General features: G+C 63.1%; 93 protein-coding genes (1 of these 93 running past the window's edge). 55 read left to right on the top strand and 38 right to left on the bottom strand.

Going from position 1 to position 115,343, the window contains the following annotated elements:
- Nucleotides 1-158 carry the final stretch of a pantetheine-phosphate adenylyltransferase gene (gene coaD, locus U0004_RS23200; RefSeq protein ID WP_070260481.1) on the top strand. 997 nt of this gene lie to the left of the window's left edge, so 158 of the gene's 1,155 nt are visible here — the last part of the coding sequence; its start codon lies beyond the left edge, outside the window; its stop codon occupies nt 156-158.
- Here the strand turns inward: coaD and U0004_RS23195 are convergent.
- The 4 genes from U0004_RS23195 to U0004_RS23180 all read right to left on the bottom strand — a co-directional run bounded on the left by U0004_RS23195 (nt 155) and on the right by U0004_RS23180 (nt 6,862).
- Entirely contained in the window at nt 155-754 is a 600-nt protein-coding gene (locus U0004_RS23195; protein ID WP_070260397.1) for a 2-hydroxychromene-2-carboxylate isomerase, read from the bottom strand. The two genes, coaD and U0004_RS23195, sit on opposite strands and share 4 nt — an antisense overlap.
- A 78-nt stretch (nt 755-832) precedes the next feature.
- Nucleotides 833-3,031: an OsmC domain/YcaO domain-containing protein gene (locus U0004_RS23190; protein ID WP_070260395.1), complete on the bottom strand. Its 2,199-nt coding sequence runs from the start codon at nt 3,029-3,031 to the stop codon at nt 833-835.
- A 456-nt stretch (nt 3,032-3,487) separates the two neighbouring features.
- Nucleotides 3,488-5,890 carry a TonB-dependent receptor plug domain-containing protein gene (locus U0004_RS23185; RefSeq protein WP_070260393.1) on the bottom strand — a complete coding sequence of 801 codons (2,403 nt, stop codon included), beginning with the start codon at nt 5,888-5,890 and terminating at the stop codon, nt 3,488-3,490.
- A gap of 177 nt (nt 5,891-6,067) precedes the next feature.
- Nucleotides 6,068-6,862 carry a PhzF family phenazine biosynthesis protein gene (locus tag U0004_RS23180; RefSeq protein ID WP_070260391.1) on the bottom strand — a complete coding sequence of 265 codons (795 nt, stop codon included), beginning with the start codon at nt 6,860-6,862 and terminating at the stop codon, nt 6,068-6,070.
- 96 nt (nt 6,863-6,958) lie between these two features.
- Here U0004_RS23180 and U0004_RS23175 point away from each other — a divergent pair, with 96 nt between their 5' ends.
- On the top strand, nt 6,959-10,099 hold the full coding sequence (locus tag U0004_RS23175; protein ID WP_070260389.1) for an error-prone DNA polymerase: 3,141 nt from the start codon (nt 6,959-6,961) through the stop codon (nt 10,097-10,099).
- 39 nt (nt 10,100-10,138) lie between these two features.
- Nucleotides 10,139-10,612, top strand: coding sequence for a GNAT family N-acetyltransferase (locus U0004_RS23170; protein WP_071653754.1), 474 nt, complete (start codon nt 10,139-10,141; stop codon nt 10,610-10,612).
- Here U0004_RS23170 and U0004_RS23165 read toward each other — a convergent pair whose 3' ends face one another.
- Nucleotides 10,613-12,022 (bottom strand): FAD-binding oxidoreductase, encoded by a 1,410-nt coding sequence (locus U0004_RS23165; protein WP_070260386.1) that lies wholly within the window; start codon nt 12,020-12,022, stop codon nt 10,613-10,615.
- A gap of 189 nt (nt 12,023-12,211) precedes the next feature.
- Between U0004_RS23165 and U0004_RS23160 the strand changes: the two genes are divergently transcribed.
- From U0004_RS23160 to U0004_RS23140, 5 genes are all read left to right on the top strand, one after another.
- Nucleotides 12,212-13,129, top strand: a complete 918-nt coding sequence (locus tag U0004_RS23160; RefSeq protein WP_070260384.1) for a ChaN family lipoprotein — start codon at nt 12,212-12,214, stop codon at nt 13,127-13,129.
- Between the two features lie 141 nt (nt 13,130-13,270).
- Nucleotides 13,271-14,032, top strand: a complete 762-nt coding sequence (gene exbB, locus U0004_RS23155) for a tonB-system energizer ExbB (RefSeq protein ID WP_070260382.1) — start codon at nt 13,271-13,273, stop codon at nt 14,030-14,032.
- 3 nt (nt 14,033-14,035) lie between these two features.
- The gene (gene exbD / locus U0004_RS23150; protein WP_070260381.1) at nt 14,036-14,461 is read left to right on the top strand and encodes a TonB system transport protein ExbD; all 426 of its coding nucleotides are present in this window, start codon (nt 14,036-14,038) and stop codon (nt 14,459-14,461) included.
- Complete coding sequence (locus U0004_RS23145; protein ID WP_139144296.1) at nt 14,458-15,231, top strand: energy transducer TonB family protein; 774 nt, start codon at nt 14,458-14,460, stop codon at nt 15,229-15,231. The genes exbD and U0004_RS23145 overlap by 4 nt, the downstream gene beginning before the upstream one ends.
- Nucleotides 15,232-15,283: 52 nt before the next feature.
- The gene (locus U0004_RS23140; protein WP_070260377.1) at nt 15,284-17,548 is read left to right on the top strand and encodes a TonB-dependent receptor domain-containing protein; all 2,265 of its coding nucleotides are present in this window, start codon (nt 15,284-15,286) and stop codon (nt 17,546-17,548) included.
- Nucleotides 17,549-17,686: 138 nt separating this feature from the next.
- Here U0004_RS23140 and U0004_RS23135 read toward each other — a convergent pair whose 3' ends face one another.
- Complete coding sequence (locus U0004_RS23135; RefSeq protein WP_070260375.1) at nt 17,687-18,088, bottom strand: PRC-barrel domain-containing protein; 402 nt, start codon at nt 18,086-18,088, stop codon at nt 17,687-17,689.
- 246 nt (nt 18,089-18,334) lie between these two features.
- Here U0004_RS23135 and U0004_RS23130 point away from each other — a divergent pair, with 246 nt between their 5' ends.
- The 3 genes from U0004_RS23130 (at nt 18,335) to ftsB (ending at nt 21,798) form a co-directional block, all read left to right on the top strand.
- Complete coding sequence (locus U0004_RS23130; RefSeq protein WP_070260373.1) at nt 18,335-19,987, top strand: CTP synthase; 1,653 nt, start codon at nt 18,335-18,337, stop codon at nt 19,985-19,987.
- A 141-nt stretch (nt 19,988-20,128) separates the two neighbouring features.
- Nucleotides 20,129-21,412 carry a phosphopyruvate hydratase gene (gene eno / locus U0004_RS23125; RefSeq protein ID WP_070260371.1) on the top strand — a complete coding sequence of 428 codons (1,284 nt, stop codon included), beginning with the start codon at nt 20,129-20,131 and terminating at the stop codon, nt 21,410-21,412.
- Nucleotides 21,413-21,474: 62 nt separating this feature from the next.
- Nucleotides 21,475-21,798: a cell division protein FtsB gene (gene ftsB, locus U0004_RS23120; protein ID WP_010400534.1), complete on the top strand. Its 324-nt coding sequence runs from the start codon at nt 21,475-21,477 to the stop codon at nt 21,796-21,798.
- Between the two features lie 346 nt (nt 21,799-22,144).
- Here the strand turns inward: ftsB and U0004_RS23115 are convergent, their stop codons facing one another.
- The 5 genes from U0004_RS23115 to U0004_RS23095 form a co-directional block, all read right to left on the bottom strand.
- A complete protein-coding gene (locus tag U0004_RS23115; protein WP_070260369.1) occupies nt 22,145-22,426 on the bottom strand; it encodes a hypothetical protein in 282 nt (93 codons plus the stop codon).
- A 152-nt stretch (nt 22,427-22,578) separates the two neighbouring features.
- Nucleotides 22,579-23,709 (bottom strand): glycerophosphodiester phosphodiesterase, encoded by a 1,131-nt coding sequence (locus U0004_RS23110; RefSeq protein WP_070260367.1) that lies wholly within the window; start codon nt 23,707-23,709, stop codon nt 22,579-22,581.
- The gene (locus U0004_RS23105) at nt 23,709-26,123 is read right to left on the bottom strand and encodes a TonB-dependent receptor (protein ID WP_231958374.1); all 2,415 of its coding nucleotides are present in this window, start codon (nt 26,121-26,123) and stop codon (nt 23,709-23,711) included. The genes U0004_RS23110 and U0004_RS23105 overlap by 1 nt, the downstream gene beginning before the upstream one ends.
- Nucleotides 26,124-26,261: 138 nt before the next feature.
- A complete protein-coding gene (hslO, locus tag U0004_RS23100) occupies nt 26,262-27,242 on the bottom strand; it encodes an Hsp33 family molecular chaperone HslO (RefSeq protein ID WP_070260365.1) in 981 nt (326 codons plus the stop codon).
- Nucleotides 27,243-27,246: 4 nt separating this feature from the next.
- The gene (locus tag U0004_RS23095; protein ID WP_070260363.1) at nt 27,247-27,771 is read right to left on the bottom strand and encodes a gamma carbonic anhydrase family protein; all 525 of its coding nucleotides are present in this window, start codon (nt 27,769-27,771) and stop codon (nt 27,247-27,249) included.
- Between the two features lie 206 nt (nt 27,772-27,977).
- On the opposite strand from U0004_RS23095, the gene U0004_RS23090 reads away from it, so the two are divergent.
- From U0004_RS23090 to bamC, 8 genes are all read left to right on the top strand, one after another.
- Nucleotides 27,978-28,853, top strand: coding sequence for an alpha/beta fold hydrolase (locus U0004_RS23090; RefSeq protein ID WP_070260478.1), 876 nt, complete (start codon nt 27,978-27,980; stop codon nt 28,851-28,853).
- A 90-nt stretch (nt 28,854-28,943) separates the two neighbouring features.
- Entirely contained in the window at nt 28,944-29,777 is an 834-nt protein-coding gene (locus U0004_RS23085) for a 3',5'-nucleoside bisphosphate phosphatase (RefSeq protein WP_070260361.1), read from the top strand.
- A 213-nt stretch (nt 29,778-29,990) separates the two neighbouring features.
- Nucleotides 29,991-30,875 carry a protease HtpX gene (gene htpX, locus U0004_RS23080; RefSeq protein ID WP_035821167.1) on the top strand — a complete coding sequence of 295 codons (885 nt, stop codon included), beginning with the start codon at nt 29,991-29,993 and terminating at the stop codon, nt 30,873-30,875.
- Between the two features lie 38 nt (nt 30,876-30,913).
- A complete protein-coding gene (locus tag U0004_RS23075) occupies nt 30,914-31,537 on the top strand; it encodes an L-threonylcarbamoyladenylate synthase (RefSeq protein WP_034783341.1) in 624 nt (207 codons plus the stop codon).
- A gap of 180 nt (nt 31,538-31,717) precedes the next feature.
- On the top strand, nt 31,718-32,395 hold the full coding sequence (locus U0004_RS23070) for a site-2 protease family protein (RefSeq protein ID WP_034783349.1): 678 nt from the start codon (nt 31,718-31,720) through the stop codon (nt 32,393-32,395).
- Nucleotides 32,396-32,437: 42 nt separating this feature from the next.
- On the top strand, nt 32,438-33,010 hold the full coding sequence (locus U0004_RS23065) for a class I SAM-dependent methyltransferase (RefSeq protein WP_070260359.1): 573 nt from the start codon (nt 32,438-32,440) through the stop codon (nt 33,008-33,010).
- A gap of 84 nt (nt 33,011-33,094) precedes the next feature.
- A complete protein-coding gene (dapA, locus tag U0004_RS23060; protein WP_070260358.1) occupies nt 33,095-33,973 on the top strand; it encodes a 4-hydroxy-tetrahydrodipicolinate synthase in 879 nt (292 codons plus the stop codon).
- A gap of 80 nt (nt 33,974-34,053) precedes the next feature.
- On the top strand, nt 34,054-35,247 hold the full coding sequence (gene bamC / locus U0004_RS23055; protein WP_070260356.1) for an outer membrane protein assembly factor BamC: 1,194 nt from the start codon (nt 34,054-34,056) through the stop codon (nt 35,245-35,247).
- Between the two features lie 294 nt (nt 35,248-35,541).
- On the opposite strand, the gene U0004_RS23050 is transcribed toward bamC, so the two are convergent.
- Nucleotides 35,542-35,796 (bottom strand): hypothetical protein, encoded by a 255-nt coding sequence (locus U0004_RS23050; protein ID WP_034783358.1) that lies wholly within the window; start codon nt 35,794-35,796, stop codon nt 35,542-35,544.
- Nucleotides 35,797-36,150: 354 nt separating this feature from the next.
- On the bottom strand, nt 36,151-37,272 hold the full coding sequence (locus tag U0004_RS23045) for a cupin domain-containing protein (RefSeq protein WP_034783359.1): 1,122 nt from the start codon (nt 37,270-37,272) through the stop codon (nt 36,151-36,153).
- Nucleotides 37,273-37,365: 93 nt separating this feature from the next.
- On the opposite strand from U0004_RS23045, the gene U0004_RS23040 reads away from it, so the two are divergent.
- Nucleotides 37,366-37,911 carry an FKBP-type peptidyl-prolyl cis-trans isomerase gene (locus U0004_RS23040; RefSeq protein WP_034783360.1) on the top strand — a complete coding sequence of 182 codons (546 nt, stop codon included), beginning with the start codon at nt 37,366-37,368 and terminating at the stop codon, nt 37,909-37,911.
- Nucleotides 37,912-38,101: 190 nt separating this feature from the next.
- Here the strand turns inward: U0004_RS23040 and U0004_RS23035 are convergent, their stop codons facing one another.
- The 11 genes from U0004_RS23035 to U0004_RS22985 form a co-directional block, all read right to left on the bottom strand.
- Nucleotides 38,102-39,139 (bottom strand): hypothetical protein, encoded by a 1,038-nt coding sequence (locus U0004_RS23035; RefSeq protein ID WP_070260354.1) that lies wholly within the window; start codon nt 39,137-39,139, stop codon nt 38,102-38,104.
- Nucleotides 39,136-41,838 (bottom strand): DNA mismatch repair protein MutS, encoded by a 2,703-nt coding sequence (gene mutS, locus U0004_RS23030; protein WP_070260352.1) that lies wholly within the window; start codon nt 41,836-41,838, stop codon nt 39,136-39,138. Before mutS ends, U0004_RS23035 begins: the two co-directional genes overlap by 4 nt.
- Before the next feature lie 351 nt (nt 41,839-42,189).
- The gene (locus tag U0004_RS23025; protein ID WP_139144295.1) at nt 42,190-42,747 is read right to left on the bottom strand and encodes a hypothetical protein; all 558 of its coding nucleotides are present in this window, start codon (nt 42,745-42,747) and stop codon (nt 42,190-42,192) included.
- The gene (locus U0004_RS23020) at nt 42,744-44,981 is read right to left on the bottom strand and encodes a serine/threonine-protein kinase (protein ID WP_115057565.1); all 2,238 of its coding nucleotides are present in this window, start codon (nt 44,979-44,981) and stop codon (nt 42,744-42,746) included. Before U0004_RS23020 ends, U0004_RS23025 begins: the two co-directional genes overlap by 4 nt.
- A gap of 202 nt (nt 44,982-45,183) precedes the next feature.
- Complete coding sequence (locus U0004_RS23015) at nt 45,184-46,506, bottom strand: aspartate aminotransferase family protein (RefSeq protein WP_070260346.1); 1,323 nt, start codon at nt 46,504-46,506, stop codon at nt 45,184-45,186.
- An 80-nt stretch (nt 46,507-46,586) separates the two neighbouring features.
- Nucleotides 46,587-47,474, bottom strand: coding sequence for a MurR/RpiR family transcriptional regulator (locus tag U0004_RS23010; protein WP_070260344.1), 888 nt, complete (start codon nt 47,472-47,474; stop codon nt 46,587-46,589).
- A 44-nt stretch (nt 47,475-47,518) separates the two neighbouring features.
- Nucleotides 47,519-47,803, bottom strand: coding sequence for a hypothetical protein (locus U0004_RS23005; protein ID WP_070260342.1), 285 nt, complete (start codon nt 47,801-47,803; stop codon nt 47,519-47,521).
- Between the two features lie 170 nt (nt 47,804-47,973).
- The gene (locus U0004_RS23000; RefSeq protein ID WP_070260340.1) at nt 47,974-50,637 is read right to left on the bottom strand and encodes a TonB-dependent receptor; all 2,664 of its coding nucleotides are present in this window, start codon (nt 50,635-50,637) and stop codon (nt 47,974-47,976) included.
- Nucleotides 50,638-50,863: 226 nt separating this feature from the next.
- Entirely contained in the window at nt 50,864-54,031 is a 3,168-nt protein-coding gene (locus tag U0004_RS22995) for an EAL domain-containing protein (RefSeq protein WP_070260337.1), read from the bottom strand.
- Nucleotides 54,032-54,204: 173 nt separating this feature from the next.
- Nucleotides 54,205-56,775 carry a cyanophycin synthetase gene (gene cphA / locus U0004_RS22990; RefSeq protein ID WP_070260335.1) on the bottom strand — a complete coding sequence of 857 codons (2,571 nt, stop codon included), beginning with the start codon at nt 56,773-56,775 and terminating at the stop codon, nt 54,205-54,207.
- A 77-nt stretch (nt 56,776-56,852) separates the two neighbouring features.
- The gene (locus U0004_RS22985; protein ID WP_070260333.1) at nt 56,853-59,030 is read right to left on the bottom strand and encodes a cyanophycin synthetase; all 2,178 of its coding nucleotides are present in this window, start codon (nt 59,028-59,030) and stop codon (nt 56,853-56,855) included.
- A 467-nt stretch (nt 59,031-59,497) separates the two neighbouring features.
- Here U0004_RS22985 and U0004_RS22980 point away from each other — a divergent pair, with 467 nt between their 5' ends.
- Nucleotides 59,498-61,768 (top strand): cyanophycin metabolism-associated ABC transporter, encoded by a 2,271-nt coding sequence (locus U0004_RS22980; protein WP_081345909.1) that lies wholly within the window; start codon nt 59,498-59,500, stop codon nt 61,766-61,768.
- Between the two features lie 2 nt (nt 61,769-61,770).
- On the top strand, nt 61,771-62,241 hold the full coding sequence (locus U0004_RS22975; RefSeq protein ID WP_070260331.1) for a cyanophycin metabolism-associated DUF1854 family protein: 471 nt from the start codon (nt 61,771-61,773) through the stop codon (nt 62,239-62,241).
- Nucleotides 62,242-62,375: 134 nt separating this feature from the next.
- Here the strand turns inward: U0004_RS22975 and U0004_RS22970 are convergent, their stop codons facing one another.
- Both U0004_RS22970 and U0004_RS22965 read right to left on the bottom strand, forming a co-directional pair.
- Entirely contained in the window at nt 62,376-64,898 is a 2,523-nt protein-coding gene (locus tag U0004_RS22970) for a TonB-dependent receptor (protein ID WP_070260328.1), read from the bottom strand.
- A 433-nt stretch (nt 64,899-65,331) separates the two neighbouring features.
- Entirely contained in the window at nt 65,332-66,846 is a 1,515-nt protein-coding gene (locus U0004_RS22965; RefSeq protein WP_034750639.1) for an AMP nucleosidase, read from the bottom strand.
- A 122-nt stretch (nt 66,847-66,968) separates the two neighbouring features.
- Here U0004_RS22965 and U0004_RS22960 point away from each other — a divergent pair, with 122 nt between their 5' ends.
- The 4 genes from U0004_RS22960 (at nt 66,969) to U0004_RS22945 (ending at nt 69,633) form a co-directional block, all read left to right on the top strand.
- On the top strand, nt 66,969-67,565 hold the full coding sequence (locus tag U0004_RS22960) for a TetR/AcrR family transcriptional regulator (protein WP_034783384.1): 597 nt from the start codon (nt 66,969-66,971) through the stop codon (nt 67,563-67,565).
- A gap of 14 nt (nt 67,566-67,579) precedes the next feature.
- Nucleotides 67,580-68,383 carry a type I methionyl aminopeptidase gene (gene map / locus U0004_RS22955; RefSeq protein ID WP_070260327.1) on the top strand — a complete coding sequence of 268 codons (804 nt, stop codon included), beginning with the start codon at nt 67,580-67,582 and terminating at the stop codon, nt 68,381-68,383.
- A gap of 2 nt (nt 68,384-68,385) precedes the next feature.
- Nucleotides 68,386-68,910 carry a hypothetical protein gene (locus U0004_RS22950; RefSeq protein WP_070260325.1) on the top strand — a complete coding sequence of 175 codons (525 nt, stop codon included), beginning with the start codon at nt 68,386-68,388 and terminating at the stop codon, nt 68,908-68,910.
- Nucleotides 68,911-68,988: 78 nt separating this feature from the next.
- A complete protein-coding gene (locus tag U0004_RS22945) occupies nt 68,989-69,633 on the top strand; it encodes an FABP family protein (RefSeq protein WP_070260323.1) in 645 nt (214 codons plus the stop codon).
- Between the two features lie 138 nt (nt 69,634-69,771).
- On the opposite strand, the gene U0004_RS22940 is transcribed toward U0004_RS22945, so the two are convergent.
- On the bottom strand, nt 69,772-72,234 hold the full coding sequence (locus U0004_RS22940) for a tetratricopeptide repeat protein (protein WP_070260321.1): 2,463 nt from the start codon (nt 72,232-72,234) through the stop codon (nt 69,772-69,774).
- Nucleotides 72,235-72,314: 80 nt separating this feature from the next.
- Nucleotides 72,315-73,094: an AraC family transcriptional regulator gene (locus tag U0004_RS22935; RefSeq protein WP_034783391.1), complete on the bottom strand. Its 780-nt coding sequence runs from the start codon at nt 73,092-73,094 to the stop codon at nt 72,315-72,317.
- Nucleotides 73,095-73,195: 101 nt separating this feature from the next.
- Between U0004_RS22935 and U0004_RS22930 the strand changes: the two genes are divergently transcribed.
- Complete coding sequence (locus U0004_RS22930) at nt 73,196-74,086, top strand: DMT family transporter (protein ID WP_070260319.1); 891 nt, start codon at nt 73,196-73,198, stop codon at nt 74,084-74,086.
- A gap of 38 nt (nt 74,087-74,124) precedes the next feature.
- Nucleotides 74,125-74,721, top strand: a complete 597-nt coding sequence (locus U0004_RS22925) for an O-methyltransferase (RefSeq protein ID WP_231958377.1) — start codon at nt 74,125-74,127, stop codon at nt 74,719-74,721.
- 4 nt (nt 74,722-74,725) lie between these two features.
- Here U0004_RS22925 and U0004_RS22920 read toward each other — a convergent pair whose 3' ends face one another.
- The gene (locus U0004_RS22920) at nt 74,726-75,235 is read right to left on the bottom strand and encodes a GAF domain-containing protein (RefSeq protein ID WP_070260474.1); all 510 of its coding nucleotides are present in this window, start codon (nt 75,233-75,235) and stop codon (nt 74,726-74,728) included.
- Between the two features lie 68 nt (nt 75,236-75,303).
- Complete coding sequence (locus U0004_RS22915; RefSeq protein ID WP_070260317.1) at nt 75,304-76,194, bottom strand: LysR family transcriptional regulator; 891 nt, start codon at nt 76,192-76,194, stop codon at nt 75,304-75,306.
- Nucleotides 76,195-76,288: 94 nt separating this feature from the next.
- Between U0004_RS22915 and U0004_RS22910 the strand changes: the two genes are divergently transcribed.
- From U0004_RS22910 to U0004_RS22850, 13 genes are all read left to right on the top strand, one after another.
- Complete coding sequence (locus tag U0004_RS22910) at nt 76,289-77,275, top strand: aldo/keto reductase (RefSeq protein ID WP_070260472.1); 987 nt, start codon at nt 76,289-76,291, stop codon at nt 77,273-77,275.
- A gap of 139 nt (nt 77,276-77,414) precedes the next feature.
- Nucleotides 77,415-78,239 (top strand): CheR family methyltransferase, encoded by an 825-nt coding sequence (locus U0004_RS22905; protein WP_200880276.1) that lies wholly within the window; start codon nt 77,415-77,417, stop codon nt 78,237-78,239.
- A 1-nt stretch (nt 78,240) separates the two neighbouring features.
- On the top strand, nt 78,241-78,849 hold the full coding sequence (locus U0004_RS22900; protein ID WP_070260315.1) for a chemotaxis protein CheB: 609 nt from the start codon (nt 78,241-78,243) through the stop codon (nt 78,847-78,849).
- Nucleotides 78,850-78,957: 108 nt separating this feature from the next.
- Nucleotides 78,958-80,082, top strand: a complete 1,125-nt coding sequence (locus tag U0004_RS22895; RefSeq protein ID WP_070260314.1) for a hybrid sensor histidine kinase/response regulator — start codon at nt 78,958-78,960, stop codon at nt 80,080-80,082.
- Nucleotides 80,079-83,462, top strand: a complete 3,384-nt coding sequence (locus U0004_RS22890; protein ID WP_070260312.1) for a hybrid sensor histidine kinase/response regulator — start codon at nt 80,079-80,081, stop codon at nt 83,460-83,462. The genes U0004_RS22895 and U0004_RS22890 overlap by 4 nt, the downstream gene beginning before the upstream one ends.
- 48 nt (nt 83,463-83,510) lie before the next feature.
- Nucleotides 83,511-83,909, top strand: coding sequence for an MAPEG family protein (locus tag U0004_RS22885; protein WP_034783403.1), 399 nt, complete (start codon nt 83,511-83,513; stop codon nt 83,907-83,909).
- A gap of 99 nt (nt 83,910-84,008) precedes the next feature.
- On the top strand, nt 84,009-85,706 hold the full coding sequence (locus U0004_RS22880) for a RecQ family ATP-dependent DNA helicase (RefSeq protein ID WP_070260470.1): 1,698 nt from the start codon (nt 84,009-84,011) through the stop codon (nt 85,704-85,706).
- Between the two features lie 89 nt (nt 85,707-85,795).
- On the top strand, nt 85,796-86,836 hold the full coding sequence (locus U0004_RS22875) for a ligase-associated DNA damage response exonuclease (protein WP_070260310.1): 1,041 nt from the start codon (nt 85,796-85,798) through the stop codon (nt 86,834-86,836).
- Nucleotides 86,829-88,472, top strand: a complete 1,644-nt coding sequence (locus U0004_RS22870) for an ATP-dependent DNA ligase (RefSeq protein WP_115057564.1) — start codon at nt 86,829-86,831, stop codon at nt 88,470-88,472. Before U0004_RS22875 ends, U0004_RS22870 begins: the two co-directional genes overlap by 8 nt.
- Nucleotides 88,473-88,479: 7 nt before the next feature.
- Nucleotides 88,480-90,939 carry a ligase-associated DNA damage response DEXH box helicase gene (locus U0004_RS22865; protein ID WP_070260306.1) on the top strand — a complete coding sequence of 820 codons (2,460 nt, stop codon included), beginning with the start codon at nt 88,480-88,482 and terminating at the stop codon, nt 90,937-90,939.
- Entirely contained in the window at nt 90,936-91,610 is a 675-nt protein-coding gene (gene pdeM, locus U0004_RS22860) for a ligase-associated DNA damage response endonuclease PdeM (RefSeq protein ID WP_070260304.1), read from the top strand. Before U0004_RS22865 ends, pdeM begins: the two co-directional genes overlap by 4 nt.
- 193 nt (nt 91,611-91,803) lie before the next feature.
- Entirely contained in the window at nt 91,804-92,166 is a 363-nt protein-coding gene (locus U0004_RS22855) for a KGG domain-containing protein (protein ID WP_070260302.1), read from the top strand.
- 206 nt (nt 92,167-92,372) lie between these two features.
- Nucleotides 92,373-92,636 (top strand): hypothetical protein, encoded by a 264-nt coding sequence (locus U0004_RS22850; protein WP_034783412.1) that lies wholly within the window; start codon nt 92,373-92,375, stop codon nt 92,634-92,636.
- A 133-nt stretch (nt 92,637-92,769) separates the two neighbouring features.
- Here the strand turns inward: U0004_RS22850 and U0004_RS22845 are convergent, their stop codons facing one another.
- A complete protein-coding gene (locus U0004_RS22845) occupies nt 92,770-93,267 on the bottom strand; it encodes a pyridoxamine 5'-phosphate oxidase family protein (RefSeq protein WP_070260468.1) in 498 nt (165 codons plus the stop codon).
- 280 nt (nt 93,268-93,547) lie between these two features.
- On the opposite strand from U0004_RS22845, the gene U0004_RS22840 reads away from it, so the two are divergent.
- From U0004_RS22840 to U0004_RS22815, 6 genes are all read left to right on the top strand, one after another.
- Entirely contained in the window at nt 93,548-94,201 is a 654-nt protein-coding gene (locus U0004_RS22840; protein WP_070260300.1) for a PepSY-associated TM helix domain-containing protein, read from the top strand.
- Between the two features lie 32 nt (nt 94,202-94,233).
- On the top strand, nt 94,234-94,749 hold the full coding sequence (locus U0004_RS22835) for a DUF2271 domain-containing protein (protein ID WP_034783417.1): 516 nt from the start codon (nt 94,234-94,236) through the stop codon (nt 94,747-94,749).
- 10 nt (nt 94,750-94,759) lie between these two features.
- Entirely contained in the window at nt 94,760-95,584 is an 825-nt protein-coding gene (locus U0004_RS22830; RefSeq protein ID WP_034783418.1) for a DUF4198 domain-containing protein, read from the top strand.
- 26 nt (nt 95,585-95,610) lie between these two features.
- The gene (locus tag U0004_RS22825; RefSeq protein WP_070260298.1) at nt 95,611-96,651 is read left to right on the top strand and encodes an FAD:protein FMN transferase; all 1,041 of its coding nucleotides are present in this window, start codon (nt 95,611-95,613) and stop codon (nt 96,649-96,651) included.
- 12 nt (nt 96,652-96,663) lie between these two features.
- Nucleotides 96,664-98,028, top strand: coding sequence for a sulfite reductase subunit alpha (locus tag U0004_RS22820; RefSeq protein ID WP_070260296.1), 1,365 nt, complete (start codon nt 96,664-96,666; stop codon nt 98,026-98,028).
- A gap of 69 nt (nt 98,029-98,097) precedes the next feature.
- The gene (locus U0004_RS22815) at nt 98,098-98,649 is read left to right on the top strand and encodes a glutathione peroxidase (RefSeq protein ID WP_070260294.1); all 552 of its coding nucleotides are present in this window, start codon (nt 98,098-98,100) and stop codon (nt 98,647-98,649) included.
- A 3-nt stretch (nt 98,650-98,652) separates the two neighbouring features.
- Here U0004_RS22815 and U0004_RS22810 read toward each other — a convergent pair whose 3' ends face one another.
- From U0004_RS22810 to U0004_RS22785, 6 genes are all read right to left on the bottom strand, one after another.
- Nucleotides 98,653-99,879: a DUF2325 domain-containing protein gene (locus U0004_RS22810; protein ID WP_081345908.1), complete on the bottom strand. Its 1,227-nt coding sequence runs from the start codon at nt 99,877-99,879 to the stop codon at nt 98,653-98,655.
- Nucleotides 99,880-99,918: 39 nt separating this feature from the next.
- Nucleotides 99,919-100,245, bottom strand: coding sequence for a hypothetical protein (locus U0004_RS22805; RefSeq protein ID WP_070260285.1), 327 nt, complete (start codon nt 100,243-100,245; stop codon nt 99,919-99,921).
- An 85-nt stretch (nt 100,246-100,330) separates the two neighbouring features.
- On the bottom strand, nt 100,331-100,528 hold the full coding sequence (gene hemP, locus U0004_RS22800; RefSeq protein WP_034750559.1) for a hemin uptake protein HemP: 198 nt from the start codon (nt 100,526-100,528) through the stop codon (nt 100,331-100,333).
- Between the two features lie 251 nt (nt 100,529-100,779).
- Nucleotides 100,780-101,586, bottom strand: a complete 807-nt coding sequence (locus U0004_RS22795) for a Crp/Fnr family transcriptional regulator (RefSeq protein WP_034783488.1) — start codon at nt 101,584-101,586, stop codon at nt 100,780-100,782.
- Between the two features lie 340 nt (nt 101,587-101,926).
- Entirely contained in the window at nt 101,927-102,571 is a 645-nt protein-coding gene (locus tag U0004_RS22790) for a response regulator (RefSeq protein ID WP_034783426.1), read from the bottom strand.
- Nucleotides 102,572-102,726: 155 nt separating this feature from the next.
- Nucleotides 102,727-103,194: a universal stress protein gene (locus U0004_RS22785; RefSeq protein WP_070260284.1), complete on the bottom strand. Its 468-nt coding sequence runs from the start codon at nt 103,192-103,194 to the stop codon at nt 102,727-102,729.
- Between the two features lie 478 nt (nt 103,195-103,672).
- On the opposite strand from U0004_RS22785, the gene U0004_RS22780 reads away from it, so the two are divergent.
- Together U0004_RS22780 and U0004_RS22775 are read left to right on the top strand one after the other, a co-directional pair.
- On the top strand, nt 103,673-104,545 hold the full coding sequence (locus U0004_RS22780; protein ID WP_115057563.1) for a protein phosphatase CheZ: 873 nt from the start codon (nt 103,673-103,675) through the stop codon (nt 104,543-104,545).
- Entirely contained in the window at nt 104,545-106,434 is a 1,890-nt protein-coding gene (locus U0004_RS22775; protein WP_115057562.1) for a chemotaxis protein CheA, read from the top strand. Before U0004_RS22780 ends, U0004_RS22775 begins: the two co-directional genes overlap by 1 nt.
- Before the next feature lie 64 nt (nt 106,435-106,498).
- Here the strand turns inward: U0004_RS22775 and U0004_RS22770 are convergent, their stop codons facing one another.
- Nucleotides 106,499-107,629, bottom strand: a complete 1,131-nt coding sequence (locus tag U0004_RS22770; protein WP_070260646.1) for a S41 family peptidase — start codon at nt 107,627-107,629, stop codon at nt 106,499-106,501.
- Nucleotides 107,630-107,958: 329 nt separating this feature from the next.
- Between U0004_RS22770 and leuC the strand changes: the two genes are divergently transcribed.
- The 6 genes from leuC (at nt 107,959) to U0004_RS22740 (ending at nt 115,237) form a co-directional block, all read left to right on the top strand.
- Entirely contained in the window at nt 107,959-109,362 is a 1,404-nt protein-coding gene (gene leuC / locus U0004_RS22765; protein WP_070260648.1) for a 3-isopropylmalate dehydratase large subunit, read from the top strand.
- 68 nt (nt 109,363-109,430) lie between these two features.
- A complete protein-coding gene (locus tag U0004_RS22760) occupies nt 109,431-109,553 on the top strand; it encodes a lipoprotein (RefSeq protein ID WP_010400408.1) in 123 nt (40 codons plus the stop codon).
- Nucleotides 109,554-109,604: 51 nt separating this feature from the next.
- Nucleotides 109,605-110,252, top strand: a complete 648-nt coding sequence (gene leuD / locus U0004_RS22755) for a 3-isopropylmalate dehydratase small subunit (RefSeq protein WP_070260650.1) — start codon at nt 109,605-109,607, stop codon at nt 110,250-110,252.
- Between the two features lie 11 nt (nt 110,253-110,263).
- Nucleotides 110,264-111,334: a 3-isopropylmalate dehydrogenase gene (gene leuB / locus U0004_RS22750; protein WP_115057561.1), complete on the top strand. Its 1,071-nt coding sequence runs from the start codon at nt 110,264-110,266 to the stop codon at nt 111,332-111,334.
- A gap of 45 nt (nt 111,335-111,379) precedes the next feature.
- Entirely contained in the window at nt 111,380-112,507 is a 1,128-nt protein-coding gene (gene asd, locus U0004_RS22745; RefSeq protein WP_071653756.1) for an aspartate-semialdehyde dehydrogenase, read from the top strand.
- A gap of 255 nt (nt 112,508-112,762) precedes the next feature.
- Nucleotides 112,763-115,237: a FimV/HubP family polar landmark protein gene (locus U0004_RS22740; protein WP_231958621.1), complete on the top strand. Its 2,475-nt coding sequence runs from the start codon at nt 112,763-112,765 to the stop codon at nt 115,235-115,237.
- Nucleotides 115,238-115,343: the final 106 nt, after the last annotated feature.

Raw genomic sequence — 115,343 nt, 5'->3', positions numbered from 1 at the left:
GCTTCAACGAGCAGCGGGGCCTGGCCCTGCAGCATTTGTGCGGCAAGGCGCAGGCGGGCCAGCTGTTTGGCGATGCGTACTTTGCCGACCAGTACAACGAGCGGGCAATCGAGAACATGCAGAAGGAGATTGCGGCGCTGGCGGGGAGTGGCGTTTAACGGCGGCTGGCTACCGCATGCAGCAGTGCATCCTCGAGCCGATCATTGCCCCAGAATAATTCCCCAGCGCTGACGAAGTTGGGGGCGCCGAACAGGTTCAGCGCTTGTGCCTGCTCGGTCTGGCGGCGCAGCCGCAGCTTGTTGTCCGGTGTCACAGCCAGCGCCAGAACGGTGCGCGCATCGAGGCCCAGCCCCTCCAGGGCTTCGCTGACGGCTTCGAGGTTGTCGATGTCGCGGTCTTCGGCGAAATTCATCGTCATCATGCGGCGCGCAAAGGGCGCAATCCAGCCCTGGTCCGCGCCGATCAGCGCCACGCGCATGGGCAGCAGGGCCGTGCGGGGGAAGGAACTCGGTTGCTGCCATGGCAATGCGTATTTCTCGCACTGGCGCGCCATGTCGCGCCACGTGTAATCGCCCTTGAGCTTTTGCAAGATGAAGGGCGATGTCTGCCAGCCCAGCGCATTGAAGACGACGCCCAGCAGGAAGGGTTTCCAGATGACCTGCACCTGCTTTTCACGCGCCAGCGCGTCGATGCGCATGGCGCTCAGGTAACTGTAGTTGCTGCCGAAATCGAACCAGAATTCCAGTGTGGCCATGGTCTCTTTTCCATGCGGTCGCGCAGGGTTGATTCCTGCGCCGGGGCGCGACTGCCGCGCCGGCCCCCGCTTGTCGTCCTAGCGCGCCGCCGCCTTGGCGCGCGCCGCGTGCAATTTCTTGAAGCTGTCGATCAGGCGCTGGTGCCGGTCGAGGCCTTCCAGTTGCATGCTGGTCGGGGTCAGGCCGAAGAAGCGCACGCTGCCGTCCACCGAGCCCAGCACCGCATCCATGCGGGCGTCGCCAAACATGCGGCGGAAATTGACCACGTAATCGTCCAGCTCCAGCTCGTCATCGAGTTCCACTTCCAGTACCACGTTCAAGGCTTGATAGAACAGTTTGCGCTCGAGCGTGTTGTCGTTGTACTGCAGGAAGGTTTCCACCAGCTCTTTTGCTTCCTCGAACTGCTGCAGGACGAGATGAATCAGCAGCTTCAATTCCAGGGTCGTCAGCTGGCCCCACACCGTGTTTTCGTCGAACTCGATGCCGATGAGGGTGGCGATGTCGCCGTACTCGTCGAGCTCGCTGTTTTCCAGGCGGTCAAGCAGGTCTTCCAGGCTGGCATCGTCCAGGCCATGCAGGTTCAGGATGTCGGCGCGGAACAGCAGCGCCTTGTTGGTGTTGTCCCAGATCAAATCCTCGACCGGATATACCTCGGAATAACCGGGCACGAGGATACGGCAGGCCTTGGCGCCCAGCTGGTCATACTCGGCCGTGTACACTTCCTTGCCCATGCCGGCGAGGATGCCGAACAGGGTCGCCGCTTCCTCGGCATTCGAGTTTTCGCCGTGGCCGGAAAAATCCCACTCGACAAAATCGTAATCGGCCGTGGCGCTGAAGAAGCGCCACGAGACGATGCCGCTGGAATCGATGAAGTGTTCGACGAAGTTGTTCGGCTCGGTGACGGCTTCGCTGGCAAACGTCGGTTGCGGCAAGTCGTTCAAGCCTTCAAAACTACGGCCCTGCAGCAATTCCGTCAGGCTGCGCTCGAGCGCCACTTCCAGGCTCGGGTGCGCGCCGAACGAGGCAAACACGCCGCCCGTGCGCGGGTTCATCAGGGTGACGCACATCACCGGGTACACGCCGCCCAGCGACGCATCTTTGACCAGCACGGGGAAACCCTGTTCCTCCAGGCCGACGATACCGGCCAGGATGCCCGGATATTTCGCCAGCACTTCCTGTGGCACGTCGGGCAGGGCGATTTCGCCTTCGAGGATTTCGCGCTTGACGGCCCGCTCAAAAATTTCCGACAGACATTGCACCTGCGCTTCGACGAGGGTATTGCCGGCGCTCATGCCATTGCTGACGTACAGGTTTTCGATCAGGTTGGACGGGAAATACACGACCTCGCCATCGGACTGCCGCACATACGGCAGCGAGCAGATGCCGCGCTCGGCATTGCCGGAGTTGGTGTCGATCAGGTGCGAGCCGCGCAGCTCGCCATCGGCATCATAGATGTCGCGGCAGTAGGCATCGAGAATCTCCTTCGGCAGCGCATCCTTGCGGCCCGGCTTGAACCAGCGCTCGTTCGGGTAATGGACAAACTCCGCGTTGGCGATGTCGTTACCCCAGAACGACCCGGCGTAGAAATGGTTGTTGCTGAGGCGCTCGATATACTCGCCCAGGGCCGACGCCAGCGCGCTTTCCTTGGTCGCACCCTTGCCATTGGTGAAACACATGGGCGAATGCGCATCGCGGATATGCAGCGACCACACATTCGGAATGATGTTGCGCCACGAGGCGATTTCAATCTTGATGCCCAGGCCCGCCAGGAGGCCCGACATATTGGCGATGGTCTGTTCCAGCGGCAAATCCTTGCCGACGATATAGGTATTCGCCCCAGGGGCGGGATTCAGGGCCAGCAAGGCCTGGGCATCGGCGTCCAGGTTCTCCACCTCTTCAATCACGAATTCGGGACCCGTTTGCACCACTTTTTTCACCGTGCAACGGTCGATCGAGCGCAGGATGCCCTGGCGGTCCTTGGCCGAGATATCGGCCGGCAACTCGACCTGGATCTTGAAAATCTGCTGGTAGCGGTTTTCAGGATCGACAATATTGTTTTGCGACAAACGGATATTTTCCGTGGAAATATTGCGCGTATCGCAATACAACTTCACGAAGTAGGCCGCGCAGAGTGCCGATGATGCCAAAAAGTAATCGAACGGGCCTGGCGCTGAGCCATCGCCCTTGTAGCGGATGGGCTGGTCGGCGATGACCGTAAAATCGTCGAACTTGGCTTCGAGACGCAGCTTGTCGAGAAAGTTGACTTTAATTTCCATGAGGTAATCCAATACTGTGCTTATGAGTTAGCCGCTATTATCCGTGCTTTCCGCCGCAGGGCAAAGATTGTTCGCGGCGGCCGGGCTGGCGGGGAGCCGCCGGGGGCCGGAAAAGCGAACGTGTGCGAAAAACAGGGGGCTGATGCCTTCTCCGTGCATGCGGGCGATCGTCCATCGGCGGTCACCGGTGTTTTCGTGACAATGCATGAGTTTTTCGGATTGATAATTGGCTATCCTCCATGGGGGCTGCCTGCAGCCACTACTGGACGGTTGACAGCATTTGAGTCTCCTGCCCATTATCACTCCGTCACTTTCGCTTTGCCTAACTTGATGCAAGGATGAGCTGATGCAATTATCCAATCAAGCTCCTGCCATCTGACCATGTATTGATGCCGACATAAAAAAACAGCGGCTGCCCAAGCTGGCGCAGCCGCTGTCTTTATGCGGACACGGTGATCAGAACTTCACCCACAGCCGCCCGAAGTACGAAGCGCCGTTCAGGCCGAACTGCACGCTGTCGTATTTGAAGCCGTTATCCGTTTCGTCCGCGTTCTGCGTGGTGGGCTTGACGTTGAAGATGTTGTTGCCGCCAAAGGTCAGCTTGGTGTTCTTGCTGATGCTGTAGGTAAAGCTCAGGTCGGCGGACGTCTTGGCCTTATAGCGGGCGTTCGGTACGCCTTCGGCCGTGCCGCTGAAGGTGCCCAGGGTTTGCGGGCCAAAGTAGATGATGCGCAGGTCCGATTCCAGCTTGCCCGTGATGTAGTCGAAGCCCAAGGTGGCTTTCGCGCGCGGGCCGCCCTGTTCGATGAACAGGCGTTCGCGTTCGGACAGCAGGACATCCTCGAAGCCCGTCAGCGAGGCGGGCGTCTTGACTTTCGTCACTTCCGTTTTGCTCAAATTCAAGGCCAGGAAGGTGTTCAGGCGGTTACCGGCCAGCTCGCCCTTGTGCGAGGCCGTCAAGTCCAGCCCGCGCGTGCGCGTGTCGATGGAGTTGACGAAGAATTGCGCCTCGCCCACGCCCAGCAAGGCCAGGCGCGCGGCCAGGTCCGGGTAGTTGTCGGCATTGAAGCGGCCCGACAGTACGATGCGGTCCTTGATCTTGATGTTGTACAAGTCGGCCGTCACGGAAATGGCTTGCGTCGGCGTCCAGGTGGTGCCCAAGGTAAAACTGGTGGATTTCTCCTCTTTCAACTTGGGAATGCCGGCCGCGTTGGCGACGACGCCGCCATTCGGTGCCAGCACCACGTCCGTGGGCACGCCGCCGATGAAGTCGGTGAAGGTGGACGAGAAATACACTTGCTGCAACGATGGCGCGCGGAAACCCGTGCTGGCCGAACCGCGCAGCAGCACGTTCGGCGCCAGCTTGTAGCTGGCGGCCAGCTTGCCCGTCACGGTGGAGCCGAAGTCGCTGAATTTCTCATAGCGCAAAGCCGCCTGGGTTTTCAGGCGTTCCGTCCAGTCCAGTTCCACGTCGCCATACGCGGCGATGCTGTGGCGCCTGGCCTTGGTGGCGTCGCCAGGCTGGAAGCCGGGAAAGCCCTGGCTGCCCGCATTGCCGCCCACGCCCACGCCGTCGGCGTCGCTGTAGGAACCCGGTTCGCCGGCCATGATCTTGTATTCCTCGCTGCGGTATTCGGCGCCGAAGGCCACGTTCATGCCGCGCATCACCGTATCGTAATAGCGGCTGAAATCGGCATTGCTGGTCAGTTGCTGGAACGAGAAGCCGCCCGCGTCAAAGCTGCTGGGGCTGACACCCTTGCCGCCGTTCATCAGGTCGAGGTTGGCGATCGATGCGTTCAGCGTGTTGCTGATGTCGTAGCGCATCTTGTTGTAGCCATAGGTCTGCGAAAAGTCAGCATGCCATTCGCCGATCTGGCTGCGGTGGCCGATGGTGGCGTACTGGTCGTCGATCTTGCCATTGATGAAAGGCACGAACCCGTCCGGGTACATGGCGGCGGAATTGCGCGACGGAATATCGTCGCTGCCGATGCCGCCCCGGCCGAATGCGGCGCTCGATGCGTCGCGCGTCTGGGCGCCGGCCGTGAAGTACAGTTTGCCTGTGCTGCTGGTGGCGTAGTCGCCATTGATATACAGGGTTTTGTTCCTGGACTTGGTGTCGCCGATGATGCGCATGCTGTCGGCATCGGCGCGGTTCGAGCGGCCCCGGTCCAGGTATTCGCCCGTGATGGCCAAGGTGCCCTTGTCGCCCAGGGCGATGCCGCAATAGGCCGAGGTCATGTAATTCTTGCCGTCGCCTTCGGAATACTGGCTGTAGCCGGCCACGGCTTCGCAGCCCAGGCTTTTCTTGAGTTCGATGTCGATCACGCCGGCAATGGCGTCCGAGCCGTACTGGGCGGCGGCGCCGTCGCGCAGCACTTGCACGTTCTTGATCGCCAGCAAAGGAATCGCATTCATGTCCGTACCCGTGTTGCCGCGGTTGCGCGCACCGAACAGGTTGACGAGGGCCGTCGTGTGGCGCCGCTTGCCATTCACCAGCACGAGGGTCTGGTCCGAGCCGAGGCCGCGCAGGGCGGCCGAATCGATCAGGTCGGCCCCGTCGGCGCCTGTCTGGCGCGTGGAGTTGAACGAGGGCGAGATGTATTGCAGCGATTGCGCCAGGTCAAACTGGCCACCTTGCTCGGCCACCTTGGAAATGGGAATGATATCGACCGGCACCATGGTATCGGTAGCGGAACTGGCGACCCGGCGCGAACCGACCACGCTGACCGTTTGCACGGGGCCTTCTGTGGCGGCCGCTTCCGTGTTCTGGGCCATGGCGGCAGGGCTGAAGGCGGCCAGGGCGGCGCTGCCGTACAGGCTGATGAGGACTGCTTTACGCAAGGTGGTGAGGGTCGGCACGCAGTATCTCCAAGTGGCTGATGAGCAAAATTCGTGACTTGATTCTAGTGCCATCATTTCAGCATTCACCAGCGATACTTTGTTTTGTTATTACAAATTTGCTGTAACTGTTGTTTCCTGGTTGATTATCTTTTGGCCGCTGCCTGGCTTGCCTTGTGCTGGTGCGGCGCGCCCCATTCAGGTGCTGCGTTGCACCATGCCGCCCACCCGGATGGCCTGCGCGCTGTATTGCACCTCGATCAAACACGGCTGCTGCGTCACGTGGCCCTGGTGCAGACGCAGCGACTGTTGCAAATGCGCCGCCAGCGCGCCCGCCGCCACGCCCGTGGCGCTGTCTTCCAGCGCCGGATCGAGGTGGTTGAAGTTGCGCCCCTCATACTCATGCTCGCCCGTGCGGCAATACGCATAGCAGCCGCTGATCTGATGCAAGGCGCTCCAGTCGGCGATCAGTTCCAGGTTCGGCCGCAGCGCGCGCAGGGTGGTGCGGTCGGCCACCTCCAGCAGCAGCTTCGGGCTGCCGACGGAGGCGATCACGGGCGGCGACAGCAAGTGCATATGCTGGCCCATCAGTTCGGATGGCACATATTTTTCCAGCATGACAGCAGGCGCCGGCTGCGGCACCAGGCCGATGAATAATCCCTCCGCGCGGCGCACCAGCTGCAAGGCTTGTCCGCGCATGGCCGTGGCGACCGTCAGGGTTGCCGGCGCGCCGGGCGCCGTCAGCAGCACATGCGCGGCCGCCAGGGTGGCGTGCAGGCACAGGGGGCTGCGCGTGTGCGGATAAAAATAGTCGAGCACGAGGCATCCCTCCGCGCCGTCCGCCTGCCGGTCGATGAAGACGCAGGCGCTCACTTGCCGCTCCTGGGCGAATTGCTGGCGCGCCGTTTCGTTGCCGTGGTCGTTTTCCACGACCAGTGCCGCATTGCCGCCACCGGGTGCGGCGCCGAAACATTTCAAGAGATGGACGATCATGGCGGTCGATGTCGAGGTAAAACACCAGCATAAACGATAAGCCCGATTCCAGATAAGTATAATATACTGTGTTTATATACAGTATTGAGGTAGATCATGTGGGGCGCAGTCTTACCCGAGTATGCTGAGTTGTACTGCCTGAGTAATTTCAGCTTCCTGCATGGGGCCTCGCATGCGGAAGAGCTGGTTGCGCGCGCCGTCCAGCTCGGTTACAAGGGGCTGGCCATTACCGACGAGTGTTCGCTGGCGGGTGTCGTGCGTGCCCATGCGGTGGCCAAGCGGGCCGATTTTCCCCTGATTATCGGGGCGCATTTTCATTTGACGCAGTCCGACGGCAGTCCGGCCCTGTCCTTGCTGGCGCTGGTGCAAGACATCGACGGTTACGGCAACTTGTCGGAACTGATCACCATGGCGCGCACGCGGGCGGCCAAGGGGCGCTATTTGCTGACGCCCGATGATTTCGCCGCGTCATCGCCCGAGTTTGCCCATTTGCGGGGGCTGCCGGGCTGTTTGATGATCTTGCTGCCCAGCTATCCGGCCCAGCCGGAAACCGTGCGCGCGCAGGGGGCATGGATGGCGGCTACCTTTGGCAGCGAGCGCAGCTGGGTGGGCCTGAACCTGCTGCAGCGGGCGCAGGATGACGCGCACCGCAGCGCCGTGCAGGAGGCGGCGCAAGCGCTGGGCTTGTCCGCGGTGGCCGTCGGCCACGTGTGCATGCACGTGCGTTCGCGCAAGCCCCTGCTCGACACGCTGTGCGCGATCCGCGTGGGCAAGCCCGTGGGCGAGTGCGGCTATGCGCTGGCGCAAAACGCGGAACAGCATCTGCGCGCGCGCTTGCGCCTGGCCAATGTGTATCCGCCGCAGGCGCTGGCGGAAACCCTGCGCATCGCGGAGCTGTGCACATTCTCGCTCGACAGTTTGCGCTATGACTATCCCGACGAGTTGGTGCCGCACGGCCACACGCCGGCGACGTATCTGCGCGAAGAAACGTATGCGGGCGCGCGTATCCGCTTTCCGCTGGGCATTCCGGCGAACGTGCAGGAGCAGGTCGAGCAGGAGCTGGAACTGATCGCGGAGCTGTCGTATGAAGCGTACTTTTTGACCGTGTACGACATCGTGCGCTTTGCCCGCTCGCAAAACATCCTGTGCCAGGGCCGGGGCTCGGCCGCCAATTCGGCCGTCTGCTATTGCTTGCACATCACGGAAGTGGACCCGGCGCGCGGCAACTCGCTGGTCGGGCGTTTCATGTCGCGCGAGCGCAACGAGCCGCCCGATATCGACGTCGATTTCGAGCACCAGCGGCGCGAAGAAGTGATTCAATATATCTACGGAAAATATGGCCGCGAGCGGGCCGCGCTGGCGGCCGTGGTGATCAGCTACCGGCCCAAGAGCGCCTTGCGCGACAGCGGCCGGGCGCTGGGGATCGACCTGGCCATCGTGGAAAAGGTGGCCAAGGCGCACCGCTGGTTCGATGGCAGGCGCGATCTGCTCGAGCGCCTGGCCGAATGCGGGCTCGACCCGGAAGCGGCATTGTCGCAGCAGTGGGCTGGCCTGGCGCAGCAGTTGCTGGGCTTTCCCCGTCATTTGTCGCAGCATCCGGGCGGCTTTGTCATTGCTCAGGGCAAGTTGTCGCGTCTGGTGCCGATTGAAAACGCGGCCATGGCCGAACGCAGCGTCATCGAGTGGGACAAGAATGACCTGGAAGAGCTGGGCTTGATGAAGGTCGACGTGCTGGCGCTGGGCATGCTGTCGGCCCTGCGCCGTGCGCTGGAACTGGTGGGGGCGCGGCGCGGCGAGGAATTCCGTCTGCAGGATATTCCCGCGGAAGACCCCGTCACCTACGACATGATGTGCGAGGCGGACACCATCGGCGTGTTCCAGATCGAGTCGCGCGCCCAGATGAGCATGCTGCCGCGCCTGCGTCCCCGTGAATTCTACGACCTCGTCATCGAGGTGGCGCTGGTGCGCCCCGGCCCCATCCAGGGCGGCATGGTGCATCCGTATCTGCAGCGGCGCCAGAAAAAGGAGCCAATCGATTATCCGAAGGGCCTGGAAAAGGCGCTGGGCCGCACCCTCGGCATCCCCATCTTCCAGGAACAGGTGATGCAGGTAGCCATCATCGCGGCCGATTTCACGCCCGGCGAAGCGGACCAGTTGCGGCGCGCCATGGCGGCCTGGAAACGCAAGGGCGGCATGAACAATTACAAGGAACGCATCGTCGAAACGATGGTCAAAAATGAGTATAAACGGGAGTTCGCGGAGGCCATCTTCAGCCAGATCGAGGGCTTCGGCGAATATGGCTTTCCCGAGTCGCACGCGGCCAGCTTCGCCCTGCTGACGTACGCCAGTTCCTGGCTGAAATGCCACGAACCGGCCGCCTTCCTGTGCGCCTTGCTGAATAGCCAGCCCATGGGCTTTTACAGTCCCTCGCAACTGGTGCAGGATGCGCGCCGGCATGGCGTGCAGGTGCTGCCCGTCGACGTGGCCATCAGCGGCTGGGAAGCGGCATTGGAAGTAGGCAGGGACGATGGGCCCGCCGTGCGCCTGGGCTTGAACAGCCTGTTCGGCATGCGCGCGGAAGCAGCCCGGCGCATCGAGGATGCGCGCGCCATCGCTGCCTTCGCCGACGTGGCCGACCTGGCCCTCCGTGGCGGCCTGGACCGTCATGACTTGCAGGTGCTCGCCGACGGCAATGCCCTGCACGCGCTGGCCGGGCACCGGCGCGCGGCGCTGTGGCAGGCGGCCGGCGCCGTGCCCGACAGGGATTTGCTGCGCGCCACCTCACAAGAGGAAGACTTGCCCGTGCTGGCCGCGCCGACGGAAGGCGAGAGCATCGTCAGCGACTACCGCGCGCAAGGCCTGACCCTGGGCCGCCACCCGCTGGCGCTGCTGCGCAGGCAGTTGCTGGAGCAGCGTTTCCTGCCCGCGTCCACCTTGATGACTTACACGAGCGGACAGGTGGCGCGCGCCTGCGGCATCGTCACCGTGCGCCAGCGGCCGGGCACGGCCAAGGGCGTCATCTTCATGACCCTGGAAGACGAAACGGGCACGGTCAACGTCATCGTCTGGCCCGACCTGGTGGAAAGCCAGCGGCGCGAAGTGCTGAGCGCGCCGCTGCTGGGCGTGTACGGCGTGTGGCAGCGCGAAGGCATCGTGCGCAACCTGGTGGCCAAGCGCCTGGTCGACATGTCGCATTTGCTGGGACGCTTGCGGACCAGCAGCCGCGATTTCTGTTGAGAGTTGCCGGCGGGGAGGAGGGCATGGCATTATTTGAATATGACAACCTTGCCCGAACCGACACTGCGTCCCGCCCTGGTCGCCGACGCGCCCGCCATCGTCGCCCTGATCGACGACCTGATGCCTTTTTTGACCCTGCACCCGGATGGCGCGGGAGCGGAAAAATTCATCGAACATTGCCGCCAGCCGGCCATCGAAGGCTATCTGTCGCAGACTCGCTATGCGTACCAGCTCGCGCATATCGACGGCGCACTGGCCGGCGTGGTGGCCATGCGCGACAACACGCATCTGTTCCACATGTTCGTGCCGCGCGCCTGGCACCGGCGCGGCATGGCGCGCCGCCTGTGGCAGGCAGCCCGCGATGCGTCGCTGGCCAAAGGCGATGTGACGGCCTTTACCGTCAATTCCTCCCTGTACGCCTTGCCCCTGTACACAAGCCTGGGCTTTGTCGCCACGGGGCCGAAGGTGGAGGAGGGCGGCATCGCTTTCGTGCCGATGCGCATGGCATTATAGTTACCAGCGCACGATCTTTCCCGGATTCATGATGTTCTTCGGATCCAGCGCGTGCTTGAGGGCGCGCATAGTGTCGATCGCGCCTGCACCATGTTCTTCCACCAGGAAGGCCATCTTGTGCATGCCCACGCCGTGCTCGCCCGTGCAGGTGCCGTCCATGCCGATGGCGCGCGTGACCATGTCGCTGTTGATCTTTTCCGCGCGCGCGATATCGGCCGGGTCATCGGGATCGACCAGCATCTGCACGTGGAAGTTGCCGTCGCCCACGTGGCCGATGATGGCGTAGACGAGCCCCTGCGCTTCGCAATCGGCCTTGGTGGCCAGGATGCATTCGGCCAGGCGCGAAATCGGCACGCAGCAATCGGTGGAGATGGCGCGGCTGCCGGGACGCAGTTGCAGCAGGGCGAAATACGCATTGTGGCGCGCGGCCCACAGGCGCGAGCGGTCTTCGGGACGGCTGGCCCACTCGAAATCGCTGGCGCCATGCTCCGCCGTAATGGCTTGCACCAGCTGCGCCTGCTCGGCCACGCTGGCCGGCGTGCCGTGAAATTCAAACAGTAATAATGGCTTTTCCGGCAGCGCCATCTTGTCGTAGGCATTGATGGCTTTCACGCCATTTTCATCGAGAAACTCGACCCGCGCCACAGGAATGCCCATCTGGATGGTCTGGATCACGGCGCTGACGGCTTCGCCCGTGCCGGGGAACGAGCACACGGCAGCCGAGATGGCTTCCGGCAGCGGATACAGTTTTACGGTTACTTCCGTGATGATGCCCAGGGTCCCCTCGCTGCCGACGAACAGGCGCGTCAGGTCGTAGCCGGCCGACGATTTTTTCGCCCTGGTCCCCGTCTTGATGATGCGGCCATCGGCCGTCACCACCGTCAGGGCCAGCACGTTTTCGCGCATGGTGCCGTAGCGCACGGCGTTCGTGCCCGAGGCGCGCGTGGCGGCCATGCCGCCCAGCGACGCATTGGCGCCCGGGTCGATGGGGAAGAACAGGCCCGTGTCGCGGATTTCCTCGTTCAGCTGTTTGCGCGTCACCCCTGCCTGCACGGTGGCCGTCAAGTCTTCACCATGCACCGCCACCATCTGGTGCATTTGCGACAGGTCAATCGTCACGCCGCCATGCAGGGCCAGCACGTGGCCTTCAAGCGAAGTGCCGCTGCCGTAGGCGATGATGGGCACGTCGTGCGCGCTGCACAGCTTGACGGCGGCCGCCACTTCCTCGGTGGAATGGGCGAAGATGACGGCGTCCGGCAGCATGGGAGGATAGCTCGACTCGTCGCGGCCATGGTGTTCGCGCATGGCTTGGGTCATGGAAAAGCGGTCGGCAAAGATCAGGGAAAGTACGGCAGCAAGGGATTCTGGCAGCGGTTTTTTCAGTACCGCCAACTGGTCAGTTTGATTCACGCGAGTCCTCCGTTTTTTTTATTCTACTCCGCGCCCGGGGATTTCACCGAAGCAGCATATTGGTTTTTGCCAGTAGTAAAAAAATCTGTATGGTTCGCCATGCATTGGTTGTAAATGAGAATCATTTCTATTAAAATGCCCGCCAGTAGTTATTTTGCAATGCGTGCTTAGACCCGAAAGGCCATGCCCATGAAATTCTCCCTGACCATCGCTGCCGTCCTGCCCGCCTGCGTGCTGGCCCTGAGCGCCTGCAGCAGTGTCGCCCCCGTAACTGGCGCGGCCACCGGCGCCGCCGCGACGTCCGCCGCGCAGGATGTGCGCCAGCTGGGCGAGATCGTCGACTTGCGCAGCGGCCAGCGCGTGACTGCCGAACAACTGCTGGCCCAGCTGGCCGCTGCGCCGAGGATCATCGTGGGCGAGCAGCATGACCAGCTCAGCCATCACCAGATCGAGCAATGGCTGCTGCAGCAACTGCAGGGCCGGCGCCCGCAAGGCAGCGTGCTGCTGGAAATGCTGAACCCGGATCAGCAAGCCAAGGTGGACAAGGTCAAGCCGTGGCTGCAGACGGATCCCGTCGTGCGCCCCGAGCACGTGGCCGAGCTGCTGGCCTGGCAGCCCAGCTGGAAGTGGGAGCAGTATGGCGACCTGGTCATGACCGTGATGCGCGCGCCGTATCCCGTCTGGTCGGCCAACCTGGACCGCAGCGAGATCAAGCAAATGTTTGTCGACAAGCTGGCCGTGCAGGGCAAGTACTCGAACCTGGCCAACGATGGCAAGGTGCATGCCAAGCTGAAAGACATCATCCGCGTCATGCATGACAACCAGATCGACGAACCGCGCCTGGCCGCCATGCTGTCGGTGCAGCAACAGCGCGACCGCCGCATGGCCGAGCGCCTGCTGGCCGCGCCCGCGCCGGCCGTGCTGATCGCCGGCGCCTACCATGCGCACAAGGACCTGGGCGTGCCGCTGCACGTGCAGGACTTGACGGGCGGACCCGCGCCGCTGGTGCTGGTCCTGGCGCAGAAGGGCGCCACGGTGCTGGCGCCGCAGGCGGATTTCGTCTGGTTCACGCCGGTTGCCGCATCCGCCATCGCCAGCGCCAAGTAAGCCGTTTCACCTCCGCCGGGCGGTCAGCCCGGCATTCTCCCCCAGCAAGCTTCCCCGCAGCAGCCAGGTAGTCCGTCCGATTTTTTTGCATGCGCGTGCGCGCCGTTGGCGCAGCCATGCCTGTTACCTGTTGAAGCTCCCATGCGTATCCCCTTGTTCCGTATCAAAGCCGCCGCTGGCGGCATGTTTCTTTCCCTGTTCCACGCCACCGCGCAAGCGTCCGCCTTGCCGCACGATATGTCGCCGTTGGGCATGTTTTTCGCCGCCGACCAGGTTGTCAAAAGCGTGCTCATCGGCTTGCTGATTGCCGCGCTGGCCACCTGGGTGGTGTTGCTGGTGAAGGGCGCCAGTTTGCTGCAAGCCCGGCGCGCGGCGGCGCAAGCCGTCGCCATGCTGAAGACGGCCACCTCGCTGCCTGACGCGGCCGCCAAGGTGGAGGGGGCAGGCAGCACTTCGCTGGCGCAGCAGTTGCTCGACGATGTGCAGCAGGAGCTGGATCTGTCGCACGCCAGCGCGCCGACGGCGGCCCTGAAAGAGCGGGCCGGTTTTCGCCAGGAACAGTTCATTGCGCAGCAGGTGCGCGCCATGACGCAAGGCATCGGCCTGCTCGCCAGCATCGGCGCCGTGGCGCCGTTCGTCGGCCTGTTCGGCACCGTGTGGGGCATCATGAACAGTTTTATCGGCATCGCCGTCAGCCAGAGCACGAATCTGGCAACCGTCGCGCCCGGCATCGCGGAAGCCTTGCTGGCCACCGCCCTGGGCCTGGTGGCGGCGATTCCCGCCGTCGTCATCTATAACGTGCTCAGCCGTGGCATCAACCAGTACAAGGCGCAGTTGCGGGCCGCTTCCGCGCAAGTGCTGCTGATGCTGAGCCGCGACCTCGACACGCGCAAGCAGGCCTGAGCCATGGCCAGCCTCTTTCCTTCCCCGGATGACGACACGGCCGACATGCCAGAGTTGAGCGAGATCAATGTCACGCCCTTCATCGATGTGATGCTGGTGTTGTTGATCATCTTCATGGTGGTCTCGCCGCTGGCCACTGTCGACCTGAAAATCGACTTGCCGGCCGCCACGGCCAAGCCGGAACCGCGCCCCGAAAAGCCCCTGTTCGTTTCCCTGAAAGCGGACCACAGCCTGTATCTGGGCGAGTCGCCCGTGGCGCGTGAGCAGCTGGGCGGTTTGCTTGACGCCCAGACGGGCGGCGACCGCCAACGCCCCCTGTTTTTCCAGGCCGACAAGCAAGCGGCGTATGAAGACGTGCTGGGCGTGATGGATGCCCTGCGCCAGGCCGGTTATCTGAAAGTGGGCCTGGTCGGCCGGGAGGGTGGGTGAATCCGCGCCCTGTATTGAACTGGGGCATCGCCACGGCGCTAGTGGTAGCGGGCATACTGGCGTTGCTGCTGTGGGCCAGCTGGCAGCCCGTCGCCGTGGCGCCCGCCAACCCGGCGGCCAGCGTGATGGTGGTATTTGCCGCACAGGCGATGTCGCCGGAAATACAGGTCGCGCATGCCGTGGGCGCGCGCCAGTCGGCTGCCTCCAGCTCGGCCCGGCCGCCAAGGAGCGCCATCCGGCAAGAGGCGCTGCCCGTGCTGGCGCGCGCCGCCGTGCCGGAGATCGTCGCGGCGGAAAAAGAGGAAAAGGCGGCTGCCAGCCCATCGACGGAGCCGGGCAAGGATGTCGCCAAGGAAGCTGCCGTGCCCGCACAGGCCAGCAGCAGCGCCACGCCGGCACCGGCTGCCGTGCGCGGTCCGCAGGCGGCGCCGTTCAATAGCGACACGCCGCCCGCCAGCGCGGCGCCGGCCAGCTGGCAAAGCCGCGTGCTCAGCCATCTGGCCCACTTCAAGCGCTATCCGGGCGATGCGCGCCAGCGCAAGCGGGCTGGCGCCGCCTGGGTGCGCTTCCAGGTGGACCGCGACGGCAAGCTGCTGGCCAGCGAACTGGTCACTTCATCGGGCACGGTGCTGCTCGACCGCGAAGCGCTGCAAGTGCTTGAGCGCGCGCAACCGTTGCCGGCGCCACCCGATAACGTCCTGCACCAGGGCACGGTGACCGTCACCTTGCCCGTCTCGTTCAAGCTGGAGCCAGGACAGGACAAGGCATGAGGATGCCGATTGTTTTTCATTCAAAAATCTATCCATAACAAATCGAGGGTGTATGCATATCAAGACAATGGCGCGAGCCGTGGGCGTCTGCATGGCGTTGCTGGCGCAGCAGGGATGGGCGCAACAGGCGCAGGAAAATGCGGCGGGCAAGGTGGAGTTTTCGCCGCTGAATGTTTCGGGAGAAACGGTTCCCGTGGAACAGCAGGCGCTGGAAAAACCGGGCGCCTTCAGTGCGCGCGGGCCGGACACGCGCTTGCAGCCCGTCGACCAGATCCTGCGCGGCATGCCGGGCACGTTTACCCAGATCGATCCGGCGCAGGGTGCCGTCAGCGTGAACATCCGCGGCCTGTCCGGCTTTGGCCGGGTCAACACCATGGTCGATGGCGTGACGCAAAATTACTATGGCAGCGCGCCATCGGAAGTGGCGCATGGTAGCGTGCCCAGCAGCCAGTTCGGCGCCCTGATCGACCCGAATTTCATCATCGGCGTGGATGTGTCGCGCGGCAATGCCGTCGGCGGCGACGGCGTCAATGCGCTGGGCGGCAGCGCCAATTTCCGCACCATCGGCGTCGATGACGTCGTGTTCGCCGGGGAAAAGGCGGGGGCGCGCACGAAGATGTCCGCCGGCAGCAATGGCGTGGGGCGCAGCGCCATGCTGGCCGTGGGCATGAGAAATCCGGCCTTCGACGGCGGCAGCGTGGGTTTCATGGCCGCCACCAGCGCGAGCGTGATCGGCAACAACTACAAGAATGGCAATGGCACGGACAGCGAGGAATTCGGCTTCGGCTACAACCGTTTTTATAAGCAGAAGCCGAAGTCGCAACTGCTCAAACTGGACCTCGCTTTGAGCGACTTCCATGCGCTGGAACTGTCGGCGCGCGATTACCGCAATACGTTCACGCGCCGCGATATCCGGAGCGATGACTACTACGTAAAATATCACTACACGCCGTTTTCCGAGTTGATCGATCTCAATGTGGTGGCCAGCAGCAGCCGCGGCAAGCAGAAATACATGCCGGAAGCCCTGATCAATTTCGTCAACACCAGCACGGCCAACCGCGCCGACGCCTTCGATATCAACAACACCAGCAGCTTCAAGCTGGCGGGCGGCGATGCGCTGGTGACCGTGGGCGGCAAGCTGATGCGCAATCAATACAGCAAGCACGTGGAAAGCCTCGTCGATGACCCGGACAACCCGGACGCGAACCTGCAATCGATTGAAAACAATACCTTTGGTCCCGCCGGCAAGCAAAAGATCGACAGCCTGTATGCTGGCCTGCAATACAACCGCGGCATTGTTCAGCTCAATGCCGGCCTGAACTACACGCGTTTCGAATTGACGGGCTACAAGCCGGCCTGCGACGAGCGCGTGAAATGTTTCCCGCAAGGGGCGGCGCATATCGCGCTGAACGAACACGGCATCAATCCGTCGCTGCTGCTGTCGGCCCAGTTCACGCCCTGGTTCCAGCCGTTTGCCAGCGCCGAGCGCACCATGCGCGGCCCGAATCCGCAGGAAGTGTTTTTCTCGAATGACGGCGGGGCGTCGATGAACCCCTTCCTGAAGGGCGAGAAAGCGACGACCTATCAGCTGGGCTTTAATTCCAGCCTGCATGGTTTGCTGAGCAAGAACGATGCGCTGAACTTCAAGGCCCTGTATTTCAAGAGCAAGATCGATGGCTATATCACCAGCCAATCCTTCCTCGTGTGCGATAACGGGCGCAAGTGCAATATATCGGAAGTGATCGCCACGGATTGGGAGACCGTCGATGCGTACGTGACGAATATGTATATCTACATTAACTCGGCCACACCCGTGCATACGCGCGGCTGGGAACTGGAAGCGCAGTACCAGCTGGGGCCTGCCTATGCGCGCCTGTCGTACACGCGTGAAAAGACCAGCCAGCCCACCTCGATCGCCAGCGCGTGGTTTGGCGCGGCCGACATCAGCGAGCTGCCCAGCGTGTACTACAACCTCGACGTGGGCACGCGCTTGCTGGACAACAAGCTGGAAGTGGGCGCCATCATCAAGCACACGGGATCGAACCGCCGCCTGTCGCCGGATAATGAAGCCGATGAAGCGACGGGCGAAGTGCTCAAGGCCGACAATCCGAAGATCCCGGCCGTGATCGATTTGTATGCCAGCTACCAGGTGACGAAAAACCTGTTCCTGCGCCTGTCGGTGCAAAACGCCATGAACAAGAATTACTCGGAAGCGCTGAACCGCTTGAACTCGATGCCGTCGCAGTCGAACGACAATACGCCGATGAGTACGGCGCGGGGCAGGACGTATGTGGCGGGGCTGGAGTACCGCTTCTAGTTTTTTAGCAAAGCGGCGACGCCTGACAAAACTGTAGCGAGCGGATGTGATTTGTGGCCGAGAAGCGCAGCTGTGCTATAGCACAGTGAGCATCGCCGGCCGCAAAGCGCACCGCGCAGTAAGTTTTGTCAGGTGTTATCAGCGTGGTGTGGTTCCGTAGTAACTATGGATGGAATTGACCCATGTGGTATCGGCCATGTTCGGCCAGTTATCCGTATCGAAGCCGGGGGCGTTTTCGATGCGTTCCTTGTCGACGTTGAGGGTGAAGCGCTTGTTGACGGTGTCGAGCAGCAGCGCTTCCCACGGCACGGCGAACAGCTTTTCGCCGATGGTGAAGACGCCGCCGTGCGACATGACGGCGTAGGCGATTTTGCCGCTGCGCATGTCGATCATGATTTCCTTGATTTCGCCCAGATGTTCATCCTTGGCGTTGTGCACATGGTCGCCGATCAGGGTGTCTGCACCCATCAGTTCAGGGCCGGGGCCTTTGTGGCCGCGGTTGACATACATGCCGTAGGCGTCGCGTTCTTCGTAGCTCATGATGTACCTCCGTTGAAAAATTCCAGTCTGGACGTATGCCGTGGCAGGGTCTGTTCGGTCTCCCACACAAAATATGGAATTGGAAATATTTCAATTATTGTTATTGGGTAATTTTGTTGCGCGTAGACAGCAGGAGGGGGAGGGATAGTCGTCATTTGGCGCAAATTTCCGCGCGCGGGGAGCGACGCAGGCGGGCTTTAGTGTATAATTTCAATTTCCCGCACGTGCCGTTCGGCACCATCTGCAATGACCAAATTTGTCTTCGTCACTGGTGGCGTTGTGTCTTCCCTTGGAAAAGGGATTGCCGCCGCCTCCCTCGCCGCGATCCTCGAATCGCGCGGCCTTAAAGTCACCATGCTCAAGCTCGACCCGTATATCAACGTCGATCCTGGCACGATGAGCCCTATGCAGCACGGTGAAGTATTCGTCACCGATGACGGGGCCGAAACCGACCTCGACCTCGGTCACTACGAGCGCTTCATCTCCACCCGCATGAAAAAGGTGAATAACTTCACCACTGGCCAGATCTATGAATCGGTGATCCGCAAGGAACGCCGGGGCGAATATCTGGGCAAGACCGTGCAGGTGATTCCGCATATCACCAATGAAATCCAGGATTACATCCGCCGTGGCGCCGAAGGCTACGACGTCGCCCTGTGCGAAATCGGCGGCACCGTCGGCGATATCGAATCGTTGCCCTTCCTGGAAGCGGCGCGTCAGCTGAGCCTGCGCGCCGGCCGCAAGAACACGGCTTTCGTCCACCTGACCCTGGTGCCTTACATCGCCTCGGCCGGTGAACTGAAAACCAAGCCGACCCAGCACTCGGTGCAAAAGCTGCGCGAAATCGGCATCTTGCCAAACGCGCTGCTGTGCCGCGCCGACCGCGCCATCCCGGAAGACGAGCGCGCGAAAATCTCGCTGTTCTCGAACATCGAGGAAGACGCCGTCATTTCCGTCTGGGACGTCGACACCATCTACAAAGTGCCGCAAATGCTGCACGACCAGGGCCTCGACAAGATCATCTGCGACGCGCTGGACCTCGATCCTGCGCCGGCCGACCTGTCGATCTGGAGCAAGCTGATCTATACGATGGAACATCCGAAGGCGGAAATCACCGTCGGCATGGTCGGCAAGTATGTGGAGCTGACCGAGTCGTACAAGTCGCTGATCGAAGCGCTGCGCCACGCCGGCATCCACACGGAAAGCCGCGTCAACATCGAGTACATCGATTCGGAAGAAATCGAAACGACCGGTTGCGACAACCTGGGCAAGTACGATGCCATCCTGGTACCGGGCGGCTTCGGCAAGCGCGGCGTGGAAGGCAAGATCAAGGCCGCCCAGTTCGCCCGTGAAAACAAGATCCCTTACCTGGGCATCTGCCTGGGCATGCAAGTGGCCCTGATCGAATACGCGCGCAACAAGGCAGGCATGCCAAACGCGAATTCGACCGAGTTCGACCTTGATACGGATCAACCTGTCGTTGCACTGATCAATGAGTGGCAAAACCACGATGGTAAAGTCGAGTTGCGCGATGAAAACTCGGACCTGGGCGGTACCATGCGCCTGGGCGCGCAGACCTGCGCCGTCAATCCGGGCACCCTCGCCGCCGAGATCTACGGCAGCGTGGTGACCGAGCGTCACCGCCATCGCTACGAAGCCAATAATCACTACCTGGCCCGTGTCGAAGCGGCTGGCCTGATCGTGTCGGCCCGCACGCCGAGCGAAGATTTGTGCGAAATCATGGAATTGCCACGCACGGGTGAAAATGCCCACCCATGGTATATGGGCGTGCAATACCATCCTGAGTTCAAATCGACGCCACGCACCGGCCATCCGTTGTTTACCTCGTTCATCAAGGCAGCGCTGGCGCACAAGGCAGCCAACGCCGTCGCTGAATAACGCCGGTCGATAGCGACAGTATTACCTGTAAGACAGCTCCCGGCCTGATAGTCTCCGCCGGGAGTTTCTTTGCCCACTTTGTGCAATTGCGCATCAGAACGCAGTGTGCAGCCCCTGTTACGCTTAACTTTGGAGAATGACATGAGTGCTATTGTTGATATTATCGGCCGCGAAATCCTGGACTCGCGCGGTAACCCGACCGTCGAATGCGATGTGTTGCTGGAATCGGGCGTGATGGGCCGTGCGGCCGTGCCGTCGGGTGCCTCGACCGGTTCGCGCGAAGCCGTGGAATTGCGCGATGGCGACGCCAAGCGCTACTTCGGCAAGGGCGTGCTGCAAGCATGCGAAAACATCAATACCGAAATCTCCGAAGCCATCATGGGCCTGGACGCCAATGAGCAGGCTTTCCTGGACCGTACCCTGATCGACCTGGACGGCACGGAAAACAAATCGCGCCTGGGCGCCAACGCCATCCTGGCCGTCTCGATGGCTGTCGCCAAGGCTGCCGCTGAAGAAGCGGGCTTGCCGCTGTACCGCTATTTCGGCGGCTCGGGCGCCATGCAGATGCCAGTGCCGATGATGAACGTCATCAACGGCGGCGCACACGCCGACAACAACCTGGACATCCAGGAATTCATGATCATTCCCGTGGGCGCACCGTCGTTCAAGGAAGCCGTCCGCTACGGCGCGGAAGTATTCCACACGCTGAAAAAGATCCTGCACAAGAAGGGCCTGAACACCAACGTGGGCGACGAAGGCGGTTTCGCGCCATCGCTGGCCAACCATGAAGAAGCCATCAAGCTGATCATCCAGGCCATCGAAGAAGCGGGCTACGAGCCAGGCACGCAGATCGCCATCGGCCTCGATTGCGCCGCGTCCGAGTTCTACAAGAACGGCAAGTATGAAATGGAAGGCGAAGGCCTGAGCCTGACGGCCACCGAATTCACCAACCTGCTGGCGACCTGGTGCGACAAGTACCCGATCATCTCGATCGAAGACGCGATGCATGAAGGCGACTGGGACGGCTGGGCGATCCTCACAAAGGAACTGGGCAAGAAAGTGCAACTGGTCGGCGACGACCTGTATGTCACCAACACCAAGATCCTGAAAGAAGGCATCTCGAAAGGCATCGCCAACTCGATCCTGATCAAGATCAACCAGATCGGTACCCTGACGGAAACCTTCGCCGCCATCGAAATGGCCAAGCGCGCCGGTTACACGGCCGTCATTTCGCACCGCTCGGGCGAAACGGAAGACTCGACCATCGCCGATATCGCCGTTGCCACGAATGCCCTGCAGATCAAGACCGGCTCCATGTCGCGTTCGGACCGCATGGCCAAGTACAACCAGCTGTTGCGTATCGAGGAAGACTTGGGCGACATCGCCAGCTACCCTGGCCGCGATGCGTTCTATAATCTGAAGTAAGCTGATGTAAAACCCACTGGCCGGCCGGAGATGTTCCGGCCGGTTTTTTAACTGAATGCCCCATGCGCCTGATTACGCTCGCCCTGGCAGCCCTGCTGCTGTTGATACAATTTCCCCTCTGGCTGGGTAAAGGTGGCTGGCTGCGTGTTGCCGACATGGAAGCCCAAGTGGCGGTGGCCAACAAGAAGAACGTGGAATTGAAGGCGCGAAACGCCAAGCTCGAATCCGAAGTGCGCGACCTGAAAGATGGTACGGGCGCCGTCGAGGAGCGTGCCCGCTATGAGCTGGGCATGGTCAAACAGAATGAGATTTTCGTGCAGATCGTGCGCAAGGGCCAGACCCCGCCACTGCTGGAAACACCGGTGGACGCTGCTGCGCCGCACTGAGTACGGATTACTTCCCACTTGCCAGCCTGGACCGATTGCCAGGCTGACATATCACATGACTACCTTGTACTTATTACCTTGTACTGCTGCACACGACTGGCCGCATGGCGCGGCGTGGTGCTACTGCCTTGCTGCTTGCCGATCAGAAACGGGCCTTGCCGGTCGTGATCAGGTAAAAATGGATGCCGGTGACCACGACGGCCACGGCGATCAATGCGGTTTCGAGAAACATCATAAAAATTCCTTGTTAATATTTAGTGAGCTAAAAAACGTCCAGGGCCAGGCGCCAAGCCGAAGACAGTACGTCAGTACGGCAAGGCGCAGGCAACGCCGCCATGAACGCTTTTTAACCGCGCGACGCCAGGAAGCGCAGTTCTGCGGCCAGATTCGGCATCAGCTTTTCGTAGCGGTTCGCTTCCGAGTTCAGCAGGGCGAAATCGCTCTTACTTGGGCGCACATAGCGCTCGTCATCGGCACTGGTCGTCGTGGTGGCGATGACTTCCTTCTGCGCCAGTTCGCTGTACGGCTTGGAAGCGAGCAGGGCGCCCAGGAAGGCGCGCGTGGCGCGGCCCAGGTTGCTGAAGTAATTGTCGTTGTCGTTGCTGTAGGTGTTGGTAAAAGTGGACATATGCCCTCCATGAATGGTCTGTTGTTGCATTGCACAATAATGGAGTTTGCGATATGCGTCCAATTTCAAATTCCAATTTCAGAAATTCAAGAAACGCATAATAAGGGCGTAGCCATCGGCCACGCCCTGAAAATGAATTTGTTACGAAATGTTTATCCTGCGGCGATGCGTCCCAGACCCGGATCGTCGCTGAAAAAGCCGTCGAGTCCCGTCTCGATATAGCGCCGCATTTCCGCCACGGAACCGGCCTCGTTGCGCGCATTCTCGCCATTGCCGTCGCGGAAGTCGGCCGCCAGAAAACGGTTTTCCGGACGGAAGGTCCAGGTGTGTAGCAGCAAGCCCGCCTGGTGCGCATCGTCGACGATGGAAGAGGGCTTGGCCAGGCGCTGGTCGGCGCCCAATGGGATGACACCCCGCGTGGGCGGCGCCACCACGTCCGCGTAGGCGGCGATGTCGCGCAGGCCGGCCGGCGTGATCATTTGCCCGAAGGTCAGCTTGCCGCCCGCCTTGGCCACGTCCATCGGGCGCACATCGCCGCCCACCACCAGCTGCATCAGGCGCACGTTGGCGCGCCGTCCCAGCTTTTCGCGCAAGTATTTCAGATTCGCCACTTCGAAGGACTGGATTTCGATCGGCGCGCGGCGCGTGTACTCGTGCGCCAGCATGGTCGACAGGAAACGGTCTTCCAGCGCCAGGCCAGCATCGCGGAAGTAGGTCGAGCTTTTCAGTTCCGGCACCAGGCCGATGATGCGCCCGCTGGCGGCCGATTGCGCTGCAACAAAATCGATGATTTCTTCCCACGTCGGGATCTGGAATTGTCCATCGTACAAGGTGTTGCCGGTACGTACTTTCGGCAGCCGTTCGATGGCGCGCAGGGTTTTCAGTTCCGCCAGGGTGAAGTCGTCAACGAACCAGCCTTCGTGCCATTCGCCGTCGACCATCTTCTTGCCGCGCCGGCTGGCAAACTCGGGACGGCGCGCCACGTCGGTGGTGTCGATCAGGTTGCTTTCGTGGCGGGCCACGAGAATGCCGTCGCGCGTGGCCACCAGGTCCGGCTCGACGTAGTCGGCGCCGTCGAGGATGGCCTTGGCGTAGGACGCCAGCGTGTGTTCAGGGCGCAGGGCGCTGGCGCCGCGGTGGGCGAAGACGAGCGGACGGGCCGGTTTTGTCTCCAGCAGGCCGGCCGCAAAGCCGGGCGCGGCGGCCAGGGCCAGGCCGCCGACGGCCGCCTGGACGAAGCTGCGGCGCGAAAAGTGACGCCGGGGCAGAGCGGGCGCGCGCATCAGAAATCCGCCGTCAAGGTCAGGAAGCCCTGGCGTGGGGCGATGGGGAAGGTGTTATACGTCTTGTCGGCCGCGCCCACCACCACGTTCAGCGAGCCTTCGCGGTTGGCCAGGTTGCTGATATTCACTCTCCAGCGCGGATTTTTCAGCCAGCCGGCCATGGCCGGCAGCTTGCCCGACACGCCCAGGCCCATCAGGAAATAGCTGGGCACGGACAGATCGTTGGTGTACGTCGCGTAGCGCTTGCCCACATAGTCTCCCGTCAGTTGCACTTCGATGTCGCCAAACGTGGCCGAGGCCACGAACTTGTTCAGCCACTCCGGCGAGCCCGGCACGTTCTTGCCCGCCGTCTGCACCAGCGCGGCGCCATTGTTGTAATTGTCCGCGTACTGCGAGCGGTTGTACGACAGGGCATTGTAGAACGAGAAATTGTTGCCAAAGTGGACGGTGCCCGCGATATCGATGCCGTCCGTGCGCACGCTGCCCACGTTGGCCAGCACGGGGTTGCCACCGATGATGGAGGAAATCACGGGCGTCGGGCTGATCTGCAGCAAGCGGTTGCTGAAATCGACGTGGTATACATTGACCTGGCCATCGATGGCCGTGATGGCACCCAGGTTCAAGGCGTGGCTGCCGCGCACGCCCACTTCATAGGTGAGGGCCGTTTCCGGCTTGGCATCGCGCTTGAACAAATCAAACGCGGCCTGGCTCGACAAGCTCCACGGCGAGGCGCCGCCGCCGCCGTAGGTGACGAACTGGCGCATGTTCTTCTGGATATTGAAATACAGCTGGTCTTGCGGCGTGAAATCCCAGCGCGCGCCCACTTGCGGCAAGAACCATTTTTTCGTATTGATGGTGCCGACCGGCAAGGCTGTCGAGCCGCCGGAAATGGCGCCCTTGGCCGGCTGCACGGGGAATTGGCCATCGGCAAACTGCAGGCTGGACTTGAAACCGGCCTGCAGGGCGATATCGGGACGGATGCGCCACTCATCCTGCAAGTGCAACTGCACCACCTTGTTGTCGATCTCGCTGCCGTATTGCGTGATCAAGGGATTGCTGGGGCGGTCGTACGGCGAAGTCGGATTGTTGACGTCCAGCGCATACCAGCGGCGGTAGGCGGACGAGCGGTTCTGTTCCAGCCACAGGCCCGCTTCCAGCTGATGCTCGCCGATTTCCTTGCGCAGCGTGGAAATGAAGCCGCCGCGCTTGATGTCGTATTCCGTCGTGCGCACGGCGTAGCCCGAGTTGCCGAAGACTTCCTTCAGGTTCTGCTTCGGGTAGTACACGCTGAACAGGCCCGGCAAGCCGGCCACGCCGATGGGGCCGGCCACCACGCCCGCGCCGTCATCCTTGTGGTAATACACCTGGTTCGACCATGTCATGCCTTCGGACAAATTGGCGTCGAACTTGGCGTAGGCCAGGTAATCGGTGCGCTGCGCATCGCTGTAGTAATTGCGGTAATTGTTGCCATCGGCGGCAGGCGTCGCGCCTGTCGGCGACAGGTAGTTGAGGGCCGCCTTGAAATCCGGATACAGGAAGGGACGCGTGTACGGCGCGCTCGTTTCACCAGCGACGTGCACGGTGCTGTCTTCGTTCGGTTCGATCTTGTCCGAGTAATTGAAGAACAGGGTCAGCTTGCCCGCCTCGCTGCGGTTGACGTACTTGGCGTTGAACTGGTCGCCGCCCTGGCGCGCATCGAAGTCCCAGGCGCGCGCTTCGTGGTGCAGGATGGAAAAATAGGCACTGCTGCCGTCGCCGAAGGCGCCCGTGTCGTAGCGGGCAAACGTGCGCGAGGTACGGTGGCTGCCCACGGTTTGCTGCACGCTGGCGCCCTGCGTGGCCAGCGGGTCGCTGGAATAGGTTTCGATGGTGCCGCCCAGGTTGCTGGTCGAGGCCGTGGCCAAGTCGCCCGCGCCCGAGGACAGCACGACGCTGCGCACGTTTTCGCTGATCACGGCGCGCTGCGGCGACAGGCCGTTGTAGTTGCCGTACTGCTGGTCACCCAGTGGCACGCCGTCCATGGTGTAGCCCAGTTGCTGGCCGGAAAAACCATGCACGAACAGCGACAAGTTCTGCTCGTTGTTGCCCCATGGATCGGCCGTCTGGAAGCTGACGCCGGGCAAGGTTTGCAAGGCTTTCAGGGGATTCGTGCCGGGCAGGATTTTCTGGATTTCACTCTTGCTCAGGGCGACGGAAGAACGCGTCTTGCGCGAGGAAATCTCCACGGTGGTGATCGGGGCATTGTCGTCGGCAGCCGGGGCAGCAGCAGCGGCCATGTCGGTGGCGGCGGACGCCACGGCGGCAGCGACGGCCGTTTGCGCCAGTGCCGGCAGGCTCAAGCCCGCGGCGCAAGCGCCCAGCAACACGTGGAAGGAATGGCGGCGCAGGGCCAGCGTCAAGTGGGTGGTCATCATCAGCCTGTGGAAAGTGGGAAGTAATGCAAGCTGCGCAGCGTAACGGCGGCGCGTGACGGGCTGATGACGAACTGATGACGGGAAGATGACAGTAGAAACAATTGCGCCGCCTGAGGGGCGGCGCGGAGATTATTACACTTAGTTAATGCTGGCGGCTGGCGGGATGAGCACTTCGGCCGGCGCATCCGTGATGAACAGTTGCGCGCAATCGACCTTGTCGAACTCGTAGTGCTGGCCGCAGAAATCGCAGTTCACGCCCACTTGCCCCACTTCTTCCAGGGTACTGTTGACTTCTTCCTCGCCCAGCATCTTGAGCATATTGCCCACTTTTTCGCGCGTGCAAGTGCAATGGAAGCTCGGGTGCAGCGGGTCGAAGACGCGGATCGTTTCTTCCCAGAACAAGCGCTGCATCAGGGTATCGATGTCCGTCGACAGGATTTCCGCCTCTTTCAGGGTCGACGCCAGCATCACGGCGCGGTTCCACGTGTCCAGCGCATCTTCTTCCGACACGGGCGTCGCTTCGGCCTTGCCGCCATGGTGGGGTAGTTTTTGCAGCAGCAGGCCGCGTGAGACGGTGTCGTCCGTGGCCAGCCACAGGCGCGTGTCGAGCTGTTCCGAGCGCAACATGTAGTTTTCGATCACGGTCGCCATGTCGTCGCCGTCGAGCGGCACGATGCCCTGGTACGGTTGCTGGCCCGGCACCTTGTCGGCCGGGTCCAGGGTGATGATGAAGCGGCCCTTGCCCGTGGCGTTGAGCAGCTGCGGCACGGTGGCCACGTCGGGAATCGCGGCATCCGGGTCCAGCTTGGCCGTGGCGCGCAGGCGCAGGTCGGAATCGCACTCGACCACCATCAGGCGCACGGGACCGTCACCGTGGATCTGCATGATGATGGAGCCGTTGAATTTCAGGTTGGCCGACAGCAGGGCGGCGGCGGCCACCATTTCGCCCAGCACTTTTTTCACGGCCGTCGGGTAGGCGTGGCGCGACACCACTTCCTGCCAGGTGCCGGAAACGTCGATGAACTGGCCGCGCACGGCGGCGTTGTCGAAAATAAATTTTTGCAGGGTATCCTGGCCGGTAAGGGCTGCGCTGACTGCGCCCGTGGTTTCAGTCGTCATTCTTTTATCCAATCTTCTTGAGTTGCGTATTAAATAGCTGGCCGCGTTGCACATAGTTCACGGCGTTGCCTTGTAGTCTGGTGATATCGTCTGCCGTCAGGGCCCTCACGGCTTTCGCCGGTGAGCCGATGATCAGCATATTGTCGGGAAATTCCTTGCCTTCCGTGACCAGCGCGCCCGCGCCGACCAGGCAGTTCTTGCCGATCTTCGCGCCATTCAGGATCACGGCCTGGATGCCGACCAGGGCGCCATCGCCGATCGTGCAGCCATGCAACATTGCCTGGTGGCCGATGGTGACGTTCCGGCCGATGTCCAGCGGGTAGCCCGGATCCGTATGCAGTACGGCGCCTTCCTGCACATTGCTGTTGGCGCCCACGGTGATGCGTTCGTTGTCGCCGCGAATCGTGGCGCCGAACCATACGGACGTATTCGCTTCCAGGGTCACCTTGCCGATCACATTGGCCGTGTCGGCAACAAAAGCGGAAGCATCAATCAGCGGCGCATCGGCGCCCAATTGGTAGAGTGTCATCGTTAGCCTGTGGCGGTGGTGGAAGCGCCGGGCACGGCCGGACGCGGAAGTTTTGCGCTATTTTACGCTGTTGCAGGGCAAGTCCGAGCGCCGGGCGTTAATCCGGTATAATTATCGAACGGTCGTACTTTTATACGCGCCCTATCTACAGACACAGCATGTGGCGCCATCTGCGCCACTTTCAAGGCAGGCATCCGATGAAACCCATGAAACTTTCCCGTTCCGAATTCATCAACATCCGCGGCGCACGCACGCATGTGCGCCACTGGGGCCGCGAAGGCGCACCCATCCTGTTCATGGTGCATGGCTGGATGGACGTGGCAGCCTCGTTCCAGTTCGTCGTCGACGAGTTGCAAGGCGACTGGCATGTGATCGCGCCCGACTGGCGCGGCTTTGGCCTCAGCGACTACACGCAATCGGATACCTACTGGTTCCCCGATTACCTGGCCGACCTGGACGCCATGCTGCTGCACTATTCGCCGGACGCCCCCGTCAACCTGCTGGGCCACAGCATGGGCGCCAACGTGGCCGGCCTGTACGCGGGCGTGCGGCCCGAGCGCATCAGCCGCTTCATCAACCTGGAAGGCTTCGGCATGATGGCCACCAAGCCGGAGCAGGCGCCGGGCCGCTACGCCAAGTGGCTCGACGAATTGCGCGAGCCGCCCGCCATGCGCAGCTATCCCACGCAACAGGCCGTGGCCGGGCGTCTGCAAAAGACCAATCCGCGCCTGCCGGACGAGCGCGCGGCTTTTCTCGCCGAACACTGGTCGGCGCAGAACGAGGCGGGAGAGTGGGACATCATGGGCGACCCGCAGCACAAGCGCGTCAATCCCATCCTGTACCAGGTGGAAGAGGTGATGGCCTGCTGGCGCCGCATCACGGCGCCCGTGCTGTGGGTGGAGGCCGATGACACGAATATGTGGCAATGGATGGGGCCCAAGGAGCAGGCGCGCATCGAAATCGACCGGCGTTTGGCCTGCATCAAGGATGTGCGCTGCGAGATGATGCTGGACGCGGGCCACATGCTGCATCATGACCAGCCGCAGGCACTGGCAAGGCTGGTGGAAGCCTTTTTGGCCTGATGTGTGTCGGGAACGCTGCAGCGCTATTTGACAAGCAGCGTACAATGAAAACTTCTTCCATGCTGAGCCCGTGCAGGGTATTGTTTTCACATGCTTAAAGTCGACCTGCATTGTCATTCGAATATCTCCGACGGCGTGCTGTCCCCCGCCGCCGTGGCTGCGCACGCACGCAAGGCGGGCGTCGACGTGTGGGCGCTGACGGACCACGATGAAGTGTCCGGCATTGCCGCCGCGCGCACGGCCGCGCTGGACCTGGGCATGCGCTTCGTGGCCGGCGTGGAAATTTCCATTACGTGGGCCGGTGAAACCGTGCACATCGTCGGCTTGCAAGTCGATGAAAACAATCCGGGTCTGGTGCAGGGCTTGCACCAGACGCGTTCCGGGCGCGACGCGCGCGGCCGCGAAATCGCCCGCCAGCTGGACCTGGCCGGCATCCCCGATGCCTATGAAGGGGCCTTGAAGTTCGTCGGCAACCCAGACCTGATGTCGCGCACGCACTTTGCCCGCTACATCGTGGAAACGGGCAAATGCGCGAATATCCCTGACGTGTTCAAGAAATACCTGTCGGAAGGCAAGCCGGGCTATGTCGAGCACCGCTGGGCCACCCTGGCCGAAGCGGTGGGCTGGATACGCGGGGCGGGCGGCGTGGCCGTCATCGCCCATCCGGGCCGCTACCGCTTCAGCGACATGGCGCAAGGCGTGCTGTTCGATGAATTCAAGCAACTCGGCGGCGTGGCCATCGAAGTCGTCACGGGCAGCCACAGTCCGGACCAGTATCCGGAATATGCGCAGCTGGCCAATGCCTACGGCTTCCTCGCCTCGCGCGGCACGGATTTCCATGCGCCGGGCGAATCGCGCGTGGATTTTGCCATGTTGCCGCCACTGCCTGCCAGCGTTACCCCGATCTGGTACGACTGGTTTTAGCTGACAGCCAGGCAAATCTGCTGCGCGGCGCGCTTTGCGGCCGGCGATGCTCACCGTACTCCAGTACGGTTGCGCTTCTCGGCCACAAATCACTGCCGCTCGCGACGATTTTCCTGGCTGCCGATGCGCCGTCGTGTCGCTGCTTGAAATCTGCGTTAGCGTGCATATCTTTTTGTTATTCTTGTTATACATAGTCATCCGGAGCCATCGCCCATGAAACGTATCGTCCTTTTTATCGCAACCAACCTGGCCGTGATGCTGGTGCTGTCGCTCGTGCTCAGTTTGCTGGGCGTGGGCAATCCGGCGCGCGGCAGCACCCTGAACCTGGGCAGCCTGCTGGTGTTTTCGCTGGTGGTGGGCTTCACGGGTTCGATCTTTTCATTGTTGATCAGCAAGCCGATGGCCAAGTGGAGCACGGGCGCGCGCGTCATCGACAACCCGACTTCGTCGACGGAATTGTGGCTGGTCAATACCGTGCGCGCCTTGTCCGAGCGGGCCGGCATCGGCATGCCGGAAGTGGCCGTGTACGAGGGCGACGCGAATGCGTTTGCCACGGGCGCCTTCAAGAATTCCGCGCTGGTGGCCGTCTCCACCGGCTTGCTGCAAAGCATGAATCGCGATGAAGTCGAAGCCGTGCTGGGCCATGAAATCGCCCACGTCGCAAATGGCGACATGGTGACCCTGACCCTGATCCAGGGCGTGGTGAATACCTTCGTCGTCTTCATGGCCCGCGTGGTGGGTTTCTTTGTCGATAACGTGCTGTTGAAAAATAACAACCGCGAAGGGGGCGGACGCGGCATCGGTTACTTTGTGACCGTGATGGTGTGCGAAGTGATCTTCGGCTTGCTCGCTTCCATCATCGTGGCCTGGTTCTCGCGCCAGCGCGAATTCCGCGCCGACGCCGGTTCCGCCAAGCTGCTGGGCAGCCCCACGCCGATGATGCACGCGCTGGCTCGCCTGGGCGGCGTGCCGCCGGGCGAGCTGCCGCAATCGATGCAGGCGCTGGGCATCAGCGGCGGCAATGGCGGCTGGGGCGCGCTGTTCGCCACCCATCCGCCCCTCGAACAACGCATCGCCGCGCTGCGCGGCGTACAATGATGCCAACTTAACAAGCTGGTTCGCCAGAACGCTTACACATGAGTCAATTTTTCCAGATTCACCCTGACAATCCGCAAATGCGCCTGATCAAGCAGGCGGCGCAGATCATCCAGTCCGGCGGCGTCGTGGCCTTGCCGACCGATTCCTGCTACGCGCTGGTGTGCCAGCTCGACGACAAGGGTGCCGTCGAGCGCCTGCGCCGCATCCGTGGCGTGGATGAAAAGCACCATTTAACCTTGCTGTGCCGCGACTTAAGCGAGCTGGGCGTGTATGCCCGCGTGGACAACCGCCAGTTCCGCTTGCTCAAGGCGGCCACGCCGGGCGCCTACACTTTCATCCTGGAAGCGACGAAGGAAGTGCCGCGCCGCCTCAGCCATCCTTCGCGCAAGACCATCGGCCTGCGCGTGCCGCAGCACCGCATCGTGCAATGCCTGCTGGAAGAGCTGGGCCAGCCGCTGCTGGGCGCGACCCTGACCCTGCCCGGCGATGAAGACAGCCTGACGGACGCCGACACGATCCGCGAACGGCTGGAAAAACTGGTCGACCTGATCATCGATGGCGGCGTCTGCGCGCATGGCCCCAGCACCGTGATCGACCTGACGGGAGCGGAGCCGGAAGTGGTGCGCGTGGGACGCGGCGACCCGGCCGTGCTGGGTTTGTAGGAGATTGCATTTACCTATCTTTACAACACCTGACAAAACCGTAGCGAGCGGAAGGGAGTTGTGGCTAAGAAGCACAGTGAGCATCGCAGGCCGCAAATCGCGACGCGCAGTAGGTTTTGGCAGGTGTTCTTAATGACAACGTAAGAAAGGGGCTGGGACGCCTCTGGTAGAATCGCGGTCATGAGCGATTTCAATACGATAGTCCAGACCGTTGCGGTCTACCTGGTGCCGGTGCTGTTTGCCATTTCCCTGCATGAGGCGGCGCATGGCTATGCCGCCCGTTATTTCGGTGATCCCACGGCCTCGAACGAAGGCCGGCTGAGCCTCAATCCCATCCGGCATATCGACCCTTTCGGCACGATCTTGCTGCCCCTGATGCTGTATTTCACGATCCAGGTGCCGTTCGGATATGCCAAGCCGGTGCCTGTCGATTTCAGCCGCCTGCGCAATCCGAAGAAGCAGATGGCCTGGGTGGCGTTTGCCGGTCCTGGCGCCAATTTCGTCATGGGCCTGGGCTGGATGATCGCTTTTGTCGTGCTCAGCGTGATGCCGCCGACGGAAATGGGCATGTTTTTCCGCAAGATGGCGGGCGCCGGCGTCAGCGTGAATGCGGCCATGTTTGTCTTTAACCTGATTCCCGTGCCGCCCCTCGATGGCGGACGCATCATGACGGGCTTGCTGCCGATGCAGCTGGCGCGTCCTTACGCCAGTATCGAGCGCTACAGCCTGTATGTCTTCGGCGCCCTGGTGCTGCTGATGTACACGGGCGTATTGAACCGCGCCTTGCTGGCAGCGATCGAATTTGTCATTGGCATTTTTGTCACCCTGGTCACGCCCCTGACGGCCCTGTTGACTTGATGCAAGCAACTGGATGGACGCAAATAATTGATGGAAGTACCGATGCAAGTAACTGAACCAATTTTAGAAACCGAAGCGATTTCCGGCTGGCTGCGCCGCTGGGCGCCCCTGATCCCCGGCGGCGAAGTGCTGGACCTGGCCTGCGGCGCGGGCCGCCACGCGCGCCACCTGGTGAGCCTGGGCCATCCCGTGATCGCGCTCGACCATGATCCGGAAATGCTGGAAAAGGCGGCCGGCACGGGCATCACCACGTCGCTGGTGGACCTGGAAGGGCCGGGCGCCGTATGGCCTTTCGCCCCCGGCCGTTTTGCCGGCATCGTCGTCACCAATTACCTGCACCGGCCCCTGCTGGAAGCCATGATTGCCAGCCTGGCGCCCGATGGCGTGCTGCTGTATGAAACGTTTGCTGAAGGCAATGAGCAGTTCGGCAAGCCGTCGAATCCGAAGTTCCTGCTGAAGGAAGGCGAAATGCTGACCTGGGCGGTCCAGCACGGCTTGCGTGTGGTAGCGTATGAGGATGGGCGCGTGGAACAGCCAAAAGCTGCTCTGGTGCAACGAATTTGTGCCGTCCGGCCGGATTTTCCACGGTTGGCAGCCCTGCTGCCGACGTTTTGAGCGGCCATACTATGTCAGAATGCACCACAGGCGCGGGCTATCCGCTACAATCGTTGTTTTATTTATCGGCGCTATAAACTTACTATGATCAAGGGCAGCATTGTAGCAATCGTCACCCCGATGCACGCAGACGGCAGTCTGGACTTTCCAGGTCTGCGCAAGCTGATCGACTGGCATATCGCCGAGGGTACGGACGGCATCGTCATCGTTGGCACGACGGGCGAATCGGCAACAGTCAGCGTGGAAGAACACTGCGAACTGATCCAGTTGACCGTCGAACATGCCAAGGGACGCATTCCTATCATCGCCGGCGCCGGAGGCAACTCCACGGCCGAGGCCATCAAACTGACGCGCTACGCGAAAGAAGCGGGCGCCGATGCTGTCTTGCAAGTGGTGCCGTACTACAACCGTCCTACCCAGGAAGGCATGTACCAGCACTTCAAGGCCATCGCCGAAGCCGTCGACATCCCCGTCATCCTGTACAACGTGCCTGGCCGCACGGTTGCCGACATGAGCAACGAAACCATCGTGCGCCTGTCCGCCATCCCGAATATCGTTGGCGTGAAAGATGCGACCGGCAATATCGGCCGCGGCATCGATCTGCTGCGCCTCGTGCCGGCCGACTTCGCCGTGTACTCGGGCGATGATCCGACCGCCATGGCACTGATGTTCTGCGGCGGCCACGGCAATATCTCCGTGACGGCCAACGTCGCGCCGCGCGCCATGCACGACATGTGCGTCGCGGCCATGACGGGCGAGCGCGCCACGGCGATTGCCATCAATAACAAAGTTTTTCCTTTGCACCAGAAATTGTTTGTCGAGCCCAATCCGGTGCCCGTCAAATGGGCGCTGGCCGAAATGGGCCTGATGCCAGCCGGCATACGCTTGCCACTGGTGCCGCTGGCTGAGAATTGCCATGCCACCGTGCGCGATGCCTTGCGCGACGCTGGCATCCTGTCTTAAGCCGAACTTCAAGCCCGGACTCGACCAGTCCGGACCTTCCCTGATTCCAGCTGCTACTTAGCTTCTTATCCAGTTACGACATGACTAATTGCAAGAAAACCAAATCGGCGCCTGCCACCATCGCCGTCCGCGGCATCGTCATCGGCGCCGTCGCAGCCAGCCTCGCGGGCTGTGGCATGATCAGTTCGGTAGTCGGCGGCGACAAGGTCGACTACAAGTCGGTCAAGAAAGCCGGCACCCTGGACGTGCCGCCTGACCTGACGCAATTGCAGCAGGACAACCGTTATTCCTTGCCGGATTCGAAAAATGGCGTGGCCACGGCTTCCGGCTACAACGCGCAGCGCAACGCCACGGCCGGTACGCCCGTCGTCGTGGGCGCCGACGGCGTGGTGGGCGTCGTGCCGGTCACGGCAGGCGGCGTGAAGGTCGAGCGCGCGGGCAACCAGCGCTGGCTGGTCGTCAAGCAGTCGCCTGAAGTGCTGTGGCCGCAGCTCAAGCAATTCTGGGAAGATTCGGGCTTTACCATTGCCATCGACCAGCCGACGGCTGGCATCATGGAAACAGAGTGGAACGAAAACCGCGCCAAGATCCCGCAGGACTTTATTCGCAGCACCATCGGCAAGGCTTTCGACGGCCTGTATTCGAGCGGTGAAAAAGACAAATACCGTACCCGCGTGGAGCGCCTGGCCGATGGTTCGACCGAGATCTACATCAGCCACCGTGGCGTGGAAGAGGTTGTCACGGGCCGCGACAAGGAAACCACCACCTGGACCGCGCGTCCCAACGATCCGGGCCTGGAAGCGCAATTCCTTGCCAAGCTGATGACGCGCCTGGGCGCGGCCAGCGACGATGCGCAGGCGAAGACGGCTGTCGATGCCGCCATCGTGCAGCCGCAGCACGCCAAGCTGGTGGGCGACGCCGCCACGCCGGCGCGCGCCATCGAAGTCGATGAAAGTTTCGACCGCGCCTGGCGCCGCGTCGGCCTGGCACTGGACCGCGTTGGCTTCACCGTGGAAGACCGCGACCGCACGCAAGGCACGTATTTCGTGCGTTACGTCGATCCGGATGCCGTCAAGAAAGATGGCTTCTTCTCGAAACTGTTCAGCTGGGGCTCGTCGTCCGACAAGGACAAGGGCGCGCAGCGCTACCGCGTTCTGGTCAAGGCAGGCAATGGCTCGACCAGCCTGGTCAGCATCCTCAGCAACGAAGGCCAGCCGGATGTCTCGCCAGTGGCAGAGAAGATCCTGGGTCTGCTGAACGACCAGTTGAAATAAGTTCGCTGAGTGGCGGCTATCAAAAGCTGTCACACATCATAAAAAAGGCTGGTCCGGTGCAAACCGGGTCAGCCTTTTTATTTTGGGTATGCAATAGGTGTTTGCGACGCCCAGCAAAACCGTGGCGAGCGACAGTGATTGGTGGCCAAGAAGCGTAACCGTACTTTAGTACGGGGGCGCCGAGCCGGTGAGCATCGCAGGCCGCAAAGCGCGGCGCGCAGCAGGTTTGCTTGGGCGTTTGCCCAATAAAAAAGCCGGCCCGAAGGCCGGCTTTCTTTAGTGCAGGGTGCTAAATTACTTAGCAGCCGATGCAGCAGCCGAAGCAGCCGAAGCAGCGTCGGTAGCGGCCGAAGCGGCAGCCGAAGCAGCAGCAGCAGCGTCGGTAGCGGCCGAAGCAGCAGCGTCAGCAGCAGCAGCTGGAGCAGCTTCAACTGCTGGTGCTGGTGCTGGGGTTTCAACTACTGGTGCTGGTGCAGGAGCTTCTTCTTTTTTGCTGCAAGCAGCCAGAGCAACAACCATCAGGGAGGCGATCAGCAGGGATTTTTTCATTTGTTTTCCTTAATTATTTCAAAAAATAAATCAATATTGTTGCGATGAATAATTACCGGTAATTATCGCTCGTTAGGTCGTCTTCGAAGGCTTTTCGTACCAGGTGGTGCCTGCCAGACAACGGAAACTTCCTAACCGAATATTATAGCGATTTTTGGTGCGTCGCAATAGGAGCAAGAGGCAAATTCGCAACTATTTTGTGATATCGCAATATTTGCCGAAGCAAATTGCAAGCAAGTGTAAGCGATTTGCGAAAGCGCGACAAAACGATATAAAAATAATATGTTTTATTGCGCTAGCGCAGATGCCGATATTCCCCCTGCTGTAATACCACTTTTACTACGCTGCACCCATTCAAGCCAGTTCGATCCAGCCATCCTGATACCAGGTATATAAGGCATCCATCACGTCATCGGAAGCCTGGGCTACGGCTGTGCCATCGAGGGCGCGTTCGTTGGCCAGGGTTTCCAGGGCCGTTTTATCGGCCTTGCCAATGGCAAACGATTCGCCATTGATGAAGACATTCTTGCCACGATACAGCATCAGCGTCTTGCGCGACAACACGACACCCTTTTTCTGTGCGGCGTCCGCGAAGCGGCCCACCGTCAGCGGCTTGGACAGCGGCGTGAAAAACACATTGTGCTTCGGTTCCGACAGGTGTTCACCGAGGAAAATGGTCACATCTTCTTCCGTGAAGCGCACCTTGTTCATTTCTTCCGTGATGGTGCTGAGCATTTCACGGGGGATTTCCGCCGGCTTGCCCGACGCCTTCAGGTCCGGATCGCTATAGATGCCCGGCAAGTCGATCGAGTCGGCCATGAATTGCAGGAAGGCTTCGCCCAGTTCCTGGAACGATGGCGAGCGGAAGCCGATCGAATACGTCTGGCAGTCGCCGATGGCCACGCCGTCGTGCGCGTAGTGGGGCGGCAGGTACAGCATGTCGCCCGGTTCCAGCGTGAATTCTTCGTCGGGCGTGAAGTTGCTGAGGATTTTCAGCGGCAAGCCGTCGATCAGGCTCAGGTCTTTCTGCGCGCCGATGCGCCAGTGGCGCTTGCCCTGGCCTTGCAGCAGGAACACGTCATACGAATCGAAATGCGGGCCCACGCCGCCGCCATCGGTGGCGAAGCTGACCATTAGATCGTCCAGGCGCGCGTCCGGCAGGAAACGGAACTGGCGCAGCAGGGCGTCAGCCTTGGCGCTGTGCAAGTTGGCGCCCTGTACCAGCAAGGTCCATTCCTTCTGTTTCAGCGAGGGCAGGCTGGTCAATGGACCTTGCTGCATGTTCCAGTGGCCATCCGCATGGCTGACCAGGCGCGATTCGACGTGGTCCAGGGTAGCCAGCTCGGCCAGGGCCTTGAAATCGAACAGTGCCTTGAAACCAGGCACGGCTTGACGGATCAACAAGGGTTTTTTATGCCAGTAGTCGCGCAGGAATTGCGCCGGCGTGATATCGCCGAGGAGAGTTAATTTTTTCATGCGCCCATTATAACAACCGGAAATGCAGGAATGCGCCTGCCGTTGGCGGCGTGAAGGTATAATTTGCCAGCTTATACAATGAAAGGAAGCATAATGAAGATTGCCAAAAATACGGTCGTGACTGTCAACTACAAACTGTCAGACGCGCAAGACAATCTGATCGAAGACGGCCGTCAGCCTATGGTCTACCTGCACGGTGATTATGAAAACACCCTGCCTAAGATCGAAGAAGAGCTCGACGGCAAGGAAGTTGGCTATTCCAACACGATCCAGATCGAACCGGATGATGCTTTCGGTGAATACGATCCAGCCCTGGTGAAGGTCGAGCCGCGCAATCGCCTGCCTGAGCCGCTGGAAGTGGGCATGCAGTTCGAAGGCATGCCGGAAAGCGATTCGCCGGACGAAGAAGCGATGATCTTCACGGTCACCGATATCGCCGACGACAAGGTCGTGCTGGACGGTAATCATCCACTGGCCGGCATCGCGCTGCGCTTCTCGCTGACCGTCGCTGACGTGCGCGCAGCCACCGACGAAGAAATCGCCCATGGCCACGTGCATGGCGCACACGGCCATGACCATGGCGATGAAGATGATGAAGGCGAAGAGGGCGATCACTTCCGTACCCACCCTATTCATTAACACCTGACCAAACCTGCTGCGCGCAGCGGGGCGCGGCCGGCGATGCTCACCGTACTCTAGTACGGTTGCGCTTCTCGGCCACGCCGCGCAACTGCTCGCTACGGTTTTGTCAGGCGTCGTGACGTCTGTTGGGCGTGACGCTGCTTGAATGAAAACAGGCCGGCTATATGCCGGCCTGTTTGCTTATGCGCTAACGGCGCACGGTCGATGCCCTGGCCCTGGCTTGCGCCGATGGCCTGACGGCGCGTTGACGCACCTCAAAGAATGGCGTCTTGCCTGGCCGTACGGCGATGGCGGCCCAGTCGTTGTTGATGCTGACGTGGCCCAGGTTGCCTTTCCAGCTGATCTTCGGCCCGCCTGTTTTGGCTGCGGCTTTTTTGGTTTTCCCCTCCTTGCCATCCGTGTCGCCATCGCGCTGCGTATCGACCAATAACACCTTGCCGCTGAATTTCTTCGCCAGTGTGCGGATCTGCTTGCGCGGTCCGGCAAAGCCGTCCTGTTTCGAACTAAAGCTGGGCAGCAGCGAATTGTCGTCTTCATCGAGCACGCCCGCGTCGCCATCGGAAAACAGCACGATGCCGTCGAGCTGCTTGCGCTGCGCCATGGCGAACAGGCGCTGCAGCCAGGAGCGGTTGGCGACCAGGCGGTCTTCGAATTCGCTGTTGCGTCCCGCTTCTGGCAAGAAATGGTTGTTGTTCGCGGGCAGGTTGACGGTAGCAAACAGCACGCCGCCGTATTCCCAGTGGGCGTTTTCCGCATAGCTGCGGAACTTCGCCGTCGATGACAGCCGCGACAGGGTCAGCTTGCGCTGGCCCAGGCTCTGATCATCGGCAAAATACACGTCGCGCAGGCGGTTCAGGCGTTCGATGGCGTTGACCCTGCCGCGCGAATTGCGGCAGTTGGCCCAGTCGCTGGCCGACAGCGAGACGATCAGCGGCGGTCCGCTGGCGTCCAGCAAATCCTTGCGCTGGCCATACAGCTTGTCGCTGCACGATTCGCTGGCGGCCTTGATGCCGGTGGCCACGACGAACGAGGCATTGAAGGCGCTGGTGTCGGCGATGGCTTTTTTCAGGGGGCCGTCGTCCGGCCCCGCGTTGAAGGAATGGCCCAGTACGGCAAACTCGAAGCCGGCCTGGTCGCCCGGGGCGGCCAGCGCCGCTTGCCATGGCAGGCTGGCAGCCAGCAAGCCGGCGGCCAGCAGGCGTATCGAGCTGCGCCGGCAGGTCATGCGGCGGCCAGCCGTTTCAGCTGGTACAGCTGTTCCAGCGCGTCGCGCGGCGTGAGCGCATCGGGATCGAGGTCAGCGATGGCATCGAGCAAGGCTTGTTGCGCCGCGTTCAGCGCCGCCAGCGGCGCCGCCGCTTCCTCTTCTTCCTCCTGTGCATACGGATCGGCTGCCGGTGCGGCGAACAGGTCGCGCTGCGGCGTGGCGTCGAGCGCCTGCGCTTCCAGGCGCGCCAGGTGCTTGCGCGCCGCCTTGATCACGGGCTGCGGCACGCCAGCCAGTTGCGCCACCTGCAAGCCATAGCTTTGCGAGGCGGGACCGGCTTGCACGGCGTGCAGGAAGACGATGCTGTCCTTGTGCTCGACGGCAGACAGATGCACGTTGGCGGCGCTCGGGTGGCTGTCCGGCAGTTGCGTCAGCTCAAAGTAATGCGTCGCGAACAGGGTGAAGCTGCGGCTCGTATCGATCAGATGGCGCGCGATGGCCCAGGCCAGGGCCAGGCCGTCGAAGGTCGAGGTGCCGCGGCCCACTTCATCCATCAGCACCAGCGAGTGCTCGGTGGCGCCGTTCAAAATCGCCGCCGATTCCGTCATTTCCACCATGAAGGTCGAGCGTCCGCCCGCCAGGTCGTCGGTGGCACCGATACGCGTGAAGATGCGGTCGATGGGGCCGATGGTGGCGGAAGCGGCCGGCACGTAGCTGCCCACGTAGGCCAGCAGGGTGATCAGGGCCACCTGGCGCATGAAGGTCGATTTACCGCCCATGTTCGGACCGGTAATCAGCAGCAAACGGCGCTCGTTGACGAAGCGGCAATCGTTGGCGATGAAGCGTTCGATCTGCTTTTCCACCACGGGGTGGCGGCCTTCGACGATGTTGATGCACGGTTCCTCGACCAGTTGCGGCGCGGCCCAGTTGTGTTGCTGCGCATGTTCCGTCAGCGCATTCAGGGTGTCGAGCTGGGCCAGGCCTTGCGAAATCGTCTGCAAAGTCCCAATGTGCGGCGCCAGGTCTGCCAGCAGCAGGTCGTACAGCAGCTTTTCGCGCACCAGGGCCTTGTCTTGCGCCGACAGGGCCTTGTCTTCGAACACCTTGAGCTCCGGCGTGATGTAGCGCTCGGCGTTTTTCAGGGTCTGGCGGCGGCGGTAGTCGTCCGGCACCTTGTCCGTCTGGCCATGCGTGACTTCGATGTAGAAGCCGTGCACCTTGTTGTATTCGACACGCAGGTTGGCGATGCCCGTGCGTGCCCGTTCGCGCGTTTCCAGGTCGAGCAGGAACTGGCCCGCGTTTTCCGACAGTGCGCGCAATTCGTCGAGTTCGGCGTCGAAACCGGTGGCGAAGACGCCGCCGTCGCGCACCATCGCGGCCGGCTCCTGCGCCACGGCGCGCACCAGCAAGTCCAGGCAGGCGGTTGGCGTGGCCAAGGCCTTATGGATGGCGGCCAGCAAACCGGTTTCGCCGCCCTGGCCGCATTGTTCACCCCTATAGCAACGGACCACGTCGCCGCGCAGGGCCGGCAGTTGCAGCAAGCCGTCGCGCAGGGCGGCCAGGTCGCGCGGACGCGCCGACAGCAGCGCGATGCGCGTGGTGATGCGTTCGATATCGGGTACTTGCGCCAGGGTGGCAGCGAGCGGACCGGCCGCTTCGCTTTGCGCCAGTGCGGCGATGGCTTCATGGCGCGCGCGGGCCACGTTCTGGTCGCGCCGCGCATGGTGCAACCAGTGGCGTAGCATGCGCGAACCCATGGCCGTGCGGCAATGGTCGAGCAGCGAGAACAAGGTCGGCGATTCCTGGCCGCGGATGGTTTCCGTCAGTTCCAGGTTGCGGCGCGTGGCCGCGTCCAGTCCGATGAATTCGCTTTCCGTTTCCGTCGTCAGGGAGCGCACGTGCTGCAAGCCGCGTCCCTGCGTCGACTGCGCATAGCGCAGCAGCGCGCCGGCCGCGCCAAATGCGGCGCCGAGGCCATCGGCGCCAAAGCCCGTCAGTGTCGCCACGCCCAGCTGGTCGAGCAGGGCCTTGTGGCCGCCCACCACGTCGAAATGCCAGTCCGGCACGCGGTTGATGTGCGTGCCCGCGTAGTCGTCGAACAGGTTGCCGTTGTCGCCGCTCAAGATTTCGGCCGGCACGATGCGTTCCAGTTCCTGCTGCAATCGCACGGCCACGGTGCTGCTGTCGCCGGAAAACTCCATCAACTTCAAAGCGCCGCTCGCCAGCGACAGCCAGGCCAGGCCAGTGGTGACCGTCTTGCGCTGCGTGATGCTGCACATGGCCAGCAGCGGGCGCTCGGCCTTCTCTGGCAGCAAGTCCGCATCCGTCAGGGTACCGGGCGTGACGACGCGCATGACCTTGCGTTCGACGGGACCCTTGCTGGTGGCCGGGTCGCCGATCTGCTCGCAAATGGCCACCGACTCGCCCAGCTTGACCAGCTTGGCCAGGTAGCCGTCCAGCGAATGAAACGGCACGCCGCACATCTTGATGGGGTTGCCACTGGCCACGCCGCGCGCCGTCAGGGTAATGCCCAGCAGGCGCGACGCTTTCTCCGCATCCTCGAAAAACAGCTCGTAGAAATCGCCCATGCGGTAGAAAACCAACATCGTCGGGTGGTTTTCCTTGATGCCCAGATATTGCTGCATCATTGGAGTAAGCTTTTCAGCCGAATTTTTCTTTGCCGCGGCGGCGTTGATTTCTTTTGGGACGGTGGTCATGTGTTCTTTGTCGTTGGTCCGGCGGCCGGAAAATGCGTGCCTGCCGGGCTGTGTGTGGTGCTGTGTGCATTCAAGGCCGCGCCAGGGGGCGGAGCTTGGCTTCAAGGCCGTCATTTTACCGCTTTCGGCGGGCGGGGCGGCGTATTGCGTGCGGATGTGAAAAAGCCGCGCCGGTGTGGGGGGCTTGGGAGTTGACTATGCTGTGCTCAACGGAGAGCGTGACGACACGGATCGTGTCTGGATGGCAGAACTGACCCTGGCCCCGGTGAGTGCCTGTAGGTAGCCTGTGTTTACCGATGCGGTTTTGGCTGGTGGGTCCCGCCATGCTGGCATATGGCGGGACAAGGAGTTTTACCAGTCGGTATTGCCGCCAACTGAGCTTTCCGGGTCAAAGGAAAAAACGCGTAGCTCTGGTTGAACGCCTTCGCCGCGCATGATGCGCACTGTCATGACGAAAGACAATTCCCAGCGGCCGCTTGCATATCCCACATCCAGATTGTGCTTCCATTCCTGGCGGATGCGGTGCAGGGCCGGCAGTTCCGGTTCGCCCAGTATTTGCTGGATTTCGAAGTCCAGCGGCAAGCTATAAGTGGCGCCTACGGCTTGCAGGAAGGGCGAAGGCGGCGAGTAGATGGTTGCTACTTTCGGGCCGATCTGTGTCAGCTGCGGCACGCTGATGATGCAGCAGTCGACGATCTGGAACGAGGTGAAGCCGCTTTCCTTGGAGCCGCAGCAGGTGACGTCGAGATAGACATGCTGGCCTTTCTGGAAGTGCACGCCGCCCATGTAGGGGCCGTGACGTGGATCGGCCGTACCATCGCACGAGGTGAAGCTGTAGTCGAGTTGATTGGTGATCTGATCTGCGTCAAAATGCACGGACAATTTCATCCAAGGGCTTACATAGGTCATTTTTTATCGTTTCTTTCTATATCAAGTAATTGCTGGTAGCGAGTATCTCGCCGAAGATTCAACAGATCGGGTGTGGATTCGATCAGATTGATAGGGTAGCCACGCTTGATCGCCTGCGTCAGGGCGGTGAATGCTTCAGCTCGATTTCCTATGAGTTCATAGGTCAAGGCGGCGCGAAAATGGATATCGGGCGCCTCGGGCGCCAGCGTGACAGCCTGTTTCACATGAGCTAGGGCTGACTGTTTGATATTTGCGTAAGCGCAATACAATGCCATCCTGGAGTTGAATGTGGGATCATGGGGCAGGCGTTTCAGCAGCGGCGTCAATAGTTCGATGGCCCGTTCGTAGGAGCGCTGCGATGCTTTCGCCTGGGCCGGCACCCAGCGCTGGGCATCGGCCAGATTTGCCCACAGCCAATAGTTACCGGGATTTCCCTTATTGTCGGAAACGGCATTCTCGAATGCCTGGACGGCACCCGAATAGTCGCCCTTGGCAAATAGCGATGTCCCCAAATTAGTGTATAGCTCCCAGTCAGGACGTACCTGCAATCCCTGCTGCAATACTTGCAATGCTTCATCTGGACGATTCTGGCGTAGCAGGACGGCGTTCAGCTGGGCATAGGAGCCGGGCGTTTGCGGATCCATTTTGATGCTTTTGCGAAAAGCATGCTCGGCAGCCATATAGTTAGCCTGCTTGTAGTACATGGCGCCAAGCTGAGATATGAAGAGACGCTCCTGTGGATAGGTCGCAATGGCATGTTCCAACAAAGCCTGTGCTTGCTCAAATCTTTGTGCATGGATCAACAGGCGCACTTTCCCATACAGCGCCATGACATTGTTGGGTTCCAGGTTCAGGGCCGCGTTGGCCAGTTGCATGGCTTCGGCGCGTTTTCCTTGAAATTCCAGGACCCAGGCTTGCGCCACATGGGCGAGTGCAAGTTGATTGTCCGCTGCTAATGCCAATTTGGCACTGATATCTGCACGCTGCAGCCAGGTGGGATCGCGGCCATTGCCGATGTAGCGCAGGCCGGATGCCAGCGACAAACCGGCGGCCGCCGCTGAATGGTTTGGAGTATGTGTCAGAACCTTGGTAAATTCCTGGATGGCTAGTTGCTGGTTGGTGTCTCGATCAAACACCCGCAACGCCTCCATCCCCGCCGCCATGCTGGCCATTTCCGAATACGGCGCAGGCGCCTTTTCACCTGTGACGAACGATTTGACGGCAGGAATGATATTGGGCAACTGCCATCCTGCCAGCACGGCCAGCAGTGCCACGCCCGCGCCCCATTTCAGGGTGCGCTTGCGGGGCAGGGGCAGGCGGATGGAGACGCTGGCGGGCGGTTCTTCCTTCGCAGGCGGCTCGTCGGCCAAGGGCGCAGCCAAGGTGAGCGGTTCGCCGCGCTGCGCGCCTAGCGCCTCGCGCACGGCGCGCATGGTGCGTGGCCGTTCCGCCGGGTCGTGCGCCGTCATCGCGCGCACGAGGGCGTTGATGGCGGGTGGGACGGAGTCGGGCAGGTCGGGCCAGGCTTCCGTCGCCTGCATGTGGGCGGCGGCCAGGGCCAGGCCGTTCAGGTGGGCGAAGTGGCGCTGGCCGGCCAGCATTTCGTACAGCATGGCGCCCAAGGCATACACGTCGCCGCGCGTGTCGGGCAGGCGGCCCATCAGGCGCTCGGGCGCCATGTAGGCGATCGTGCCCTGCAAGTCGCACAGGGTGGTCGTTTGCGTTGCTTGCGGGTCGATGTGGCGGGCCAGGCCGAAGTCGAGGATGCGCACCTTGCCGTTTGCCTCCAGCATCAGGTTCGACGGTTTCAGATCGCCGTGCACGAGGTCCATGGCGTGCGCCTCGTCCATGGCGTCGGCGATCTGGTAGGCGATGTCGAGCGCGGCTTGCAGGTCAGCCTTGCCGCTGTGCATGAACTGGCCCAAGGTCTGGCCTTCGACCAGTTCCATCACGATGGACTGGCTCGTGCCCTGGCCTTCGATGGCGAAAATGCGCACGAAAGCGGCATGCTTGAGCGAGGCGGCCAGGCGTGCTTCATTGATGAGTTTTTCCGGATGCAGCACGTCGGCTTGCGGTTTCAGGCGTTTCAGCGCCACGCTGCGGCACAGCTTGGCATCCCAGGCTTCGAATACATGGCCGAAACCGCCTTCGCCCAGCAAGCGGCGCACTTCATAGTGCCCGCTGATCGTGTCGTCTTGCAGTGGGGGCTGACGCAGGGAGTCGAGCAGTTCCATATACCTTGGCTTCAGAGTGCATCAACGTGGGCGTCCAGCATCGAAAAGGGCAATGCGATGTTTGAATGCTCAAGATGATTGATTTTGAGTAACTTCCTGATTTAAAACGATTGTTTAAAATAAGTCAATTAATATTGGCAAGGAGTGAACAAAAGTTGCTGGTCGAGGCCTTGGCGCATTTCCGCCATCGATGCATGCGCGGCTACCCCACGCAAGCATTGATGGCCGTGCCCAGCTTGTCGACGATTTCATCGACGTGGCTGGCGTCGATGATATAGGGCGGCGCCAGCAGGATGTGGTCGCCGTGCAGGCCGTCGATGGTGCCGCCCATGGGGTAGCACATCAGTCCGTTGTGCATGGCTTGCGCCTTGATGCGCGCATGCAGGCGGCGGGCAGGGTCGAAAGGCTGTTTGCTGGCACGGTCCTGCACCAGTTCCAGGCCCAGGAACAGGCCGCGGCCGCGGATGTCGCCCACGTGCGCATGGCCATCGAAACGCGCAAGCAGCCGCTCTTGCAGCAAGCCGCCCATGGCGCGCACGTTGAGCAGCAGACCGCGTTCCTCGATCTGCCGCTGCACGGCCAGGGCGGCGGCGCAGGCCGTGGCGTGGCCGATATACGTGTGGCCGTGCTGGAAGAATCCCGTGCCGGCGCGGATGGTGTCGCGGATGTCTTTGGAGACCATCACGGCGCCGATGGGCTGGTAGCCGGCGCCCAGGCCCTTGGCGATGCAGATCAGGTCTGCCGTGATGCCTTCCTGCTCGCAGGCGAACAGGCTGCCCGTGCGGCCCATGCCGCACATGACTTCGTCGAGGATCAGCAGGATGCCATGGCGCTGGCAAATGTCGCGCATGCGCTGGAAGTAACCGGCGACGGCGGGCAGGGCGCCGGCCGTGGCGCCGACGACGGGTTCGGCGATGAAGGCCATGACCTTGTCCGCGCCCAGCTCGGCGATAGTGTCTTCCAGTTCCTGGCCCAGGCGCGCCACGTAGTCGCCGTCCGTTTCATGGGCTGGCTGGTCGCGCCAGGCGTAGCAGGGCGACACATGCGTCACGTCGATCAGCAGCGGTTCGAATTGCTGGCGGCGCCAGGCGTTGCCGCCCGTGGCCAGTGCGCCCAGGGTGTTGCCGTGGTAACTCTGGCGGCGCGCGATGACGTGGCGGCGCTGCGGCTGGCCCCGTTCCACGAAATACTGGCGCGCCATCTTGAGCGCGCTTTCCACCGCTTCCGAACCTCCCGAGACGAAATACACGCTGTCGATGCCGGCAGGCGCACGGGCGACGAGGAAATCGGCCAGCTGCTCCATCGGCTTGCTGGTGAAAAACGAGCTGTGCGCGTACGCCATCCTGGCAACCTGCTGCTGCACTGCCGCGATCACGGCCGCATCCGCATGACCGAGACAGGAGACGGCCGCGCCGCCGCAGGCGTCCAGGTAGCGCTTGCCGTCGGCGTCGATCAGGTAGGGACCATCGCCGCCCGTGGCGACGGGATAGCTGGCGGTCAAGCTGCGGTGGAAGACATGGCTCATGGCATCGCTTTCTTATCGGCAAGGGGAAGACCGATTATAGAAGGCGTTGCGCCATTTAACAACGTTTGATGTATTTGCTTTTAATTTGCATCGTTTGATGTTTTTGCGTAGGCGCCCAGCGCCCGCAGCTGGCTTTCCGCCGCGCCGATGGCGGTGACGGCGTCGGGCCCCGCGCGCGCCACCAGCAGTTCCACCAGGCTTTCGACCGCCGCGACGCCGGCCACGATGGAGGGGAAGAACGAGGGGCTGTCGACGGCGATGACGATGCTGGCATCGGCTTGCAGGGCCAGCGGCGACAGGGGGCTGTCGCTGATGGCGACCAGCTGGCAGCCGGCCTGGCGCGCCGTCTGCGCCACCAGCAGCGCTTCGCTGGAATAGGGCGCGAAGCTGACGACGACGACGGCTTCGTTTGCCTGCAGGGCGCGCAAGTCCATTTCCAGGGTGCCGCCCTGGCCGCTCAGCAGCTGCACGCTGGGGCGCAGCAAGCGGTACAGGTAGTGCAGGGTGTAGGCGATGGGGTGGGCGGCGCGAAAGCCGGCCACATGCACGCGGGGCGCCGCCTGCAGCAGGTTGGCGGCCGCATCCAGGGCGGCGTGGTTGGCACTTTCCGTGGCGGCCAGGTTGCGCTGCTGCACCGTGAACACTTCGGTGACCAGGTTCCCGTCCTTGTCGGCCAGCGCATCTGCCTTTGCCGCATAGCCGGCCGGTGCGGTGCGCAGGCGCTCGACGAAGATGGCTTTGAGTTCCGGCCAGCCTGCAAAGCCCAGCTGTTGCGCCAGGCGCACGAGGGCGGCCGACTGCACCTGCGCGCGCGCGGCGATGCTGCGCATCGATGAGACGGCCACTTCGTCCGGATGGTCGGCCAGGTAGCGGGCGCCGGCCTGGAATTGCGGGCTCAGTTCCGCATGGCGCGCCTTGATCAGGTCCATCAGTGCCGCATAGGAGTCGTGGGGTGTCGCTGCCTGCATCGCCGTGCCTCATGTGATCGGTTGCGGCGATGGTACAGGATTCGTCAGCGCGCCGGTAGCGGCAAGCCATGCGCCAGTGCGGCCGTGCGCGGGCGCAGGCGTGCAAACAGGTGCGGCCCGGCCGGTTTGCGGCGCGGTCCCGTCGTCAGCACGCGCAGGGCGGTGGGCAGCGGCACGTCGTGGCAGTGCAAAAACAGGGCGGCGGCGCCCGTGCCGGCCATTTCCTGCAAGGCCAGCGCATGCTCGACCAGCGCCGCCGTGCGCATGTCGAGCCGCACCGGGATGTCGGGTTGAAATAACTGTGTGTCGACGTGCCGTGCATTGCGCATGCTGTCCCCGCCGGGTTCGCTAGTCAAGCTGCCAGCATAAAAGCCCCCGGCGGCGCCATTTTGCGTTAAATCAATTCCACTGTCGGATAGATTCCACAAGGCAAAAAAAACGCCAACCGTTGCCGGCTGGCGCTGAAAACCCTCGCAAGGAAGAAAGGGTGGGGGACGGGCTAGTAGCTCCAGCGGACGGAGAGTCCCACGACCTTGTCATAGCGCCGCACATCGCGCACATAGTCCGGCGTGTCGTGGTAGTCGCGGTAGGTCGAGTCGAGCAGGTTGTTCGCGTCCAGCGTCACCGTGGTGTTCGGGTTGAGCTTGTACGAGACCGACGCGTCCAGGGTCTTGGTTGGCGCGACGGTCAGGTGGATGCCCTTGCCGCGGTAGTTGTAGTCGTCGACGTACTTGTCGCGCCAGCTGTAGGCCAGGCGCGCCGACCACGGTCCCTGTTCGTACAGGCCGACGATATTGGCCGACCATTTCGACATGCCCGTGAACGGATGCACGCTGCCATTCAATTCTTCCAGCTCGCCCGTCATGTAGGTGGCGTTCGCTTGCAGGCCGAGGCCGCTCATCCAGCCGGGCAGTTTGTCGTAGAACTGCTGGTAAGCCATTTCCACGCCTTGCAGATGGCCCTTCGAGGTGTTGCGCGGACGCGTGATGTCGTACTCGATGCCGCCATACGTTTCCTTTGCCGAACCGGACAGGATGTAATTCTTGAAGTTGTGGCGGAACACGGTGGCCGTGACGGAACCCGTTTGCGCGAAATACCATTCCAGCGCCACGTCGAGGTTCTTGCCTTCCACGGGTTTGAGGTCGGGATTGCCGCCGTTGCCCGTCGGGCGCACCATCTCCAGGCTCTGGCCCAGGGTCACGCCGGGGTTGAAGTCGGCGAAGTTCGGGCGCTGCACGGCCTTGCCTGCCGTCATGCGGGCGATCAGGTCCTGGCGCAGCATGGCTTTCAGGGTCATGCTGGGCAGCACGTCCGTATCCGAAGTCTTCACGCGTACGGGCGTGATGATGCCGTTTTGCGAGGAATTGCCTTGCAAGTCCTGCTTGGTCTGCACTACGCGCACGCCCAGGGTGCCATCGACCGGTACTTGCGCCAGGTCAAAGCCGATGCGCGCCTTGCCGTAGACGGCATTGGTTTTTTCCACGTCCTTGAAGTGGGTCATCGGATCGTCCGGGCTGCGCTCGCTGCTGCCCGTAAACAGCTGGCGCAAGGTATCCGTGTTGTTAAGCATGAAGTCGCGGCATGGCGTGAGCCAGCTTTGCAGGCCGAAATTGCCCGTGTTCTTGTGCGAAGTGCAGGCCAGGCCGGGCAGGGCGTCGGCAGTCATGATCGACGTCAGTCCGCCTTGCACGTTCTTTTCGCGTATCGACTCCGCCTTGCGCTTGGCCAGGCGCACGCCGCCCGAGAATTCGCGGAAGAAGCCCGTGCTGTCCATGTCGTAGGTAACGTCGCCGCGCCAGTCGGTCGAGCTGCCTTCGTCGTGGCTGTGATTGTCGTAGAAGCCGAGCAGGGTGTAGTTCTTCGGATCCGTCATGTTGTAGCCGGGGTAGCTGATCTGCGCGCCGCCGTGGACGTTGGTGCTGCCGATCACGCTGGTCGGATGGGCGAGAAAGTCGAGGATGGGAAATTCGCGCTCGAAGTTGCTGACCGTGCGCGCCAGTTCCGTGGTGGCGCGCAGCTGCGGCGTGATGTCCCAGCGCGCGCCGATGGCGCCTTGCGAACCGATCGAGCGGTCGCGCCGCGCCTGGGTCGAGCCCAGCGTAAACGGCGACCATGGGCCGTCGATCTTGCCCACCGTGGCCGCCTGATTGGTGCCGGGGATCAGGGTGATGTCCGGGTTCTGGCCCCACGGCAGGGAACCGACGAAGAATTGGCTGTCGAACGCGTGCTTGATCAGGGTCGACATGCCTTCCGCATACACTTCCACCTGCGAGTTCGGGCGCCACTGGAAGGCGGCATTCGCCGCATAGCGCTTGCGGTCGCCCACGGTCGGGATCATGCCGACGGAATCGGGCCCCGTGATATTGCCCGCTTCGGGGCGCTTGACGGGTTCGGCATTCCAGATCGTCTCGTCATAGTATTTGCCGCGCTGGTAGGACAGGCCGAGCAGGGCGCCGAATTCGCCGTATGGGGTCTTCCAGCGGTTCGAGACCATGCCGCTGACGTTCGGGTCCGTCGAACCGGATTTGTCGCGGTGCTCGGCGCGCACGTTGCCCGATGTCGTAAAGCCCTTGAAGTCGAAGGGGCGGTTGGTGCGCACGTCGATCACGCCGGCCGTGCCGCCTTCGACCATGTCGGCGCCCTGCGATTTGTACACGTCCACGCGCTGCAGCATGGCCGTCGGGATGTCGGCCAGGTACAGGCTGCGGCCCACGGAGGTGAACATTTCGCGGCCGTTGAGCAAGGTCACCACGCCGGGCAAGCCGCGGATGATGACGGTACCCGCTTCGCCGCCTTCGCGGCGGATCTGCACGCCCGTCACGCGGCCGAGGATTTCGGCCACGTTCTTGTCGGGGAATTTGCCGATTTCATCGGCGACGATGGAATCGACCACCTGGTCGTTGTTTTTCTTGATCGTCTGCGCGCTTTGCGCAGCACGACGCACGCCAGTGACGGCGACGACGGCGATGCCGGCATTGTCGGCCGCCGGTGCTGCTGCCGGTGCCGTTTCTTCCACCGGCGTGTCCACGGCGGGTGCCTGTTGCGCCCAGACGGAAGCGCTGCTCAGCAGGCCGGCGCCGGCCAGGGCGGCCACCGTGGCCTTCAAGGTCAACCGTGTGTTTTGTCGGGACGTGCGGGTGCCCGTTGCCATCAATTGCTTCATCTTGTCTCCACCTGTATTTTAGTTATGTTGAGAACGCTGCGGCAGTCGCCGCCAGAGCTGGAACTTGCTCAGAAACATGGTAGGTGGGAATGACTTTGCCCCACAAATGACTTCTTTTGCGATGTCAATACCGATTCCGGTATCCCTGCTGCATTCATGCGCCCTGGCGGCCGCCGTGCGTTGTCGAACCTGGCGCCTGCGCGTTGCGGGCGCTCCACAGGAAGTGTCAGGCGGCGCAGGGCGCGGTGGTTTGCGCCAGCCAGGCCATGAAGTGCGCCTGCGGCATGGGGCGGGCAAAGTAATACCCTTGCAATTCATCGCAGCCGGCATGACGCAGCACGTCGGCATCGGCCGCGCTTTCCACGCCTTCGGCGGTGACCGTCAGACCCAGGGTATGGCCAAGGCCGATGATGGTTTTCGTCACCGCCAGATTCTGCGGCGAACCGTGGATATCCTGCACGAAGCTCATGTCGATTTTCAGCTTGTCGAGCGGGAAGCGGCACAGATAGTTCAGGCTTGAATAGCCGGTGCCGAAATCGTCGATCGACAGCGCAAACCCCAGTGCCTTGATGGCGTGCAGGGTGGCGATGGTGTCGTCCACGTTGTCCATCAGGATGGACTCGGTCAGCTCGAATTCGATCTGTCCCGGCGTGACGGGAAATTCGCGCAGCACTTCGCGCAAGGTGGCCACCAGGCCGCCGCTTTTCAGCTGGATGGCCGACAGGTTGATCGACACGGCGATGTCGCCCGCGCCCGCCTCGCGCCAGGCTACTTGCTGGCGGCACGCCTCGCGGATGACCCACGCGCCGATGGAGACGATCAGGCCCGATTCCTCGGCGGCGGGGATGAAGCTGTCGGGCGCGATCAGGCCGTGCTGCGGATGCTGCCAGCGGATCAGGCTTTCCACGCCATTCAGGCGGCTGCTTTTCGCATCGATGCGCGGCTGGTAGTACAGCACCAGTTCCTGCCGTTCGATGGCGTGACGCAGATCGCTTTCCAGGTGCAACTGCTGCAACTGCTGCTCCTGCATCTGCGGCGTGAACATGCGCGCGTGATCGCGTCCGCCGCTCTTGGCCTGGTACATGGCCGCATCGGCGTGGCGCATCAGGGTATCCATGTCGCCGCCGTGGTCCGGATAGATGGCCACGCCCACGCTGCACGAGACATACAGCTCGTTGCCTTCCACCTGGTGCGGCTGGCGCATGGCCGGTATCAGCCGCGTGTCAATCAGGGCGGCGATGGATGCGGCGTCGCCGATGCCATTGAGGATGACGACGAATTCATCGCCGCCCAGGCGGCTGACGGTATCGCCTTCGCGTACCAGCTGCAGCAGGCGCTTTGAGACCGATTGCAGCAGCGCGTCGCCCACGTGGTGGCCCAGCGCGTCGTTGACGTGCTTGAAGCGGTCCAGGTCGACGAACAGCACGCCCACCTTTTCGCCGCTGCGGCGCGCCTGCGCGATGGCTGCCGCCAGGCGCAGGTTCGACACGTGGCGGTTCGCCAGTCCCGTCAGCGCGTCGTGGTGGGCCATGTGCTCGATCTGCCGCTCGCTGGCCTTGCGTTCGCTGATGTCGAGCGAACTGGCGATGAAATGCGTGGTGACGCCATCGAGGTCGCGCACGGCGTTCATCACCAGCCAGGCGGGATAGCTTTCCAGCGACTTGCGCTGCACCCGGATCTCGCCCTGCCAGTAGCCGCGCCGCGCCAGGGTCCGGCGCAGGCTGTCGAGCTGCTCGGGACTGTTGTCGGGTGCGAGCAAAAAGGCCGGGCGCTTGCCGATCAGCTCCACCATGTCGTACAGCGAATGGCGGCGGAAGGCCTGGTTGACGGTGATGATGCGCATGCCGGCGTCCATCACGATCAGGCTTTCGGCGGACGCCTCGAAGACCTTGGCCCACAGTTCCAGGCGCGACTCCATCAGCTTCATCTTGTTGATCGGCGTGAAGGTCGACAGTACGGCGCGCTGGCCCTGGTAGTCGATCAGGCGCGCGGAAATCAGGGCCCACGTTGGCGTGCCGCTGCCGCTCCAGCACACTTCGAATTCATCGACGGCGCCCAGGTCGCTCAAGCGCTGGAAGAAGCGCGAACGGGCTTGCGGACTCATGCCGCCCACCCACGGGTCCAGTTCCAGGCCGCCCTGCCACGCGTGCGCGGCCTGGTTCGCGTGCAGCACCTGGTGATGGGGGATCGAGGTGACCATCAGCGGGATGGGAATGGCGTCGACCAGCTGGCGCTGCGCATCGGCCGCGCTGGCGCTGGCCACCAGTTCCTGCTGCGCCATGCGCTGGAAGTCGAGCTGCTGCAGCATGGTATTGAAGGCGCTGACCAGACGCCCCGTTTCGTCTTCGCTGTCCCAGATGGCGCGCAGGCTATGGTCGCCCGTTTCGCGCACTTCCTGCGCCACGCGTGCCAGGCGGCGGATGGGCAGGGCGATCTGGCGCGCGACGAAAAACACCAGGCCCAATATCATTACCAGCAGCAGCACGGCCGTGCCCAGGTGCAGCCACATGCGCGTAAAGAAGCCGTCTACGCGCAGCTGGATCAGGCGGTGCAATTCGCCTTCCGCTTCGCGCCAGGCATGCAGCAGGGCCGCAGAGGCGGCTGCATCGTGGCGCAGCAGCGCGGCGCTGCCAGCGGCACGGACAGGCGCGCCGGCCAGCGCCTGGGTGCTGGCGCGAAACTGCGCCACGGCTTGCTGCAGGGCCGCGCGCGAGCCGTCCAGGTGCTGGCGCAGCAGCGGGGTACTGGCCGCGAACGCCTCCGTGTAGTCGCTGCCGATGCCGCCCATGGTGGCGTCCATGCGCCCTTCCAGGATCAGGAACTGGGTTTGCAGGCGCTGGCGCTGCGCGCCTTCGGCCGTCGCCAATTGCAGGGCCAAGGCGCGCGTGCTGTTGATCACTTCCAGCAGTTCCGGAAAGCGCAGGATCACCAGCGACATGGTGTAGTAGCTGTCCAGGTCCGGGTCGAGGATCAGGTTCGACTGGTTGCCCACGCGCGTGAGCAGTGCGCGTCCGGCAACGAAGGCGGGCGAGGGCGCGATGCCGTCGTCCGGCGCAACGGGCGTACTGCTGGACTGGCGCAGCAGGGCGGAAAATTCCCTGCTCAATTCCGCGCTGCGCATATCGCTGCCGAACTGGCGCTCGGCCAGTTCGATGGCAGCTGCCGATCCGGCTGCATCGGCTTGCGCGCGTGCCAGGGGCAGCAGCGCATCGCGGATCGCGGCGATGTAGTCGTTGCCCGCCATCTCCTTGCGCGAGAAATCGATGGCGATGTATTTTTCGTTGATGAGGATGCCGGAAATGAAGATGACGGCGGACAGGTCGAGCAAATAGATCAGCGCCAGTTTGCGCCCCACCGTCAATTTCCCGATCATGCGCGAGATTCTGCCCACCATGCGTGCCCCACCTTCTTGTCAGCCCATTTATGTTTTCTTATGAGCAATTTCCATGCCTGAATTTACAAGCTTGCAAGGGGGCTTTTGCACCATGCGGGTGCGCGCAGGGAGGCGGCGCGCGCGCATAAAAAAGGGCGGCCCGCAGGCCGCCCTTGTGCGCGATGATACTGCGCTTATGCTTCGGCGACGCGCTTGGCGATGTGCGCCAGCGCTTCTTCCACCTGGTCGATCAGGATCAGGCACAGATCGCCTTCGTTCAAGCGCGCCAGGGCCTTGTCGATGGCGACGAATTCGCCGTTGATTTCATCGATATGGCTGGTGCGCTTGGCGCCGTTCAAACCCTGGCGCAGCAGCGCCACGACTTCGCCGTCGGCGCGGCCGCGCTGGCATTGATCCTGGTACAGCAGCACATCGTCGAAGGCGGCGCCGAGGATTTCCGTCTGCTGGCGGATGTCTTCGTCGCGGCGGTCGCCGGCGCCGCTGATGACCACCGAGCGGCGCTTGGCCGGCATGCTTTCCACGGCTTGCACCAGCGCCAGGATGGCGTCCGGATTGTGGCCGTAGTCGGCGATCAGCGTGGCTCCACGATAATCGAAGACGTTGAAGCGGCCCGGCGCATTGTCGGCTTCATTGGCAAAGGTTTTCAGGCCCAGCGCGATGGTTTTCCAGTCCAGGCCCACGGCCCAGGCGGCGGCCAGCGACGCCATGACGTTGTCGACCTGGAAGCCGATGGCGCCGTTGCGCGTGATCGGCACCTGCGACAGGGCGATTTCGTGGCGTTCCTTGCCCTGCGCCGCGACCAGCTTGCCGTCTTCCACGTACACCACGCGGTTGCCCTGTGCGCGGTGCGTGGCCATCACGGGATGCGTCTTGTCGGCGGCGAAGAAGGTCACCGTGCCGCTGCAATTCTTGGCCATGCGCGCCACGGCGGGGTCGGTGGCGTTCAAGACTGCCACGCCGCTGTCGGCCACGTTCTGCACGATCACGCGCTTCAGGACCGCCAGGTCTTCCACGGTGGTGATGTAGTTCAGGCCCAGGTGGTCGCCGGCGCCGATGTTGGTCACCACGGCGACCTGGCAGCGGTCGAAGGCCAGGCCTTCGCGCAGCATGCCGCCGCGCGCCGTTTCGAACACGGCCGCGTCCACGTCCGGGTGCAGCAGCACGTTGCGCGCGCTGCGCGGGCCGCTGCAGTCGCCGCTGTCGATCTGGCGCCCTTCGATATACACGCCATCCGTGTTGGTCATGCCCGTGCGCAGGCCGGAAGCCGTCAGCAGGTGGGCGATCAGGCGCACGGTGGTGGTCTTGCCGTTGGTGCCGGTGACGGCGACGACGGGAATGCGGCCATCGTCGCCCTCGGCGAACATGGCGGCGATGATGGCTTCACCCACGGGACGCGGCTTGCCGAACGACGGCGCCAGGTGCATGCGCAGGCCCGGTGCGGCGTTCACTTCCACGATGCCGGCGTTCTGCTCTTCCAGCGGTTTCAAGATGCTTTCGGAGACGACGTCCACGCCGCAGATGTCCAGGCCCACCATGTGCGCGGCCGCGACGGCGCGCGCCGCCACTTCCGGATGCACGTCGACGGTGACGTCGGTGGCCGAGCCGCCCGTCGACAGGTTGGCGTTATTGCGCAAGATCACGCGCTGGCCCACGGGCGGCACGGATTCGGCCACATAGCCCTGCTTGGCCAGGCTGGCCAGGGCGATGTCGTCGAAGCGGATTTTCGTCAGCGAGGTGGCGTGGCCGCTGCCGCGGCGCGGATCCAGGTTGACCTGGTCGACCAGTTCGCGCACCGTGTGCTGGCCGTCGCCCACCACTTGCGGCGGGTCGCGGCGGGCGGCTGCCACCATCTTGTTGCCGATGACGAGCAAACGGAAATCGTGGCCCGGCAGATAGCGTTCGACGAGGATATCGTCGCGGAATTCCTGCGCCGCGAGGAAGCCGGCCGTCAGTTGTTCGCGCGTGGTGACATTGACGGTCACGCCCTTGCCCTGGTTGCCGTCCTTCGGCTTGACGACGACAGGCAGGCCGATCTCGCAGGCGGCGGCCCAGGCATCGTCCGCGTCGACGGCGACACGCCCGTGCGGCACCGGCACGCCGGCCGAGTCCAGCAGCTTCTTGGTCAGTTCCTTGTCCTGCGCGATGGCTTCGGCAATCGCGCTGGTGCCGTCCATTTCGGCGGCCTGGATCTTGCGCTGCTTGCTGCCCCAGCCGAACGTTACCAGGCTGCCTTCGGTCAGGCGGCGGAACGGGATGTTGCGGGCCACGGCGGCGTTGACGATGGCGCCCGTCGATGGGCCCAGGCGCACGTCTTCATCGAGTTCCTGCAACTGGTGCAGCGCGCCGGCCAGGTCGAACGGCGCATCGTCGAGCGCGGCCTGGCACAGCTGCTGCGCCAGTTCCAGCGCCAGGCGGCCGACGGCTTCTTCCGAGTATTCGACGACGACCTGGAAGATGCCCGTTTCCAGGGTCGGCGTGGTGCGGCTGAAGGTGACGGGGCAGCCGGCTTGCGCCTGCAGGCCCAGCGCCGCCAGTTCCAGCACCTGCGCCATCGGCGCGGCGTTGTAATTGCCCAGCGGTTGCAGCGGGCTCAGTTGCGGAAAGCGCGCGCGCAGGCGGGCTTCGAAGCCGGGCAGCTGGGCGATGTCGAGTTCCTGCGTGGTGCAGGAAACAATGGCTTCCACGGCGGTGTCGTGGCTCCAGAGGTTAGGGCCCCGCAAGGCCCGTACGCGAGATACTTCCATAATTAAACCGTAATCCTGTTGTGTTCTTGTGGGCCCGGCCTTCATGGCCGGGCTTGAGTGCTGCTTTGCCTGTGCTGTCAGTTGCCGATGCAGCCGGGGGCCGCGTCGAAGGTGCGCAGTCCGGCGCAAATCAGATCGACGGGCAGGTTCAGGGCCCAGGCGGCCGCCGCGACGGCCAGCACGCTGTCGACATTGCCGGCCGTGGCCGGTTTCAGCAGGTCCAGACACAGCAAGACCGTTTCGATGCCGCCTTCGGCCAGCACGATGTGGTTGCCGCGCACGAATACGGCGCGCTGGCCGGCGGCCAGTTGCGCCGCGATGGCGGCCAGGCTGCCATCCTGCGCATACAGGGTCACCGTGCCGTCGCACAGCTCGGCCAGTTCCAGCACGTGCGCGTTGGCGGCATTGAGCACGGCCACGCCCGTTGGCACCACCACGTCGACCTGGCTGCGCACGGCCTTGTACAGGCCCGCTTCGTCCAGCACGTCGAAATCCTTGACGCTATCGAGGCTGCCCATGTCCGTGACGACGCCGATCTGGCACTTGTCGTAAGCCAGGCCTTCGGCCAGGATCATGCGCGGATTGCTCTCGAACAGGGCCGTCTGCACGGTGCGGTTGAGCAGCAGGCGCTGGCCTGCGTCCCAGTTCACGCAATCGCTGCTGACGACTCTGCGCTGGTCCAGATACATGCCTTCGCTGCAGACGGCGCCCGTGTGCAGGCCCGACAGGTTGAGCAGCTTGCACAGCATGCGCACGATCAGGCTGGCGCCGCGCGTGCCCGTCACGCCGATCAGCGGAATGCGGCCCGTTTCCTCGGGCGCGAACAGGTGGTCGACGATGGCCGCGCCGACAGGGCGGGGCTGGCCCACGCCCGGCTTGATGTGCGCCAGCAGGCCAGGGCTGGCATTGACTTCGATGATGGCGCCGCGCTGCTCTTCCAGCGGACGCGTGATGTCGGTGGTGACCAGGTCGATGCCGGCGATATCCAGGCCAACCACGCGCGCGGCCAGCAGGGCCGCATGCACGACGGACGGATGCACATCGTCCGTGACGTCGATGGCCACGTTGCCGTTCGGCTGGATCAGCACTTTCTGGCCCGCCTGCGGCACGGACAGGGCGGTCATGCCCTGGCGCTGCAGTTCCAGCACGATTTCGCCCGATTCATGCGGCTTGACGGTACCCAGCGGGAAATCTTCGCCTTCGCCGCGGCGCGGATCGGTATTGATCTGCGTGTTGACCAGTTCCAGCACGGTGGAGACGCCGTCGCCGTCAACCCACAGGGATTCGCCCTTGGCGGCCGCGATCAGCTTGTTGCCGACCACGAGCAGACGGTGTTCGTCGCCCGTGATGAAGCTTTCCACCAGCACGGCCGAGCTGTCGCCCTTGCGCGCGGCCAGTTCATAGGCTGCCTTCACGTCCGCTTCCGTCATCAGGTTCAGCGATACGCCGCGGCCATGGTTGCCGTCATAGGGTTTGACGACGACGGGCACGCCGATGTCCTGCGCTTCTTCCCAGGCCGCTTCGGCGCTGCGTACCAGGCTGCCTTCGGGGACGCGCACGCCGCACGATTTGAGCAGGAATTTGGTGAGATCCTTGTCGCTGGCGATGCCTTCGGCGATCGCGCTGGTGCGGTCCGTTTCGGCCGTCCAGATGCGGCGCTGTGCGGCGCCGTGACCCAGTTGCACCAGGTTGCCGTCGTTCAGGCGCAGCGAAGGGATGCCGCGTTCGGTGGCCGCATCGACGATGCTGGCCGTGCTCGGGCCCAGGCAGCGCGCGTCGACCATGTCGCGCAGGGGCGTCAGGGCCGCTTCCAGGTCGTAGGTTTCATCGTTGATGGCGGCCATCAGCAGTTCGCGCGCGGCGGCCAGGGCGGCGCGGCCCACGTGCTCTTCGCGCGTGCGGAAGGCCATCTTGTAGACGCCGCGCTGGCTGGTCGAGCGCGTCTGGCCGAAGCCCGTGCGCATGCCTGCCAGGTTTTGCAGTTCCAGCACCACGTGCTCGAGGATGTGGGCCGACCACGTGCCTTCGCGCAGGCGCTCGAAAAAGCCGCCCCGTTCGCCCACGCCGCAGCGGTGCTCGATCATGCCGGGCAGCCACGCCACCAGGCGCTCGTACAGGCCGGGCAGGGTATTGGATGGATAGTCTTCCAGTTCGCCGATGTCGACCCAGGCTTCAATCACCGGGCGGTACGTCCAGATGTTGGGGCCGCGCAAGTGGGTGACGCGGGCAAATTCGATGTTCTTCTTCTTGATCATGTAAGTGGTTTCTTGATAACAAGCCAGGCGTCTGGGCGCCAGATACTTTATGTTGGCTCTACAGAGTCTTTTCAGGCTCGTGCTTGGTTCTTTATCCCGGGTACGCGCAGTGTGCCACTTTTAGCGGCCTCTTGTCGCGTTTGCTTCTCGTATTCTGCTGGTGTTGTCATTCTAATTGTTACTAATTGTTGCCATACTTGTTATAAAGATACCGACTCTGGGCTAAGCTGGAGCATTTGCGCAACAGCGGGCTGTTGTATACTTGCCGCTGGTCGATGGCCGCTCATTTTTTTGCTCCGTTTTGCCATCATTCCTTACCGGCAGGCATCCATTCGATACAATACAGGAAATTGCCACTGGTGCATCTGCCTCGCCATCGCGCAGTACACAAACATTGATCGGGCGTCTGCCCCATCCCCCAAATCCCGCCCTGAAGGGCTTGGCCTCGAGCCGGAGTATGCTTTACGATGACAACTGAACTGAGTGTTCCTGCAACAACTATTCCCCTCACTTCGCTGCCGGAACACTGGCTGGCGGAAGTGGAAAGCAACCTTTCTCCAGGGGAGAACGTTTTAAGTAGCGTTGAGGTTGACCTCGATGCGCGATTACGTTTCACAAAAGGCATAATTGTTGTCACAGAGAAGCGTTTACTGGCCCGTTCCCCGGGTGATACCGTCTGGAAAAGCTGGTCTTTCCGCCCCGGACTGCGCCTGACGCACCATGACCACGCCGGTGTCGGCCACCTGGAACTGTTCGACGACCACGGTCGCCTGGCGTCGTGGCGCTTCACTTTGGGCCAGAACCTGCATGCGATCCGCGTGCTGGAACAGTTCGTCGAGCGCCTCGACAGCCACCTGACGGGCCAGCCCGTGCTGGAAGCGGAGCAGGAAGTGTGCCCCAGCTGCAAGGCGCCCTTGGAACCGGAGCAGGAAGAATGCCCGATCTGCGCCAAGGTACTGCACACGCCGCCATCGACCTGGACCCTGTTCCGCCTGTGGCGCTTCGCCCATCCCTACCGCGGCCAGCTGGCCCTGGGCTTCATGCTGATGCTGCTGAGTACGGCCGCGCACATGATTCCGCCCTACCTGACGGCGCCGCTGATGGACAATGTGCTGATCCCGTATCAGAACGGCAAGCATATCGACCCCTGGCTGGTGGTGTACTACATGAGCGGCTTGCTCGGTTCGGCCCTGCTGGCCTGGCTGCTGGGCTGGGGCAAGACCTATGTGCTGGCCCTGGTGTCCGAACGCATGGGCGCCGACTTGCGCTCGGCCACCTATGAACACCTGATGAAGCTGTCGCTGGAATTTTTCGGCGGCAAGCGCACGGGCGACCTGATGGCGCGCATCGGCAGCGGCAGCGACCGCATCTGCGTCTTCCTCTCGCTGCATTTGCTCGATTTCGCATCCGACGTGCTGATGATCATCATGACGGGCGTGATCCTGTGGTCGATGAATCCGTGGCTGGCCATCATGACCCTGGCGCCGTTGCCGTTCATCGCCTGGATGATCCACCTGGTGCGCGACCGTTTGCGCACGGGCTTTGAAAAGATCGACCGCGTGTGGAGCGAAGTGACCAACGTGCTGGCCGATACCATCCCCGGCATCCGCGTCGTGAAGGCGTTTGCGCAGGAAAAACGCGAAGCGGCCCGCTTCCGCGACGCCAACGCGCACAACCTTGCCGTCAACGACAAGCTGAACAAGGTTTGGTCGCTGTTCTCGCCTACCGTTTCCTTCCTGACGGAGATGGGCTTGCTGGTCATCTGGTGCTTCGGCATCTGGCAGCTGTCGCGCGGCGAAATCACCGTCGGCGTGCTGACCGCCTTCATCGCCTACAGCACGCGTTTCTATGGCCGACTCGATTCCATGAGCCGCATCGTCTCCGTGACGCAGAAATCGGCATCGGCCGCCAAGCGCATCTTCGACATCCTCGACCATGTGTCGAGCGTGCCGGAACCGGCGCAGCCCGTCAAACTGGACAAGATCGAAGGACGCATCGATTTGCGCGAAGTCGGTTTCCGTTATGGCAACCGGGCCGTCAACCGCGGCATCACCCTGAACATCAAGGCGGGAGAGATGATCGGCCTGGTGGGCCACAGCGGTTCGGGCAAGAGCACGCTGGTTAATCTGATTTGCCGCTTCTATGACGTGTCGGAAGGCGCGATCCTGCTCGATGGCGTCGACATCCGCTCGTTCGCCGTGTCCGACTACCGCCGCAACATCGGCCTGGTGCTGCAGGAGCCGTTCCTGTTCTTCGGCACCATCGCGGAAAATATCGCCTACGGCAAGCCGCATGCGACGCGCCAGGAGATCATCGCCGCCGCGCGCGCCGCGCATGCGCACGAATTCATCCTGCGCCTGCCGCAAGGCTACGATTCGATGGTGGGCGAGCGTGGCCAGGGCTTGTCCGGCGGCGAACGCCAGCGCATCTCGATTGCCCGCGCCCTGCTGATCGACCCGCGCATCCTGATCATGGATGAAGCAACATCGTCGGTCGACTCGGAAACGGAAAAAGAGATCCAGAAGGCGCTGGACAACCTGGTGCAGGGCCGCACGACGATCGCCATCGCTCATAGGCTGTCGACCTTGCACCGGGCCGACCGCCTGGTGGTGCTGGACCGCGGCCAGGTCGTCGAAGTGGGCAGCCACGATGAACTGATGGCGAAAGAGGGCGCCTATTTCCGCCTCTACGAAGCACAGGCGCGCAACAACGAACTCGCCCTGGATGACAAGGAATAAGCATGGCCAGTACAACTTTTACATTAAGCCGTGACACCTTCGGCAAGCTGGTGATGACGGACGCGGACGGCCAGGTCTTTGAGGGCGTGGCGCCCGTGCGCGCCTTCCCCATCCAGTCGCCCGACGAAGGCATTTCGCTGGTGCTGGGCAATGGCAAGGAAGTGGCGTGGATCGACCGCATCGACGCCTTGCCGGAGCCGGCGCGCAGCCTGCTGCAGGAAGAGCTGGAAGGGCGCGAATTCATGCCCGAGATCGCGCGCGTGAAAAGCGTCAGCAGCTTCGCCACGCCATGCACCTGGCATGTCGATACGGACCGGGGCGAGACGCAGTTCGTGCTGAAAGGCGAGGAAGACATCCGCCGTATCGGCGCCACGTCGCTGCTGATCGCCGATAACCACGGCATCCACTTCTTGATCCGCGACATGTTCAATATCGACAAGACGACGCGGAAGATACTCGACCGCTTCCTGTAGGCGATTGCCTGTCTTGAAAACCGCTGCCTGCAGCGGTTTTTTTTCGTCTGCAGGGAATGAAAAAAGCCGCATGAATATGCGGCTTTTGGGAGAGTATCGGCAGCCATTTCAGGCCACCGGGGGATTGCGCTGCATTACATGAACTTGTAGCCTGCGCCGATGTAGAAGTAACGGCCACGCACGTTATACAACTGGGCAAAGCCCAGGGTGCCGTACTGGTTGCCTGCGCCCATGATGCTAAACGGCGGCATCTTGTCGAACAGGTTCTTGACGCCGGCCGTGAAGGTCAGGTTTTTCATCGCCACGTACTGGCCCGTCAGATCCACTTCGGTGTGCGAAGGAATCGTGCGGGTGCCAGGCTTGATTTCGTCGCGGCGCAAGTCCGAGTCGATCATGTCGCCTGTCGTGCGGATGACCAGGGAGCCGGACATATTGTCCTTTTCCAGGCTGGCCGTGAACGTGTTGCGGTACTTCGGATTCATGAACGTCTTGAGCGTGCTTTGCACCGGATCGGTTTCTGTATCCTGCGTTTCCATGCGGGTGTAGATGGTGGACGCATTGCGGATCGTGAATTTGCCGAACATCGTTTGCGGCGAGGTGTAGCGCAGGTCCGTATCGAAACCGCGCACTTCGGTGGTGGCCAGGTTCTGGTTGTTCAGCAGGATGCGGGCGTCGCCATTCTTGATTTCGACGTTGCCGCGTTCGATGGCCTTCAGTTCCGACAGGGTGCCGATTTCGTTCTTCTTGTCGATCTTGAAGTAATCGATGCTGACCGTCAGCGAATTCACTGGCGAGAACACCATGCCCAGGTTGTAGGTCTTGCCCGTTTCCGGTTTCAAGTCCTTGTTGGAGCCGGAGACCTGGTAGTAGGAGAAGTTGGTACAGTTACCAGAGATCGAAGGGAAGGCATTGCAGACTTCCTTGTCGTTCGTCGTGTAGGCGCCGGCATCGACGCCGCCGAACATCTGTTTCAGCGATGGCGCCAGGTAGCTGCCCGCATACGAGCCGCGGAACATCAGGTTGTTCAGCGGCTGATAGCGCAAGGCCAGTTTAGGGCTGGTTTTGCTGCCGACATTCGAGATGTCGTCATAGCGCACGGCGACCTGTGCTTCGACGTTTTTCAGGAATGGAATCGACAGTTCGCCGAAGATGCCCTTGGAATTGCGGTCCGCCTTGACGGCAGCCTGCTGGATGCTGCCGAAGACCACGCCATCGATCTGGTTCTGGTCGGGTTGGTCGCTCAGCGTTTCCTTGTTGTACGACACGCCGACGGCGTAAGCCATCGCGCCGCCTGCCAGGTCCATGATCGGCGCGGAAGCCTTGGCATTGAAGAAGGTCAGTTCCGACTTGCCGGCGCGCGTAGGCGTCAGGCGGATCTTGTCGACGGCTGCCTGCGCGTTGTCGGTACGGGTCGGGTCGATCGAGCCATTCTCGATCGCTTCGTTGAACAGATCGTAGTGCGCGTAGTTCGAATCGCGGTTGGTAGCCTTGCTCACGCCCTTGCCGATGGCTACATCCCAGTCGATGCCGCGCGTCGTGCCTTCCAGGCCCGTCGAGAACTGGGTCATTGTGCCCTTGCGGTTGGTCTTGCGCGGACCCATTTGCATGAAGCGGCCGGCAACAGTCTTGCCGTTGACCTGGAAATTGCCAGGTGCGGCCTGGGACTCGAAATCATCCTTGCTTTCGGAATACGTAAATTCCGCAAACGCGCGGATGCTGTCGCTGATTTTCAGGCTGCCGATCAGCATGCCGCTGGCGCGGTCGGCGCCATTGGTCGAGGTCAGCAAGGTCTTGTTGACGTCGAAACGGCAGGAGCCGGCGCTCAGATCACCCGGTGGGCATGGCACCAGGGTGCCGCCGCCGGCGATATTGCCGCTAGGATGGAAGCCGCTGCGGCCATCGGGACCACCAAAACGGCGGAAGTCGGCCGAACGGGTCAGGTCGCGGTCCTTGCGGTAGATCGGATCGCGCTTGAACACGTCGACCGTGGCCAGCACGTTGAAGCCCTGGGTGTCATAGTCGCCAAAACCGTAAACGAGGTTGGCCGTCTTTTCCTTGGCGTCCGAGCGCGAGCTTTGGCCGTAGCTGGTTTTCGCTTCCAGGCCCTGGTAGTTCTTTTTGGTGATGAAGTTCATCACGCCGGCCACCGCATCGGCGCCATAAATGGCGGAACCGCCGTCTTTCAGGATTTCAATGCGTTCCAGTGCGCTCAGCGGGATGGCGTTGACGTCGACTGCGGCGCCCGCGCCCGAACCGTCAGCCAGCGCATTGGTCGGCAAGCGGCGGCCGTTCAACAGGATCAGCACGTTGCGCTCGCTCAAGCCGCGCATCTTGATGTTGGTAGTACCGGAGCCGGAAGGCGAGCTGGCGCTCAGTTCGCCCTGGTCATTGATGTCGATGGAGGCCAGGTTGCGTACCAGCTCGGCGACGCTGGTGGCGCCCGTGCGCTCGATATCTTTCTTGCTGTAAATTTCCACTGGCGCGGCGGTTTCCGCATCCACGCGCTTGATGGCGGAACCGGTGACGACCACGCGCTGCAATTTCTCGTCAGCCTTGGCTTCCTGCGCCTGGGCGGCCTGGTGCATGAAACCTGCGCTCATGACCAAGGTACCGGCAAACATCATGCGCAAGGATTTGCTTAATTTCTTTTCAATCATTGTCTGTCCTCCAACTAGGAAACTTTAGTTTCCTTAGGGTTTTATTTAGCTATTTGAAATTATTTTCAAAGTTACCATGTTTACAAATTTAGTATTTTAAATTTGCAATTCATCAGACCATTTTTTGATCTTGACTGTCAAGAACTGCCGGGTATTTGTGCATGCGCATGGCACGCGCCAGAATGACGAGACATGAATTTAATTTGTGATGAGCAGGAAAGTATTAAATTCCAATTGTTAAATAAATTAAATTTGCCATTAGGAAAAATGATCGTTGAAAGTTCGGTGTTTGCCTGTTGCCTGTCTAGACAGCTGTTGTTTTTTTGTGACGATATTTTCGTCATATAAGGCGGGGTGCGGCATTGCCGTGACTGGGTGCGTGGCAAAAAAAAAGCCGCCCGGCGAGGGCGGCTGACGTGGCGCATGGCGGGTGTTACTGGAACGCGACCTCGGCAAAACTGCGCAATTTCCGGCTGTGCAACCGGTCCACGCCCTGGCGGCGCAGCAGTTCCACGGCGCGGATGCCGATGCGCAGATGCTGGTCGACCCGCTCGCGGTAGAAGTGATTGGCCATGCCGGGCAGCTTGATTTCGCCGTGCAGCGGCTTGTCGCTCACGCACAGCAGGGTGCCGTAGGGGACGCGGAAGCGGAAGCCGTTGGCGGCGATCGTCGCGCTTTCCATGTCCAGCGCGATGGCGCGGCTCTGGCTGAAACGGCGCTCCGGCGTGCGCTGCGGCAGCAGTTCCCAGTTGCGGTTGTCCGTGCTGGCCACGGTCCCCGTGCGCATGATGTGTTTCAGATCGTGCCCCGTCAGCTGGGTGATTTCCGCCACGGCCGTTTGCAGCGCCTGCTGGATTTCCGCCAGCGGCGGGATCGGCACCCACAGCGGCAAGTCTTCGTCGAGCACATGGTCTTCGCGCACATACGCATGCGCCAGCACGTAGTCGCCCAGGCTTTGCGTAGTGCGCAAGCCCGCGCAATGGCCGAGCATCAGCCAGGCGTGCGGACGCAGCACGGCGATATGGTCGGTGATGGTCTTCGCATTGGCGGGACCGACGCCGATATTGACCATGGTGATGCCGCTGCCGTCCGCGCGCAGCAGGTGGTAGGCGGGCATCTGCGGCAGGCGCGGCGGCGCGGCGCCCAGCGCATCCTCGCTTTCGACCGTCTGGCCGACCCGGCGCGTGACGACGTTGCCCGGTTCGACGAAGGCGATATAGCCATCGTCGTCCGATGGCGCGGCCGCATCGGGTGCGCGGTCCATCATGGCGTGGCCCAGGCGGATGAATTCATCGATGTAGAACTGGTAATTGGTAAACAGGACGAAGTTCTGGAAATGCTGCGGCGACGTGCCGCTGTAGTGGCGCAGGCGCTGCAGCGAGTAATCCACGCGCGGCCCCGTGAACAGCGACAGTGGCTGCGCTTCGCCATGCGCCGGTTCGTGCGTGCCGTTGGCGATGCCGTCGTCCATGGCCGACAGGTCGGGCAGGTCGAACAGGTCGCGCATGGCCAGGCGGCGGCCCGCGTCCATATTGCCTTCGATATGGTCATGCTCGGCGAACGAGAAGTGCACGGGAATGGGCTGGGCGCTCACGCCCACTTCCAGGTGCACCTTCTGGCCGCTGTTATGGTTTTTCAGCAGCAGGGTGAACTGGTCGAGGTAATAATCGCCGAACAGGTCGGGGCGCGTCAGGGTGGTTTCAAATACGCCGGGGCCGGCGACAAAACCGTAGGCCAGCGGCGAGTCGGCGCGCGCCACGGTGTCCGTCTGGATGCGCACGAAGGGGTAGCAGGCGCGCACTCTTTCGTGCATGTCTTCGCCGGCGACAAAACGCTGCAGCGCATCGCGCAAGTGTTCGATGCTGCTGCGGTAGATGGCTTGCACCTGTTCCAGCGCCAGGCGTGGATCGTCGAAGCGGGAGGAGGCGATGAAGGGGGGCGTAAGCAAGCGGATTCTCCTTGTGGCGGTTCGTGCATACCATTGTAAGGCAGCGAGGCAACTCTTGTTTGTCCCGTCTTCGCCGAACGGGAGCGCTTGACGGATTCAAATAGAATCTGTATTCTATTTGAATGGTCAGACTAGCCAAATTCAACGAAAACAACTTCATCGACAGCGCGATTGCCGTCGCCGCCCAGTGCGGCGTGGGTGCCGTCTCGATGGCCGCCATCGCCGTCAAGGCCGGTGCGCCCATCGGCTCCGTGTATCACCGCTTCGATTCGCGCAACGCCATCCTGGCGCGCGCCTGGCTGCGCGTGAAGAGCGACTTCCGCGAGGAAGTGGCCAGCCGCTGGCTCGGTGGCGACACCTGGGCCGGCGTGCACGGCTTGCTGGACTGGTGCCGGCGCAAGCCCGTGTATGCGCGCTTCCTGCTGCAATGCGCGGACAGCCCCGATTTCAGCAGTGGCCTCAGCGAGGAGTTGCTGGCCGCCGTCGAAGAAGAGCAGGCGGCGCTCGATGCCTGCTTTGTCCGCTGCGCCGAAGCCATGCCCGCCACCACGGAGCTGGACCTCGATCACATGCTGCTCAAATTCGTCCTGATCGACGCCCCCGTGGCCGTCGTCAAGCCTTACCTGACCCAGGAGCGGCCGATACCGGCCAGCGTCGACGCCATGCTGCGCGCCTCGCACGACGCCGTGCGCGGCTGGGCCGCCCACACCACACACTAACCAAGAAGAAAACCATGCGCTATTCCACCCAGCTTGAACACGGCAAGAAAATCCCCCTGCACGACGAAGAAGGTTTCATCGGCATGCGCGCGGCCGGCCGCATCGCCGCCGACACGCTCGACTACATCGCGCCTTTCGTCAAGCCTGGCGTGTCGACGGCCAAACTCGACGCCCTGTGCGAGGAGTTCATGCGCGCCGCCGGCGCCATCCCCGGCACCATCGATTACCACGGCTACAAGCACGCCAGCTGCATCTCCGTCAATCACGTGGTCACGCACGGCATCCCGTCCGAAACCAAGATCCTGAAAGTGGGCGATATCCTCAACATCGACGTGACGCCGAAGTTCAACGGCTGGTTTGGCGACACCAGCCGCACCTTCAAGGTGGGCGCCGTCTCCATCCTGGCCAACCGCCTCGTCAACACGGCGTATGACGCCATGATGGCCGGCATCCACACCGTGCGTCCCGGGGCTACCTTGGGCGACGTGGGCGCCGCCATTGAAGCGGTGGCCAAGGCACAGGGCTTTTCTTCCGTGCGCGACTTCTGCGGCCATGGCGTGGGCCAGGTCTTCCACGACACGCCGCAAGTGCTGCACTATGGCCGCGCCGGCACGGGCATCGTGCTGGAACCGGGCATGATCTTTACCATTGAGCCGATGCTCAACGTGGGCAGCTACCAGGTCAAGGTCTTGCCGGACAAATGGACGACGGTGACGAAAGACCGTTCGCTGTCGGCGCAGTTCGAACACTCGCTGGCCGTGACGGAAACGGGCTTTGAAATCTTCACCCTGACCGGTTCGACCGAGCCGCTGGTGTAAGCATGGATGACGCGCGCCGGCAGCAGCTCACCGATATCGTCGCCGCGAAAGCGGGCGTGGATGTCGCTTGCGCGGCGCGCCACCTGGCGCTGCACGATGGCGACGTGGCGGCCGCCCTGCGCGGCATCGACGTGGAACGCTACACGCTCACGCAGCGTCTGCTGAACAAGTACCGGCGCGATCCGGAAGACGCGCTGCAGCACGTGGCGCTGGCCGTGCTGCAGCAGGAAGGCATCCGCAGCGACAGCGTGCTGCGCCTGGAGCGCATCGCGGCCCTGGCCCCGCCCGTCGCCGGCATGGTGATGCTGGCCGAGTGGCTGGCTTATGTGGACTGGGAAGGCTTCGACAGCGCCCTGTACGTGAATATCGACGCGGTGGCGGCGATCATCGCCGGTGCATTGGGCCTGCCCGAGGTGGCTGCCAACCTGCTGCAAACGCGCGATGAAGCCGTGTTTGAAACGCAGCGCCCCGCGCTGGCTGCCGCGGCCCTGCTGTTTATCGAGCGCCACACTACGCAGTTTCCCTGACGGCTGGCGCTTTGCCGCCGGGCGGCGCGCATCTTACAATGGCGGCAAGCACTGTTGCCCCATTTTGAAGATTTCCGCATGAGCGATTTTCCCGAAGATATCTATACCGAGCCGTCCGCCGACGTGCACACCCTGAACAACCTGGGCCCATTGACCGGCATGGCCGGCATCTGGACAGGCACGCGCGGCCTGGACGTCAAGCCGAAGGCCGACGGCCCGCGCAAGCAGGCTTTCGTCGAGCGCATCGAACTGCAACCGATCGACCCCGTCACCAACGGCCCGCAACTGTTCTACGGCTTGCGCTACTACATCCACATCACCAAGCCGGATCAGGTCAAAACGTATCATGAACAGGTGGGCTACTGGCTGTGGGAGCCGGCCACGGGCGCCGTGATCCAGACCCTGGCCATCCCGCGCGGCCAGATCGCCATGGCGTCCGGCACGACGACGGCGGACGCCACCAGTTTCGAACTGGTGGCCAAGCGCGATTCGACGGCCTACGGCATCTGCTCGAACCCTTTCCTCGAACATGCGTTCACCACCGTCGAATACCGCATCAAGGTCGATATCCACGCCGATGGCACCTGGGGCTACGACGAAGACACGGTCATGCTGATCCGTGGCAAGGATGAACCGTTCCACCATACGGACCGCAACCTGCTGACGAAAGTCGGCGAGCCGACGCCGAACCCGATGGCCTTGCAGGCGCTGGCGGCGGTGTAAAAATCAAAAAGCGGCGACTTTTTCCGCCGCTCTGCTGGAGCGCCTGAAAAATGCTCAGGGCTAGGCGCGTTGCCGCAGGCAGTACGAACGTACGGCCAGGCAACGCAACAACGCCATGGGCTTTTTCTCAGGTGCTCCTTAAGGCTGTCCCTGGGCCACGGCCTTGATCGCGCGCTCTTCTCCCATGGCGGCGGCGATCTTCCAGCGCTGCATGGCGCTGGCGCGGTCGGGGCGTTTCAAGCCCGCGCCTTCCCAGTCCATCAGTCCCAGGTTGTAGATGTCGCCCGCGCTGCCCTTGTCGGCGGCCAGGGTGAACCATTTGCGCGCTTCCTTGTGGTTGACGGGGATCTGGTAGCCGCGCACATGGTACAGCCCCAATAAGTGCATGGCTTGCGCATTGCCCTTGTTCGCGGCCTGTTTCAGCAGGTCGAGTCCGCGCGCCATGTTGCGCGGTTCCTGCCAGCCTTCCGCGAGCATCACGCCTTTCGCCGTCAGCGCATAGCTGTCGTTCTTCACGAGGCCCTTGCCGATCAGGGGCTTGGCGGCCAGCTGGCGCGCTTCGCGCTGCTGCGCCGTCGGTGCCGTGACGGGGCCGGGCTTGCCTTCGCCCATCAGCAGCATCCAGCCATACAGGCCATACGCGCCGGCGTCGCCCTTGCCGACCAGGCTTTCCAGCATGACCAGCGCCTGCGCCTTGTCGCCATTTTCGTACAGCTTGACGGCTTTGGCGCTACTGGCGTCCGGCGGCACGGCGGCCGGCGCATGGGGCGCGACAGGCACGGACGCCATGGCCGCCTGCGGCGGCGCAGAAACCGGGCGCACGCGCACAGGCAAGCCATAGCTGGCGGCCAGCACGGCCAGGCTGGCGGGAACGAGGATCAGCACTTGCGCCAGCTGGTTGCGGCGGCCCTTGCCGGCGATGCCCATGGCCCGTTCGGCTTGCTGCTCGCCGCCCAGCGCTTCACTGAGCACGGCCTTCACCTTGCGGTTGAACAGCCAGTAGCCGGCGCCCGTGACGAGCAAGCCGGCGACGGCGGCCGCACCGCGACCGGCGAAGAACCAGGTGGCGATGGCGGCGGCCAGGGCGGCCAGCGTGCTTTTCCACCAGAATTGCTTGGCCAGCCGGGTGTAGACCTGGCGCAGGGCGCCGAGCACGCAGGTGCGCACATTCTGCGCATAGTCGGCGGAGACGACATCGACGTGCGCGTGGTCCGCGTCGCCGCTGAGGACAGACTCGATCACGTCCGCATTCAGTTCAGAGGCGGCCACGTCGCGCAGCGGCGTCAATAAACCCTGCACGTGGGCCGAGAACAGGCCGTCGTCGGCGCTGCCGGCCAGCGCATCGCTGAGCGCCTTGAGGTCGCCGCGCAGCAGCTTTTCCACGATGTCGTCCAGGGTCAGCCAGCGCAAGTCCGTGCCGTACGCCACCAGGTGGTGCTTTTCTGCGTTGCACGATGCGTCCAGGCGCACGATGCGCAGCTTGGCCGCATACAGGGCGTCGACTTCCTGCGGCTGGTCTTCATTGTAAATGCTCACTTTCGCCAGGGTCAGGCTGCTGGCGATGGCGGCCAGTGAGTGCACGCTTTCCTTGTCGCGGATGCGGCGCGCGTCGTCGGGCGCCTGCTTGGGCAGGCTGACGCTGTAGCCGGGCGCCACGTGCACGTCGACCCAGGCCGCCTTGCCCACCTTGCCGGAGCCGTCGCAGGGGTTGCAGCGCAAGTCGCCCACGCCGCTGCAGGTGCGGCAGGTGACGCTGCCGCTGGCGCGGCAGGTGCCGCAATTGATGTTGCCGGACCCGTGGCAAGTGCTGCAACTGACCTTGCCGTAGCTGCAATGGTAGCAAGAGCGGTATTCGGTGCGGTACTGGGGCCGCGTTTCGCTGTGGTAGCTGGTGTGCGAGCTGCCGTTGCTGTAGGTGGTAGTGGGCACTTGCACCGTGATGTAGTCGGTGACCTGCTCGGACACCGTGCCGCTGCCGCTGCAATACGAGCACGATACCTTGCCGCTGCCGTAGCAGCCATAGGCGTCGCAGCTGACGGTGCGCCCGCCGTGGCAGCTCCAGCAGGTTTCCGTCGTCGCGCCGTGGCAGGTGTGGCAGCCGATGCGGCCTTTGCCGATGCAGTTGCTGCAAGTGTCCAGGTGCCAGTACTTGACGGCATGCGGCAGGTAGACGCCCGCTTCGACGCCGTTGTAGGCCTGGCCCGCCTGGCGCAAGGCATTGTCGAGCTTGCCCGCCGCGCGGCGCAGCCGTTCCTTTTCCTGCGCGTGAGCGAGTGCTCCCACCTCGTGGGAGCCACAGTGGCAGTCATTGCCCGCTGGCGCGAAATAGCCATTGATGACGCGCTGCTCGAAGCGCGCTTCCAGTGCGTAATTGGCTTGCAGGGAAAAATCCTGCAGCACGTCTTCTTCGCCCAGCGGCGTGATGTCGTGCGGCTCGAAACGCGTCTTGTCCTGCACCAGGGTGCGCAGCTTGCCCAGGACGGTGGGTATCTCTTCCTTGTCGAGCTTGATGGGCGCTGGCGCCGTTACGGCCGTTGCTGATGCCTGGGGCATGTCCTCGCTGCCTTGGGTATCGGTGGCCGTGTCGGTGCTGGGGTTCATGCGCGTCCTTTTGCTCTCTGGAAAGATGTTTGAATTTTAGCATCCCCATATGACAAAGCCGACAGCCCTGGTCCGCTTTTTCAGCGCAGGCCGCGGCGGAACTGGTCGGGCGTGCCGCCGCTCTGGCGCCGGAACATGGCGATGAAAGCGGAGGCCGTGCTGTAGCCCAGTTCCAGCGCGATCGCTTGCACGGTGTCTCCCTGTTCCAGCAGGGGCAGGGCGGCCAGGAAACGCTGGCGCTGGCGCCATTCGCCGAACGGCATGCCCAGTTCGCGCTGGCAGCGGCGCGCCAGGGTGCGCTCCGTGACATGCAGTTGCGCGGCCCACTCTGCCAGTGAGCGGTTACTGCCCGGCTCCGCCTGCAGGGCCGCCAGCAGCGCCGCGATGACGGGCTCGTCGCTGCCCGGCAGGTAGTTGCGGCTGCACGGCGCCAGCTGCAGCTGGTCGACCAGCACTTGCGCCAGGCGCTGGTCGGCCAGGGTGGCGGGCGTGGTGACGCCGCGTTCGGCAAAGTCGCCGAGTATGGCTTTGAGCAAGGGACTCAGTACCAGCGCGCACGGCTGCGCCGGCAGCTGCGCGCACAGGCTGGCATCGATATAGGCCGAGTGAAATACGACATCCTGACGGATATAGCCGTCGTGCAAGGTCTCGGGCGGTATCCACACGGCGTACTGGGGCGGCGACAGATAGCGCTGGCCCGCCACCATGATTTCCATCACGCCCGTGGAGCAATACGTGAGTTGGCCCCACGGATGGCTCTGGTAATCGAATTGCTGGTGCGCGTGGTAATCGTCGAGGCGGAAATACACGGGATAGGGCAGGGCGTCGGAAACGGCGGGGAAATGCTGGTTGCTGGCCATGGTGTCTTTGTCCTGTTCTTCGCATCATTTGTCCGGTATTCATTATATCCATGGAATCAGACCATGCGAAAATGACGGTCTTGAATATTGGAGTTCTTTGCATGCAAACCAGGCATTACCTGTTTCCCGTGATCGCCGTGCTGATCTGGGCCATCAATACCATCGTCAGCAAGATGGCCGTGGGCGTGATCGATCCGGCCGCCATCTCGTTCTACCGCTGGCTGCTGGCCGGCGTGCTGCTGGCGCTGGTCTTCAGCCGCGCCGTGTGGAAGCAGCGGGCCGTGGTGCAACCGTATCTGGGAAAACTGTTTGTGCTGGGGATGTTGGGCATGGTCATGTACCAGTGCCTCGCCTACATTGCCGCGCAAACGACGACGGCGACGAATATGGGCATCCTCGCTTCCCTGATGCCGCTGCTGGCCGTGGGCCTGTCCGTGCTGTTGTTGAAAGAGGCGCCCACCGTGGGCGGCGTGTTTGGCGGCCTCGTGTCGCTGCTGGGACTCGGCTATCTGCTCAGCCATGGCGATCTGGCCGCCCTGATTTCCCATGGCGCGGCCGTGGGCGACGCCCTGATGCTGCTTGCCTGCCTGTCGTATGCGGGCTATGGCGTGCTGCTCAAGCGCTGGAAGATTCCCCTGAATAACTGGCACTCGCTGCTGATCCAGGTGTGGTGCGCCGTGCCCGTGCTGTTCGTGTATTACCTGAGCCAGTCCGCGCCGCCCGTGACCGGCGCCGGCTTGCCGCTGGTGCTGTTTGCCGGCATCCCCGCGTCCATCATCGCGCCGTTCTTGTGGATGCATGGCCTGGCCAAGCTGGGACCGAGCCGCGCCACCACTTTGATGAACCTGCTGCCCGTGTTCACGGTGATCATCGCCATGCTGTTCCTCGGTGAAACCTTGCACAGCTACGATGTGATCGGCGGCGGCGTGACCTTGCTGGGCGTGGTGATGGTGCAATACCTGAAGCGCCCCCTGCGCCGTGCCAAAGCCTAGTTTTCTTGCTATGCTGATGCTTTGCACAAGGAGGCGGCATGCACAGCATCGATACCCTCGATACCTTATTAAGCGAACTGGAAGCATTCGGCAACGCCAATGACGCGGCGCATGTGGAGCGGGCCAGCCGCATGCTCAACATCACGCGCGACACGGGCGAATTGCTGGCCGTGATGGTGCACGCGCGCGGTGCGCGGCGGGTGCTGGAAATCGGCACCTCGAACGGTTATTCCACCCTGTGGCTGGCGCGCGCGGTACAGGCGCTGGGCGGCAGTGTGGTGACGGTGGAAAAGGCGCAGGACAAGTTCGACATGGCGCATGCCAACTTTGTGCGCGCGCAATTGCAGGGCGTGATCGGCCAGTTGCTGGCGGACGCGGGCGACGTGCTGCGCGATGCGGCCGACGGCGCCTACGATTTCATCTTCCTCGATTCCGCGCGTCAGCAATATGAGTCCTGGTGGCCGCAGCTGGACCGCGTGCTGGCGGCCGGCGGCGTGCTGGTGGTCGACAACGCCAGTTCGCACTACGCGGACATGGCCGGTTTTATCGAGGCCATCCGCGCCGACAGCCGCTACACGGCGTGCCTGGCGACGGTCGGCAAGGGCGAATTCATCGCCGTCAAGGCGGGCAACTAGTTAATTACTCGGCGACGATAGCCGCTTCCAGCACGCGCACCAGCGATTCGACGCCCTGCGCGTCGACATCGTCGAAGCGGCCGGGCAAGGGGCTGTCGAGGTCGAACACGCCGATGATCTGGCCGTTCGCAAACACGGGTACCACCAGTTCCGAACGGGAATTGACGTCGCAGGCGATGTGGCCGGGAAACGCGTGCACATCCTGCACGACGATGGACTTGCCTTCGACCACGGTGGTGCCGCACACGCCGCGCCCCTTCTTGATGCGGATGCAGGCCGGCTTGCCCTGGAACGGACCCAGCACCAGTTCCTCGCCTTTCAGGAAGTAAAAGCCGGCCCAGTTGAGACCCGGCATCGTATTGAAGACCAGCGAACTGAAGTTGGCCGTATTGGCGATGAAGTCGCTCTCGCCCGACAGCAAGCCTTGCAGCTGGGAGCGCAGGTCCGCATACATGGCTTGCTTGGCTGCGGGAGTATCGGTGCCGTAGGCGGCGTCGCTGATGGTAAACGTCATGGTCGTGGTGGCGCTCGAAAATGGGGAAGGCGCCATGGTAGCGCGTCTGGCGCATCCGTGCCCGGCCCTCATTTTTTCAGATGTTCTTGCGCCAGCTGGCGCAGCAGGGGCAGGGCCGCATGGCCGTGCTCTTCCCGCCAGGCCAGGCCGATGCCGGCCGCCAATTCCTCGCCTTCCAGCAATGGCCGGTAGACCACGCCGGCCAGGCGCAGCGCGCGGAAGGAATCGGCCAGCAGGGCCATGCCCTTGCCGGCCGCCACATCGCCGAGCAGCACATGGTGGTCGGGCGCTTCGCGCAGGAAAAACGGCGCGAAACCATGCCGGCGGAAAACTACCTGGCAATGGTCGAAGAAGGCGGGCTGGCGCGCCCGTTCGAACCAGTAAATCGATTCTGCCGCGATGTCGGCCAGGCTGAGCTTGCGCTTTTTCGCCAGCCGGTGCCCGGCGGGCAGGGCCAGCATCATGGGCTGGCGCGCCAGCGGCTGCACGGCCAGCTCGAACGTGGCGCTGGGCAAGGCAAGCAGGGCCGCGTCCAGCTGGCCCTTGCGCACGGCCGCGACCAGGCGCGGCGATGGTGCGGCCGTCAGTTCCAGGCGAATATTGCCCAGTTGCCCCTCCAGCGCCGCCAGCAGCGGGCGGAACAGGCCGGCCGCCACGGCACTCGTCAGGCCCAGGCGCAGGCGCGCGGGCGCGCTGTCACGCTGCAGCGATTCTTGCGCCGTCTCCAGCAAATCGAGGATGTGCAGCGCCTGCGGCAGCAGGGTGCGGCCCGCCTGCGTCAAGGCCACGCCCTGCGTGTCGCGCTCGAACAGGCGCGTGCCCAGCCGCTCTTCCAGCCCCTTGATGGCGCGCGACAAGGGCGGCTGGGTCATGTGCAACTGTTCTGCCGCCTGGCGGAAGTTCAGGCAGCGGGCGACGGCGCAAAACAGGGTCAAGGCATGGGTATCGAGGGCTCTCATACCAGAAAGGTATCACGAAATCGCGCATTCCCCCGCCAGCCGGTGCGGCCTAGACTGGCTGCATTGAGTCAACGTAAGGGAGATCTACATGCAACTGCAACAACGATACATTGGCCATAGCGGCTTGACCAGCTCGGCATTGGGCCTGGGCTGCATGGGCATGTCGGAATTCTATGGCGCGACGGACGAGGCGCAATCGCTGGCCACCCTGGAAGCGGCGCTGGCGGCGGGCGTGACCCTGTTCGACACGGCCGACGCCTACGGTTTCGGCCACAACGAGCAATTGCTGGGGCGCTTTTTGGTCAGCCATCGGGGACAAGCCCTGGTCGCCACCAAGTGCGGCCTGGCGCGCGAGGCGGGCAGTTATGCGCGCCGCGTCGACAATTCCCCCGCCTACATCCGCCAGGCATGTGTAGCGTCGCTGGCGCGCCTGGGCGTGGAGAGCATCGACCTGTTCTACCTGCACCGCCTGAACCTGGAGACGCCGCTGGAGGAATCGATGGGGGCGCTGGCGCAGCTGCTGCAAGAGGGCAAGATCCGCGCCGTGGGCCTGTGCGAAGTAAGTGCCGCCACCCTGTTGCGCGCGGCGGCGCTCTGCCCCGTGGCGGCCGTGCAGAGCGAATATTCGCTGTGGACGCGCGAACCGGAGCAGGGCGTGCTGGCCGCCTGCCGCGAAGTAGGCGCCAGTTTCTTTGCCTACAGCCCGCTGGGGCGCGGTTTCCTGACGGGGGTCATTGCCGATGCGGCCAGTCTCGACGCGGGCGACTTTCGCCAGTTCAATCCCCGTTTCGCGGCGGGAAACCTGGCGCGCAACCAGGCCATCGTTGCGCAAGTCAAGGGCATCGCGCGCGCAAAAGGCTGCACCCCGGCCCAGTTGGCGCTGGCCTGGCTGCTGGCGCAAGGCGACGACATCATTCCCATTCCCGGCACCAAGCGCATCGCCTACCTGCACGACAACCTCGGCGCGCTGGCCGTGCATCTGGACGGGGCCGAACTGGCGGCGATGAACGCGGCCTTTCCCTTGGGCATGGCGGCGGGCGCGCGCTACACGGAGGAGGGCATGAAGGGCGTGGACGCGTGAAAAAAGTGGGTCTAGCGTACGCCAGCGTACCTAACTGACGCTTTTCCTGCGGGATAATCCCCGACGATCTGCTAGCATTTGGCAGTGCTGCATGGTGTGCGTTGCACTGTGTTCAACGGTCTGGTATCCGATGAGGTGGATGTTGTTAGATGACGATATTTTCGATATAGAACTGAAGTTATTGCTTGAGGGAATACTGCTGCGGTATCAGCACGATTTCCGCGACTATTCCGTCGCGTCGCTGCGCCGGCGCATGCGCCAGGCCATGGAGCGCTTCGGCTGCGCCAGCCTGTCGCAATTACAGGACCGCATCTTGCACGAGCCGGCCATGTTCGCGCAGATGCTGCAGTTTTTCACGGTGCAAGTGAGCGAAATGTTCCGCGATCCCGCGTATTTCCGTGCCTTGCGCGAAAAAGTCGTGCCCATCCTGCATACCTATCCCTCCATCAAGATCTGGGTGGCCGGCTGCAGCAGCGGGGAAGAGGTGTGGTCGCTGGCCATCTTGCTGGAAGAAGAGGGCTTGCTTGAGCGCAGCATGATTTACGCGACCGATATCAATGTGGAAGCGCTGGCTGCGGCCGAAGCGGGCATCTATCCGATCGAGCGCATCGCCCAGTTCAGCGAGAATTACCAGCTGGCGGGCGGCAAGCGCTCGCTGTCCGACTATTACACGGCCGCCTACAAGGGCGCCATCTTTGAGCGGCGCTTGCGGCGCCAGTTCGTTTTCGCCGACCACAGCCTGGCGACGGATAGCGTGTTTTCGGAGGTGCACATGGTTTCCTGCCGTAACGTCATGATTTACTTCAATAAAGACTTGCAGGACCGCAGCCTGGGCCTGTTCCATGAAGCGCTGGTGAACCGGGGCTTCCTGGGCCTGGGCATGAAGGAAAGCCTGCACTTCAGCCGCCATGCGGCCAGCTTCAACGAGCTGAGTCCGGCTGAACGCATCTTCCAGCGTGCCTGACATGCTGCCGACCAGCGACGTCGCGCCACCGCCCGCCGGCCTGCGCCTGATCGCCATCGGCGCCTCGGCCGGCGGCGTGGAAGCGCTGGGCATCGTGCTGCGCGCCTTGCCCGCCACCTGCCGCGCTGCCGTGGTGGTGGTGCTGCACCTGGCGCCGGGCCGTTCGAGCCAGTTGCCGCATCTGTATGCCGAACGTTGCCAGCTGCCCTTGCGCGAAGCGCAGGACAAGGAGCCCTTGCAGGGCGGCACCGTCTATTTCGCGCCACCCGATTACCACCTGCAAGTCGAACCCGATGGCTGTTTTTCCCTGTCGCAGGAAGCGCCCGTGTATTTTTCGCGCCCGTCCATCGATGTTCTGCTGGAAACAGCCGCGTACGCCTACCGGCGCGCCATGCTGGCCATCATCCTGACGGGTGCCTCGGCCGATGGCGCGGCGGGCCTGGCGCGCGTGCGGCAGCTGGGCGGCAGTGCCTGGGTGCAAGACCCGCAGCGGGCCAGCTATGGCATCATGCCGGCCGCCGCGCTCAAGCGGGCCGGCGCCGACCGCGTGCTCGATTTGCCGCAGATGGCCGCCAGCCTGGCTCTGCTGGACAACGGGGAGGACAAGTGAATGGGGGCATGACAGTGCGTGTAATATATATGCAAAGACTGAAACAATATTAATTTCCATATCAAAACATTATGGCATTCTGCCGTGACGATGCCTGAAGACCGATCCGTGACCGCTCCTATCCATATCCTCGTCGTTGATGACATCGCGCAAAACCTGGTCGCCGCCGAAGCCGTGCTGGCACGGCCCGGTATTATCATCCTGAAGGCCAGCTCGGGCGCGCAAGCGCTGGAATTGCTGTTGACGCATGAAGTGGCGCTGGCCCTGATCGACGTGCAAATGCCGCAGATGGATGGTTTCGAGCTGGCCGAGCTGATACGCGGCAGCGAGCGCACGCGCAGCATTCCCCTGATTTTTCTCACGGCCGCGTCGCGTGAACCGAGCTACAGCTTCCGTGGCTACGAGGCGGGCGCCGTCGATTTCCTGTACAAGCCCATCGACGTGAAAGCCTTGCAAAGCAAGGTGGCCGTGCTGGTCCAGCTGTACCAGCAGAAACGCGAGTTGTCGGCCCAGCTCGACGAGCTCAAGCATGCGCTGCACCTCAATGAACTGTTCATGGCCGTGCTGGGCCACGACTTGCGCACGCCCCTGTCGGTGGTGATGAACGGCGCCATGCTGTTGCCGATGATGAGCGACCACCCTAAAGTGGTCGTCACGGCGCAGCGCATCGAAAGCAGCGCCAAGCGCATGGGCCGCATGGTCGACCAGTTGCTGGACCTGGCGCGCATCCGCTCGGGCACGATGGAGTTGCGCAGCAGCACGCACGACTACCTGGCGCTGGCGCGCGCCATCGTCGACGAGTTCGAGACGGCGGGCCAGGCCCCGCTGGTCGAGATCAGCAGCGTGGGCGAGCTGCACGGGCAATGTGATGCGGGCTTGTTGTCGCAAGTCATCTCGAATCTGTTATGCAATGCCATCACGCATGGCGAGGCGGGCACGCCGGTGCAACTGGCCCTGGACGGACGCGATGCCGACAGCATTGAATTGCGCATTGCCAATCGTGGTGTCATCCCGGCCGCCTTGCTGCCGACCCTGTTCGAACCGTTCCAGCAGGCGGGCGAGAAGCGCAGGACGGGGCAGGGCCTGGGGCTGGGCCTGTACACGGTGAATATGTTCGTCAAGGCCCACGGTGGCACGGTCGAGCTCAGTTCGACGGTGACGCAGGGCACGGTGGCGACGGTGCGCATCCCGCGCCAGTGCCAGGTGCGCGTGCAAGCGGGACTGTCCACATGAGCGCGCCAGCCTGGCCGCGCGGCGGCGGCAGCATGGGCGAGCTGCTGCGCCGGCGCGACTGGTCCGCCACCAGCCTGGGTGCCCTCGATGGCTGGCCCGCGAATTTGCGCACCAGCGTCGACATCGTGCTCCATTCGCCGATGGCGATGGTGCTGATGTGGGGGCCGCAACACGTGATGATTTACAACGACGACTACATCCAGATCGCCGGGGAGCGCCATCCGGCGGCGCTGGGCGGCACGGTGCCGGCCGTCTGGCCCGAGATATGGGACTGGAACGCGCGCATCCTCGAAGCGGGGCTGCGCGGCGAGACGCAGGTGCACCGCGAGTGCTGCCTGCCGCTGTTACGTGACGGACAGCGCACGGACGTCTGTTTCGACCTGTATTACACGCCCGTGCATGGCGCCGACGGCCAGGTGGATGGCGTACTGTGCACGGCGCTGGAATTGACGGCGCGCATGGAGGAGGGGCGCCAGCTGAAGCTGGCCACGGCCGAGCTGGGCGAACTCAACACCACCTTGCAGGCCGAGGGCGAGGCCGTGCGCGAGGCCAACCGCCGCCTGGGCGAGGAGCGCGCGCTGCTGCGCGCCCTGTTCCAGCAGGCACCCAGCTTCATGGCCATGCTGCGCGGGCCGCAGCATGTGTTCGAGCTGGCGAACGAACATTATCTGCGCCTGGTGGGGCACCGCGATTTGCTCGGCAAGACAGTCGAAATGGCCTTGCCCGAAGTCAAGGCGCAAGGTTTCATCGAGCTGCTCGACCAGGTCTACCGCACGGGCGTGCCCTTCGAAGGGCGCCAGGTGAAGGTGGATTTGCAGACGGCTGACGGGCTGACGGGCCAGCGCCATATCGACTTCGTCTACCAGCCCATCAAGGATGACGAGGGCGTGGTCACGGGCATCCTCGTCGAAGGCATCGACGTCACCGAGCGCATGGAAGGCGAGGAGCGGCTGCGCCTGGCCCAGCAGGCGGGCGGCATCGGCACCTTCGAATGGTTCCCCGATACGGGCGCGATGGTGGTGTCGCCTACCTTCCGCCGCCTGTGGGGCATTGCCGACGAGGAAGTGGTGACGGAACGCCTGCTGGTGAGCCTGGTCGATGCGCGCGACCAGCAAAAGGTCGGACCCAGCAAGCTGGATCTGGCGCCCAATCCCCTCGAATACGTGGAGTACCGCATCCGCCGTCCCGCCGATGGCGCGCTGCGCTGGATCGCGCGCCAGGGCGAGGTGGTGGCCGGCCGCGTGCCGGGCCAGCGCCGCTACGTGGGCGTGTCGTTCGACGTGACGGAGCGGCGCCACATCGAAGATGAACTGAACGCCAGCCAGGAGCGCATGGCCGCCATTTTCGGCCAGGCTTCCGTGGGCTTGTCCGAGCTGGGCCTCGATGGCCGCTTCCAGCGTGTCAACGGCGCCCTGTGCCGCATGCTGGGGCGTTCCGCCGAAGAGCTGCTGAGCCTGAACATGAACGACATCATGCATCCGGCAGACGTGCCTGGCAACGGCGTGCTGTTCCAGCGCCTGGTGGAAACGGGCGAGTCGTTCTCGCTGGAAAAGCGCTACCTGAAGCCCGATGGCTCGCAAGTGTGGGTGTCGAGCAATGTCAGCCGCCTGGTCGATGAGCAGGGTCATACGCGTTCCCTGATCGCCGTCAAGACGGATATCACGGACCGGCGCCGCGTGGAAAAAGCGCTGCATGAATTGAACGAAACGCTGGAACACCGGGTCGAACAGGAAGTGGGTGAGCGCACCAAGGCCGAAGACGCCTTGCGCCAGGCACAAAAGATGGAAGCCGTGGGCCAGCTGACGGGGGGGATCGCGCACGATTTCAACAATGTGCTGCAAATCATTTCCGGCAACTTGCATTTGCTGCAGCACCTGGCGGGCACGGATGGCTTGATGCGCCAGCGCCTGGACACGGCGATTGCCGCCGTCGAGCGGGGCGCCAAGCTGTCGTCGCATTTGCTGGCATTTGCGCGGCGCCAGCCCTTGCAACCCGTGGTGGCCGATCTGGCGCGCGTGGTGCGCAACATGGATGCGCTGTTGCGGCGCGCCCTGGGCGAAGCGATCGACATCGTGCTCGTGGGCGGTGGCGGACTGTGGAATACCCTGATCGACCGCAGTCAGATCGAGAACGTCATCCTCAACCTGGCCATCAATGCGCGCGACGCCATGGATGGCGTGGGCAAGCTGACCATCGAGCTGGGCAACGTCGTGCTCGACGAACAGTATGTGCATAATCTGGTCGACGTGCCGGCAGGCCAGTACGTGATGCTGTCGGTGACGGATACGGGCCGCGGCATGAGCGGCCCCGTGCTGCAGCGCGCGTTCGAGCCGTTCTTCACGACCAAGCCGGAAGGCGCGGGCACGGGCCTGGGTTTGTCGATGGCGTATGGCTTTGTCACGCAAAGCCGCGGCCATATCCGCATCTACAGTGAACCTGGCGTGGGCACGGGAGTCAAAATCTATTTGCCCCGCTCGCTGATGGCGGAAGCGGACGAGGAACTGGAGCTGAGCGGCGTCGTCACGGGCGGCACGGAAACGGTGCTGGTGGTGGAAGACGACGTGGGCGTGCGCACCACCGTGGTCGACATGCTCGGGGCGCTCGGCTACAAGGTGCTCAAGGCCGAGGATGGCGAAAGCGCGCTGGCCGTGCTGCACAGCGGCGCGCAGATCGACTTGCTGTTTACGGACGTGATCATGCCCGGTCCCGTCAGCAGCACGGAGATGGCGCGCCAGGCGCGCGAGTTGCAGCCCGATATCGCCGTGCTGTTTACCTCGGGCTACGCGCAGGATGTCATCGTGCACGAAGGGCGTCTCGACGCGGGGGTGGAATTGCTCAGCAAACCGTACCGGCGCGAAGAGCTGGCGCGCAAGCTGCGCCATGTGCTGGCCAACCGCCAGCAGCAAATGCGCGCGCGCCAGTTTGAACGGTCCGGCGCGCCGGTGGCCGGCAGCACCTCGGCCAGCGTGCGGGGAAGCGGCACGCCGGGGCTGGACTTGACGGGCCATGCGCCAACACCGCAGGGTGACATGCCGACATCGATGAAAATACTCGTGGTGGAAGACAATCTCGATTCGCAGCTGATGGTGTGCGAACTGGTGGGTATGCTGGGCCACACGGTCAGCGGCGTGTCCGATGGCGAGGCGGCGTGGGATCTGCTCAACGAGCAAGACTTCGATATCCTGTTTACGGATGTCAGCCTGCCCGGTATGTCCGGCATCGCATTGGCACGCATGGTGCTGCGCGATAAACCGGACATGCGCATCATCTTTTCCACGGGCTATGGCAAGGAATCGATGGATGAACTGGGTTTTTCCGCCAGCGTCCTGCGCAAGCCTTATGATTTGATGGAGTTGCAAGCGGCACTCGACCAACCCTGACAGGCATGCGCCGGCACGGCTTGCCTGTCTCACCCGCAGAGGTAAAAGATGACCCCTGAATTGACGATGCTGGCCTGTACTTTGGTGCTGGCGCTGCTGCAAATCCTGCTGCCCGCGCTGTTTCGCACGCGCGAGACAGGCACGGCCTATAACGTGAGCGCGCGCGATGGCGACGGGCCGCCTGTGGGCAAGATCACGGGCCGCTTGCGGCGGGCCCAGGCGAATCTGTTCGAAACCCTGCCCCTGTTCGCCGCCGCCGTGCTGATCGCCCACGTGACGGCGCAGGAAAGCGCGCTGACCCTGTACGGCGCCGCCCTGTACCTGGCCGCGCGCGTGCTGTATTTGCCCCTGTACGCGTTTGGCGTGCCTGTCGTGCGCACGCTCGTCTGGTGCGTGTCGATTGCCGGTCTGCTGATGCTGTTCTGGGCCATCCTGTTTGCTTCCTGAATTCCTACGCCGGCTGTGGCGCCCGTCCTATGGCGGTGCGCCAGGCCCGGCCTTAAAGTAGCTGCACCTTATCGCAGTGTTACTTTCGGGACGACAATGATGAGCAGTGCAGCGAACCAATCCGGCAAGCCAGGCAAGCCAGGCAAGCCAGGCAAGCATATCCAGCGCCTGCTGCGCTCGGTCTTTGGCGTGGCGCGGCTGCGCACGGGCCAGCAGGATGTCATCGACAGCGTGCTGGCCGGGCGCGACACCCTGGCCATCATGCCCACCGGCAGCGGCAAGTCCCTGTGCTACCAGTTGCCCGCCGCCCTGTTGCCCGGTGCGACTTTGGTCGTGTCGCCGCTGATTTCGCTGATGAAAGACCAGCTGGAAAAGCTGCAAGAACTGGGCATCACGGCCGTGCAGCTCAACAGCAGTCTGTCGCGCGCGGAAGAGGACGAGGCCATCGCCCGCATCGGCCAGGGCGGCAGGATCATCATCTTTTGCACGCCGGAACGCCTGACCAGTGCCGCCTTCCTGTCTCTGCTGGGAGCCTCGCCGCCCAGCCTGGTCGTCATCGATGAAGCCCATTGCATCTCCCAGTGGGGCCATGACTTCCGTCCCGCCTACCTGGAAATCGCGGCCGCCCTGCGCGCGCTGGGCCGTCCGCCCGTGCTGGCGCTGACGGCCACGGCCACCGGCGAAGTGGTAGACGATATCGACGCGCAACTGGAAGCGCGCATGCTGCAGGTCATCAATACCGGCATCTACCGGGCCAATTTGCGCTACCGCGTGATCCAGGTCACGAATGCGGGAGAGAAACAGGACGAAGTCTTGCGCCTGCTGCGCGAGACGCCGGGCGTGGGCATCGTGTATGCGGCCACCGTCAAGGCCGTCGAGGACCTGGCGGCGCGGCTGGCGGAACTGGGCGAGAGCGTTATGTGCTACCACGGCAAGCTGGCGGCGCGCGAGCGCAAGCACAACCAGGATTTGTTCATGAATGGCGAACGCCGCATCATGGTCGCCACCAACGCCTTTGGCATGGGCATCGACAAGCCCGACACGCGCTTCGTCATCCACTTGCAGGTGCCGGCCAACCTGGAAGCGTACTACCAGGAATCGGGCCGGGCTGGGCGCGACGGCTTGCCCGCCGACTGCACCTTGTTGTATTTCCAGGAAGACAAGCGGGTGCAGCAATTCTTTCTGGCGAAGCATTACCCAACGGAAGGGGAATTGGCGGCCATCGTGGCGGTGGCGCAAGAACTGCCAGCCACGTTTGCTTTCGCTGCGCTGGCGTCCAGCCTGCCCGAGTTTTCCGACGGCCACTTGAAGGTGTGCCTGAAACTGTTGAAAGACGGCAAGCTGCTGCGCCAGGACCGCAAGCTGGGCTACAGCTTGAAAGCCCCCTCGGCCGCCACGCCCTCGTTTGCGCAGCTGGCGCAAGTTTATGTCGACAAGCAGGAGCGCGACAAACAGGCGCTCGAGCAGATGGTGGCGTATGCGCAAAGTGGCCTGTGCCGCTGGAAACTGCTGCTCGATTACTTTGGCGATGCCGGCGATTTCGAGCGCTGCTGCACTTGCGATAATTGCCAGTCGCCGCCCGCGCTGGCCGCGCCCATCACCCTGGACGAGTTGCCGCCAGCGCCTGTCCAGGTACCTGCGCCGGCACCGGCGCCCCAGATCGCCGTCGGCAGTCGCGTGCGCGTGCCCCGCTATCAGATCGGCACCGTGCTGTCCGTGGCGGGCGACCAGGTCACCATTGCCTTTCCAGAAAACACCACGCGTACCTTCATGGCGGAATTCGTTGTCCCCGCATGAAGCCATGGTGCGCTGCCGAACAGTGATCTGGCGCAAGCGCGCTAGAATCAGCCCATTCCAACGCGCTTTTTTAACGCAGGGAGCAGGGCATGGCAGATATGGTGGTGGTGCGCAAGGAAGGCTTGTATTGTGTGCCGGGTCAGTTCTACATCGACCCGTGGCGCCCCGTCGAGCGCGCCATCATCACGCACGCGCACGCCGACCATGCGAGAGTCGGACACCGGCATTACCTGTGCGCCGCTCCCGGCGAGCAAGTGCTGCGCGCGCGCATGGGCGCCGTTTCCATCCAGGCACTCGCGTATGGCGACACGATCGAACACCACGGCGTGCAAGTGTCGCTGCATCCGGCCGGCCACGTGCTGGGCTCGGCCCAGGTGCGCATGCGGTACGGCGGTGAAGTGTGGGTGGCGTCCGGCGACTACAAGCTGCAGCCCGACCCCACCTGCGCACCGTTCGAGCCCGTGCGCTGCGATACATTCATCACGGAATCGACCTTCGGCCTGCCCATCTACCGCTGGCAGGCGCCGCAGGAGGTTTATGACGATATCAACCAGTGGTGGCGCAGGAATGCGGCCGAGGGACGCACCAGCGTGCTGTTCTGCTATGCCTTCGGCAAGGCGCAGCGCATCCTGGCGGGACTGGACGCGACCATCGGTCCCATCATCTGCCATGGCGCGGCGCAGGCATTGACGCAGGTTTACCGCGAGTGCGGCGTGGCCTTGCCCGCCACCGTCATGGTCGATGAGGTCACGGACAAGGCGGCCCTGAAGACGGCGCTGGTGATCGCGCCGCCGTCGGCCGCCGGCTCGCCGTGGATGAAGCGTTTCGGCGACTACAGCGATGTGTTTGCCAGCGGCTGGATGCTGCTGCGCGGCGCGCGCCGGCGGCGTGGCGTGGACCGGGGTTTTGTCCTGTCCGACCATGCCGACTGGCCCGGCCTGATGCAAGCCATCCGCGCTACGCAGGCTGAACGCATCATCGTCACGCATGGCTCGATTCCCGTGATGGTGCGCTGGCTGCAGCAGAACGGCTGGCAGGCGGGCGGCTTCGAGACGGAATATGGCGACGACGAGGCCGATGACAATGCGCCCGGTGCGTCCACGGCAGCGGAGGACGTCACCCATGCGTGACTTTGCCCGGCTGTACGCGGAACTCGACGAAACCACCTCCACCAGCCGCAAGCTGGCGGCGCTGCAAGCCTATTTTCGCGGCGCCTCGCCCGACAATGCGGCCTGGGCCGTGTATTTCCTGGCCGGCGGCAAGCCGCGCCAGGCCGTGCCCACCAGGTTGTTGCGCGAGTACGCGACCGAGCGGGCGGGCCTCGATGCCTGGCTGTTCGACGAGGCCTACCACGCCGTGGGCGACCTGGCCGAAACCATCGCCCTGATCCTGCCCGCGCCCGCCAGGCGCAGCGACATCGGCCTGGCCGAGTGGGTCGAGCAGCGCATCGCACCGTTGCGCGGCGCGGCGCCCGACGCCATCCGCGCCGACTTGCTGGCCTACTGGGACGAGCTGGAAACGCGCGAACGGTTTTTGTTGCTCAAACTGATAGGCGGCGGCTTTCGCGTGGGCGTGTCAAAATTGCTGGTGACGCGCGCGCTGGCATCCATCGCGGCCGTCGACAGCAAGCTGATCGCCCAGCGCCTGATGGGCTGGACCGATGGCAAGGTCAGCCCCACGGGCGCGGGCTTTCTCAAACTGATCGCCGCGCAGTCGGAGGGCGAACATGCGCTGCGCGGCGGCCAGCCTTACCCCTTTTTCCTCGCGCACCCCTTGCAGGCGGGGCCGGAGACGCTGGGCGGCATCGGCGACTGGCTGGCCGAATGGAAATACGACGGCATGCGCGCCCAGTTGCTGCGCCGCGAGGGCGTGAACTGGCTGTGGTCGCGCGGCGAGGAATTGATCACGGAGCGCTTTCCCGAACTGGCGCAGCTGGCCTTGCCCGAGGGGACCGTGCTCGATGGCGAAATCCTCATCTGGCAGCCGGGTGACGTGCCTGCGCCATTTGCCGATTTGCAGCAACGCATGGGCCGCAAGACGGTGTCGCCCAAGCTGCTGACCGAGCTGCCTGCCGTACTGGTGGCCTACGATGTGCTGGAAATCGATGGCGTCGATGTCCGCCAGCTGCCCCAGCTGGAGCGCCGCGCGCTGCTGGAAACCGTGGTGGCCGGCGTGAATTCTCCCGCGCTGCGCCTGTCGCCGCGCATCGAGGCGGCAAGCTGGGAGGCGCTGGCGGCCATCCGCAGCGAATCGCGGGCGCGCGGCGTGGAAGGCTTGATGCTCAAGGCTATGTCGGCCGCGTATGGCGTGGGCCGCACGAAGGACGTGGGCACCTGGTGGAAGTGGAAGATCGACCCGTATGCCATCGACGCCGTGCTGATCTACGCCCAGGCGGGCCACGGCCGGCGCGCGTCGCTGTACACGGACTACACCTTTGCCGTCTGGGACAGTGACACGGATGAGGAGGGCGGTGAAGAACGCAAGCTGGTGCCGTTCGCCAAGGCGTATTCCGGCCTCACGGATGCGGAGATCGGCCAGGTCGATGCCGCCATCCGCAAGACGACGATAGAAAAATTCGGTCCCGTGCGCAGCGTGCGGCCGACGATGGTGTTCGAGATCGGTTTTGAAGGCATCGCTGCGTCGAGCCGCCACAAGGCGGGCATCGCCGTGCGCTTTCCCCGCATCCTGCGCCGGCGCGAAGACAAGGCCATCGCCGACGCGGACACGCTGGCCACCCTGAAGGCCATGCTGGCCCAGACCACATGAGCAAGCGATGAGCACGCCGGCGCAGCGCATCGATGCGTGGTTTGTCACGCGCGGCTGGACGGTGTTTCCGTTCCAGCGCGCCGTCTGGCGTGCTGGCGCGCAGGGTCGCTCCGGCCTGCTGCATGCGAGCACGGGTTCCGGCAAGACGTATGCCGTGTGGTTCGGCGCCTTGCTGCGCGCCGAGCGGCTGGCGCGCAAGGGGAGAAAGCACGGCTTGCGCGTGCTGTGGATCACGCCCATGCGGGCACTGGCCGCCGACACCGTGCGCGCGCTGCAAGCCTCGGGTGCGGAGCTCGCTCCCGGCTGGCGCATCGAGGCGCGCACGGGCGACACGAGCGCCGCGCAGCGGGCGCGGCAGGCGAAGGCCTGGCCCGAGGTGCTCGTCACGACGCCGGAAAGCCTGTCCCTGATGCTGAGCCAGGCGGACGCCCGGGAACGTTTCAGCCTGCTGGAAACCGTGATCGTCGACGAGTGGCACGAATTGATGGGCAGCAAGCGCGGCGTGCAGGTGCAGCTGGCCCTGGCCCGTTTGCGCCGCTGGCAGGAAGACCTGATGACGTGGGGCTTGTCGGCTACCCTGGGCAACTTGCAGCAGGCGCAGGACGTCTTGCTGGGCGAGGAAAACGCCGGCGTGCTGGTGGAAGGTAAAATTAAAAAGCGCATCCTCGTCGACAGCCTGATCCCCGTCAACCCCACGCGCTTTCCCTGGGGCGGCCACCTGGGCATCCAGATGCTGCAGCCCCTGATCGCCGAGATCGAGGGCAGCGCCACCACCCTGGTATTCACCAACACGCGTTCGCAGGCCGAGCTGTGGTACCAGCATTTGCTCGATGCGCGGCCCGACTGGGCGGGCCTGATCGCCCTGCACCACGGTTCGCTGGACCGTGAAGTGCGCGAGTGGGTCGAACAGCACTTGAAAACGGGCGAACTGAAAGTCGTCGTGTGCACGTCCAGCCTGGACCTGGGCGTCGACTTCCTGCCCGTCGAGCGGGTCTTGCAGGTGGGCAGCGCGAAAGGCATCGCGCGCCTGGTACAGCGGGCCGGGCGCAGCGGCCACGCGCCGGGACGCATCTCGCGCGTCACCTTGGTACCCACCAACAGCCTGGAATTGCTGGAAGCGGCTGCTGCCCGCGCTGCCCTGGCGCAGGGCCACCTGGAAGCGCGGCCCGTGCCGGACAAGCCGCTCGATGTGCTGGTGCAGCACCTGGTGACGATCGCCCTGGGCGGCGGCTTCCAGTCGGCCCAATTGTATGAGGAAGTGCGCGCCGCCTGGTCGTATCGCCACCTGACCCTGGACGAGTGGCAATGGGCGCTCGACTTCGTTGCGCGCGGCGGGCAAAGCCTGACCGTGTATCCGGAATACCGGCGAGTGCTGCCGGACGATGAGGGCGTGTACCGCGTGCCGGACGTGGCCCTGGCGCGGCGCCACCGCATGAGCATCGGCACCATCGTGTCGGAGGCGGCGATCCAGGTCAAGTTTCTCGGTGGCGCGCGCATCGGCAGCATCGAGGAATCGTTCATCGCGCGCCTGAAGCAGGGCGACCATTTTTTGTTTGGCGGGCGCATCCTGGAATTCGTGCGCGTGCACGAGATGACGGCCTACGTGCGGCGCGCAACAGGCAGCCGCGGCGCCGTGCCGCGCTGGCAGGGCGGCAAGATGCCGCTGTCGTCGGAACTCGCGCATGCCGTGCTGGACCAGTTGCAGCTGGCGCAAGAAGGGAAGGCCAGCGGGCCGGAAATGCGCGCGCTGGCGCCGCTGCTGGCCATCCAGCAGGCATGGTCGAGTTTGCCCACGCGCGCCAGCCTCTTGCTTGAAACCTTGTCCAGCCGCGAAGGCCAGCACCTGTTCGTGTATCCGTTTGCGGGCCGCTCGGTGCACCTGGGCCTGGCGTCGCTGCTGGCGTACCGCATCGCGCGCGTGCAGCCGGCGACCTTGTCGATTGCCGTCAACGATTACGGCTTTGAATTGCTGGGCGCGGACGACATCGATTATGCGCCGCTGTTGACGGCCGCCAGCGGCGCCGATATTGCCCTGTTCAGCACGGACAATCTGCTGGAAGACGTGCTGGCCAGCCTGAACGCGACGGAATTGTCGCAGCGGCGCTTCCGCGAAATCGCCCGCATCGCCGGCCTCGTGTTCCAGGGTTATCCGGGCCAGCCGAAAAGCGCGCGCCAGCTGCAGGCGTCTTCCTCGCTCTTCTTTGAAGTGTTCCGCAAGCACGACGCGGCCAATTTGCTGCTCACGCAGGCGCAGCGCGAAGTGCTGGAACAGGAACTGGAATTGACGCGCTTGCGCGCCACCTTGCGCGAGCTGCACGGCCGGCAGATTTCCCTGCAAGCGCTGGAGCGGGCATCGCCGTTTGCCTTCGGCCTGATGGTCGAGCGCTTCCGCGAACAGTTGACGACGGAAAAGCTGTCGGACCGGGTGGCGCGCCTGGTCAGCGCGCTGGAAAAGGCGGCCGCATGAGCGGCCCGCAGCAAGCGCACTGCGTGGTGGAACTGGCCGGCGAGATCCTGTGGCTGCTGGCGCACAAGGCCGTGTATTGGCCCGCGCGCAGGATGCTGGTCATCGCCGACATCCATTTCGGCAAGGCGGCCGCGTTTCGCGCGCTGGGTGTGCCCGTGCCGCGCGGCACCACCACGCAAAACCTGTTGGCGCTCGACGTCTTGCTGGCCAGTTACGCTTGCGAGGAAATCGTCTTTCTCGGCGATTTTTTGCACGCGCGCGCCGCGCATGGGGCCGCCACCGTGGCCGCCATGCTGGCCTGGCGCGCGCGCCATCCGGACGTGCGATTGACGGTGGTGCGCGGCAACCACGATGCGCATGCGGGCGACCCGGCCGCCGCGCTGGGGATCAGCATGGTCGATGAGCCGCATCAGGTGGGCAATCTGTCGTTCTGCCATCACCCGGACACCGCCGCGCCCGGTTATGTGCTGGCCGGCCACGTGCATCCCGTGTTTCACTTGCGCGCTGAAAGGGGCGGCTTGCGCCTGCCGTGTTTCCTGCTGGGCCAGCATCGCGCCATCCTGCCCTCGTTTGGCGCATTCACGGGCGGCCATGCGGTGCGGCCAGCCGCTGGCGAGCGCGTCTACGTGACGGCCGACGCGGCGATTTTCGCACTACCCGCTAACTGCTGAGTGTCTGGTACTTTTGGTGGAAAACTGAAAGTAACTGCGTTACCGTAGGCGGGATACATCCTACATACGCTCTTGCCATCCTCCTATTTCTTGTGCCCCATGTGCGCACTAAGATGACTGTTCCCTTGCCATGCGAGGGGGAAGAATTGCATGGTTTGCACTGTTTCTGATTCCATCGATCAAGGAGATCATCATGGCCACATCGAGCGACAATAAACAGCAAGGTAGTAAAACCAGTAGCAGTAGCAGCGGCGGCAACAAGCAAAGCGATACCAGCAAACGGGGCTTCGCTTCCATGGACCCCGCCCAGCAGCGCGAAATCGCCAGCGAAGGTGGGCGTGCCGCGCATGAAAAAGGCACGGCGCATGAATTCACCTCGGAAGAGGCCCGCCGCGCAGGCAGCCAAAGTCACAAGAACGATGCCAGCCGGCAAAGCGCAACCAGCTCCAGCGGCTCGCGCGACAATGCCAGCATGAACCAGGAAGGCAACCGCGACAGTGGCAACAAGCAAAGCGGCGGTTCGGGATCGAGCTCGGGGTCGCGCAACAAGCAGTAGTGCAAGTAGTAGTCATGAGCAGTAGCAAGTGATCATGGCCAGCGGCAGGCAGGCACGCCGCTGGCCATGGCCGCATCTGTCCGGCAGCCGCAAAATTTTGATGCAATGCAGCAGGCATGGACTATGATGAATGAGCTGCGCCGGCAATGTGCGATCACCTGGCAATCACCTCGCAGTCAACCGCATCGATGATCAGGGAGAAGATAATGGGCAACTCGAATACGCCGCAACCGGGCAATAGCCAGGGCGGCACGCCATCCACGGCGGGCAGCAAGCAAAGCACGGCCGACTCGGCTGAAAACTTTGTGCTGGTCGATAGCGAGCAAGGTCTCGATATCGGCGACGATCTGTTTTCCATCGGCGAAGTGCGGCGCGCCGACCGCTTGCCCCATCACCAGTCCGGTTCCGCCGGGCAGAGCAGGCAGAGTGCCGACGATGGGCCGGATACCACGGGCAGTACCGGCGTCTGAGCTTCCCTTCTTGACTGTCTGGTAATCCCCGCAGGGCCAGCCGTTGGACGTGTTCGCGCACGCCGGCTGGCCATTTCACCATACGGGGAGTAACGCCGGCTGCTTGCCGGCGCGGGTAACATTGGCGACTCGGCTACAGATCGACCCTGCCGTGTTCGCCCAAGTCCTTCGGCGGCTCGCCCGTAATGGCGGCCTTGGCCATTTCATAGAATTGCATCATCTTGCTGGCGCTGCTATCCCAGTATTCTGCCGACTGGATCGTCACCTTGATCAGCGACAGCTTCGGATCGTCGAGTCCGCCCGGGAACCAGGCTTTGACCAGCGGGTTCCACAATTCCTCCGCCTTGGCGCGGTCCTTCAGCAGCTGCGCGTGGCCGCAGACGGATACATACAGGCTGTCGCCCGTGTCGACAAAGCTGACATTGACTTGTGGATTGTTCAGCAAGTCGCGCGTGTAGGCGGCCTCATCCGAGACAAAGAACCAGATTTGCCCTTCCTTGTCGACCTGCTGCTGCGTCAGCGGCCGGCTGGTGAGGGTGCGCATGTCGTCGCTGGTGGTCAGCATGCCGAATTTGACATCCTTGATCTTGGCCGCGATGCTGGCCAGTTGTTCGCTGGAATACGCTTGCATGTTGTGCTCCTGTTTGATTGTCCTGAACAACAGCATAGGCGGGCATGGCTCGCGGCTCTGTACGGCAGCTTACGTAGCGGCGCGCATGGCCCTGTCGTGTTGTGCATGTTTCAAAGCTGTTACAAAACGCTGGCCCGGCGGGGCGCCCCATGTATTGACTTAATAAATGATAATCATTATCATTTGTTTGAAAATGTAGGCATGAACTTTGATTGAAGGATGGGAATGAAGCACACTGACTTGTCGCGCCACCTGGCCCGCTCCTTGCCGGGAGCGCTCGATGGCTAATGCGGGCGCCGCAGACAAGGCCAAGAACAACGCCAGCCGCGCCGTCTGGCTGAAGAACTTGCATCAATGGCACTGGATCAGCTCAGCGCTTTGCCTGCTGGGCATGTTTTTGTTCGCCATCACCGGCATCACCCTGAACCATGCAGGCCAGATCGAATCCAAGCCGGCGATCACGCGCCAGAAGGCGGCGTTGCCGGCACCCCTCGTCACGCAACTGGCCGCGTATGCCGCCAAGCACGATGGCGCCAATGCGCCCATGCCGGCCGCCGCCGAAGCCTGGCTCAAGCAGCAATGGTCGCTCAATGCGGGCGGCCGTCCCGCGGAATGGTCGCTCGACGAAGTGTATTTGCCGCTGCCCAAGGCGGGCGGCGATGCCTGGGTGCGCATCGGCCTGGAAGACGGGGCCGCCGAATATGAATTGACGGACCGGGGCTGGGTATCTTGGCTCAACGATGTCCACAAGGGCCGCAACACGGGCGTGGCCTGGAGTTGGTTCATCGACATCTTTGCCGGCGCCTGCATCGTGTTTTGCCTGACGGGGCTATTGATTTTGAAGTTCCACGCGGCCAACCGGCCATTTACCTGGCCGATGGTTGGTCTCGGTATCTTGATACCTTGCGCGATCGCCTTGCTGTTTATTCACTGATCGTTTTTATTTTTCCTTTTTACAGGCACACCATGAAATTACGCTACTCCCTGGCGCTTGGCCTTCCCCTGATCGGCACTTCGGCGATGGCGGCCGACCTGGCCCTCAAGATTGAAATCCCGCAACTGAACGTGGCGGAGTACCACCGTCCCTACGTGGCGGCATGGCTGGAAACGGCCGATCAAAAGGTCGTCGGCAATCTGACGGTGCTGTATGACGTGAAAAAGAAGGACAAGGCCGGCGAAAAATGGCTGAAGGACATGCGTCAATGGTGGCGCAAGAGCGGCCGTGACCTGGCCATGCCCGTTGACGGCGTCAGCGGCGCCACGCGTGCGCCGGGCGAACATACCCTGACTTTCCCCGGTGCCAAGGCCTTGCTCGACAAGCTGCCGGCCGGCGAATACCAGGTGGTGGTGGAAGCGGCGCGCGAAGCGGGTGGACGCGAACTGGTGCGCGTGCCGTTCCAGTGGCCGCTGAAGTCGGCCCAGTCCGTGCCTGCCAAAGGCAAGGAAGAACTCGGCAATGTCGTCGTCCAACTCAAACCATAAGGCGCACATCATGTTCAATCGATTCAACCAATCCCTGATCGCCCTGGCCCTGGCCGGCCTGGCCATGAACGCCCACGCCCACCGCGGCTGGATGGTGCCATCGAGCACGATGGTGGAAAGCAAGGACGCCTGGGTGACGGTGGACGCAGCCGTGTCCGACGGCCTGTTCGAGATCGACCACCAGCCGCTGCGCCTGGACGCGCTGCAAGTCACCGGTCCGGACGGCGCCAAAGTCACGCCGGCGAACACGGTCACGGGCCGTTTGCGCAGCGTTTTCGATGTGAAAATGGAAAAACCTGGCACGTATAAAGCGGCCATCGTGTCGCAAAACGTGATGGGCAGCTACAAGCTCAATGGCGAGCAGAAGCGTTTCCGTGGCAACGAGGAAACGTTCAAGAAGGAAGTGCCGGCTGACGCGCAAGAACTGAAAATCACGCGCACGGCAGCGCGCCTGGAAACCTTCTTCAGCAATGGCGAAACCAGCACGGAAGTGTTCAAGCCGACAGGCGTGGGCCTGGAATTCGTGCCGGTGACGCACCCGAACGACTTGCGCGCCGGCGAGAAAGCCACGTGGCGCTTCCTGGTCGACGGCAAGCCGGCGGCGAACCAGGCCTTCAGCCTCGTGCCAGGCGGCGTGCGCTACCGTGGCGTGCTCGGTGAAATCCGCCAGAGCACGGATGCCAAGGGCGAGATCACGTTTACGGTCCCGGCTGCCGGCATGTACTACCTGAGCAGCACCTGGCCAGCGGCCGCACCGGCCGTGGCCGGCCAGCCGCCAGCCATGCCCGAGCGCCGCATGACGTACGCGGCCACCGTGGAAGTGTTGCCGCAGTAAGCGGCGGCATCGTCACGAGAGCGTCGATGCGCCGGGTCCTGCTGCCGCAGCATATTTCCGATCAGGTCGCGCCGCCCGGCGCCGCGATCCGGGACTTGCGCGGCCTGAGCATGGGTACCAGCTGGTCGGTACGCCTGCTCGAGTCCGCCATGCCGGGACGTGCGGGCAGCGCCGACTTGCAGCAGGGCTTGCAGCAGCAGCTGGACCTGGTGGTGGCGCAAATGAGCCACTGGAGCGACGAGTCCGACCTGGGCCGCTTCAACCGGGCCGAGCCTGGCAGCTGGCACAGCCTGCCCGCCGCGTTTTGCGAGGTGTTGGGCTTTGCCATGCACGTGTCGCAAGCGTCCGGCGGCGCGTACGATCCGTGTGCGGGCGCGCTCGTCAACCTGTGGGGCTTCGGCCCCCGCAACCGTTATGACGAGCCTGGCTTCCTGCCGCCGAAAGACGATACCGTGGCGCTGCTGCTGGCGCAGCGCCAGCGCCGCCGCCTGGAACTCGACTTGCCGGCCCGCCGCGCGCGCCAGCCGGGCGGCTTGCAGCTCGATTTGTCCGCCGTGGCCAAGGGCTATGGCGTGGACCGCCTGGCCCGCTACCTGGACAGTCAGGGCATCCACCATTACCTGGTGGAAGTGGGCGGCGAGCTGCGCGGCGCCGGCAGCAAGCCCGATGGCCAGCCGTGGTGGGTCATGCTGGAACAGGCCGATAGCGCCGCCGATAGTGCCGATAATGCACAGCATCCGGCGGAAATGCTGCTGGCGCTGCACGGCTTGTCCGTGGCGACCTCGGGCGACTACCGGCGTTTCTTCCAGGACGGGACAGTTCGCTTCTCACACACCATCGATCCGCGCAGCGGCATGCCGATCGCCAATCAACTCGCTTCCGTCACCGTCGTGCATGCCGAATGCATGGCGGCCGATGCCTGGTCGACGGCCCTGACCGTGCTGGGGCCGGAAGCCGGCATGGCGCTGGCCGAAGAGCAGGGCCTGGCCGCGCGCTTCCTGCAGCGCGACGGCGAGGGCTACCACGAAACGCTGAGCAGCCACATGCTGGCCATGCTCGACGAATGAACGATTGATTCCATGATTTTTACGCACGATACGACGCGGCTGGCCTTGCTGGCGGCCCTGTCCCTCAGTTATGCGGGCGTGTGCCTGGCGCCCTGGCTGCGCGCGCGCGCCAAGCGCCGCGCGTCCGACGCCGCCAGGGCGGCGCTGGCCAACAGTCCCGCCTGGCTGGTGGCGTACGCGAGCCAGACGGGCAATGCCGAGGAACTGGCCACGCAAACGGCGCAGAGCCTGCAACTGGCCGGCATCCCCGTGCGCCTGTGTGCGCTGGCCGACCTCACGGCCAAGGATCTGCAACAAGCCGAGCGGGCCTTGTTCCTGGTCAGCACCTATGGCGAAGGCGACGCGCCCGACAATGCGGCCGCCTTCATGGGCCGCTTGATGACGGGCGAGCTGGCGCTGCCGCAATTGCATTATGCCGTGCTGGCCCTGGGCGACCGCAGCTATGGCCATTATTGCGGCTTCGGCCGCGCGCTCGATGCCTGGCTGGCGGCGCAGGGCGGGTCGCGCCTGTTCGAACGCATCGAAGTCGACCGCAGCGCCAGCGCCGCCATCGAGCAATGGTTCCAGCACCTGAGCCACCTGGCCGGCACCAGCGACGCGCCCGACTGGAGCGCGCCCGCCTTCGGCGACTGGCGTTTGACGCAGCGGCGCCACCTCAACCCTGGCAGCGCCGGCGGCGCCATCTACCACGTGGAACTGGCGCCGGTGGCGGGCAGCTTGCCTGACTGGCAATCGGGCGACCTGGTGCAGGTGACCGCCCCGGCCGACCCGTCGCAGCCGCGCGAATACTCGATCGCTTCGATTCCGCATGATGGCAGCGTGCACTTGCTGGTGCGCCAGCATGCGCATCCCGATGGCAGCCTGGGCCTGGCCTCGGGCTGGCTCACGGCGCAGGCCAAGGTCGGCGACGTGGTGCAGTTGCGCCTGCGCCAGCACAAACGCTTCCGCCTGGAAGACAATGCCCGGCGGCCATTAATTCTGATCGGCAACGGCAGCGGCATCGCCGGCTTGCGCGGCCACCTGAAGAGCCGCGTGATGGCGGGGCAGCGGCGCAACTGGCTGATCTTTGGCGAGCGCAACCTGGCCCACGATTTCCATTATCGCGAGGAAATTGAGCGCTGGCACGCCAGCGGCGACTTGCCGCGCCTGGACCTGGCGTTTTCGCGCGACCAGGCGGAGCGGACCTACGTGCAGGACCGCCTGCGCGGCAATGCCGACGAGGTGAAACTGTGGCTGGAACAGGGCGCCGCCATCTACATTTGCGGCAGCCTGGCCGGTATGGCGGGCGGCGTCGACCAGGCCCTGCAAGAGATGCTGGGCCGGCCCGCGCTCGACGCGCTGGCGGCCGAAGGGCGCTACCGGCGCGACGTGTATTGAGTTTTTGACGCCGCCAGCGCGTTCGCGCACACACGGCTATCATGATTGTTTCATCCGAGGAGACACATCATGAGCGACAGCATTTACGACATTCCCTTGCGCCGCATCAATGGCGAACCCACCAGCCTGGACGCCTATCGCGGCAAGGTCGTGCTGGTGGTCAATGTGGCCTCCGCCTGCGGCTTGACGCCGCAGTACGAAGGACTGGAAAAACTCTACGCCGACAAGCAGGCCGAGGGCCTGGTGGTGGCCGGTTTTCCCGCCAATGAATTCGGTGCGCAGGAGCCGGGCACCAATGCCGAGATCGCGGACTTTTGCCGTGGCACGTTTGGCGTGCAATTTCCCATGTTTGAGAAAATTGTCGTCAAGGGTCCGGGCCAGCATCCGCTGTACCAGCGCCTGGTGCAAGAGCAGCCGCGGGCGCAGGAAAAGCCGGGCAGCGATTTCCGCGCCAAGCTGGCCGGTTACGGCATCACGCAGGAGCAGCCCAGCGACGTGTTGTGGAATTTCGAGAAGTTTTTGATCAGCAAGGACGGCAAGGTGGTGGGGCGTTTCGCGCCCGACACCACGACCGATGATGCGATCTTGCGCGAAGCCATCGCGCGCGAGTTGCAGGCCTAGGTTTTAGTCGGAGGCGTCCAGTGCGGCTGGCTCCATCTCGCCACTGACTTCCTGCAAGCCCCGTGCCAGGCTGGAGATGCTGGGGTTGTCGATGAAGACGCAGCGCTTGCCCGTGCGCTTGCAATAATCCTTGACGCGCCAGTAGGCGCTGTGACTGATGCAGCCCGTCTGGCAAATCACCAGGTCGGCCGCCGCCAGGCTCGAATCGAGCAGGTTGGCATTGTCTTCCAGGCCGCCGTCGTGGTGGGCGAATTGCGCGCCGACCCGCTCGATCAGGGCGCGGTAGGTGGCGACATTTCCGCTGCGCCCGCCCACGCACAGGACGCTTTGATCGACCAGGCGGATCGGCATTTTCAGCTTGCCGCCGGTCGGCACTTCCAGCTTCGGCGCCGGTGGCGGCGCGGCAGCGGCCGGGCGTGGCTGGGCCTGCTTTAATTCCACGATTTGCTGGCGCAATTCCTTTTCGCGCTCATCCATTTGCGCCAGGCGTTCGACCAGGCGCGTGCGCGATTCCAGCGCCGGGATGGCGGCCTGCAATTGCGCCAGTTCCGCGCGCAAGCCATCGATCACGCTATCCTTGCCGATGGCCTCGGCACGCGTGCGCAGCAGCACGGCTTCCTGGCGCTCCAGCTCGCCCGTTTTTTCCATCAGTGCGGCCTGGCTGCGCTGTTGCAGCTTGGCCAGTTCGTGCGCCAGGCGCGCGTTTTCTTCCTGCAAGGCCGTAAATTTGCTCATGTCGGCGCGCACGCAGGCGCCGGCCTGGTGCTGGATCATGTGCAAGTCTCTGCACATCTGCTCTTCCAGCTCGGCATCGCAGCGCGGGTGCGTCAGGCCAGCCCAGAAGGCGCCCGACACGTCGCCGTTGGCGACGGCCGTGCGCCACAGTTGCGCTACCTGCTCCGTGGTCTTGGCGCCGCGAAAGCGCAGGATGACGGGAGCGTAGCGGCGTTCGAGTTCCTTTTGCAGCGCTTCGGACAGGCGGTTGCGCGCGCCGCATTCCGTCACGGCGCCCACGTGCACTTCGTAGTCGTCTGCCAGCACGCGCCCGCCCGTCATCTTGCCCACCAGCTTGCGCAGGTAGCCCAATGGCAAGCCCACGCCGACCAGCGGACAATGGCAGGTATGCGACAGTTCCCACAGCCGGCGGCGGCGCGAAGCGAGCGCGGCCGTTTCGGCTCCGTCGCTGGAACAATTGCTGATGACGGGCAAGGACTGGTCTTTGTCACACATGGCGGTATCCTGTTGGGCGGTGGCAGTGTTGAAGAGAAATTATTGCGGCAGGGGCGAGGCAGGGCGCTTGGCGCTCAGCATGCGTGCCAGGCGCTCCAGCAATGTGGTCTTCGGCGGCGCGGGCCGGTGCAGCGCCACCAGGGCGGCCCACTGCTGCGACAGCTGCTGGCACGTCGCTTGCAGCACGGGGCCCAGGCCGGGCGAATTCGACAGCACTTGCAGATGGCGTTCGATGACACCGGCCAGTTTCTCGCAGGGACTGCCCGCATGGTAGTGCGACATCAGATGCAGCACGGCCGACAGCAGCAATTCAGGCTGTTGGCCTTGCGGGGAAGGAAACATCGTGGAAGGTCGGTCGTTCGCCATCAAACACTCCTGTGCGGTGGTTTGGCTGGCTGCGCGCACGGAGCGCGACTGGCTGGCGAGTGTGGTGACTGGCTGCCGTGCTGCTTCAGGCAGTCAGGATCAGCTTGTTCAACTGGGTGACGCGCAGACGATAGATCTTGCCGCTGTGCTCAATCTCCACTTCGCGGCCCTGCTGCAGCAGCGCTTCGCTGGTGATGCGGCGCGCCGGCTGGGCCATGCTGACGGGAGGACGGACGTGGGCGGTAGCGGCATCCTGGATCAAGGCTGGTTTTGAGCTTTGCATGTTGGGCTTTCTTTATCTCAGTTGAGAATGATTCGTATTTGCATTATTGTTGAATGTGGCCCGAAAAGCAAGGCTTATTTGTGTGGAATCCGCGCTTTTTTGCGGTGAGATGGCAGCGTGGAAGATGCTGCTGCGCAAAGGTGGCCGCTGGCGCGGCGCGGAAGGGGAGTGGCCGCAAAAAAGACCCGGCAAGGCGTTGCGCGCCTTGGCCGGGCCAAGCCTGTGCCAAGCTTGAAGAAATCGGGATGGCGCTAAATGGTGGCCAGCAATTGCGCCGAGGCGGTGGCGGCCGCGGTGGTATCGGCCTTGAGTTTGGCGGCGGCCAGCTGCTTGGCGCGCGAGCGCGACGGCGGCAAGCGGCGCAGGGTTTTCAGGGCATCCGGATCCTTGATGCCGATGGTGCGCTGGTCAACCGTGATGAGGCCAATTTCATTGAATGCGGACAAGGTGCGGCTGACCGTTTCCAGGGTCAGACCCAGGTAGCTGCCGATTTCATGGCGCGTCATGCGCAGGTTGAACAGCTTGCTCGAATAGCCCATCTGCGCGAAGCGGTCGGCCAGCGAGACGAGGAAGCGCGCTACGCGGGCTTCGGCGCTGAGGGCGCCCAGCATGCCGATCATGGCTTGCTCGCGCACGAGTTCGCGGCTCATCACGCCATACATGACGTTTTCCAGTTCCAGGTGCACCCTGCCCAGTGCCGTCAGCTTCTTGAACGGCAGCAGGATCAGGTCGCAGTCGGACAGGGCCACCGCTTCCGAGGAGTAATGGCGCGAGTGGATGCCGTCGACGCCCAGCATGTCGCCCTTCATGGGAAAGCTGAGTACCTGCTCATTGCCGAATTCATCGATGAGCACGGTTTTCAGGAAGCCTGAATTGACGATGTACAGGGTGTCGAACGGTTGGCCGATGGTATGCACGCGCTGGCCCGTCTTGAATTGCACGTGCTGGAACAGCAGTTCGTCAGCGGCGATGGTGCAGGCGCTGGAGATATGCAGCAAGTCGCACACCTCCTTCAGGTTCGACCAGAGCCGACCCTGGCGCTGGCGTCCCGCTTCCATCGGGGAGGAAGGGGCCAGCGACGGTGAGGCAGCGCGGGTGTCGGGCGTTTGCGTGGACAGCATGTTCATCTCCTGGTGACAGGTAGTTCAGAGTTGAATGACGGGGTGCTCGGGGCGGCGGGCGGGCAAGGGTCGGCGGCGCGCGTCCAGGCAGGTAATGCTCAATTCGCTGAAGACTTGCTGTGTGATGAAATAACTTTCCAGCAACTTGATGACTGGTTTCAGTATGCCAACAACCGTATGCAATTAATATCAGCAGTGGCTGAATATGGCAGTAGGAGCTGCGGTAGGTGAGGTAGGATTGTTCCTACAGTTGGCGCGCGGGCGCGCGCCAGGAGGATCACGTCTTGAAGGGCGATAGCAGGCGGTGCGCGACGGCATACTGGACCATTTCCGATAGGGAACTCATGCCCATTTTTTGCATGATGCGCGTCTTGTGCGTACTCACCGTCTTCACGCTCAGATGCAGGTTGTTGGCAATTTCCGTGATCGACTTGCCGGCCACCAGCAGGGAAAAGACTTCGAATTCGCGGTCCGACAACTGTTTATGCAGCAAGCTTTCATTCGGCATCATGATGTTGAGCACGAGCTGCTCCGCCACCTCGGCGCTGATGTAGGGGCGTCCCGACGCCACCTTGTGGATGGCGCCCACGAGCTGGGTGCCCGCGCTTTCCTTGGTCAGATAGCCTTGCGCGCCGGCGCGGATGGCGCGCACCGCATATTGCTCTTCCTCGTGCATGGTGAGGATCAGGATGGACAGCTTGGGCGCCTCGCTGCGGATTTGCCGGATCAGGTCGACGCCGCTGCGGCCCGGCATCGACAGGTCGAGCAGCAGCAGGTCGAAGCCGCCCTGGCGCACGTGGTTGAGGACTTCAAACCCGTCGATGGCCTCACCCACGATGTCGATATCCGGCGCGCCGTCAAGGATGCGCTTTAATCCTTCACGCATGATGGTGTGGTCGTCGGCAATCACAATACGTATCATAGGCGGGCAATCTGGTGGCGTGTAATCTGCTGTGTCCGTTACCGGACAATCAAATGTTAAGAAACGAGAAATGTTGTCATTTTAACTGAAGTGGCCGCACGTTTGCCTTTTTCTTGCTGTGCCGGCAACGGCGGCCTCCGTGGCCATGTGACCCCTTATTTTGCCGGGGGTTCCTTGATCAGCCTATGCACGAGCACGGGCAATTTCGAGTGCGACAGCACCTTGTTGGTGACGCTGCCCAGCAGCAACTGGCCCCAGCCGCTGCGGCCATGCGAGCCCATGAAGATCAGGTCGCATTGCTGCAATTGCGCCACTTCCACGATTTTCAGGGCCGGGCTGTCGGAAAAGGCCGTCAAGCCCGTCGCCTGCAGGCCCCGCTTGGCAGCCGCGTCGAGGATGGGCTGCCAGTGGTCGGCGCCCGCCTTGCGCATGGCGATGCGGTATTCCTCTTCGCTGGGATAGCTTGGCGGAATGATTTCGATATACACCGGGTATTGGTACTCGGGTGCCACGTACACGGCAAGGATGTCGGCGTGCATCTGTTCGGCAAAGGCAACGCCGGCGCAGGCCGTCAAGTTGGAGACGGTAGAGCCGTCCGTGGCGATCAGAATTTTCTTATACATGGCAGGTCCTTTGGCGATGACTCAGCGCGCGCAACGCCTCTTATTGTAGACGTGGCGGCAGCATTGTATTCATGTAAAGACTTGATAATTGTCAATACTACTGCACCTTCAGTATAGACAACATTGGCAGAAAGATCGTGTTTAAGGTGCAACGATGTCCCAGCGATATCCATATGGCGCTGTTGCGCAGGCGCCCGCGGGCAGGATTTCTTGTGCGGCGCGTGGTCTTGCACGCACGCCAATGGTAGTATTTCAAAATACAACAGCAGGAACACTTATTTCCTGGCGGAAAAGCTCTTGTGGGCCAGCTTTGCACCGGGAAGCGCGTTTTGAGATTTACCAACAGGGCGGCGCCCTGCTACACTCGCACCATCGCAGCGGTATTGCCTCAAATCATCTTAATCGAGAAATTGTGGGTATCAGTCTGTAAAACGCACAGTTCAGGCGGAATTTTGACAAATTATGGAGAAGCAGGGATATGACCAACGCCGCTGATGATTTCGATGCATTATTCGATGAAGTATCCGCGCAAAGCGCGGCCGCAGCCACGCCGGCGCCTGCCGCCGCGCCCGCTCCCGCCGTGATCGCGGATGACGATTTTGACGCGCTGTTCGACTCCGTGTCGGCCAGCGCCGCCGCACCGGCAGCTGCAGCCGCAGCGGCGCCGGTGGCTGCCGCGCCAGCCGCAGCGGAAGCGGCATCCGTGGCCGACGCCGACGCGCCTGGCGAAGCGGCCGATCCGGTCGATCAGTCCGACAAACCGATGTTCGAGCGCCTGGGCGGCATCGTGCGCCTGCTGCACGACTCGCTGCGCGAACTGGGCTACGACAAGGCATTGACGGAAGCGTCGTCGCAGATCGTCGACGCCCAGGACCGCCTGGAATATGTCGCCACCCTGACGGAGCAGGCCGCCAACAAGGTCCTGAATACGCTCGACGAAGGCATGCCGGCGCAAGACGTGCTGTCGAAGAAAGCCAAGGACATGGACAGCCGCTGGACAGCCTTGTTCGATGGCAAGCTGAGCCTGGAAGAATTCAAGGCCCTGGCCGGCGATTCACGCCAGTTCGCGCAAGCCGTTGCCGAAGCAACGGAAGCGGAAAAAGCACGCTTGCTGGAAATCATGATGGCCCAGGACTTCCAGGACATCACGGGCCAGCTGATCAAAAAAGTGGTCAACATCACCAAGACGGTGGAGCACGAGCTGGCTCAGCTGCTGCGCGACAACGCGCCGGCCGAGGTGCGCGAAAAGCTGGCGCAAAAGCCGGTGCCGCTGATGCAGGGCCCGTCCGTGCCGTCGGTGGCGCTGGACCAGGATAATGTAGACGACCTTCTTGCGGATTTGGGATTCTAATGGACGATATGCTCAAGGATTTCGTCGTTGAGGCGATGGATCTTGCGGTTAATGTTGAAGAGCACTTATTGCGCCTCGAGCGTGATCCTGACAACAAGGAAACACTGAATGCCGTGTTTCGTTCTTTCCACACCATCAAGGGTGGTGCCGGCTTCATGGGCTTGCCCGCGCTGGTGGCGGCCTGCCATCTGACGGAAAACCTGTTTGACGCCTTGCGCACGGGCGCCGCGCCGGTAACCCCCATCGCCATCGAGGCGGCGCTGCAAGCGTCCGGTTTCGTGGCCGACCAGCTGACGGAACTGGCGAATGGCGCCGCGCCGGAAAGCTTGCCGGCCATGCCGGAAGAGCTGGAACATATCCTGACGAACGCCATCGAAGGCAAGGGCATGGACGCGCCTGCGCCGGTCGCCGCCGTGGTGGCGGAAGTCGCCGTGGTCGTTGCCGAGGTCGCAGAAGTTGCCGTGGCCGCGCCCGCCGCCGTTTCCACCGCCGGCGCCGATGGCCTGGACTGGGAAGGCATGTATAACGCCGTCGTGCCCGAGGGCAGCCGGGTCGCTGCCGCGCCCGTGTCCGCCGTCGCCGCGGCACCTGCCGTCGTGGCCGCTGCTGCGCCCGCCGCTGCCGCTGCCGCCAAGCCGGCCGCCAAGGCCTGGGATGGCGCCGAGCGACGCGAAGAGCGTCCGGAAGTGCGCCATGCCGCGCCCGTCAAGGAAGACAGCATCCGCGTCGACGCCGTCAAGCTCGACGCCCTGCTGGAAGTGGCCGGCGAATCCGTGCAGGCCGCCAACCAGGCTGCCGTGCTGCTCGAGCGCTTGCTGCAATTCAAATTCGAAGGCCAGGCCGCCACCCTGATGGCGACTCTGGCGGAAACCCTGGAACGCGCTTCGCGCTACTCGACGGAACTGCAGCGGGCCACCCTGGCCACGCGCATGCAACCCGTGGGCCGTCTGTTCCAGAAATTCCCGCGCCTGGTGCGCGAGCTGGCGAAGGACCTGGGCAAGGATGTCGAGCTGACCATCGAGGGCGCGGAGACGGAAGTCGATCGCGTGGTGGTCGACAGCTTGTACGATCCGCTCGTGCACATGCTGCGCAACTCGCTCGACCATGGCGTCGAATCGCCGGAAGCGCGCCTGGCTGCCGGCAAACCCGCCAAGTCGTATATTTCACTGAAAGCATGGCAGGAAGCCAACAGTGTCATGATCGTGCTGCAGGATGACGGCAAGGGCATGGATCCGGCCTTCCTGCGCAGCAAGGCCCAGCAAAAGGGCTTGATCAGCGAAAACGCCCAATTGAGCAACGACGAATGCTTCCAGCTGGTGTTCCTGCCGGGCTTCTCGACCAAGGAAGTCGCGTCCAGCGTCTCCGGCCGTGGCGTGGGCATGGACGTGGTGAAAACGGCCGTGGAGAAAAACCGCGGCGCCATCCATATCGAGTCGGCGCTGGGCAAGGGCACGAAATTTGCCATCCGCCTGCCGATCGAACTGTCGATCGTGCCGACCATGCTGGTGTCGACGTCGGGTGCCGCGCTGGCGCTGCCGATGGCGGTGGTGCAACGCGTCGTCGAATTGCCGGAAACCTTCATGGAAGTGGGCGGCGCGCCCGTGCTGAAAGACCAGGGCTGTCCATTGCCCGTGCGGTCGCTGGCCGGCTCCCTGGGCTACGAATCGTGCAGCGAGCGCGTCGGCATCGTGGTCGCCGCGCCACAGCCGTACATCCTGGCCGTGGAAGCCGTCGATGGCACGGCCGACCTGGTGATCAAGCCGATGACGGCCATCACCGTGGAAGGCATCACGGGTACGGCCCGCTCGGCCGAGGGCGAGCTGGTGCTGGTTGTCGGCCTGTCGTTCCTGATGGATGGGTGCCGGGGGAGCGTCCGGTTGGCAGCTTAAGTCTTGCCTTATTCATTAGAAAGCCCGCCAGGTATAGCGGGCTTTTTTTATGGCGCCAGCGATGTCAGATGTTGTCCGGGCGTAGCGTGCCCCCTTCAAGCCAGCGCTGCACGCGCAGCACTTCCTGAGCGCGCTCCGCCTCGTCCTTCGGTGGCGGCAGGTAGATATCGGGCATGATGCCACCGAGATCCACCTGCAGCTGCGGCAAGCGGGCCGAGCGCGAGGTGGCGTATTGCAGGTGGCGCTGTCCCGATGGCAGGGCGTGCAGGCGCAGGTTGGAGTAGTCGAGTGCGCCGTAACTGTTGCGGCCGATCAATTTCACATGAAAACTTTGCCGCGCCGCCAGCAGGAATTCTTCGCAGGAGCTGGCGCAGTCGCGATCGACCAGTACGGCCACGCGCGCCGGCCGGCGCGGTTCCGGCGTGTCCGCGCGCATATAGCTGATGGTGCCGCTACCTTGCTGCGGTGCGTATTGGCCCGGCTTGACGCTGCGCATCTGCGTCACGGCCTGGGCCGCAAAGGCGGCGCAGGCCTGGTCGCCGGGCGCCAGCAGCGCGCAGACGTTTTCCTGGCCTTCGATATTGGCCGGCGTGGACAGCCATTCGGCGCCCATGCGGACGATCTCTCCCGAACTGATCCAGGATAGCAGCGGCGCATACGTGCTGTCGCTGCCGCCGCCGTTGCGGCGCACGTCGAGGATCCAGTTGGGGCGCGCCGCCAGTGCCGCGCGATGCGTATCGAGCAGGGCGGCCACGGCGGCGCGGTAGCTGCCGTGAAAGCTGGGCAAGGTCAGCAGTACAGTCGAGTCCGACAATATCCGCAGCGCCGGTTCCTTCGATGTTGCCGCCTGTCCCGGCGCGGCGGGCCGTGCTGGCGCCGGTTTGGCGATATCGAGCGCGCTGCCCGGCTTCACATGCAGGTGGCCCTTGCGCCACATGCGCGCATAGTTTTCCAGGACCGCATCGCAGGCATGGCCATCGGCCGCGCCGGCCGCCGCCGTGGTGGCCGTGGCCAGCGCCAGGTCGAAATACGCCTGTCCCTTTTGTTCCAGGTGCTGGCGCGCGCCCGTGTCATTTTCCAGCAGGAACGGCGCAATGGCGCGCAAGTCCTGTACGCATGTTTCTCCCGGCGTGGCCGCCGCCGCATGGGCGCCGGCCAGGGTCAGGGCGGCCAGCGCCAACAAGTTCAGTTTCATCGAAGTCCCCAGTGTGGTGGCGCGCGTGCGCCGGTCATTATTGTCGAAACACAATACACGAAAGATTGAGGAAAAAAACATGCCTTTCTGCCGCCGCCGTCAGTCCTTCGGCAAGCCGCGTGCGGATGGGCTTGTGATGGCGCTGATAAGCCGATATCGGCAATTTCCAGCTCATATCGAACAATGCGGCCAAACTTTGTATCGCCAATCCCACGCTTTTGCCTGTTTCGGTTCTGTATTCCCCAATATATGGCATAATCCTTGTGGATCACCGTATGACCTGGTATCACTTGATCACTTAAACAGGCTGTGGCAACGCTGCATAAATCATGATGAAGACGCTTTACGACAAACTTTGGGAATCCCACGTTGTTCGGGCCGAAGATGATGGCACGACAATTCTGTACATCGACCGGCACCTGCTGCACGAAGTCACCAGCCCGCAAGCCTTCGATGGCCTCAGCGTGGCGGGCCGCCAGCCGTGGCGCATTTCCGCCAACCTGGCCGTGGCCGACCATAACGTGCCCACCACCAGCCGCGTCGACGGCATTGCCGACCCGGTCTCGCGCCTGCAGGTGGAAACGCTGGACAAGAACGCCAAGTACTATGGCTTGACCTACTTCAACATGAACGACAAGCGCCAGGGTATCGTGCACGTGATCGGCCCCGAACAGGGCGCGACCCTGCCCGGCATGACGGTCGTCTGCGGCGACTCGCACACGTCCACGCACGGCGCCTTCGGCGCGCTGGCGCACGGCATCGGCACGTCCGAAGTGGAACACGTGCTGGCCACGCAAACCTTGCTGCAAAAGAAATCCAAATCCATGCTGGTGCAGGTCGACGGCGCCTTGCCGGCCGGCGTGACGGCCAAGGATATCGTGCTGGCCATCATCGGCAAGATCGGCACGGCCGGCGGCACGGGCTACTGTATCGAGTTCGGCGGCTCGGCCATCCGCGCGTTGTCGATGGAAGGCCGCATGACGGTGTGCAACATGGCCATCGAGGCGGGCGCACGGGCCGGCATCATCGGCGTGGATGACACCACCATCAATTACGTCAAGGGCCGTCCGTTTTCCCCGGCAGGTCCGCACTGGGAGCGCGCCGTGGCCTATTGGCGCACCCTGCATTCGGATCCTGGCGCCCGCTTCGACCTGGTCGTCACGCTCAACGCGGCAGACATCGTGCCGCAAGTGACCTGGGGCACCTCGCCCGAGATGGTGATCGGCGTCGATGGCCGCGTGCCGGACCCCGACCTGGAAAAAGACAGCGTCAAGCGCGATGCGATGGAAAAGGCGCTGGTTTACATGAACCTCAAGCCCAACACGGCCATCGAAGACATCCGCATCGACAAGGTATTCATCGGTTCCTGCACCAATTCGCGCATCGAGGATTTGCGCGCGGCGGCCGCCGTGGTGCGCGGCAAGTACCGCGCCTCGAACGTCACCCTGGCGCTGGTGGTGCCAGGTTCCGGCCTCGTCAAGGATCTGGCCGAGCGCGAGGGACTGGACCGCATCTTCAAGGATGCCGGCTTCGAGTGGCGCGAGCCGGGCTGCTCCATGTGCCTGGCCATGAATGCGGACCGCCTGGAGCCGGGCGAACGCTGCGCGTCTACGTCGAACCGCAACTTCGAAGGCCGGCAAGGGCAGGGCGGCCGTACCCACCTGGTGTCGCCCGCGATGGCGGCGGCGGCAGGCATCGCCGGCCACTTTGTCGACGTGCGGGGATTGCGATGACGGCAGGGACCGGCGTCGCTGGTTTACACTAGCGTTCCCGGTCCCTTACTTACTATCAAGAAATCATCATGAAAAAACTCTTCGCCCTCCTCATCGCCACCGTCATCCTGTCTGGCTGCAACACCGTCTCCGGCATCGGCCGCGATGTGCAGAAAGTCGGCCAGGTCGTCACTGGCGCCGGCGGAAAATAAACCGCGACGTGCCGGCGCCCCGCGCCGCGCGTCCTACCGAGTAGAAACAGCATGGATAAATTTACGATTTACGAAGGCCTGGTCGCCCCGCTGGACCGCGCCAACGTCGACACCGACGCGATTATCCCGAAGCAATTCCTGAAATCGATCCACCGCAGCGGCTTCGGCCCCAACCTGTTCGATGAATGGCGCTACCTCGACCATGGCGAGCCTGGGCAGGACAACAGCCGCCGTCCGCTGAATCCGGAGTTCGTGCTCAATGAGCCACGCTACCAGGGCGCTTCGATCTTGCTTACGCGCAAGAACTTCGGTTGCGGCTCCTCGCGCGAACACGCGCCGTGGGCGCTGGATCAATATGGCTTCCGCGCCATCATCGCGCCCTCGTTTGCCGACATTTTCTTCAATAACTGCTACAAGAACGGCTTGCTGCCCATCGTGCTGTCGGAAAGCCAGGTCGAGCACCTGTTCAATGAAGTCAAGGCTTTCCCCGGCTTCAAGCTGGTGGTGGACCTGGAGCAGCAATGCGTGCGCACCAGCAATGGTTCCGTCTCGTATCCGTTCGAGATCGACGCCTTCCGCAAATATTGCCTGATGAATGGCCTCGACGATATCGGCCTGACCCTGCGCCACGCCGACGATATCCGCGTCTTCGAAGAACGCCATCTTTCTGCTCAGCCCTGGCTGGCCAACGTCATTTAAACGATTAGAATATGAAAATTGCAATCCTGCCCGGCGACGGCATCGGTCCTGAAATCATCGCGCAAGCCGTCAAGGTCTTGAATGTGCTGGGCGAATCGTTCGAGCTGGAAACGGCGCCCGTGGGCGGCGCCGGCTATGCGGCCCATGGCCATCCCTTGCCGGAAGGCACCCTGGCCCTGGCGAAAGCGGCCGATGCCGTGCTGTTCGGCGCTGTCGGCGACTACCAGTACGACAATCTGGAGCGCCAGTTCCGTCCCGAGCAGGCGATCCTGGGCTTGCGCAAGAACCTGGGTCTGTTCGCCAACCTGCGTCCGGCCATTCTGTATCCGGAGCTGGCGGGCGCCTCGACCCTGAAGCCGGAAGTGGTGTCCGGCCTGGACATTTTGATCATCCGTGAACTGACGGGCGACATCTATTTCGGCCAGCCCCGCGGCGTGCGCGAGTGCCCGGATGGTCCGTTCAAGGGCCAGCGCGAAGGTTTTGACACCATGCGCTATGCGGAAGGGGAAATCCGCCGCATCGCCCACGTGGCTTTCCAGGCCGCGCAAAAGCGCGACAAGCGCCTCACCAGCGTGGACAAGGCGAACGTGCTGGAAACCTTCCAGTTCTGGAAAGATATCGTCACCGATGTGCACAAGGAATACCCGGATGTGGCGCTCGATCACATGTATGTCGACAACGCGGCCATGCAGTTGGTGCGGGCGCCGAAGAAATTCGACGTCATGGTGACTGGCAACATGTTCGGCGACATTCTGTCGGATGCGGCCGCCATGCTGACGGGCTCGATCGGCATGCTGCCGTCGGCCTCGCTCGACGCCAACAACAAGGGCCTGTATGAGCCGTCGCACGGCTCGGCGCCCGATATCGCGGGCAAGGGCATCGCCAATCCGCTGGCGACGATCTTGTCGGCCGCCATGATGCTGCGCTATTCGCTGAACCGCGAAGAGCAGGCAAGCCGCATCGAGGCTGCTGTCAAGCAAGTGCTGGCGCAGGGCCTGCGCACGGCCGACATCCATGAAGCGGGCACGACTTTGGTCGGTACCGAGGCGATGGGTGATGCAGTTGTAAAAGCGCTGGGATAAAATAGTCTAATGACGGCAGTCGCCGTCTCATCTTGAGGAATGGTAATGAAATTAGTTGGCTTGGTAGGTTGGCGCGGTATGGTCGGTTCGGTCCTGATGCAGCGCATGCAGGAAGAGGGCGATTTCGCCCATATCGAACCGGTGTTTTTCACCACTTCGAATACGGGCGGCGCGGCGCCGGCCATGGCGAAGAATGAAACCATCCTCAAGGATGCCAACAACATCGCCGAACTGTCCAAGTGCGACATCATCATTTCCTGCCAGGGCGGCGACTACACGAGCGCTGTCTTCCCGCAGCTGCGCGCAGCGGGCTGGAATGGCTACTGGATCGATGCGGCATCGACCCTGCGCATGGAAAAAGACGCCGTCATCGTGCTCGACCCCGTCAACCTGCACGTCATCAAGGATGCGCTGGGCAAGGGCGTCAAGAATTACATCGGCGGCAACTGCACGGTATCGTGCATGATGATGGGCTTGGGCGGCCTGTTCCAGCACGATTTGATCGACTGGATGACGTCGATGACCTACCAGGCGGCATCGGGCGGCGGCGCGCAGCACATGCGCGAACTGCTGACGCAATTTGGCACCATCAACGGTTCCGTCAAGGCGCTGCTGGACAACCCGGCTTCCGCCATCCTGGAAATCGACCGCCAGGTGCTGGCCACCCAACACGGATATTCCCCGGACGAAATCAAGCAATTCGGCGCGCCGCTGGCCGGCAACCTGATCCCGTGGATCGACAAGGACCTGGGCAACGGCCAGTCGAAGGAAGAGTGGAAAGCGGGCGCGGAAACGAACAAGATCCTGGGCCGCGGCATCGACTTTGGCACCAAGGAAATCCCGGTGGACGGCCTGTGCGTGCGCATCGGCGCCATGCGCTGCCATTCGCAAGCCTTGACCATCAAGCTGAAAAAAGACGTGCCGCTCGATGAAATCAACGACATCATCGCCAGCAACAATCAATGGGTGAAATTCGTGCCGAACACGCGCGAAGCGTCCGTGCGCGACCTGTCGCCGGCGGCCGTCACGGGCAGCCTGACGATTCCTGTCGGCCGCGTGCGCAAGATGAGCATGGGCGGCGAATACCTGTCCGCGTTCACCGTGGGCGACCAGTTGCTGTGGGGCGCGGCCGAGCCGCTGCGCCGCATGCTGCGCATCCTGCTGGACGCGTAAGGGCAATAAATCAGTAATAAATTGCTGATCCAGATCAAGCCGGGGCTGTTTTCCCGGCTTTTTTTTCGTCCTGAGCCCCTCAAGGCTCAACGATGCGGAGCTTGCATAGCTCTGGGCATGATGATATGTTGATACCTCTGGAAAAGTAACAGTTTTCCCATGTCAACTAAGATGCCGCCAACTATGCCTGTACACACTCGTCCCCGGGTCGCCTCCCTTGCCATTAAAACACTCAGCAGTGCTGTCGCCTGTGCGGTGTTATTGTCACCGGCGGCATCCGCAGCCGAGCTGGGCAAGATCACGGTGCTGTCCGCCGCCGGTCAGCCGCTGCGCGCCGAGGTCGAATTATCGGCCGTCAAGCCAGGCGAGGCCGCGAACCTGCTGGCCAAGCTGGCGCCGCCGGACGCCTACCGCCAGGCCAACGTGGAATTCAATCCCGCCCTGAACGCGCTGACGTTTGCCGTGGAAAACCGCAATGGCAAGCCCTTCATCCGCATCAGCTCGGCGCAACCGGTGGCCGAACCCATGGTGGATCTTTTGCTGGAGCTGAGCAGCAAGAGCGGTCGCCAGGTGCGCGAATATGCGTTTGTGCTCGACACGCCCGAGGCGCGCCAGACGCGCGGCGCGCAAGTGACGGCGCCAGTCGAGCCAGGCAAGGCCAAACCGGCTGCCGCCGCAGCCGATGCTGCGCCACCGGCCGCGAAAAAGGCGGCAGGCGAATACAAGGTCAAGGCGGGCGATACCCTGAGCCGCATCGCCAGCGAGCTGAAGCCTTCGGGCGTTTCGCTCGACATGATGCTCGTCGCCCTGTACCGCGCCAATCCCGATGCCTTCAAGGGCGAGAACATGAACCGCATGCAGGCCGGACGCATCCTGGCCGTGCCGGGCGCGGACACCGTGCGCGCCACGGGCGCGGCTGAAGCGAAGGGCATTGTGACGGCGCACGCCATCGATTTCGAAGCCTACCGCAACAAGCTGGCGGGCCAGGTGTCGCAAAGCAAGCCGGCCAAGGCGGCGCAAGCGACGCAAAGCACGGCTGGCAAGATCGGCGCGACGAAGGTGCAGGAAAAGCCGACGGCCGTGAGCGAGTCGCAAGACAAGCTGAAACTGTCGAAGGCGGAGCCAGCGGCCAAGTCGGCCGGCAAGAGCGCCGTCGCCAGCGAGGAAGACAAGATCGCCAAGGCGAAGCAGGTCGATGAAGCTGCTGCGCGCGTCAAAGAGCTGGAAAAGAACGTCAGCGACCTGGAAAAGTTGATGGCGGTCAAGAGCAAGGCCATGGCGGACAAGAGCGCCCCGGCGCCCGCCAAGCCGGCCGAGACCGCTGCCAGCGCACCGGCCAGCGTTCCTGCCCCGGCCGCCGAAGCGCAGCCGCCCGTGCCGAAGGCGAAACCGGTGCCGCTGGTGAGAAAGCCGTCGCCGCTGGAACCGACCTTCGCCGACAAGATCAATGACCATATGGGTGCCATCGGCATCGGCCTGGCCGCGCTGCTGGCCGCCGTGGCCGCGCTGGTGATCGCGCGCCGCCGCAAGGAGATGCCGCCGCCCACCGACAATGTTGCCCCCGTGTTCGAGCCGGAAGCGCCGGTGACGCCGCCGGCCGGCCTGGCGCCGGAAGACCAGCAGTCCGAAGCGAGCAACCACCTGTTCGGCACGGGTGCCGCCGCAGCTGGCGTGGCCGCCGTAGCGGGCGCCAGCATGCTCGATGCGAATGAAACGGACCCGGTAGCCGAAGCGGACGTGTATATCGCCTACGGCCGCGATGGCCAGGCGGAAGATATCCTCAAGGAAGCCTTGCGTATCCACCCCGAGCGCCATGCAGCCCGCCTGAAGTTGCTTGAGATTTATTCGGCCCGCAACGACGTGCGCGCATTTGAAGACCAGGCCAGCGAGCTGTACAGCTTGACGCGTGGCCAGGGCGAGGAGTGGCCGCAGGCGGCCGCGCTGGGCCTGGTGCTCGATCCTTCCAATCCCCTGTATGGCGATACGGAAGACGACGCCGTTGTCAGCCTGAGCAAGGCTGCCGGCGACGACTTGCATGGCCAGAGCATGGACTTGTCCGACGATCTGTCTGCTCCTGAGTCAGCGCCGGCGGCTGACCTGGCGCCCGCCGAGCACGTGACGGCCCGCGATACGCGCGCGCCCCTCGACTTCGACCTCGACAGCCTCGATTTCGAGCCCGTTTCCACCAGCGACCCGATCGTCATGCCGGGACCGGACAGCAAGCCGGTCTCCGCCGCGCAGGATGCGCAGTATGACGCCAGCATGGATTTCGGCCTGGACCTCGAGCCGCCAGCCGGTCCCGTGAATGGCGTAGGCGCCGGCCTGACGCCGTTGCCTGATCCGTTGAAGGATGTCGACCTGGCCCATTTCGACCTCGACGAACCGGTGGCGCCAGCTGCCGCGCCGGTCGCGGCGGCCGAGCCTTCCCTCGACAGCCTGTTCGACGACGCGCAAACGCCCGCTACCTTGCCGGAAGCCATACCGCCGGCACAGGAATTCGACCTGTCCGGCATCGACCTGGACCTCAACGATGGCAAGACGGCCAGCGCTGGCGTGGACGACCCGCTGTCGGCCATCCACATGGAAATGGATACCAAGCTGGACCTGGCGATCGCTTACCAGGAAATCGGCGACAAGGAAGGCGCGCGCGAGCTGATCGATGAGGTCATCAAGGGCGGCAGCGAAGAGCAGGTGAAGAAAGCGAATACCATGAGAGCTTTGCTCAGTTAAGCACCTGATACGACGTCCATGGCTGCGTTGCACGGTCATGGCGTTCACCTTGTACTATTCGTACTGTCTTCGACCGTGCGCCTGGCCCTGAACGCCGTCTCACGCG

It is taken from the genome of Janthinobacterium lividum (genome assembly GCF_034424625.1).
Taxonomy (GTDB): Bacteria; Pseudomonadota; Gammaproteobacteria; order Burkholderiales; family Burkholderiaceae_D; genus Janthinobacterium; species Janthinobacterium lividum.
This window is presented reverse-complemented; position numbering and strand designations above follow the sequence as displayed.

What these genes read in the sequence shown, in the direction of transcription:
- U0004_RS23075 (WP_034783341.1), top strand. Translation starts at nt 30,914, where the DNA reads ATGAGTCAATTTTTCCAGATTCACCCTGACAATCCGCAAATGCGCCTG.
- U0004_RS22840 (WP_070260300.1), top strand. Translation starts at nt 93,548, where the DNA reads ATGGCTAATGCGGGCGCCGCAGACAAGGCCAAGAACAACGCCAGCCGC.
- U0004_RS23095 (WP_070260363.1), bottom strand. Translation starts at nt 27,771, where the DNA reads ATGACACTCTACCAATTGGGCGCCGATGCGCCGCTGATTGATGCTTCC.
- U0004_RS22825 (WP_070260298.1), top strand. Translation starts at nt 95,611, where the DNA reads ATGCGCCGGGTCCTGCTGCCGCAGCATATTTCCGATCAGGTCGCGCCG.
- U0004_RS23065 (WP_070260359.1), top strand. Translation starts at nt 32,438, where the DNA reads ATGCAAGTAACTGAACCAATTTTAGAAACCGAAGCGATTTCCGGCTGG.
- U0004_RS23130 (WP_070260373.1), top strand. Translation starts at nt 18,335, where the DNA reads ATGACCAAATTTGTCTTCGTCACTGGTGGCGTTGTGTCTTCCCTTGGA.
- U0004_RS23085 (WP_070260361.1), top strand. Translation starts at nt 28,944, where the DNA reads ATGCTTAAAGTCGACCTGCATTGTCATTCGAATATCTCCGACGGCGTG.
- U0004_RS22900 (WP_070260315.1), top strand. Translation starts at nt 78,241, where the DNA reads ATGCTGCCGACCAGCGACGTCGCGCCACCGCCCGCCGGCCTGCGCCTG.
- map (WP_070260327.1), top strand. Translation starts at nt 67,580, where the DNA reads ATGCGCTATTCCACCCAGCTTGAACACGGCAAGAAAATCCCCCTGCAC.
- U0004_RS22865 (WP_070260306.1), top strand. Translation starts at nt 88,480, where the DNA reads ATGAGCACGCCGGCGCAGCGCATCGATGCGTGGTTTGTCACGCGCGGC.
- U0004_RS22945 (WP_070260323.1), top strand. Translation starts at nt 68,989, where the DNA reads ATGAGCGATTTTCCCGAAGATATCTATACCGAGCCGTCCGCCGACGTG.
- U0004_RS23110 (WP_070260367.1), bottom strand. Translation starts at nt 23,709, where the DNA reads ATGCGCGCGCCCGCTCTGCCCCGGCGTCACTTTTCGCGCCGCAGCTTC.
- leuC (WP_070260648.1), top strand. Translation starts at nt 107,959, where the DNA reads ATGATGAAGACGCTTTACGACAAACTTTGGGAATCCCACGTTGTTCGG.
- U0004_RS23000 (WP_070260340.1), bottom strand. Translation starts at nt 50,637, where the DNA reads ATGAAGCAATTGATGGCAACGGGCACCCGCACGTCCCGACAAAACACA.
- U0004_RS22785 (WP_070260284.1), bottom strand. Translation starts at nt 103,194, where the DNA reads ATGTATAAGAAAATTCTGATCGCCACGGACGGCTCTACCGTCTCCAAC.
- cphA (WP_070260335.1), bottom strand. Translation starts at nt 56,775, where the DNA reads ATGGAAGTATCTCGCGTACGGGCCTTGCGGGGCCCTAACCTCTGGAGC.
- U0004_RS23195 (WP_070260397.1), bottom strand. Translation starts at nt 754, where the DNA reads ATGGCCACACTGGAATTCTGGTTCGATTTCGGCAGCAACTACAGTTAC.
- leuB (WP_115057561.1), top strand. Translation starts at nt 110,264, where the DNA reads ATGAAAATTGCAATCCTGCCCGGCGACGGCATCGGTCCTGAAATCATC.
- mutS (WP_070260352.1), bottom strand. Translation starts at nt 41,838, where the DNA reads ATGACCACCGTCCCAAAAGAAATCAACGCCGCCGCGGCAAAGAAAAAT.
- bamC (WP_070260356.1), top strand. Translation starts at nt 34,054, where the DNA reads ATGACTAATTGCAAGAAAACCAAATCGGCGCCTGCCACCATCGCCGTC.
- hemP (WP_034750559.1), bottom strand. Translation starts at nt 100,528, where the DNA reads ATGCAAAGCTCAAAACCAGCCTTGATCCAGGATGCCGCTACCGCCCAC.
- U0004_RS22760 (WP_010400408.1), top strand. Translation starts at nt 109,431, where the DNA reads ATGAAAAAACTCTTCGCCCTCCTCATCGCCACCGTCATCCTGTCTGGC.
- U0004_RS22820 (WP_070260296.1), top strand. Translation starts at nt 96,664, where the DNA reads ATGATTTTTACGCACGATACGACGCGGCTGGCCTTGCTGGCGGCCCTG.
- U0004_RS22920 (WP_070260474.1), bottom strand. Translation starts at nt 75,235, where the DNA reads ATGACGTTTACCATCAGCGACGCCGCCTACGGCACCGATACTCCCGCA.
- U0004_RS22870 (WP_115057564.1), top strand. Translation starts at nt 86,829, where the DNA reads ATGCGTGACTTTGCCCGGCTGTACGCGGAACTCGACGAAACCACCTCC.
- U0004_RS22770 (WP_070260646.1), bottom strand. Translation starts at nt 107,629, where the DNA reads ATGAAACTGAACTTGTTGGCGCTGGCCGCCCTGACCCTGGCCGGCGCC.
- U0004_RS23160 (WP_070260384.1), top strand. Translation starts at nt 12,212, where the DNA reads ATGAAATTCTCCCTGACCATCGCTGCCGTCCTGCCCGCCTGCGTGCTG.
- U0004_RS23135 (WP_070260375.1), bottom strand. Translation starts at nt 18,088, where the DNA reads ATGAGCTACGAAGAACGCGACGCCTACGGCATGTATGTCAACCGCGGC.
- U0004_RS22805 (WP_070260285.1), bottom strand. Translation starts at nt 100,245, where the DNA reads ATGGCGAACGACCGACCTTCCACGATGTTTCCTTCCCCGCAAGGCCAA.
- exbB (WP_070260382.1), top strand. Translation starts at nt 13,271, where the DNA reads ATGCGTATCCCCTTGTTCCGTATCAAAGCCGCCGCTGGCGGCATGTTT.
- U0004_RS23050 (WP_034783358.1), bottom strand. Translation starts at nt 35,796, where the DNA reads ATGAAAAAATCCCTGCTGATCGCCTCCCTGATGGTTGTTGCTCTGGCT.
- U0004_RS22925 (WP_231958377.1), top strand. Translation starts at nt 74,125, where the DNA reads ATGCACAGCATCGATACCCTCGATACCTTATTAAGCGAACTGGAAGCA.
- U0004_RS23035 (WP_070260354.1), bottom strand. Translation starts at nt 39,139, where the DNA reads ATGACCTGCCGGCGCAGCTCGATACGCCTGCTGGCCGCCGGCTTGCTG.
- U0004_RS23175 (WP_070260389.1), top strand. Translation starts at nt 6,959, where the DNA reads ATGTGGGGCGCAGTCTTACCCGAGTATGCTGAGTTGTACTGCCTGAGT.
- U0004_RS22905 (WP_200880276.1), top strand. Translation starts at nt 77,415, where the DNA reads ATGTTGTTAGATGACGATATTTTCGATATAGAACTGAAGTTATTGCTT.
- U0004_RS23180 (WP_070260391.1), bottom strand. Translation starts at nt 6,862, where the DNA reads ATGATCGTCCATCTCTTGAAATGTTTCGGCGCCGCACCCGGTGGCGGC.
- htpX (WP_035821167.1), top strand. Translation starts at nt 29,991, where the DNA reads ATGAAACGTATCGTCCTTTTTATCGCAACCAACCTGGCCGTGATGCTG.
- U0004_RS22880 (WP_070260470.1), top strand. Translation starts at nt 84,009, where the DNA reads ATGAGCAGTGCAGCGAACCAATCCGGCAAGCCAGGCAAGCCAGGCAAG.
- U0004_RS23070 (WP_034783349.1), top strand. Translation starts at nt 31,718, where the DNA reads ATGAGCGATTTCAATACGATAGTCCAGACCGTTGCGGTCTACCTGGTG.
- U0004_RS22915 (WP_070260317.1), bottom strand. Translation starts at nt 76,194, where the DNA reads ATGAGAGCCCTCGATACCCATGCCTTGACCCTGTTTTGCGCCGTCGCC.
- U0004_RS22790 (WP_034783426.1), bottom strand. Translation starts at nt 102,571, where the DNA reads ATGATACGTATTGTGATTGCCGACGACCACACCATCATGCGTGAAGGA.
- U0004_RS22875 (WP_070260310.1), top strand. Translation starts at nt 85,796, where the DNA reads ATGGCAGATATGGTGGTGGTGCGCAAGGAAGGCTTGTATTGTGTGCCG.
- leuD (WP_070260650.1), top strand. Translation starts at nt 109,605, where the DNA reads ATGGATAAATTTACGATTTACGAAGGCCTGGTCGCCCCGCTGGACCGC.
- U0004_RS22970 (WP_070260328.1), bottom strand. Translation starts at nt 64,898, where the DNA reads ATGATTGAAAAGAAATTAAGCAAATCCTTGCGCATGATGTTTGCCGGT.
- U0004_RS22845 (WP_070260468.1), bottom strand. Translation starts at nt 93,267, where the DNA reads ATGCAAGCGTATTCCAGCGAACAACTGGCCAGCATCGCGGCCAAGATC.
- U0004_RS22850 (WP_034783412.1), top strand. Translation starts at nt 92,373, where the DNA reads ATGGGCAACTCGAATACGCCGCAACCGGGCAATAGCCAGGGCGGCACG.
- U0004_RS22935 (WP_034783391.1), bottom strand. Translation starts at nt 73,094, where the DNA reads ATGGCCAGCAACCAGCATTTCCCCGCCGTTTCCGACGCCCTGCCCTAT.
- U0004_RS23005 (WP_070260342.1), bottom strand. Translation starts at nt 47,803, where the DNA reads ATGCGCAATGCACGGCACGTCGACACACAGTTATTTCAACCCGACATC.
- U0004_RS22940 (WP_070260321.1), bottom strand. Translation starts at nt 72,234, where the DNA reads ATGAACCCCAGCACCGACACGGCCACCGATACCCAAGGCAGCGAGGAC.
- U0004_RS23010 (WP_070260344.1), bottom strand. Translation starts at nt 47,474, where the DNA reads ATGCAGGCAGCGACACCCCACGACTCCTATGCGGCACTGATGGACCTG.
- U0004_RS22985 (WP_070260333.1), bottom strand. Translation starts at nt 59,030, where the DNA reads ATGATCAAGAAGAAGAACATCGAATTTGCCCGCGTCACCCACTTGCGC.
- U0004_RS23020 (WP_115057565.1), bottom strand. Translation starts at nt 44,981, where the DNA reads ATGGAACTGCTCGACTCCCTGCGTCAGCCCCCACTGCAAGACGACACG.
- eno (WP_070260371.1), top strand. Translation starts at nt 20,129, where the DNA reads ATGAGTGCTATTGTTGATATTATCGGCCGCGAAATCCTGGACTCGCGC.
- U0004_RS22815 (WP_070260294.1), top strand. Translation starts at nt 98,098, where the DNA reads ATGAGCGACAGCATTTACGACATTCCCTTGCGCCGCATCAATGGCGAA.
- U0004_RS22930 (WP_070260319.1), top strand. Translation starts at nt 73,196, where the DNA reads ATGCAAACCAGGCATTACCTGTTTCCCGTGATCGCCGTGCTGATCTGG.
- U0004_RS22855 (WP_070260302.1), top strand. Translation starts at nt 91,804, where the DNA reads ATGGCCACATCGAGCGACAATAAACAGCAAGGTAGTAAAACCAGTAGC.
- U0004_RS22835 (WP_034783417.1), top strand. Translation starts at nt 94,234, where the DNA reads ATGAAATTACGCTACTCCCTGGCGCTTGGCCTTCCCCTGATCGGCACT.
- U0004_RS22775 (WP_115057562.1), top strand. Translation starts at nt 104,545, where the DNA reads ATGGACGATATGCTCAAGGATTTCGTCGTTGAGGCGATGGATCTTGCG.
- U0004_RS22995 (WP_070260337.1), bottom strand. Translation starts at nt 54,031, where the DNA reads ATGGTGGGCAGAATCTCGCGCATGATCGGGAAATTGACGGTGGGGCGC.
- U0004_RS22950 (WP_070260325.1), top strand. Translation starts at nt 68,386, where the DNA reads ATGGATGACGCGCGCCGGCAGCAGCTCACCGATATCGTCGCCGCGAAA.
- exbD (WP_070260381.1), top strand. Translation starts at nt 14,036, where the DNA reads ATGGCCAGCCTCTTTCCTTCCCCGGATGACGACACGGCCGACATGCCA.
- U0004_RS22830 (WP_034783418.1), top strand. Translation starts at nt 94,760, where the DNA reads ATGTTCAATCGATTCAACCAATCCCTGATCGCCCTGGCCCTGGCCGGC.
- U0004_RS23170 (WP_071653754.1), top strand. Translation starts at nt 10,139, where the DNA reads ATGACAACCTTGCCCGAACCGACACTGCGTCCCGCCCTGGTCGCCGAC.
- dapA (WP_070260358.1), top strand. Translation starts at nt 33,095, where the DNA reads ATGATCAAGGGCAGCATTGTAGCAATCGTCACCCCGATGCACGCAGAC.
- ftsB (WP_010400534.1), top strand. Translation starts at nt 21,475, where the DNA reads ATGCGCCTGATTACGCTCGCCCTGGCAGCCCTGCTGCTGTTGATACAA.
- U0004_RS23040 (WP_034783360.1), top strand. Translation starts at nt 37,366, where the DNA reads ATGAAGATTGCCAAAAATACGGTCGTGACTGTCAACTACAAACTGTCA.
- pdeM (WP_070260304.1), top strand. Translation starts at nt 90,936, where the DNA reads ATGAGCGGCCCGCAGCAAGCGCACTGCGTGGTGGAACTGGCCGGCGAG.
- U0004_RS23115 (WP_070260369.1), bottom strand. Translation starts at nt 22,426, where the DNA reads ATGTCCACTTTTACCAACACCTACAGCAACGACAACGACAATTACTTC.
- U0004_RS23140 (WP_070260377.1), top strand. Translation starts at nt 15,284, where the DNA reads ATGCATATCAAGACAATGGCGCGAGCCGTGGGCGTCTGCATGGCGTTG.
- U0004_RS23025 (WP_139144295.1), bottom strand. Translation starts at nt 42,747, where the DNA reads ATGACCTATGTAAGCCCTTGGATGAAATTGTCCGTGCATTTTGACGCA.
- U0004_RS22975 (WP_070260331.1), top strand. Translation starts at nt 61,771, where the DNA reads ATGGCCAGTACAACTTTTACATTAAGCCGTGACACCTTCGGCAAGCTG.
- U0004_RS22810 (WP_081345908.1), bottom strand. Translation starts at nt 99,879, where the DNA reads ATGTGTGACAAAGACCAGTCCTTGCCCGTCATCAGCAATTGTTCCAGC.
- asd (WP_071653756.1), top strand. Translation starts at nt 111,380, where the DNA reads ATGAAATTAGTTGGCTTGGTAGGTTGGCGCGGTATGGTCGGTTCGGTC.
- U0004_RS22885 (WP_034783403.1), top strand. Translation starts at nt 83,511, where the DNA reads ATGACCCCTGAATTGACGATGCTGGCCTGTACTTTGGTGCTGGCGCTG.
- U0004_RS23090 (WP_070260478.1), top strand. Translation starts at nt 27,978, where the DNA reads ATGAAACTTTCCCGTTCCGAATTCATCAACATCCGCGGCGCACGCACG.
- U0004_RS22890 (WP_070260312.1), top strand. Translation starts at nt 80,079, where the DNA reads ATGAGCGCGCCAGCCTGGCCGCGCGGCGGCGGCAGCATGGGCGAGCTG.
- U0004_RS22980 (WP_081345909.1), top strand. Translation starts at nt 59,498, where the DNA reads ATGACAACTGAACTGAGTGTTCCTGCAACAACTATTCCCCTCACTTCG.
- U0004_RS23190 (WP_070260395.1), bottom strand. Translation starts at nt 3,031, where the DNA reads ATGGAAATTAAAGTCAACTTTCTCGACAAGCTGCGTCTCGAAGCCAAG.
- U0004_RS23015 (WP_070260346.1), bottom strand. Translation starts at nt 46,506, where the DNA reads ATGAGCCATGTCTTCCACCGCAGCTTGACCGCCAGCTATCCCGTCGCC.
- U0004_RS22960 (WP_034783384.1), top strand. Translation starts at nt 66,969, where the DNA reads ATGGTCAGACTAGCCAAATTCAACGAAAACAACTTCATCGACAGCGCG.
- U0004_RS22780 (WP_115057563.1), top strand. Translation starts at nt 103,673, where the DNA reads ATGACCAACGCCGCTGATGATTTCGATGCATTATTCGATGAAGTATCC.
- U0004_RS23105 (WP_231958374.1), bottom strand. Translation starts at nt 26,123, where the DNA reads ATGATGACCACCCACTTGACGCTGGCCCTGCGCCGCCATTCCTTCCAC.
- hslO (WP_070260365.1), bottom strand. Translation starts at nt 27,242, where the DNA reads ATGACGACTGAAACCACGGGCGCAGTCAGCGCAGCCCTTACCGGCCAG.
- U0004_RS22795 (WP_034783488.1), bottom strand. Translation starts at nt 101,586, where the DNA reads ATGGAAGCGGGACGCCAGCGCCAGGGTCGGCTCTGGTCGAACCTGAAG.
- U0004_RS23045 (WP_034783359.1), bottom strand. Translation starts at nt 37,272, where the DNA reads ATGAAAAAATTAACTCTCCTCGGCGATATCACGCCGGCGCAATTCCTG.